Origin of the sequence: Streptococcus pantholopis (assembly GCF_001642085.1) — a bacterium.
In the GTDB taxonomy this organism is placed as follows: Bacteria; Bacillota; Bacilli; order Lactobacillales; family Streptococcaceae; genus Streptococcus; species Streptococcus pantholopis.
In genome coordinates, this window is sequence record NZ_CP014699.1 from 1,326,198 (window position 1) to 1,441,540 (window position 115,343).

The 115,343-nt window shown below is 42.6% G+C and carries 99 protein-coding genes and 1 riboswitch (1 of these 100 only partly in view); of the genes, 19 read left to right on the plus strand and 80 right to left on the minus strand.

Going from position 1 to position 115,343, the window contains the following annotated elements; all coding sequences use genetic code 11:
• Positions 1–49: 49 nt before the first annotated feature.
• The 7 genes from A0O21_RS06120 to A0O21_RS06150 form a co-directional block, all read right to left on the minus strand.
• Positions 50–556: a QueT transporter family protein gene (locus A0O21_RS06120; RefSeq protein ID WP_067062909.1), complete on the minus strand. Its 507-nt coding sequence runs from the start codon at positions 554–556 to the stop codon at positions 50–52.
• Positions 554–777, minus strand: a riboswitch (PreQ1 riboswitch). Its footprint overlaps the gene before it by 3 nt.
• A 120-nt stretch (positions 778–897) precedes the next feature.
• The gene (locus A0O21_RS06125; protein WP_067062913.1) at positions 898–1,845 is read right to left on the minus strand and encodes a YihY/virulence factor BrkB family protein; all 948 of its coding nucleotides are present in this window, start codon (positions 1,843–1,845) and stop codon (positions 898–900) included.
• Between the two features lie 2 nt (positions 1,846–1,847).
• On the minus strand, positions 1,848–2,708 hold the full coding sequence (locus A0O21_RS06130; RefSeq protein WP_067062916.1) for a methionyl aminopeptidase: 861 nt from the start codon (positions 2,706–2,708) through the stop codon (positions 1,848–1,850).
• Positions 2,709–2,730: 22 nt separating this feature from the next.
• Positions 2,731–4,017 carry a CBS-HotDog domain-containing transcription factor SpxR gene (gene spxR / locus A0O21_RS06135; protein ID WP_067062921.1) on the minus strand — a complete coding sequence of 429 codons (1,287 nt, stop codon included), beginning with the start codon at positions 4,015–4,017 and terminating at the stop codon, positions 2,731–2,733.
• Positions 4,010–4,564 carry a GNAT family N-acetyltransferase gene (locus A0O21_RS06140; RefSeq protein ID WP_067062925.1) on the minus strand — a complete coding sequence of 185 codons (555 nt, stop codon included), beginning with the start codon at positions 4,562–4,564 and terminating at the stop codon, positions 4,010–4,012. The genes spxR and A0O21_RS06140 overlap by 8 nt, the downstream gene beginning before the upstream one ends.
• A gap of 161 nt (positions 4,565–4,725) precedes the next feature.
• Positions 4,726–5,985: a UDP-N-acetylglucosamine 1-carboxyvinyltransferase gene (locus tag A0O21_RS06145; RefSeq protein ID WP_067062930.1), complete on the minus strand. Its 1,260-nt coding sequence runs from the start codon at positions 5,983–5,985 to the stop codon at positions 4,726–4,728.
• A gap of 310 nt (positions 5,986–6,295) precedes the next feature.
• A complete protein-coding gene (locus A0O21_RS06150) occupies positions 6,296–7,105 on the minus strand; it encodes a PrsW family glutamic-type intramembrane protease (RefSeq protein ID WP_067062933.1) in 810 nt (269 codons plus the stop codon).
• A 389-nt stretch (positions 7,106–7,494) separates the two neighbouring features.
• On the opposite strand from A0O21_RS06150, the gene A0O21_RS06155 reads away from it, so the two are divergent.
• On the plus strand, positions 7,495–8,325 hold the full coding sequence (locus A0O21_RS06155; RefSeq protein WP_082854424.1) for a CPBP family intramembrane glutamic endopeptidase: 831 nt from the start codon (positions 7,495–7,497) through the stop codon (positions 8,323–8,325).
• 132 nt (positions 8,326–8,457) lie between these two features.
• On the opposite strand, the gene metK is transcribed toward A0O21_RS06155, so the two are convergent.
• Positions 8,458–9,657, minus strand: a complete 1,200-nt coding sequence (gene metK / locus A0O21_RS06160; protein ID WP_067062938.1) for a methionine adenosyltransferase — start codon at positions 9,655–9,657, stop codon at positions 8,458–8,460.
• 459 nt (positions 9,658–10,116) lie between these two features.
• On the opposite strand from metK, the gene birA reads away from it, so the two are divergent.
• Positions 10,117–11,061, plus strand: a complete 945-nt coding sequence (gene birA, locus A0O21_RS06165; RefSeq protein ID WP_067062943.1) for a bifunctional biotin--[acetyl-CoA-carboxylase] ligase/biotin operon repressor BirA — start codon at positions 10,117–10,119, stop codon at positions 11,059–11,061.
• On the opposite strand, the gene A0O21_RS06170 is transcribed toward birA, so the two are convergent.
• From A0O21_RS06170 to A0O21_RS06180, 3 genes are all read right to left on the minus strand, one after another.
• Positions 11,042–11,236, minus strand: coding sequence for a DUF3272 family protein (locus A0O21_RS06170; protein ID WP_067065189.1), 195 nt, complete (start codon positions 11,234–11,236; stop codon positions 11,042–11,044). The two genes, birA and A0O21_RS06170, sit on opposite strands and share 20 nt — an antisense overlap.
• Before the next feature lie 206 nt (positions 11,237–11,442).
• Positions 11,443–13,113 carry a DNA polymerase III subunit gamma/tau gene (dnaX, locus tag A0O21_RS06175; RefSeq protein WP_067062946.1) on the minus strand — a complete coding sequence of 557 codons (1,671 nt, stop codon included), beginning with the start codon at positions 13,111–13,113 and terminating at the stop codon, positions 11,443–11,445.
• On the minus strand, positions 13,113–13,610 hold the full coding sequence (locus tag A0O21_RS06180; RefSeq protein ID WP_067065191.1) for a GAF domain-containing protein: 498 nt from the start codon (positions 13,608–13,610) through the stop codon (positions 13,113–13,115). The genes dnaX and A0O21_RS06180 overlap by 1 nt, the downstream gene beginning before the upstream one ends.
• A gap of 299 nt (positions 13,611–13,909) precedes the next feature.
• On the opposite strand from A0O21_RS06180, the gene A0O21_RS06185 reads away from it, so the two are divergent.
• Together A0O21_RS06185 and A0O21_RS06190 are read left to right on the plus strand one after the other, a co-directional pair.
• Positions 13,910–14,095: a hypothetical protein gene (locus A0O21_RS06185; RefSeq protein ID WP_067062949.1), complete on the plus strand. Its 186-nt coding sequence runs from the start codon at positions 13,910–13,912 to the stop codon at positions 14,093–14,095.
• 221 nt (positions 14,096–14,316) lie between these two features.
• A complete protein-coding gene (locus A0O21_RS06190) occupies positions 14,317–15,297 on the plus strand; it encodes a hypothetical protein (protein ID WP_067062952.1) in 981 nt (326 codons plus the stop codon).
• Positions 15,298–15,457: 160 nt separating this feature from the next.
• Here A0O21_RS06190 and A0O21_RS06195 read toward each other — a convergent pair whose 3' ends face one another.
• The 5 genes from A0O21_RS06195 to leuB all read right to left on the minus strand — a co-directional run bounded on the left by A0O21_RS06195 (position 15,458) and on the right by leuB (position 20,389).
• Complete coding sequence (locus tag A0O21_RS06195) at positions 15,458–16,072, minus strand: Type 1 glutamine amidotransferase-like domain-containing protein (protein WP_067062955.1); 615 nt, start codon at positions 16,070–16,072, stop codon at positions 15,458–15,460.
• Between the two features lie 111 nt (positions 16,073–16,183).
• Positions 16,184–16,969 (minus strand): L-threonylcarbamoyladenylate synthase, encoded by a 786-nt coding sequence (locus A0O21_RS06200; RefSeq protein ID WP_067062958.1) that lies wholly within the window; start codon positions 16,967–16,969, stop codon positions 16,184–16,186.
• 169 nt (positions 16,970–17,138) lie between these two features.
• Positions 17,139–17,729, minus strand: a complete 591-nt coding sequence (gene leuD / locus A0O21_RS06205) for a 3-isopropylmalate dehydratase small subunit (RefSeq protein WP_067062963.1) — start codon at positions 17,727–17,729, stop codon at positions 17,139–17,141.
• A gap of 90 nt (positions 17,730–17,819) precedes the next feature.
• Positions 17,820–19,223, minus strand: a complete 1,404-nt coding sequence (gene leuC / locus A0O21_RS06210; protein WP_067062967.1) for a 3-isopropylmalate dehydratase large subunit — start codon at positions 19,221–19,223, stop codon at positions 17,820–17,822.
• 125 nt (positions 19,224–19,348) lie between these two features.
• Entirely contained in the window at positions 19,349–20,389 is a 1,041-nt protein-coding gene (leuB, locus tag A0O21_RS06215) for a 3-isopropylmalate dehydrogenase (protein WP_067062971.1), read from the minus strand.
• A gap of 57 nt (positions 20,390–20,446) precedes the next feature.
• Between leuB and A0O21_RS10890 the strand changes: the two genes are divergently transcribed.
• Positions 20,447–20,608, plus strand: a complete 162-nt coding sequence (locus A0O21_RS10890; RefSeq protein WP_158511698.1) for a hypothetical protein — start codon at positions 20,447–20,449, stop codon at positions 20,606–20,608.
• A gap of 303 nt (positions 20,609–20,911) precedes the next feature.
• On the opposite strand, the gene A0O21_RS06220 is transcribed toward A0O21_RS10890, so the two are convergent.
• The 3 genes from A0O21_RS06220 to udk form a co-directional block, all read right to left on the minus strand.
• Complete coding sequence (locus A0O21_RS06220; RefSeq protein WP_067062974.1) at positions 20,912–22,471, minus strand: 2-isopropylmalate synthase; 1,560 nt, start codon at positions 22,469–22,471, stop codon at positions 20,912–20,914.
• A 274-nt stretch (positions 22,472–22,745) separates the two neighbouring features.
• A complete protein-coding gene (locus A0O21_RS11145) occupies positions 22,746–23,036 on the minus strand; it encodes a GNAT family N-acetyltransferase (protein WP_418346436.1) in 291 nt (96 codons plus the stop codon).
• 268 nt (positions 23,037–23,304) lie between these two features.
• Entirely contained in the window at positions 23,305–23,931 is a 627-nt protein-coding gene (udk, locus tag A0O21_RS06230; RefSeq protein WP_067062977.1) for a uridine kinase, read from the minus strand.
• A gap of 158 nt (positions 23,932–24,089) precedes the next feature.
• On the opposite strand from udk, the gene A0O21_RS06235 reads away from it, so the two are divergent.
• Positions 24,090–25,175 (plus strand): DEAD/DEAH box helicase, encoded by a 1,086-nt coding sequence (locus A0O21_RS06235; protein ID WP_067062981.1) that lies wholly within the window; start codon positions 24,090–24,092, stop codon positions 25,173–25,175.
• A gap of 103 nt (positions 25,176–25,278) precedes the next feature.
• Here the strand turns inward: A0O21_RS06235 and A0O21_RS06240 are convergent, their stop codons facing one another.
• From A0O21_RS06240 to A0O21_RS06255, 4 genes are all read right to left on the minus strand, one after another.
• Positions 25,279–26,937 carry a phosphoenolpyruvate carboxykinase (ATP) gene (locus tag A0O21_RS06240; protein ID WP_067062984.1) on the minus strand — a complete coding sequence of 553 codons (1,659 nt, stop codon included), beginning with the start codon at positions 26,935–26,937 and terminating at the stop codon, positions 25,279–25,281.
• A gap of 281 nt (positions 26,938–27,218) precedes the next feature.
• Positions 27,219–28,649 carry an NADP-dependent glyceraldehyde-3-phosphate dehydrogenase gene (locus A0O21_RS06245; protein ID WP_067062988.1) on the minus strand — a complete coding sequence of 477 codons (1,431 nt, stop codon included), beginning with the start codon at positions 28,647–28,649 and terminating at the stop codon, positions 27,219–27,221.
• A 195-nt stretch (positions 28,650–28,844) separates the two neighbouring features.
• Positions 28,845–30,578, minus strand: a complete 1,734-nt coding sequence (ptsP, locus tag A0O21_RS06250) for a phosphoenolpyruvate--protein phosphotransferase (RefSeq protein ID WP_067062993.1) — start codon at positions 30,576–30,578, stop codon at positions 28,845–28,847.
• A 2-nt stretch (positions 30,579–30,580) separates the two neighbouring features.
• Positions 30,581–30,844 (minus strand): phosphocarrier protein HPr, encoded by a 264-nt coding sequence (locus A0O21_RS06255; protein ID WP_003064009.1) that lies wholly within the window; start codon positions 30,842–30,844, stop codon positions 30,581–30,583.
• Positions 30,845–31,278: 434 nt separating this feature from the next.
• On the opposite strand from A0O21_RS06255, the gene A0O21_RS06260 reads away from it, so the two are divergent.
• Together A0O21_RS06260 and citG are read left to right on the plus strand one after the other, a co-directional pair.
• A complete protein-coding gene (locus A0O21_RS06260) occupies positions 31,279–31,974 on the plus strand; it encodes a GntR family transcriptional regulator (RefSeq protein WP_067062996.1) in 696 nt (231 codons plus the stop codon).
• Positions 31,967–32,833 (plus strand): triphosphoribosyl-dephospho-CoA synthase CitG, encoded by an 867-nt coding sequence (citG, locus tag A0O21_RS06265; RefSeq protein WP_067063001.1) that lies wholly within the window; start codon positions 31,967–31,969, stop codon positions 32,831–32,833. The genes A0O21_RS06260 and citG overlap by 8 nt, the downstream gene beginning before the upstream one ends.
• A gap of 220 nt (positions 32,834–33,053) precedes the next feature.
• Here the strand turns inward: citG and citX are convergent, their stop codons facing one another.
• The 12 genes from citX to A0O21_RS06325 form a co-directional block, all read right to left on the minus strand.
• Complete coding sequence (gene citX / locus A0O21_RS06270) at positions 33,054–33,596, minus strand: citrate lyase holo-[acyl-carrier protein] synthase (protein WP_067063004.1); 543 nt, start codon at positions 33,594–33,596, stop codon at positions 33,054–33,056.
• Between the two features lie 184 nt (positions 33,597–33,780).
• Entirely contained in the window at positions 33,781–35,067 is a 1,287-nt protein-coding gene (locus tag A0O21_RS06275; protein ID WP_067063009.1) for a 2-hydroxycarboxylate transporter family protein, read from the minus strand.
• A gap of 19 nt (positions 35,068–35,086) precedes the next feature.
• Positions 35,087–36,628 carry a citrate lyase subunit alpha gene (citF, locus tag A0O21_RS06280; RefSeq protein WP_067063014.1) on the minus strand — a complete coding sequence of 514 codons (1,542 nt, stop codon included), beginning with the start codon at positions 36,626–36,628 and terminating at the stop codon, positions 35,087–35,089.
• A 1-nt stretch (position 36,629) separates the two neighbouring features.
• A complete protein-coding gene (locus tag A0O21_RS06285; RefSeq protein WP_067063018.1) occupies positions 36,630–37,523 on the minus strand; it encodes an aldolase/citrate lyase family protein in 894 nt (297 codons plus the stop codon).
• Positions 37,511–37,831 carry a citrate lyase acyl carrier protein gene (citD, locus tag A0O21_RS06290; protein ID WP_067063022.1) on the minus strand — a complete coding sequence of 107 codons (321 nt, stop codon included), beginning with the start codon at positions 37,829–37,831 and terminating at the stop codon, positions 37,511–37,513. The genes A0O21_RS06285 and citD overlap by 13 nt, the downstream gene beginning before the upstream one ends.
• Positions 37,828–38,847: a [citrate (pro-3S)-lyase] ligase gene (citC, locus tag A0O21_RS06295; protein ID WP_082854425.1), complete on the minus strand. Its 1,020-nt coding sequence runs from the start codon at positions 38,845–38,847 to the stop codon at positions 37,828–37,830. The genes citD and citC overlap by 4 nt, the downstream gene beginning before the upstream one ends.
• Positions 38,848–38,885: 38 nt before the next feature.
• A complete protein-coding gene (locus tag A0O21_RS06300; RefSeq protein WP_067063030.1) occupies positions 38,886–40,016 on the minus strand; it encodes a sodium ion-translocating decarboxylase subunit beta in 1,131 nt (376 codons plus the stop codon).
• Positions 40,017–40,032: 16 nt separating this feature from the next.
• Positions 40,033–40,386: a biotin/lipoyl-containing protein gene (locus A0O21_RS06305; RefSeq protein WP_067063033.1), complete on the minus strand. Its 354-nt coding sequence runs from the start codon at positions 40,384–40,386 to the stop codon at positions 40,033–40,035.
• Positions 40,387–40,510: 124 nt separating this feature from the next.
• On the minus strand, positions 40,511–40,801 hold the full coding sequence (locus A0O21_RS06310; protein WP_067063037.1) for an OadG family transporter subunit: 291 nt from the start codon (positions 40,799–40,801) through the stop codon (positions 40,511–40,513).
• A gap of 142 nt (positions 40,802–40,943) precedes the next feature.
• Positions 40,944–42,329, minus strand: a complete 1,386-nt coding sequence (locus A0O21_RS06315; protein WP_067063042.1) for an oxaloacetate decarboxylase subunit alpha — start codon at positions 42,327–42,329, stop codon at positions 40,944–40,946.
• 542 nt (positions 42,330–42,871) lie between these two features.
• The gene (locus A0O21_RS06320) at positions 42,872–43,219 is read right to left on the minus strand and encodes a hypothetical protein (RefSeq protein ID WP_067063045.1); all 348 of its coding nucleotides are present in this window, start codon (positions 43,217–43,219) and stop codon (positions 42,872–42,874) included.
• Between the two features lie 24 nt (positions 43,220–43,243).
• Positions 43,244–44,512: a DUF1576 domain-containing protein gene (locus tag A0O21_RS06325; protein WP_067063050.1), complete on the minus strand. Its 1,269-nt coding sequence runs from the start codon at positions 44,510–44,512 to the stop codon at positions 43,244–43,246.
• A gap of 371 nt (positions 44,513–44,883) precedes the next feature.
• On the opposite strand from A0O21_RS06325, the gene nrdH reads away from it, so the two are divergent.
• The 3 genes from nrdH (at position 44,884) to nrdF (ending at position 48,456) form a co-directional block, all read left to right on the plus strand.
• On the plus strand, positions 44,884–45,108 hold the full coding sequence (gene nrdH / locus A0O21_RS06330) for a glutaredoxin-like protein NrdH (RefSeq protein WP_067063054.1): 225 nt from the start codon (positions 44,884–44,886) through the stop codon (positions 45,106–45,108).
• 83 nt (positions 45,109–45,191) lie between these two features.
• Entirely contained in the window at positions 45,192–47,351 is a 2,160-nt protein-coding gene (nrdE, locus tag A0O21_RS06335; protein WP_067063058.1) for a class 1b ribonucleoside-diphosphate reductase subunit alpha, read from the plus strand.
• A gap of 142 nt (positions 47,352–47,493) precedes the next feature.
• A complete protein-coding gene (nrdF, locus tag A0O21_RS06340) occupies positions 47,494–48,456 on the plus strand; it encodes a class 1b ribonucleoside-diphosphate reductase subunit beta (RefSeq protein ID WP_067065193.1) in 963 nt (320 codons plus the stop codon).
• Positions 48,457–48,674: 218 nt separating this feature from the next.
• Here the strand turns inward: nrdF and A0O21_RS06345 are convergent, their stop codons facing one another.
• The 13 genes from A0O21_RS06345 to A0O21_RS06410 all read right to left on the minus strand — a co-directional run bounded on the left by A0O21_RS06345 (position 48,675) and on the right by A0O21_RS06410 (position 65,102).
• Positions 48,675–49,820 (minus strand): acetylornithine transaminase, encoded by a 1,146-nt coding sequence (locus A0O21_RS06345; protein WP_067063062.1) that lies wholly within the window; start codon positions 49,818–49,820, stop codon positions 48,675–48,677.
• Between the two features lie 2 nt (positions 49,821–49,822).
• Positions 49,823–50,560: an acetylglutamate kinase gene (gene argB, locus A0O21_RS06350; RefSeq protein ID WP_067063066.1), complete on the minus strand. Its 738-nt coding sequence runs from the start codon at positions 50,558–50,560 to the stop codon at positions 49,823–49,825.
• Between the two features lie 69 nt (positions 50,561–50,629).
• Positions 50,630–51,823, minus strand: coding sequence for a bifunctional glutamate N-acetyltransferase/amino-acid acetyltransferase ArgJ (gene argJ / locus A0O21_RS06355; protein ID WP_067063070.1), 1,194 nt, complete (start codon positions 51,821–51,823; stop codon positions 50,630–50,632).
• A gap of 17 nt (positions 51,824–51,840) precedes the next feature.
• Entirely contained in the window at positions 51,841–52,863 is a 1,023-nt protein-coding gene (argC, locus tag A0O21_RS06360) for an N-acetyl-gamma-glutamyl-phosphate reductase (RefSeq protein ID WP_067063074.1), read from the minus strand.
• A gap of 313 nt (positions 52,864–53,176) precedes the next feature.
• Complete coding sequence (locus A0O21_RS06365) at positions 53,177–53,857, minus strand: CPBP family intramembrane glutamic endopeptidase (protein ID WP_067063077.1); 681 nt, start codon at positions 53,855–53,857, stop codon at positions 53,177–53,179.
• A gap of 96 nt (positions 53,858–53,953) precedes the next feature.
• The gene (locus tag A0O21_RS06370) at positions 53,954–54,736 is read right to left on the minus strand and encodes a carbon-nitrogen family hydrolase (RefSeq protein WP_067063080.1); all 783 of its coding nucleotides are present in this window, start codon (positions 54,734–54,736) and stop codon (positions 53,954–53,956) included.
• Positions 54,737–55,120: 384 nt separating this feature from the next.
• On the minus strand, positions 55,121–57,751 hold the full coding sequence (gene alaS / locus A0O21_RS06375) for an alanine--tRNA ligase (protein ID WP_067063084.1): 2,631 nt from the start codon (positions 57,749–57,751) through the stop codon (positions 55,121–55,123).
• 647 nt (positions 57,752–58,398) lie between these two features.
• Positions 58,399–59,391, minus strand: a complete 993-nt coding sequence (gene prsA, locus A0O21_RS06385) for a peptidylprolyl isomerase PrsA (protein WP_067063091.1) — start codon at positions 59,389–59,391, stop codon at positions 58,399–58,401.
• 141 nt (positions 59,392–59,532) lie between these two features.
• Entirely contained in the window at positions 59,533–60,249 is a 717-nt protein-coding gene (locus tag A0O21_RS06390) for an O-methyltransferase (RefSeq protein ID WP_067063096.1), read from the minus strand.
• A gap of 37 nt (positions 60,250–60,286) precedes the next feature.
• A complete protein-coding gene (gene pepF, locus A0O21_RS06395; protein WP_067063100.1) occupies positions 60,287–62,080 on the minus strand; it encodes an oligoendopeptidase F in 1,794 nt (597 codons plus the stop codon).
• A gap of 650 nt (positions 62,081–62,730) precedes the next feature.
• Positions 62,731–63,684, minus strand: coding sequence for a competence protein CoiA (locus A0O21_RS06400; RefSeq protein WP_067063105.1), 954 nt, complete (start codon positions 63,682–63,684; stop codon positions 62,731–62,733).
• 131 nt (positions 63,685–63,815) lie between these two features.
• Positions 63,816–64,517 (minus strand): glucosamine-6-phosphate deaminase, encoded by a 702-nt coding sequence (gene nagB / locus A0O21_RS06405; RefSeq protein WP_067063108.1) that lies wholly within the window; start codon positions 64,515–64,517, stop codon positions 63,816–63,818.
• An 87-nt stretch (positions 64,518–64,604) separates the two neighbouring features.
• Positions 64,605–65,102 (minus strand): VIT1/CCC1 transporter family protein, encoded by a 498-nt coding sequence (locus A0O21_RS06410; RefSeq protein ID WP_067063112.1) that lies wholly within the window; start codon positions 65,100–65,102, stop codon positions 64,605–64,607.
• A gap of 151 nt (positions 65,103–65,253) precedes the next feature.
• On the opposite strand from A0O21_RS06410, the gene queA reads away from it, so the two are divergent.
• Positions 65,254–66,282: a tRNA preQ1(34) S-adenosylmethionine ribosyltransferase-isomerase QueA gene (queA, locus tag A0O21_RS06415; protein ID WP_067063117.1), complete on the plus strand. Its 1,029-nt coding sequence runs from the start codon at positions 65,254–65,256 to the stop codon at positions 66,280–66,282.
• Positions 66,283–66,568: 286 nt separating this feature from the next.
• On the opposite strand, the gene A0O21_RS06420 is transcribed toward queA, so the two are convergent.
• Complete coding sequence (locus A0O21_RS06420) at positions 66,569–67,042, minus strand: DUF4230 domain-containing protein (RefSeq protein WP_158511699.1); 474 nt, start codon at positions 67,040–67,042, stop codon at positions 66,569–66,571.
• Between the two features lie 510 nt (positions 67,043–67,552).
• Between A0O21_RS06420 and A0O21_RS06425 the strand changes: the two genes are divergently transcribed.
• Together A0O21_RS06425 and A0O21_RS06430 are read left to right on the plus strand one after the other, a co-directional pair.
• On the plus strand, positions 67,553–68,455 hold the full coding sequence (locus A0O21_RS06425) for a cation transporter (RefSeq protein WP_067063120.1): 903 nt from the start codon (positions 67,553–67,555) through the stop codon (positions 68,453–68,455).
• A 136-nt stretch (positions 68,456–68,591) separates the two neighbouring features.
• On the plus strand, positions 68,592–68,801 hold the full coding sequence (locus A0O21_RS06430; protein ID WP_067063124.1) for a hypothetical protein: 210 nt from the start codon (positions 68,592–68,594) through the stop codon (positions 68,799–68,801).
• Between the two features lie 98 nt (positions 68,802–68,899).
• On the opposite strand, the gene A0O21_RS06435 is transcribed toward A0O21_RS06430, so the two are convergent.
• The 7 genes from A0O21_RS06435 to A0O21_RS06465 form a co-directional block, all read right to left on the minus strand.
• A complete protein-coding gene (locus tag A0O21_RS06435; RefSeq protein ID WP_067063128.1) occupies positions 68,900–69,538 on the minus strand; it encodes a hypothetical protein in 639 nt (212 codons plus the stop codon).
• 65 nt (positions 69,539–69,603) lie between these two features.
• Entirely contained in the window at positions 69,604–70,083 is a 480-nt protein-coding gene (locus A0O21_RS06440; protein ID WP_067063131.1) for a GNAT family N-acetyltransferase, read from the minus strand.
• A 254-nt stretch (positions 70,084–70,337) separates the two neighbouring features.
• Positions 70,338–71,447, minus strand: coding sequence for a butyrate kinase (buk, locus tag A0O21_RS06445; protein ID WP_067063136.1), 1,110 nt, complete (start codon positions 71,445–71,447; stop codon positions 70,338–70,340).
• Between the two features lie 671 nt (positions 71,448–72,118).
• Positions 72,119–73,114 carry a phosphate acyltransferase gene (locus A0O21_RS06450; protein WP_067063141.1) on the minus strand — a complete coding sequence of 332 codons (996 nt, stop codon included), beginning with the start codon at positions 73,112–73,114 and terminating at the stop codon, positions 72,119–72,121.
• A gap of 8 nt (positions 73,115–73,122) precedes the next feature.
• Entirely contained in the window at positions 73,123–73,356 is a 234-nt protein-coding gene (locus tag A0O21_RS06455; protein ID WP_067063144.1) for an acyl carrier protein, read from the minus strand.
• 337 nt (positions 73,357–73,693) lie between these two features.
• Positions 73,694–74,116 carry a Zn-ribbon domain-containing OB-fold protein gene (locus A0O21_RS06460; protein WP_067063148.1) on the minus strand — a complete coding sequence of 141 codons (423 nt, stop codon included), beginning with the start codon at positions 74,114–74,116 and terminating at the stop codon, positions 73,694–73,696.
• A 2-nt stretch (positions 74,117–74,118) separates the two neighbouring features.
• A complete protein-coding gene (locus A0O21_RS06465) occupies positions 74,119–75,420 on the minus strand; it encodes a thiolase family protein (RefSeq protein ID WP_173644631.1) in 1,302 nt (433 codons plus the stop codon).
• Between the two features lie 696 nt (positions 75,421–76,116).
• Here A0O21_RS06465 and A0O21_RS06470 point away from each other — a divergent pair.
• Complete coding sequence (locus A0O21_RS06470) at positions 76,117–77,706, plus strand: PucR family transcriptional regulator (protein ID WP_067063156.1); 1,590 nt, start codon at positions 76,117–76,119, stop codon at positions 77,704–77,706.
• Positions 77,707–77,763: 57 nt separating this feature from the next.
• Here the strand turns inward: A0O21_RS06470 and A0O21_RS06475 are convergent, their stop codons facing one another.
• A complete protein-coding gene (locus tag A0O21_RS06475) occupies positions 77,764–79,503 on the minus strand; it encodes an FAD-dependent oxidoreductase (RefSeq protein WP_082854426.1) in 1,740 nt (579 codons plus the stop codon).
• A 1,004-nt stretch (positions 79,504–80,507) separates the two neighbouring features.
• Here A0O21_RS06475 and A0O21_RS06480 point away from each other — a divergent pair.
• On the plus strand, positions 80,508–83,000 hold the full coding sequence (locus A0O21_RS06480) for a carbohydrate-binding domain-containing protein (protein ID WP_067063160.1): 2,493 nt from the start codon (positions 80,508–80,510) through the stop codon (positions 82,998–83,000).
• Between the two features lie 65 nt (positions 83,001–83,065).
• Here the strand turns inward: A0O21_RS06480 and A0O21_RS06485 are convergent, their stop codons facing one another.
• On the minus strand, positions 83,066–84,046 hold the full coding sequence (locus A0O21_RS06485) for an NAD(P)H-dependent flavin oxidoreductase (RefSeq protein WP_067063163.1): 981 nt from the start codon (positions 84,044–84,046) through the stop codon (positions 83,066–83,068).
• Between the two features lie 130 nt (positions 84,047–84,176).
• Between A0O21_RS06485 and A0O21_RS06490 the strand changes: the two genes are divergently transcribed.
• Positions 84,177–84,773 carry a TetR/AcrR family transcriptional regulator gene (locus tag A0O21_RS06490; protein ID WP_067063168.1) on the plus strand — a complete coding sequence of 199 codons (597 nt, stop codon included), beginning with the start codon at positions 84,177–84,179 and terminating at the stop codon, positions 84,771–84,773.
• Positions 84,774–84,811: 38 nt separating this feature from the next.
• Here A0O21_RS06490 and A0O21_RS06495 read toward each other — a convergent pair whose 3' ends face one another.
• The 7 genes from A0O21_RS06495 to A0O21_RS06525 form a co-directional block, all read right to left on the minus strand.
• Entirely contained in the window at positions 84,812–85,915 is a 1,104-nt protein-coding gene (locus A0O21_RS06495) for a serine hydrolase (RefSeq protein WP_067063172.1), read from the minus strand.
• Positions 85,916–86,141: 226 nt separating this feature from the next.
• On the minus strand, positions 86,142–86,753 hold the full coding sequence (gene sodA / locus A0O21_RS06500) for a superoxide dismutase SodA (RefSeq protein WP_067063176.1): 612 nt from the start codon (positions 86,751–86,753) through the stop codon (positions 86,142–86,144).
• A gap of 169 nt (positions 86,754–86,922) precedes the next feature.
• Positions 86,923–87,975, minus strand: coding sequence for a DNA polymerase III subunit delta (holA, locus tag A0O21_RS06505; RefSeq protein ID WP_067063180.1), 1,053 nt, complete (start codon positions 87,973–87,975; stop codon positions 86,923–86,925).
• 195 nt (positions 87,976–88,170) lie between these two features.
• Positions 88,171–88,881, minus strand: coding sequence for a DUF805 domain-containing protein (locus A0O21_RS06510; protein WP_067063185.1), 711 nt, complete (start codon positions 88,879–88,881; stop codon positions 88,171–88,173).
• 217 nt (positions 88,882–89,098) lie between these two features.
• Positions 89,099–91,333: a DNA internalization-related competence protein ComEC/Rec2 gene (locus A0O21_RS06515; protein WP_067063189.1), complete on the minus strand. Its 2,235-nt coding sequence runs from the start codon at positions 91,331–91,333 to the stop codon at positions 89,099–89,101.
• Complete coding sequence (locus A0O21_RS06520) at positions 91,323–92,000, minus strand: helix-hairpin-helix domain-containing protein (RefSeq protein ID WP_067063193.1); 678 nt, start codon at positions 91,998–92,000, stop codon at positions 91,323–91,325. Before A0O21_RS06520 ends, A0O21_RS06515 begins: the two co-directional genes overlap by 11 nt.
• 145 nt (positions 92,001–92,145) lie before the next feature.
• Positions 92,146–92,886 carry a lysophospholipid acyltransferase family protein gene (locus A0O21_RS06525; RefSeq protein ID WP_067063197.1) on the minus strand — a complete coding sequence of 247 codons (741 nt, stop codon included), beginning with the start codon at positions 92,884–92,886 and terminating at the stop codon, positions 92,146–92,148.
• A 744-nt stretch (positions 92,887–93,630) separates the two neighbouring features.
• Between A0O21_RS06525 and A0O21_RS06530 the strand changes: the two genes are divergently transcribed.
• Positions 93,631–94,644 (plus strand): GIY-YIG nuclease family protein, encoded by a 1,014-nt coding sequence (locus A0O21_RS06530; RefSeq protein WP_067063201.1) that lies wholly within the window; start codon positions 93,631–93,633, stop codon positions 94,642–94,644.
• 209 nt (positions 94,645–94,853) lie between these two features.
• Here A0O21_RS06530 and cshA read toward each other — a convergent pair whose 3' ends face one another.
• From cshA to A0O21_RS06575, 9 genes are all read right to left on the minus strand, one after another.
• Positions 94,854–96,401, minus strand: coding sequence for a degradosome RNA helicase CshA (cshA, locus tag A0O21_RS06535; protein WP_067063205.1), 1,548 nt, complete (start codon positions 96,399–96,401; stop codon positions 94,854–94,856).
• Positions 96,402–96,597: 196 nt separating this feature from the next.
• Positions 96,598–98,145 carry a peptide chain release factor 3 gene (locus A0O21_RS06540; protein ID WP_067063208.1) on the minus strand — a complete coding sequence of 516 codons (1,548 nt, stop codon included), beginning with the start codon at positions 98,143–98,145 and terminating at the stop codon, positions 96,598–96,600.
• Positions 98,146–98,321: 176 nt separating this feature from the next.
• Positions 98,322–99,014: a YwaF family protein gene (locus A0O21_RS06545; RefSeq protein WP_067063212.1), complete on the minus strand. Its 693-nt coding sequence runs from the start codon at positions 99,012–99,014 to the stop codon at positions 98,322–98,324.
• A 568-nt stretch (positions 99,015–99,582) separates the two neighbouring features.
• On the minus strand, positions 99,583–100,947 hold the full coding sequence (locus A0O21_RS06550) for a UDP-N-acetylmuramoyl-tripeptide--D-alanyl-D-alanine ligase (protein ID WP_067065199.1): 1,365 nt from the start codon (positions 100,945–100,947) through the stop codon (positions 99,583–99,585).
• A 708-nt stretch (positions 100,948–101,655) separates the two neighbouring features.
• On the minus strand, positions 101,656–102,702 hold the full coding sequence (locus A0O21_RS06555; protein WP_067063216.1) for a D-alanine--D-alanine ligase: 1,047 nt from the start codon (positions 102,700–102,702) through the stop codon (positions 101,656–101,658).
• A gap of 149 nt (positions 102,703–102,851) precedes the next feature.
• Positions 102,852–105,623, minus strand: coding sequence for a GBS Bsp-like repeat-containing protein (locus tag A0O21_RS06560; RefSeq protein ID WP_067063220.1), 2,772 nt, complete (start codon positions 105,621–105,623; stop codon positions 102,852–102,854).
• A gap of 275 nt (positions 105,624–105,898) precedes the next feature.
• Positions 105,899–106,498, minus strand: coding sequence for a recombination mediator RecR (recR, locus tag A0O21_RS06565; protein ID WP_067063224.1), 600 nt, complete (start codon positions 106,496–106,498; stop codon positions 105,899–105,901).
• 15 nt (positions 106,499–106,513) lie between these two features.
• Positions 106,514–108,619: a penicillin-binding protein PBP2B gene (pbp2b, locus tag A0O21_RS06570; RefSeq protein ID WP_067063228.1), complete on the minus strand. Its 2,106-nt coding sequence runs from the start codon at positions 108,617–108,619 to the stop codon at positions 106,514–106,516.
• A gap of 230 nt (positions 108,620–108,849) precedes the next feature.
• Entirely contained in the window at positions 108,850–109,545 is a 696-nt protein-coding gene (locus tag A0O21_RS06575; RefSeq protein ID WP_067063232.1) for a phosphoglycerate mutase, read from the minus strand.
• A 401-nt stretch (positions 109,546–109,946) separates the two neighbouring features.
• Here A0O21_RS06575 and A0O21_RS06580 point away from each other — a divergent pair, with 401 nt between their 5' ends.
• On the plus strand, positions 109,947–110,885 hold the full coding sequence (locus tag A0O21_RS06580) for a dihydroorotate oxidase (RefSeq protein ID WP_067063236.1): 939 nt from the start codon (positions 109,947–109,949) through the stop codon (positions 110,883–110,885).
• Between the two features lie 185 nt (positions 110,886–111,070).
• On the opposite strand, the gene A0O21_RS06585 is transcribed toward A0O21_RS06580, so the two are convergent.
• The 6 genes from A0O21_RS06585 to recN form a co-directional block, all read right to left on the minus strand.
• On the minus strand, positions 111,071–111,256 hold the full coding sequence (locus tag A0O21_RS06585; protein WP_067063241.1) for a hypothetical protein: 186 nt from the start codon (positions 111,254–111,256) through the stop codon (positions 111,071–111,073).
• 951 nt (positions 111,257–112,207) lie between these two features.
• Positions 112,208–112,483 carry an HU family DNA-binding protein gene (locus tag A0O21_RS06590; protein WP_067063244.1) on the minus strand — a complete coding sequence of 92 codons (276 nt, stop codon included), beginning with the start codon at positions 112,481–112,483 and terminating at the stop codon, positions 112,208–112,210.
• A gap of 111 nt (positions 112,484–112,594) precedes the next feature.
• Positions 112,595–113,191 (minus strand): YpmS family protein, encoded by a 597-nt coding sequence (locus A0O21_RS06595; RefSeq protein ID WP_067063248.1) that lies wholly within the window; start codon positions 113,189–113,191, stop codon positions 112,595–112,597.
• Complete coding sequence (locus A0O21_RS06600; RefSeq protein WP_067063250.1) at positions 113,169–114,005, minus strand: SGNH/GDSL hydrolase family protein; 837 nt, start codon at positions 114,003–114,005, stop codon at positions 113,169–113,171. Before A0O21_RS06600 ends, A0O21_RS06595 begins: the two co-directional genes overlap by 23 nt.
• Positions 113,998–114,834, minus strand: a complete 837-nt coding sequence (locus tag A0O21_RS06605; RefSeq protein ID WP_067063253.1) for a DegV family protein — start codon at positions 114,832–114,834, stop codon at positions 113,998–114,000. The genes A0O21_RS06600 and A0O21_RS06605 overlap by 8 nt, the downstream gene beginning before the upstream one ends.
• A gap of 277 nt (positions 114,835–115,111) precedes the next feature.
• On the minus strand, positions 115,112–115,343 hold the end of the coding sequence (gene recN / locus A0O21_RS06610) for a DNA repair protein RecN (RefSeq protein ID WP_067063257.1). Its footprint extends 1,427 nt past the window's final position; the window shows 232 of its 1,659 coding nt (coding positions 1,428–1,659); the start codon falls outside the window, past its right edge; its stop codon occupies positions 115,112–115,114.

Genomic DNA, 115,343 nt, shown 5'->3' on the forward strand with positions numbered 1-115,343 from the left:
CAATTATTTACAAAGAAATTGTTTTTTATTTAATCAATCTTTTTCTGGTCTACTGGCTCAAATCGAAACGCTGTCCAATTTTATCCATAATAACAGCTCCCACCAAGAGCGACATCAGCTCACCGACAGCTGTGGTAACCCAAGTCAGCCAAAACGGAGCTCCTAACAGGGCTAATTCAGCAGCTATAGTAACCATTGAAGCAGCAAAAAAGAAAGAAAAATAGAAAAAAGCTTTATTAAACAATCCCCCAAAAAGATAGTCTTTTTTGTAGCGAGAAAAAAGCAGGACACCTAGAGTCACAAAAATAAGAGTTGAACCGCCGCCCACTGCAACGTCAATAAGTTCAAAACTGTACAGATTAGCAAGCATACAGCCCAAAGTCACAGCAATAATATACTTAGGATGATAAAAAGCAAGAAAATTCAGCATTTCCGATACACGAAACTGATACATGCCGTAAGAAATCGCATTGAGGGGCGGAGTAACAGTTAAAACAACATAGGCAGCTGCAATAAGAGCAATATGGGCATAGTCACGGACAGATAATTTTTCCATTTAATTCTCCTTTAGCGTCAAAATAAAAGAGCCTTGGTATTCTGTCAGACAAGCCTGTTCAGAAATCACCGTTTTGACTGTCATAGAAGACTAGCCAGCAAAAACAATGAAGTCGGCACTGTCTAAATAGAATGCCACCACTTTATTTCACGCTTCTAATATGCTTGGTGAAAGAAGCTAAGCACCAAGGGTTGCATAAACAACTTGCTTATTGTATCATACTTTGAGCTTTTAGCCAACCCTCTGCTGCTTGGAATGAAGACAAAGACTTGAACAGCTTACTTCTGTCCTTGGGTTCACAGAAAAAAGCGGGACAAATCGATTTTTGTCCCACACTCTTTTTAATTTTTGTCGTTTTGCGCTGGCTGTCCATCTTTCTCAGAGTGTCCTTGAATCAGTGCAGCAAGTGTGCCCCGCCGACCTTCCAGCTCCCCATATCGGAGTTCTTGAAAAGTCGCATTAAAAATTGCACCTAAAATCAAAATACGGGCCAGAAAAATAAACCAGAGCATCAAAATAAAGATCACGACTGAACCAAATGTTTTCAAATCCACCATTCGCTCGAAGGTATTTAAAATATAGTGACTAACCATACTGCTTAAAAAACCCATAACAAAGGTGGTAAAAACAGTCCCCGGCAAAATATAACGAAGCCTTTTGATGCGGACATTGGGAAGTAAAAAATACAGCAGCATCAGTCCAATAAAAATCGTCACGACTGTTACCGGCTGAGATAAATTCAGGATCACACTGTAGAAGGTATCATTTAAATCATAGCGGTTGTCTATAGCCTGCAGAACCCCTTTACTGAAAGTTGAAAAAATCAAAACGAAAGTCAGTAGGAAAAGTATCAGAAGACTGGCTAAAATGCCGACAAGGTGGCCGATGACAAAGTCTCGGTGCGGCGAAACGCCGTAAGCTTTGTTAATCGCTTTCTGAAGCGAAGTCAGACTGCGCGACATGGTCCACAGTCCCGTCAGTGTTGCCACTCCTAAGATACTGCCGGACGGTCTTGAAAAGATATTAACAGTAATGGCTGATGCAGACCTGTAAATATCATCCGGTAAGTTGTCCTTCATCAATTTTAACAAATCAGAAATATCAATATTGAAATAAGGAAAAATGTTGGCAGCAATAACAATAAGCGGAAAAGCCGTCAGCAGCAGGTAATAAGCGACCGCAATTGAAGACAGGTCTACCTCAGCACTCCGATAGTGGCGCAAAAAGGCCTGAAAAGGCTCATATTCCAGCTTTGAAAGAAGGCTGTCTATCAAACTTTTTTTCTTCATTTTCAGTATGTTCTCTCTTCGCCTTGGCTAGTTAAAATTTGTGGTCCGTCTTTGGTGATGACAAATTGATGTTCATATTGGCAGGATAAACCGCCATCAAGTGTCTTATGCGCCCAGCCGGTTTCGGGATCTGTATCAATCTCCCAAGTTCCAGTATTAATCATGGGTTCAATGGTTAAAACCATGCCCTCACGCAAGCGGAGACCGCGGCCGGCAGTCCCGTAGTGGGGCACCATCGGCTCTTCATGCATTGTCGGTCCGACACCATGCCCGACCAAATCACGGACGACACCGTAGCCATGACTCTCTGCATAGGATTGAATGGCGGCACCAATATCACCGATACGGTTGCCGATAACAGCCTGTTCAATTCCTAAATACAGGGCTTCTTTAGTGATAGCCATCAGCTTTGCTGCCTCTTCTGAAACAGTTCCGACAGCATAAGCCCAGCAAGAATCCGCTAAACCACCCGTATAATTTTCAGTATACTGCTTCATCTCAGCGACATTATCAAAATTAAGTTTGGACACATCGACAGCAGACTTATCCAGAGGCTCACTTAAAACCATATCTACCTTTAAGAGGTCCCCCTCTTTTAATCTATAATGTCTGGGAAAGGCGTGAGCCACCTCATCATTTAAGCCGCAGCAAGTCGCATAAGGATAATCCATAATGGAGCCGGAAACCCCAATTTGCAAGGGCAGAACATTTTCTTCTTTGCAGCGCCTGCGGACATACTCCTCTACTTCCCACATATCTGCACCAGGCTTAATCAGCTCACGCAAGCCCTTGTGAATGCTGGCTAAAACCGCCCCGGCCCTGTCCATCGCTTCAATTTCACGCGCTGATTTCAATGTAATCATTAACTATTCTACTCCTTGATTATTAATTAATTTTTGTTGTGACAATGGCCTTAGCAACCATTTGGCTGTTAAGATAAACAGCAATATCTAAAAGCAGGCTGCGTCTGTTTTCGCTGATGATTTGCGGACGTACGGTAAGTTTATCATCAATCTGTACAGCTTGTAAAAAGTATAGCATCATTTGTTCAATAATGATATTTTTCTGTTTCTTTTGTGTTAAAACACGGACAGTAATCTCTTTAAAGAGTTCAGCCAGCACCCCTTGCGCCAAATTCCCAGTGTAATCAATCATAGCTGGCTCCACAACAAACTGATAATCCCCCTGAACCATCGAAAGATTCGCAATAATCTGGTCACTGTAGGTATAAAGATTATTTTGGCGGAGATTGTCAGGAAGGTTTTCCATGACCTGACGGCGGGTAATCACTCCCAGCAAACTGTGATGATCAGAGACGACAGGCAGCATATTGAGATCTTCAAAAATCATCTTCTGGCTAATACTGGCCAAACTCGTCCCAGTTTTAACAACAATAGGGTTCTCGGTCATGACTTCCGTCAAACTGAGATGCTCATCTTTTCCTAAAACATCCCGCATACTGATAACACCAAGAACTTGATTATCCGCACTGACAACTGGAAAGCGGACATGCTTGGTTTGCCTGATGAGACTGTGGTAAGCCTTAATATCCTCTGTTTCTGTCAAATAGCCATAATCTACTGCCGACTGATAGACTTGACCGACCGTTTTTAAATCTGTTTTGATACGCACATTAGATAAAGCATGGTTAATCATCGTAGCTACCGTGAATGTATCGTAGTGCGTAACCATTACGGGAATTCCCTGACTGTCAGCCAGTGAAATAACCCGCTTAGAGACTGAAAAACCGCCGGTTACCAAAATGGCATTATGATTTTCCAAAGCCAGCAGCTGAATATTTTCCCGATCACCAACGATGAGGAGGCCTCCTTTAACTAAATAGCGGCCGATATTCTGCTGTGTCATGGCACCGATAGAAAATTTACTGAATGCATGGCCAAGGCCGGCTTCTCCAGCCAAAACTTCTGAATCACTGATTCGGGCAATTTCAGCATAGGTCAGACGCTCAATACGAACACTGGGTTTTTGCTCCACTCGGACTGTACCGCTTCGCGGCCGAGTTTCCACTAAACCGCGGCGCTCACCCTCTTTAATCGCCCTGTAAGCCGTACCTTCACTGACCTGCAGATGATTGGCAATACTGCGGACGCTCACTCTTTTACCAATCGCTAAATGCTCTAAATACTCTAAAATTTCCTGATGCTTACTCATAATCATAATCACCTTTAAGAATCTGATATTCAGTATAATTCCGCATCTTATGCGAATAACGGTCGCTCCCTTTGAATTCCCTCATTAAACGAAAGCCACTTTTCTGGGCCACCCGACGGCTGGCAGCATTTTCCTTATGCACAATGATTTTTAAAGCCTGCAAATCCATAGCCGTAAAACTCAAATCGACCAAGTTCTGCAGACATTCGGTCATATAGCCCCGGCCCCAAAAATCTCTGTGCAGGAAATAACCTATTTCTGTTGTTCTGGTCACTGGATTTAGCTTTTCAAAACGGATAGCCCCAATCATTTTGCCAGTCTCCTGATCTTCAACAGCCCAAATACCTAAAGGGGACATCATGAAATAATGCACCAGCAGACAATCGCTTTCCTGCCTGCTGGCCTGAGCAGGAAAAATAAAAGAGAGATTCTGCGGATTGGAACAGATAGCCCAAAAATCATCACTGTCTGAAAAAGTAAAAGGACGCATTATTAACCGTTCGGTTGTCCAAAAAGCCAAACGTCCCAGTTCTGTCCAAATATCCATAGGTTTATTATACCATAACAGATTTAAATGTTAGCAGCATAAAAGAGAAAATGCTCTTGCTAAATACAGGAAACGGTCAGAAAAGAAAGAAAAAGCCTGAGACTTATGTCCCAGACCCTTTTTATTGTCTTACAGCTGCCAGTTTACGTTGCACCTTCTCTTCAGTCTGTAACAAGGTGAATATCAGCACCGAGAGCAGACAGCTTTTCGATAATATTAGAATAGCCGCGAAGGATAAATTCAACATTGCTAATCTGCGTCTGGCCATCAGCCATTAGTCCTGCAATCACAAGAGCTGCTCCTGCACGTAAATCTGTCGCTTTAACAGCCCTGCCCCGTAAATGGCTCGGCCCTTGGTAAGTAATTCTGTTTTTATCCGCTGAAATCGCAGCCCCCATTTTTGCTAGTTCAGGCACATGGTTGATCCGCTTTTCATAAATTGTATCGACAATCGTTCCCTGACCCTCAGCGCTTATTAAAAGGGGTGTGAGCGGCTGCTGAAGGTCTGTTGCAAAACCAGGGTAAGGTGATGTTTTAACAGAAACCGCCCGAAGACTGCTCTGTTTTTCAACATAAATAGCGTCCTCTTCAATCGTCATCCGAACACCCATCTCCTCCAGCTTAGCAATGTAGCTCTCAAGGTGCTCATAAAGAACATTTTTAATATGGACACCTTCTCCAGCAGCCGCTGCCAAAGCAATATAAGTACCTGCCTCAATCCGGTCAGGAATAACCTGATGGCGCGTTCCATGCAGCTTTTCAACACCATCAACAGTAATCACGTCTGTCCCAGCACCGCGAATACGGGCTCCCATATTATTCAGTAAAGTAGCGACATCAATAATTTCAGGTTCACGTGCTGCATTTTCAATCACCGTCCGTCCCTGAGCCTTGACCGCTGCAATCATTGTATTGATTGTTGCGCCGACACTGACAGTATCCATATAGATATGGGCCCCGTAAATTGTCTGATGAGGGGTCGTTAAATGCATGGACTCCCCTTCATAAGAAACATCGGCTCCCATAGCTTCAAAGGCTTTCAGATGCAAATCAATCGGACGGGGGCCTAAATCACATCCTCCCGGTAAACCGACAACGGCTTGGCCAAAACGGCCTAAAAGACTGCCGTAAAAATAATAGGAAGCACGCAGTCGGCTGATTTTGTCATAAGGTACGGGAATATTCTGAACACTTCTGGGATCGATTTCAAGCGTTTCTCCAGAATGCACCACTTTAGCTCCCATTGTTTCCATTATATCAACCAGACTGTCAACATCGGAAATATTAGGAACACCATCCAATACCACCACATCGTCTGCCAAAATAGCAGCCGGTATCAGCGCCACAACACTATTTTTCGCACCTGACACAGAGACTTCGCCTTTAAGCGGTTTACCGCCATTAATAATTATCTTTTTCATACTTCCAAAACTTTCTTAGCAAGAACTTAACCTCTGCATTTTACCATATTTCGAGACTTTTGACAAACCCTGATTTCTCAAGTTTTATCTAGGTAATCAGCAGAAAATAAAGACTTCTAAAACAGTTTAAAAGACAAAAATAACCACAGCAGCTAAAAAAACAAGCCATCAAGCCATATAGCATTTTTTGCTATAGTAAAAACCCTTAGTAGAAGTTAGAAACTTCCTCATAAGAGCTTTAGACTTTAACCGCACCTCTTTTTCGGAGAAACTTTGTACAGATCTCCATTTCTCAGCAAACTTCTTCCAACTAAGAAGTCAAAGACTTACGAGATTTGCCAAAAAAGACATAATAAAACAATGTTCCAAATAAAAACCAACTCACAAAGGTGAGCAGCACTTTTAGCACAATATTGCCATCAATCCAAGGGCTGTTCCACAAAACATGCAGAATTAGAGGAGAAATCAGCCATAAATAAGTCAGATAGGGTTTAGACTTCCCCTTTTCTACAAATAAGATGAAGCAGGCTCCGCTCAGCATAGCCGTCAGCAACCAATGAGAAGCAAAAGCACTTTCTAATCGCAGAAAGGCCTGCAGCAAAGGACTTGAAACCTTATCAATAAAAGCAGCAGTGACATAAGTATAGTCTTCTGACAGTTGAAAACCAAGACCTACTCCTAGACCAATTAATAGATATGCCGACAATTTTTTAGCCTTGACTAGATAAGCGATAACCAGTGCAATAACAAGTTTTAACCCTTCCTCTGCAAAAGGCGGAACAATACTGGCTGACCAATTATTTAAAAAAGACTGGTTACTGACAATCATTCCTAAAAACCTTGTCAGCCATAAGTTTAAAAGTCCTGACAGAGAGGCAATTCCTGCCGCTCCTGCCAAAAAAGACAGCCAAAAATGAGAAAGCTTCAGTTCCTCTTTTTTCGAAAAATAAGAGGCCAAAACTGCTAAAGGCAGAAAATAAAATAGGAGTAAAACTGCCATAGCCGCACCAAAAGTGTGCCATTGTTTAACAGACAGATTTAAATTAAAAAAGATAAAGCTTTCCCACATAAAGCCCCCAAAACAAAGAAGCCCCAGTAAAAAAAACAATAATTTACGCATACGCCACCTCCAACAACAAGGAACAAAAACCATTTGAAGCTCACAGCAAAAATGAGATGCTGAACGAAAAGATTAAGGATCTAGGACAGACTGTACTCTCAAAGCAGCCAGGCTTGTCACTCCGTTAACACATTGTACGATTGCATTTCTTCTTGGCAAAGAGCTTAGGCAGTGTTCAGTTCAGCAAGATACAAAGCCCGAAGAGTTTTTCTGGCATGACACCATTCCTCATTTTTAAGAATAAACTCATTTTTAAAAAGGCTTTCTTAGCTGTATGTTTATTTTACCACAAAGAAAAAAGGCTTATCTAAAGCCTGTCTAACAACTATCTCATTTTTATCTGTTTTTTATTTTTTTCTTATTGACAGCTTGCTAAAAGTTATGAAAAAATGGAAGCAGAAACAAGAAAGGATTTTATCATGATTAGTCACACAATTAAAGAAGCAAACGGCAAAAAATTACTGCTGCAAGGCTTAGCCGTTTTTTTGATCTTTTTCCTATTTTCTGATTTACTCAAAGGTCTGCCAGTCAATAAAGACAGCTCAGCTTTTTTCCCAAACTTTTTAAATTTCATCCTCAGTGCCAGTTTAGCTAGCTTTTGCTACTATCTTATCAAAACCGAAAAAATTTTTGATAAACCGATTAAATATTCTAAAACAAGCAAAGGGTTATTTGCGGTGCTGCTTTGTATTTTTACAGTTATGTTTTTAATCGTTTTCCGGGTTCCCTTTAATATTCTAACTGTTTTCAGCAAAGGACTCTTACCAGCGCTTCCCATACTTTTAGCGGCAACGGCTGCAGGAATTTTTGAAGAACTTTTAGTTCGGGGACTGATGTTTTCCGGCCTTTTGCAGCTCCTGCATCAGAAAAACAGCAAACGGCCGTTTTTAGGCGCTTCATGTCTTTCTGCCATCATATTCGGGGTGCTGCATTTTACAAATTTAATGACCAGTCCTTTTACAGCAGTGACTCAGCAAGTTTTTTATGCTGCTGTTTTTGGCTTAATTTTTGCGGCTCTGCGTATTAAGTATAATAACTTGTGGCTTCCGGTTCTTATCCACTGTCTCATCGATTTCCAGCCTGCTGTAACTTCAGGGCAGGCTCCTGCTGGCAATTCATGGATTAGCCTGCTGATTGTTTTTTTACCTTTGATTGTTCTTAGTTTGACAGTCTTAGCCAACTTTGACCGAGATTACCGGCAAAGTGATGAAAACAGTTAAAATAGTTAAGCCCTTTTTTCAGCTATCATAACAGTCAGAGAAAAGCCCCCTGTAAAATCAATATTATACTTGATTTACAGAGGGCTGTTCGTTTTTTAAAAAGGTTTACCAGTGGCTCTGACAGCTAAAATCCTAAGAATCTTGCTGCAAAGCAGTTTTTAATGCTTCAGTTTTATCTGTTTTTTCCCACGGAAGATCAAGATCTGTCCGCCCCATATGACCGTAAGCAGCCGTTTGACGGTAAATAGGACGTTTCAGACCCAGCATGTTAATAATACCGGCAGGACGCAAATCAAAAACTTGACGTACTGCCTTTTCGAGTTTGCCTTCAGCAACTTGGCCTGTTCCGAATGTATCGACACGGACTGAAACAGGCTGGGCCACACCGATCGCATAAGCCAGCTGCACCTCAGCTTTAGCAGCCAGTCCAGCCGCAACAATATTTTTGGCGATATAGCGGGCTGCATAAGAAGCTGACCGATCCACCTTTGTAGCATCTTTACCCGAAAAGGCTCCGCCGCCGTGGCGTGCATAACCGCCATAGGTATCAACAATAATTTTTCGTCCCGTTAAGCCGGAATCTCCCTGAGGGCCGCCAATAACGAATCGGCCGGTCGGATTAATTAAAATTTTCGTCTGCTCATCCAAGTATTCAGAAGGAATAATAGTTTTAATGACCTGATTGGTAACATCTGCATAAATTTGCTGATTAGAGACATCAGGGTCATGCTGAGTCGAAATGACTACCGTATCTACTCGAACAGGTTTATCATGAGAATCATATTCTACTGTCACCTGAGATTTGGCATCGGGCCTGAGATAGCTAATTTTACCAGACTTTCTCAAGTCAGCCAGTTTTTTAACCAGTTGATGTGAAAGTGAAATTGGCAGAGGCATCAGTTCTGGTGTCTCATCAACAGCGAAACCAAACATCATCCCTTGATCGCCGGCACCGATAAAATCCAAAGGATCACTCCCGCCTTTCTCACGAACTTCCAAAGCCTCGCTGACCCCTTGAGCAATATCAGCTGACTGTTCGACCAGAGATGGATGCACACCGACTGCTTCTGCTGCAAAACCATAATCTGGATGGCAGTAGCCTATTTCTGCAATTGTCTTTCGTACCAATTGATTTATGTCTATATAAGCTGTAGTTGACATTTCTCCAAAAACATGGACTGTGCCTGTATATACGGCAGTTTCCACAGCGACATGTGCGTCTGGATCTTGTTCCAAAACAGCGTCTAAAATAGCGTCTGAGATTTGGTCGGCAATTTTATCTGGATGCCCTTCAGATACCGATTCAGACGTAAACAGTTTGCGTTCTGACATAAAATGTCCCCCTTTTAATAATGTTTATCTGATTTAAACAGTCCTGCATTCTCTTACTAATCCTAACTTACAGACAGCTCTATAAGTTCAGAAAAAGAAAAAACAAAAAACCGTCATTCCAGTCTGTTAAAAAGTTACAAAGCACTGACTGAAAACCTGTTATCAAGACAGAATAATTGGCTTTTGAGCTATTAGTCAGCATAAAAAAATTCTTCATTAGCACCGCTTCTTAAGTTTTTTCAAATTTAGCAAACGGTTCTTTTTACTGCTGATTTTTTGCATTAATCTTTTCCAGAAAACAGATTATTACAGCCACCTTTTCGGGACTTATTAACCCTTTTATTGTACCATGTTTTTCACTCTTTTGTTATATCGATTTTTTATAAAAGATGACAGTCAGTCGTCTCAAAAAACAGCCTTATCACACTAAAATACAGTTAATTGTGCTATAATTTGATTATGAAAACCTACGAACACGTTTATCAGTTATTAAAAAAAAGCGATACCTTTATCACCGGTGAATATTTAGCTGAACAGCTCGGTCTTTCACGGACAGCAATTTGGAAGGCTATCAAAAAGCTAGAAAAAAACGGCATTATTATCGAAGCCGTAAAAAACAAGGGCTACCGGATATGCAGCGGCGATCTTCTGCTGCCGGAAAAAATTGCCGATGCACTGCAGATTGCTGTCTCCATGAATGACAACAGCCTCTCCACCCAGTTGGATGCTAAAAAAGGAATTGAAACAGCCAGCCAAACGCCTCACCTTTATCTGGCTACACAGCAAGGCAAAGCCAAGGGACGTTTTGAGCGCCCTTTTTTTACGGCAGAGCAGGAGCAGGGAGGCATCTATATGTCTTTGCATTTCAAACCTCAGCTGTCGTTCAATCAGACCAAGCCTTATACGCTGATGGTCGCTGCAAGTATTGTCAAGGCCATCTCCAGACTGACTGGCATTGAGACTGAAATCAAATGGGTCAATGACATTTATTTAGACGGCAAAAAGATAGGAGGGATTCTCACCGAAGCGATGACTTCCGTTGAAACAGGAGCCATCACAGATGTCATCATTGGAGTGGGGTTTAACTTCTCTATTAAAGATTTCCCTGAGTCCCTAACTGCTAAAGCCACTTCACTTTTCAGCACAGAACAGCCGACGATTAGCCGTAACCAACTGATTACTGAGATTTGGAAGCTCTTTTTTACAATTCCTGAAAAAGACTTGCTTAAAGTCTACAAAGAAAAGTCACTCGTTCTGGATAAGACCATTACTTTTATGGAAAACGGCCAAACCTATAAGGGGACCGCTTATGAAATTACTGATCGAGGAGAACTGCTGGTCAGGCTTGACAACGGTCAAAAAAAGACACTGACCAGCGGGGAAATCAGTCTTTCCTCTTGGTAGTGTCGAAAACATTTTTAGTGAACTGTGTAATCAGATAGGCCCGCTGTAAGTTACGCAGCAGCAAAATGCCCCAAAAAACAGCTATAAGGTAGTCTTGGCTAAAAATAGCATCATTAAAAAAATAAGTTTCAAAGGCACATACTACCGCCATTAATAAAAATTGTCCTTTAGTCATGCTTTTATTATAGCATATCTTCATCAATTCTAAAAAAAAAGAAATATCCGCTCCGCTTTTGCTGCTGCAGCCCAATCCGACTGACCGCCCCACCTTTTCTCTCTGCATCACTGCTGATGAGAAGCATACTTCAGATTACAACACTCTGAAGTATAGAAGCACAGCGATTTTCTCTTTTCATTAACTTACCAGCTGACCATCTCAAACTAATCGGCTACTGTCTCAATCTTATCGGATAGAAAAGCAAAGGCTTCCGGGATCAGATCATCCTTACCGTCTTCCTGCACAGCTTCCTCCTGTTTTTGACTCTTAAAGGTTTCTGCAAATTCAGCACGAATTTGATCGAAATCAGAGCGCGGAACCGCAAGAATATTTGGAGAAAAGCCTGCTGCCTGACTCATAATATTGCCAAAAACTGCGTTAAGGTCGCTTCGTTTCATGGCCTGTTCTGCATTAAATGCAGCCTTAAAAGCCAGAATAGCCGTTTCACTATTGGCAAGGACGGGCTCAGCCCCCAATAAAAGTGCGCGGTCCTGCGCCTTAATACTGTCTAGAATTTCATTCCATGCTTCCTTTAAAGCATCTAGGTAAGCGCGCGACTGTTCACTGTCAGCGACAGTCTCCTGCATAATTTTCAGTATTTTTTCTTTATCAACCTTATATTTGAAGGCTGTTTTGGCCTTAACTTCCGGTGGCTGTTTGTCTGATACCGGCTGACCGGAACGCAAGGCTGCTATTTCTTTTTTGAGTTGATTCAGCTCTTTTTGCAGCTCCTCAATTTCAGCTGCAGATGGGTTAGTCTGCTCGGATTCCAGAGGCATTTCTGCCAGCTGAATGGTCATCATTTCAGCATATACTTTTGGTTGAGTCCCCTGTTTAATAGACTGGAGGCTTGCAGTTATTAGATCAATCATTTTAAAGACTGTTTCCTGCTTAAAAGCGAGATTATCTTGAAAAGCAGCGCTTCTCTGAGAAGCATCCCCTCCCGACTGAACAACCAGCACGTCACGCAGATAGGTGAGCAGGTCAGTCGCAAAACGGCTCATACTTTTGCCGCTGTCAAAGATAAGACTCAAACGGTTCAGAGCAGATAAGGTGTCATGATGCAGCAAATCATTAACATAATCATCCAGTGCAGTCAATGAAATACTGCCGGTAATTTCTTCGGCAACCGCTAAGGTAACCTCCTTATCAGTTGTTAAACTGAGAGCCTGATCTAAGATAGATAAGGCATCACGCATGCCGCCTTCTGCCCGCCTTGCAATCAATGAGAGGGCTTCAGGTTCATAGCTGACAGTTTCCTGATCCAAAATAGCAGCCAGATGCGATTCAATCGCTGTTGATTTAATGGTTTTAAATTCGAAACGCTGGACACGCGAAAGAATAGTGGCTGGAATTTTATGAAGTTCTGTTGTTGCTAAAATAAAAACAACATTCTCTGTCGGTTCTTCCAAAGTTTTTAAGAGCGCATTAAATGCCCCTGTTGAGAGCATGTGAACCTCATCGATGATATAAACCTTGTAGGTTGCCCGGCTGGGAGCATAGGTGGATTTATCACGAATTTCTCTTATCTCATCAACACCGTTGTTTGAAGCAGCGTCAATTTCCATCACATCTTCTAAGCTTCCCTTAGTGATGTCACGGCAGATATCACATTGATTGCAGGGCTCGCCATCAACTTGATGCGGACAGTTCATTGCCTTAGCAAAAATTTTAGCCGCACTGGTCTTTCCGGTACCGCGCGGACCCGAAAAGAGATATGCATGACTGATTTTCCCGCTGGCTACGGCCTGTTTTAAAGTGGTTGAAATAACTGTCTGGCCAACCATTTCCGAAAAAGTCTGGCTGCGGTACTTCCGATAAAGGGCTTGGTACATTATTTGTTAACTCCGAACATTTCAAAATCCCAGCAGGTTTCGTCCAGAAGCAGTGAAACAAATGCTTCCAGATAGCTTTGATCAACAGCATCATAATCACCAATCAAAGCCGAATCTAAATCCAGAACACCAACCAGCTGACCGTTTTTAATCATAGGCAGCACAATTTCGCTTTTTGCTGCTGAATCACAGGCTATATAATTAGGGTAGGTTTCTACATCATCAACAATGACAGTTTCCTGCCTTTGAGCCGCTTCACCGCAGACCCCTTTGCCCATAGCAATCCGGACACAAGAAACATTTCCTTGAAAAGGACCGAGTATTAGCTGCTGTCCGTCAAAAAGATAGAAGCCTGCAAATACAGAATGAGGCAGGGCTGTTTTTAAAAGAGCGCTGGCATTGGCTAAATTTGCCAGTACATTAGGCTCGTCAGAAAAAAGAGACCTGGCCTGAGCCAATAACAGCTCATAATTTTCAATTTTCTTTTCTTTGTTCATGTTACTATTATAGCAAAAAACACTTAGATTAAAAGCAGAAAGAAACTGAATAAAAACTATTTTAGCTATCAGCTTCAAAGGCTGTGCCTTTAGACCGGCTTTATTTCGGCGAAACCTGCTTAAATGCTGATAAAAATTTAACAGCCAAGCAAAAGAAAAAGTCGTTTTTATTACAGATGTCATAAAAACTTAATATCCATCTCATTTCCTTAGTGCTATACTGGATTTGTTATTAGTGAATGAGACTGGTCTTCTGTGGAAAATGCCCGTATCACTTTCTGATAGAGCAGCAGCTGAGCATGGAAATGATATGGAAGCACGATTTTTCTAAAGCAGAATCAGGCTCTTATGATATTATTGAAGACCGGCCTAAAATCCTAATAAAAAAGATGGCTGACGCTATGTGCTTTGTACTAGCAATTGATTTGAAAAGCCGTAAACGTCTGAAGGCTTTGCAGTCTTTACAGCCTGCTGCACCCTTCTAGTCGTTCTGGCAGGGGTGCGTCTGCGAAATCAGAGATTTCGGACTTACCGCCATTTTCATACGGATTTTTTAACGGGCTTTGTATCTTGGTGGAATTGAACACGGCCTAAGAGCTGTGCAAAAAAGATAAAATTTCCTAGAGTCTTAACGACTCTTCGTCAATTTTCCTATTTTTGCTGTGCTCTTATAACGGCCTTTGTATCTTGGTGTAAGGAGAGGTTTATGATAAAAGAAAAGCGCAACAAGGGTTTTGTGGCGAATTTAGTTATTGGTCTTATTTTTTTGCTGATTGCTGTAGCTTATCTGGTTTTTAATTATTACAATACCGACAGTAACAGAATTAAAAGCAATAATATACTTTATAATGGTCAGGCGACTGCAGCTGAAAACGGCAGCAATCTTGTTATTGACATCTATGGTATCGACTATGAACCAATTGCAGATATTGACGGACACAATACCGTCCTTTGGCTTGTTGCATTTCGGGACGGCTATGTGGCTTTAGAGGCAAAGGAAGATGATAAAACAATTGCCCAGCTGATTAAAAAAGGAGACAGTCTGGCCGACAATCCTGAACAGTTGGCTGTTACTTACTATAATGCCAACTACAGCAGTAAAGAGCAGATTCAAAATTATTCTGCTTCTCTTAAAGGAATTATGGAAGAGATTGCAGATCCTTCATCAGATCTGAGCCAGAACTTTATTTATGACAACTATGTATCGCTTTCCCATCTGCAAAATGATCGGCAAACATCTTATATTGTTGGTGCTATTTTTGGGGGCCTCGGTCTTTTCTTCATTGTGACCGCATTCTTTACAAAACGCCGTGTCAATCGTGCTTACGATGAGCTTTATCAGCAATACCCTGAACTAAATGGCAACATTGCCTCTCTTGCTACCGAGTCGTCATTCCATGATGACAGCTTGCAGATTGTTGTTTACAAGCACCACCTAATCAGCTATTATCAGGGACTGAGTTTAATGAATCTTGATGAAATTGTCCAGCTCTACCATCATATATTAACGGTAAGGCGGTCGTTTATCGCAGTCAGCCGCCAGTCTACTTTGATTGGTTTGAAGGATAACGATAAAAAACAATACCGTGTCCCAATTAAAAACATCGGCAAAAAAACGGATGACCAGCTGCAAGCGACTTTTAATTATCTGCATGAGCATTTCCCTCATATCCAGTTAGGAAAGTAGAAACACTGATGCCAGACTTTATATGATTTTTGGCCGCTTATAAAAGCCTGCTGCAAAAGACTCATACACTTGCAGCAGGCTTTTTAGCATTTGGTAGACCGGCAAAATCAAAAGATGGGAAAGCGAACGCTTTTCTCTAATTTCTTTAGCATTTACCGCCTTATTCTCCCAGAATCCTATAGCCCTTTTCGGTGACAAAAACAGCTTGGTGATTATTAATTGGAAGGAGCTGCACCTTATCCCGATACACTTCTATGGTCTGCTGACAGGCGGTTGCAAACGGCTCTTCACCAAAATGAGGTAAAATCGAAAAATCAACTAAATCAAGGGCTGTCGTATCGGTCAGTTCGGGTGCCAAATCAGAACTGTCCATTATCCCGGCATAGGAGATATCAGGTGCCGTAATAATCGCTCCTGCTGATTCTCCGGCATAAAGCATCCCTTCCGACAAACGCCTGCAAATAAGAGGCAGTAGGTTTTTCTTCTTTAACTCCTGCAAAAGATAAAAGGTATTGCCTCCTGAAACAGCTAAAACCGAGCATGTTTCTATCTTTCTTACGGCGTCTTTTTCTGACATTTCTGCAATATCTGCTGAGGTGACCGTTAACCCGAGCTCTTCAAAACCCTTATAGACCTGATCGATAAAGTGCCTATACTCTTCAACTTGGGCTGCTGTTGTGATAAACAGCATGTCCTTTCCTATTTTATCCTTATTTAGTACAGTTAAGAGAAGGTCCTTTGTCTCTGCAAAGGATGAAGTCAAAAATAAAGTCATCAGTAAAACTCCTTTCTTGATGATTAATGACAAGCAAGCTGAACTGTATTTGTATGACAGGTAAAAGCAGAAAACAAAACTATCATTGTCCCCAATGATAGTTTTGTTTTCTTAATAGTATTCTCCTTGGCGGTAGTCCCATGAATTGAAGTAGTCAGACAAGTGCATCATTATTTTGTCAATGTCAAGACCTTTGCGGATAACCACTGGACAAGGTGTAATAGAACGGCTCCCTTTTCCTTGTTCAGGAATTAAAGTTCCGTCTGCATCTACCATCGAAACCATAACACCTTGTTCATAGCGAGTCTCTACCGTCTTATCCGGCTGGATTGATGCCACATAATCATCGGCTTCAATAACAAGATCAACATATGATTCAATACGCTGACCGATACCTTCCACTTTCCCGCGGTTGCCTTTTCCTGACGGGTTAGCAGACGAAGCATAGACCATACGTCCCTCTTTTTCCCACATTTCCTTAGCAATCTGTTCGCCTGCTACACCAAATTTGATAACAAAACAAGATGTGCCGCGACTATCCGTCATCAACTCCTCACGACCGTCACCGTATGCCTGCAATTGCTCATAAGCCTCTTTCCGCCAAGGCAGAATACAGCCAAGAAGAATGTCTTCATCCCAGTGTTTTTGATAAAAAGCGTCAATTTCAGGCGTCAGCTGAGCAAGAGCGCGCAGTTCTTCCATACTGCCGCAAAGTACCACACCTGGTTTATTGCGCTTACGCTCTTTGGCTGCAAATTTACGTTCCAGTCCTTGCTTATCAGCAGTCATAATAATATAGCCTACCTTAGTCGGACAGACAATGACACCGCCCTGACTCTTAACAATATCAAGGCCTTCTTGTGACAGCTCGCCGTTCCAGTGGATATGTTTCGTCATAACAGATTGTTCTCCATCTAAATTTTAATCATACCTTATTAGTTTATCATGCTCACTTGCAAAAAGCAATAAATTTTCTGAATTTTCCAAACTGGCAGTTCAACATCAGCAGCTCCTAGGTGAAACTGCTGCTGTAAAAAGCAAAAACCTTTATACTGCTGATTGGAACTTACTGCCAGTATTTAGGCCGATTCTTTTCATAATCTGCAATAAGCTTTTCATACTGCAGAGTGATGCCAATATCATCTAAACCCTTTAGCAGCTTATTCTTCCATTCCCTGTCTATATCAAAATGAAACCTTCCTACAGGTGAGATGATGGTCTGTTCAGCCAAATCTACTGTCAGCTCATCATCAGGCTTTAAAGCCGATAATTTTTGGCGTACGTCCAAAGGCTGAACAATTGGCAAAACGCCGTTGTTGAGATCATTATTATAATGGATATCGCCAAAAGAGCCGGCAATAATGACTTTGAAACCATAATCTGCCAGGGCCCAGGCCGCATGTTCACGCGATGACCCTGCACCGAAATTCTCACCTGTAATCAGAATTGTCGCCCGACGGTAAGCCGGCTGATTAAAAATAAAATCAGGATCTTCTGTATAGTTATCGTCAAGGTAGCGCCATTCGTACATCAAATATTTTCCAAAACCTTTTTTGTCGATCAGTTTCAAAAATTGTTTAGGCAGTATTTGATCGGTATCAATATTATCATTCATCAAAGGAACAGTTGTTCCCGTATATACTGTAAATTTATCCATTATTTTCTCCCAGCGGCTAGCACTTAAACTTTTCGTCCGAGTTTTGTGACCAAAACTCAGCTGCTCTGCAAAATTTTCGGATCTGCTGCTTTAGCTGTCTAATACTGTTTTCAGTCGGCTTTCCGGGAGCTGTCGAACATCAATAAAGTGCCCTGCTATAGCTGCTGCTGCTGCCATGGCCGGACTGCATAAATGAGTCTTGGCCCCTACGCCCTGCCGATCTTCAAAATTGCGGTTGCTGGTGGAAGCACAATGTAGTCCGTTTGGTACCTTGTCCGGATTCATCCCCAGACACATGGAGCAGCCAGGTTCACGCCATTCAAAACCAGCATCTGTGAAAATTTTGTCCAAGCCGACTCTCTCAGCTGCCCGCTTAACCGGACGGCTCCCCGGAACCACAATAGCTGTTAAATGAGGAGCAATATGCTTACCTTTGACAAACTTTGCCGCTTCCTTCAGATCACTTAAACGCGCATTAGTGCATGAGCCTAAAAAGACATAACCCAATTTAATATCTTTAGCTGTTTGTCCGGGTTCAAGCTCCATATAATGATAGGCCCGTTCGTCATTCATATCGCTGATTTCCGGAAATGGCCGGCCAAATTCCACACCCATAGAAGGATTAGTCCCCCAAGTGACCATCGGTGCTAAGTCGGACACATCTAATTCAATGACTTTATCGTATTCAGCATCTTGATCAGATACCAGAGTTCGCCAATCGGCTACTGCTGCATCAAAATCTTTCGGAGCATACTCTTTATCTTTAAGATAGTCAAATGTTTTTTGGTCAGGATTCATAATCCCCATTTTAGAACCAAACTCAATAGACATATTGCAGATTGTCATTCGCTCTTCCATACTTAGATCATCAATAGCTTCACCTACATACTCGACCACATGGCCGACCCCGACAGCCACTCCGTAACGGGCAATCAGAGCCAAGACATAATCTTTAGAATAGACCCCTTTTTGCGGCTTGCCGATAAACCGAACCAGCAGTTTTTTAGGCTTAAGCTGCCAAATGGTTTGAGTCGCAAAAACATGTTCAACCTCTGTTGTTCCGATACCAAAACCGATAGCGCCAAAAGCACCGTGGGTAGCCGTATGGCTGTCACCGCAAACGATAAACTTGCCGGGCTGAGTACGTCCGGTTTCCGGTCCGACCATATGCACAATACCCTGATGCTCAGATCCGTGACTGGCATGAGGAATACCAAATTCCACGACATTACGGGCTAAGGCATCCATCTGTGCTTTAGAAATCACATCACGGATATCGTAAATATTAACAGTAGGGACATTGTGATCAAAAGTGCCGAATGTCAAGTCCGGCCGGCGCACCTTCCGACCGGCTTCTCTCAGACCGTCGAATGCCTGAGGACTAGTCACTTCATGGATATAGTGCTGATCGACATACATGAGCTGGGGTTCCCCCTCTTTGCCGGTTATGGTATGCCTTTCCCATAATTTATCAAAAATCGATTTTCCGCTCATCTTATTTCCCTCAAAAATTCACATCAGGCCTAAAACAATCAGCTGCCGGCTCTAGCAAAAACTCGGCCGGCAGGACAGACAAGGTCATAAACACTGATGGCTACTGCTAAATATTGCAAATCAGCTCAATCCAAATAGCTGATAACAGCTTCAGTTACCTCTGCTGTATCAGCACTGCCGCCTAAATCTCTTGTCATTATCCCTTGTTTCAGTGTCTCAGATACAGCTCTTTCAATCATTTCTGCACCAGCAGCTTCTGCAAAAGATTCCCGCAGCATCATAGCAACCGATAAAAGCATTGAAATTGGATTAGCAATCCCTTGACCAGCGATATCAGGAGCAGAACCGTGGATAGGTTCGTAAAGACTCGGCCCGTCTTCTGAATGGCTGGCTGACGGCATGACTCCCAAAGTTCCGGGCAGGACAGAAGCCTCGTCTGATAAAATATCGCCAAAAAGATTTTCTGTCACTATCACATCAAAACGTGACGGATCGGTAATCATCAGCATTGCTGCACTGTCAACCAGCTGATGTTCAAGTGTTACATCTGGAAATTCTTCTGCCACTTCATCAGCAAGCCGATGCCACAATTTAGAAGTGGCCAGCACATTTTCCTTATCAATACTGGTGACTTTCCTGCGGCGTCTCCGAGCAAGGGTAAACGCTTTATACAGAATACGGCGAATTTCTTCAGCCGAGTAAGCATTAATATCATGCGCCTTATCTGCCTCAAGCTGATGCTCGCCAAAGTAAATGCCGCCTGTCAATTCCCGTACAATAACAAAGTCCACATCTCTAATAAGCTGCTCCTTAAGAGGTGATAAATGCTTAAGAGCAGGAAAAATCTGAACCGGACGGATATTAGCAAATAAATGGAGTTCTTTGCGTAAAGCCAGTAGACCCTGTTCCGGTCGCACAGGAACTTGATTGTATTCAGGACTGCCAATAGCCGCCAGCAAAACAGCATCTGCTTTTTTGGCAGCTGTCAGCGTACTGTCTGGCAGCGGATGGCCGCTGGCAGCAATGGCCGCCCCGCCAAAAAGCCTTTCACTGACCTCATAGTTAAACCCGATTTTACGAGCTGCCGCAGCTAATACCTCCAGCCCTGCGGCCATAATCTCCGGCCCAATGCCATCACCGGCCAAACTTACAATATGTTTTTCCATCTCATCTCCTCATAACAAGATACAAAGCCCGTTTAAAAATCCGTATGAAAATAGGGGATGGCAAGTGATGCTGGCATCACGATGACAGCCATCTTTTTCACTAGGATTTTAGGGCGTGTTCAGTTCATAAGATACAAAGCCCGTTTAAAGAGCAAAGCAAAAATGACGGTAAGTCCGAAATCTCTGATTTCGCAGACGCACCTCTGCCAGAACGGCTAGAAGGGTGCGGTCGACTGTTAAGGCGACAAAGCTTTCAGTCGTTTACGGCTAGCGGTAACTAGGTAACGATACAGATTTCCAGTCCCCTCACTTCCCTTTTCTAGGTTCGGGCTGAAATCATCCACTGGATGATTTCACTGCACAGCTCTTAGGGCGTGTTCAGTTCAACAAGATACAAAGGCCGTTCAAGCTCACAGATAGTAAGCCGGAAATTTTTATCCTTTCTGACTCACTTTTGATAGCTTTATTTGAGCCGATAGTCAGCCTTTGTCATTTCTCAAATATTCTTTTTTATATTTCTGTTTAATTTGGAAAGTCATGTTCTGATACTTTATGTCCGATTTCACCGGCATTCTCTTTCTGTACCAGAGTATTGGCATTGATGTAAGCAATGGCACTGGCTTTTAAGACATCAAAATCAAGACCTGAGGCATTAAAGATAGTATCAGTATCAATATTTTCAACAGAAACCAGCACACGCGCCTGCGCATCAATACCGTCTGTAACAGCTTCAATATTGTAGCTGTCCAGTCTGACAGTTTGATTGAAGAATTTGTCAATTGCGTTAAAAATGGCCTCAACTGAGCCCTGGCCATTAGCCAGAACTTCAACAATTTCATTATCAGCATTAATCATAGAAACAGCAGCCGTCAACGTTTCATCAGCATTCGATGTCACTTTAAGATTATTAAAGCGGAAACCTTCCGGATTTTCAACGTCTCTTCCAATAACCAAGGCTTGGATATCTGCATCAGTAATATCGTGTTTTTTATCTGCTAACTGTTTAAATTTGGCGAAGAAATCAGCTATCTCAGATTCTGAAAAATCAAAACCAAGAGCTTTTAATTTTTCAACAAAAGCGTGACGGCCTGACAGTTTGCCTAAGGGCAGCGAATTCTGTTTCACTCCCACAAGTTCGGGGGTAATAATTTCATAGGTCAGAGGATTTTTTAGAACGCCATCCTGATGAATACCCGATTCATGTGAGAAAGCATTGCCGCCGACAACTGCTTTGTTTTTTGGAACAGGGATCCCTGAGTAGCGCGACACCATGTCTGAAGTATTAATCGTTTCATTGAGCACAATAGCAGACGCTGCTTGAAAGTAGTCCTGACGAATATTAAGCGCGACAGCTACTTCCTCAAGGGCGACGTTTCCGGCACGTTCACCAATTCCGTTAACCGTTCCTTCAACACGGCCGGCACCGTTTTTTATAGCAGCCAGCGTATTAGCAGTAGCCATTCCGAGATCGTCGTGGCAGTGCGGACTGAAAATAACAGTGCGGCTTGTTTTTACATTTTTTATCAAATAATCAAAGATAGCACCATATTCTTCCGGCGTTGTAAAGCCAACCGTATCAGGAATATTGATATAGGAAGCACCAGCATCTACTGCCGTCTGCACTACTTGAAGAAGATAGTCCAGTTCGGTACGCGTAGCATCTTCGGGAGAAAATTCCACTACATCAAATTTCGTCCGCGCATAACGGACATGCTCCTTGATAATATCAAGGATTTCCTCTTTTGATTTTTTTAGTTTAAACTCTCTGTGAATGGGACTGGTTGCGATAAAAACATGGCACTGCGGGTATTTAGCCTCTTTAATAGCTTCATAGCAGGCATCAATATCTGACTTTACAGAACGAGCTAAAGCAGAAACAGCAGTTTTTGTCATCGCCGCAGCAATTTGTCTGGCTGCTTCAAAAGAGTCCGGGCTGGCAGCCGGAAAACCGGCTTCAATCGAAGAAATGCCCCATTTTTCCAGCTGTTTAGCGATAGCAACTTTTTCCTTAACAGAAAAATTCACCCCCGGTGTCTGCTCGCCATCACGAAGCGTTGTATCAAGAAATTCAATGTTACGCATATCAAACCACCTTCTAAAAATCCTGACAGCTGCTCATGTTATGCAAATGCTAAAGCCTGGGCACACAGCAGCAAAATCATTAACAAAAAAACATCCCGCAAGGTTAATTCCAAGCGAGATGCTTTTTTACTCCCGCTTGGTAAGCCAAACAGGACTAATGCTTTTGCATTAGCCCTCATCCCGCAATAGTAAAACTGTTTTTGCTGCGAATGTCATTTGACTGATTCCCTTCCTTTATAACTTGTTAACATGATATAATTTTCTGATTATTTTGTCAATAGGCAAAATTTAAAAACTGAAAAGTGTAGCAGACAAGTCCCTTATTTATGTTGTCTATACGGCACAAGCTGCTGAGAGCCTTATTACGGTAGATGATATCCTTTCGTTTTGTAAAGCCGACACTGTCCCAAAAGGCATTTGCTGTCTGATTTTCGGTAAAAACCTGCAGAGCAGCTTTATGAATCCCTTCTTCTTTCAGGGCTTCTAAACTGTGATTCACCAAACTGCCTATTATTTTTTCCGGCGGTAGTTCGGATGGACCGTGTGATAAATATAGCCCCGACATCCGTCATGTCCTGCCATAATGGCTCCGATAAGATTTTTGTCAACTGCGGCAACAAAACAGGTCTTAAGATTGCGCCTTAAAAAACAGCCACTCCTTCTTTTGAATCATCCAGATGGTTTAAGCCCAGCCCTTGGCAGGATAACCAAAGCTGATAAAGTTTACCATAATCTTTCAAATACATTATCAGGATTATTATAGGGTCCCTTTTCACTTAAAACAAGATGTACCAGCGGTAAAGACCATATCAGCTTTTGTTTTTCCATCTCAGTTAGTTTGGATTTAAAATACTGGCTACCTTTGTATTGATTAAATCAATGGCTACAGTATTTGAAACCCCTTCAGGAATAACGATATCGGCATAGCGCTTTGTCGGCTCAATAAATTGATGATACATTGGCTTAACAACTGTCATATACTGCTCAATAATGCTGTCCAGACTGCGGCCTCTCTCCTGCATATCCCTCTTGATACGGCGGATAAGACGGATATCATCATCTGTGTCCACAAAAAGTTTTATATCCATCAAATCCCGTAAACGTCGGTCTTCCAGCACTAAAATCCCTTCAACAATAAAAACATCCTGCGGTTCCTGACGGTAGCTTTGGCGGCTGCGCGTATGACGGGTATAATCATAAATAGGAATATCAACCGGACGTCCAGCAATTAATTCATTTAAGTGTTCAATCATAAAAGCCGTATCGAAAGCTAAAGGATGATCATAATTTGTCGTTACACGTTCTTCAAAGGTGAGGTGGCTTTGATCCTTATAATAAGAATCATGCTCAATCATAGCAATTCGGGCATCAGGAAAATTGGACAGAATCGCCCGCGATACACTTGTCTTGCCGCTCCCCGAACCGCCTGTTACCCCTATAATAATCGGTTTTTTAGCCATTTTTCACTCCCAATCTTATATACAATGAAAAGCAAAATCTGCCGGCTGCACCGGTATTGTCATGCCTCGATTTTCAGCCGGTATCATTATGTCTTTCACTTTATTTTACCTTAATTCATGCTATAATAAAAGCAGTAATTTTTTAGATAGGGACTATTATGATTTCTGCATTTCCGCAAATATGGCAACAAAAGTTAAAGGAAAACCGTTTTACCGAACTGACTCCTATTCAAAAGGAACTATTTGACATTATTTCTCAAGGGGATAATGTGCTTGGAATCAGTCCAACAGGTACTGGCAAGACACTGGCTTATCTGTTTCCCAGCCTGCTTAAGTTAGAAAAAGGTCAAGCCCAGCAGCTGCTAATTCTGGCAGCCAATACAGAGCTAGCCGGACAGATTTTTAAAGTTACCAAAGAATGGGCAGAACCGCTCGGTTTAAGGGCACAGCTCTTCATTTCCGGATCCAGTCAAAAACGCCAGATCGAACGGCTCAAAAAAGGGCCTGAAATTCTCATCGGGACACCTGGCCGCGTTTTTGAGCTAATCAAACTCAAAAAAATAAAAATGATGAAAGTAGACAGCATTATTCTCGATGAATATGATGAACTTTTGAGCGGGTCGCAGCACTCCTTTACAGACAATATCATAAAACGTGCTGCCCGTAAGCAGCAGCTGATCTATATAGGAGCAAGTCAGCCAACAGATAAAAATCTGTTGGCAGCTGATACCAGAATCATTGATTTATCTGCTCAAATACACAATCATATTGCCCACTACTACATACAAACAGACAAGCGCAGCCGATCAGAGCTCCTGCGTAAGTTTGCTAATATTCCAGAGTTTCGTGCCCTTGTTTTTTTCAATAAGCTTTCTGATTTAGGGGCCTGTGAAGAAAGACTCCAGTACAGAGGGGCTGCAGTGGCGTCTCTAGCCAGTGATATTAATATCAAGGAACGAAAGGCGGTATTGGAGCAATTTAAAAACAGAGAACTGTCTTTGCTGCTGGCCACAGATTTAGCGGCCAGAGGAATTGATATCAATGGTTTGGAATATGTTATTAACTTTGAAACCGCACATGATAAAGAGGTCTACACACACCGAGCCGGCAGAACCGGCAGAATGGGACATTCAGGTGCTGTTATCACTTTTATCACCCATAATGAAGAATTGAAAAAACTGCAAAAATTTGCTGATGTTTCGGAAGTTTACCTCAAAAACCAGCAGCTCTATTTAAAGGAATAGTTTTGCTAAAAAACAGTCTGTGACTTTTCTTTACAGAAAGAGTCACAGACTGTTTTTTTGATTATCAGCAGATGCTAGCAGCAAAACCGCTCCCTTAGTTTCTCTATGCTTTAGACAAACTTTCAATAACATCCTCTAAGCGCGAAATAGAACTTACAGGCAGAGCTGTTTTAGGATTGTCTTGGTTAAAGGACAGCAAAAAATTCAAACGAACCTGCATTCTCTCGCGAATCAGCTGTTTATAATTCTCATCAAAACGCGAAACCGGGTAGCCATCCAAATCTAAGTACTCAAAATGATTCAGAGGTCCAAAAGGCTTAAATGTCCCCTTGTTTTCGACAACTTGCTCAATAATATTCAGACTTATATTTTTAGGGATACTTCTGCCCATATACTGCCCGGTGTTAATGATATAGCAGTCAACACCAGCTTTAAACAGGGCTAAAAATTTACGGTAATCCTCAACTAAAGGATAAACTCTGAAAGGGTTGGCAAAAGGCTCAATAACAAGGCTTTGGCGGGCTCCGGAAATGTTTTCTGCATTGGAGCGTTTGGTCATTAAAGTACAGCCCATGGTTGTTGCCACTACCGGATCATTGATTTTTACCAAAGGCGGCAGTGAATCATCCTTCATAATCCAAAAAATCGCATTAATGGGTTCATTAATCCGATCTACCCGGTTAGGAGTTGCAAAACGTGATTTAACGGTTCGGCCGTTGCCATTGCGGATATCTTCGGTAACAAGTTTTTTACGGCGGTTTTCATCCATAGTCACACCGCAGTTCTGGACAGTAACAAAATAATCCTGCTCCGGATGGCCGGTCGGATAATCATTGGTTTTATCGAAATAAGCAGGTTCTAAAGCAACCGAGGAGCCATCTTTAACAGAGATAATAAAGGCGTCATCATGCAGAACTTTGATATCGTATTTATTGCCGTGCTTAGCGTGTGTTAAGGTTGACTTACCTGAACCTGACAGGCCGAAAAAGGAAGCGACATAATTTTTGTTATCTTTTTTACCCTGCTTCTGCTTAAAAATCTTAAGGCCGCCATGACAGGCTACATAACCATTCCGCGCCGCAGTACCCCAAGCTAAGGTCAGTGTCGCTTTCTTTAATTCTCCGAAATAATTTAAGCCGAGAATGATGACACAATTATGTCTGGTATCAAAATAAGCCAAACCATCCGGATAGTCAGGATGGGACCATTTCGGATCAAAGAAAACAAAAATATCATCTTCTTCATACTGTTTAGACACTTTTAGACGGTTCTTAAATTCCTCATCCAAAATCTGAAAGTTCAGCAGCCAAGAATAAAGGTTATTAATTTCTTCTTCCGGAACCATCAGATGGGCTCTGGCCATAAAAGTCTCATCAAGTCCGACAATGGCATCGGCTTTATAAAATTTTCTTTTATGAGATTGGTAGACGGCACTTCTGGCAATTGTTAACAAACGTTCATCTTCTTCACTGTCTCTGCCGTAAATTCTTCTGGCTTTAGCCGTTCTGCCAACAATCGCTCCTGAGTTGGTCAGCAATACCCTAGCATAAGAAGGCAGCCCCAGTTCTTTTGTATGAATAACCGGCATATCCAGTACAACAGTTCCTGCTGCTACCGAAGCCAGCTGATAAGCTTCTTCCAGTGTCTTAATCGGAATAACCTGGTTTTCATAAAAAGCTGTCTCAACAATCGTTTTTAAAGGTGAAAAGTAGGAACTGTCCTTACTCATCTCTTCTGGTGAAAATTGTTTCCGTGTAACCATTAAATTCCTCCTAGATAGTTTTAGGTTATTCTTATTATACCATAAATAAAAGAAAGCGCTGCCATTTTTTTGTCTCTCCCGCAATCTTTTTAAATACAAAACTTATCTACCAAAACTGAAAAAAAATCAGAATTTTAGGAGGCGACCCAATCTTAAACAAGCACATATAAGTCTTATAGCACTCTTTGCTGTTATTATAATAAAAAAGCCGGGACAAAAGTCCCGGCCCTACTGCTCAGAAAAACAGATAAACCATACATTTCCCTATAAAACCAACTGTCTTACGGTTTGATATCCAAGACAACAGACTTAATTCTGGTCATAGCTTCGATTGAGTATTTAACTCCCTGTGTATTCACACCGGATTTCTTAGCTCCCAAGAATGGGAAATTATCTGTTCCGCGCTGTGTTTTGTTATTAATATGAACCGTACCGACTTCAAGCTGTTCAGCAATCTTAAAGGCCAGCGGATAATCATTTGTGAAGACCGCACTTTGCAGACCGAATTCAGATTGGTTAGCAATATGGATAGCTTCTTCAGCAGACTGAACACGGATAATCGGCAGAACCGGACCAAACGGTTCCTCCCAAGCCAAACGCATATCAGTCGTCACATTATCAAAGACTGCCGGATAAATAGTGTTTCCTTCACGCTTAAGTTCAGTAAGAGCTGTTGCACCTTGTTCTTTTGCATCAAGGATAAGACCTTCGACATAATCAGCAGCTTTAGTATCAATCAGAGGTGTAATATCCGTATTGTCTTCAGGCATACCAACCGTTAAGTTAGCCACCCGCTCAACAATAAGCTCAGCCAGCTTATCAGCTATACTGTCCATGACCAGCACACGCTTAACAGCTGTACAGCGCTGACCGGAGTAACCAAAAGCACCGTCAACAATCTGTTTAGCTGTCAGTTCAAGATCAGCATCCTCAAGGACAATAGCTGCATCCTTACCACCTAATTCCAGCATAATCGGGCGCATACCAGCCAAACGGCCGATATTTTCACCAACAGGTGTTGAACCAGTAAAGTTGATAAAGTCAACCGCTTTGTGCTCAACAATATAATCACCGATAACAGAACCCCGTCCGGTAATCGTATTGAAAACACCAGCAGGCAGCCCGGCTTCAGCAAAAGCTTCTGCTAAAAGAAGTCCGGAGATAGACCCTTGCGTCGGCGGTTTAAAGGCCACTACATTCCCTGTAATAAGAGCCGGTGCAATTTTCGAACCGGCTAGGTTGACCGGATAGTTAAAAGGCGAAATGGCTAAAACAAGCCCCACCGGTTCACGGCGGACAACCGAAATCTTTCTCTTGCTGGCTGCTTCAAAACTGCCGCCTTCAAGCACTTCACCTTGCGTCCGAACACCTTCGGCAGCTGCAAACTCCATAATTTCTACGGTACGTGTCACTTCACCGACAGACGATTTAAGCCCTTTAGCTATTTCTTTAGAAAGAACAGAACCAATGGCCTCAGCTTTGCTGTACAAGATATCAGCGGCCTTGCGGATATAATTTGCCCGCTCTACGTAAGAAAGCGCTCGCCAAGCCGGAAAAGCTGCTTTTGCAGAAGCATAGACATAGTCTACTTCATCTGTGCTCATTGCAGGAACAGAACCGAGTTCCTCACCAGAAGCAGGGGCATAGATTTTAATTTCATCCTGTGAGAGTTTCCACTCCCCATTGACATAATTCTTATATTGTTTAGTCAATCTGAGTCTCCTTACTAATGTGATAGTTCCATTTTATCATTTTTTTAACTTTTTTCAATTATTTGATACAAAGAAAATTCAGAAAATTTCGACACAATAACAAAAATAGGGCTTTCATTAGATTTTAAGCTCTTGCCATTGACGTTTTATTTTCAAAAAAAGCCCTGAAAACACAAGGTTCTCAAGGCTGATGGATTAGTCAAAATCAACGTATTCTTTTTCAAGTTCCAAAACTTCATCCAGTGTCGCACATTCAGTCAGTGCACGCTGAGCCAGCTCTTTCATTTTAGCTGTGTCCAATTTTTTCATTAAACTGCGTGTGCGAAGAACTGAAGTTGCCGACATGGAGAATTCATCCAATCCCATACCGACAAGAAGCGGTACAGCTGTCTGATCACCGGCCATTTCACCGCACATACCGGCCCATTTGCCTTCTGCATGAGCAGCTTTGATGACATTATTAATCAAACGGAGAATAGATGGGTTATATGGCTGGTAAAGATAGGATACCTGTTCATTCATACGGTCAGCAGCCATAGTATACTGAATCAGGTCATTCGTTCCGATTGAGAAGAAGTCCACTTCCTTGGCAAATTGGTCAGCCAGCATTGCTGCAGCCGGGATTTCAATCATGATACCGACTTGAATATCATCTGAAACAGCAATCCCTTCAGCTTTTAGATTGGCTTTTTCTTCGTCAAATACGGCCTTAGCAGCACGGAATTCTTTCAGAAGGGCAACCATAGGGAACATAATACGGAGCTGTCCATGAACCGAGGCTCTAAGAAGCGCACGGATCTGCGTGCGGAACATTTGGTCCCCGGTCTCAGAGATAGAAATACGCAAAGCGCGGAAACCAAGGAAAGGGTTCATTTCTTTGGGAAGATCGAAGTAAGGGAGCTCTTTATCTCCGCCAATATCCATCGTCCGGACAACAACAGGTTTCCCCTTCATTCCTTCAAGAACAGCCTTATAAGCTTCGTACTGTTCATCTTCGGTTGGGAAGTCCTGAGAGTCCATATAAAGAAACTCAGTACGGTAAAGTCCCACTGCTTCTGATCCGTTATCATTAACCCCGTCAACATCTTTTGGCGTGCCGATATTAGCTGCCAATTCAAAATGTTTACCATCAGCAGTAACAGTTTTAGCATCTTTGAGCAGAGCCCACTCAGCTTTTTGTTTGGCATAAGCTTCGCCGGCCGCCTTGAATTCAGCAATTTGCTCATCAGTCGGGTTAATGATGACCTCTCCTGTTATACCATTGGCAGCAATAATATCACCATCTTTAACACGGCTAGTAATATCATTGGTTCCAAGAACAGCGGCAATCTCAAGCGTACGGGCCATAATAGCAGAATGGCTGGTCCGCCCGCCGATATTGGTAACAAAAGCCTTAACAAATTGTTTATTTAACTGTGCCGTATCCGATGGTGTCAAATCATGAGCAATAACCACCGATTCTTCAGCAATAGCTGCAGGATTTGGAAGTTTAACACCGAGCAGGTGGGCTAGGACACGTTTCGAAACATCGCGGATATCTGCGGCACGTTCCTGCATGTACGGATTATCTTCCATGCCTTCAAAGATAGTGATAAACATATCGGTCACTTCCTTGAGGCTGCTTTCTGCATTAGTCTGCTTAGTCCGAATGGTCTCTTTGATTTGTGTAATCATTTCTGGGTCAGCAAGGACCATCAAATGAGCATCAAAAACAGCAGCTGCTTCTTCACCAAGCGTCTCTACAGCCTGTTCACGGATAACAGAAAGCTCGTTCTGTGATGCCTCCAGCGCTGCATCTAAACGAGCCTCTTCTGCGTTTGTATCTTCGACTGTTACAGTCTCAAACGACAAATCCGGTTGAACGAGCAGATATGCTTTGGCAACAGCAACACCATCAGATGCGGCAATTCCTTTAAGCATTTCTGTCATAATTATGCCAATCCTTCTTTAGTCATTGTTTCTTCGATTGCTGCAAGGGCATCATCAGCATCAGCACCTTCTGCAGAGATAGTGACATCGGCACCTTGACCAACACCAAGGCTCATAACTCCCATAATTGACTTAAGGTTTACTGCTTTGCCTTTGTAATCCAAAGTAATATCTGAGGCAAATTTACTAGCTGTTTGTACCAGTAATGTAGCCGGACGTGCATGAATTCCTGTTTCTGCAACAATGTGAAAATCTTTTGAAGCCATAGTATGGTTCTCCTTCTTATTTTAGTGTAGTTTTGAATTATCCACATGATAACCCTTACAATTTAGTATTATACCAAATTTTATTTTTTTTTCAATTGCTAGACTGCTTTTTTTCTGAAAAGTAGCTATGAAAGTTTAAATGATATTTTAAAGTGAATTTTTATTCATTTCTGATAGGATAGCTCAGTAATACAGCTGAGTCAGCAACTATTTAGAAGATTTAAAAGGGTCGTATATTGTCTGTGTCAGTTGCAGACGGGAAAAAAAAGGAAAACACAAACGGCATCTTAAAACAGCTAGTTAAAACTTAAAGTTCAGCCTTTTATGTTAATTCCTGCACATATTAACTTTATTCTAAAGCTGAAATCAAGTATAATAGTAATAAAGACTGTTTCTTACGTTTTGCCCCATTATCTAAATAAAAGGGTGTTGTTATGAATCCATATATTGAAGTTGTTAAACAAAATTTTCAGCAGAGCTCGCGGAAGACTTTAAAAGAATCGCTATATGATGCTTTTCGTAAAACGATTATCCTCAGAGAAATCCCTGCTGGTGAACGTATCAATGAAAAAGAGTATGCTGAATGGCTTAATATCAGCCGTACTCCTATTCGCTATGCCCTTCAGGAACTGACTAAAGAAGGCCTTGTAGAGCATATTCCAAAAATTGGGACGGTTGTCAAAGGAATCAGTATTTCTGATGCTTATGAAATTTTTGATATTCGGACTGCCCTTGATACTTTAGCCACAATCAAAGCCGCACAATTAATGACGGCTGAAGACTTTAATGAGCTAAAAGAACTTTTGGAGTACGGCAACTACCTTGACCGCACCGATCAAGTCGATCTTCTCCTTAAAAATTTTTCTGATTTCAATGCGTTTATCTACGACAAAAGTCAGATGCCCCGTATGAAAAATATCGCTGAAACATTGAGAGAGTATCTTTTATATTTCAGAGATGTTTCAATCCGGGCAGCTGAGCGCCGCCACATTGCTTTAGAAGAGCACTGGCAGCTCTACGAGGCTATGAAAGAACGAGATGAAGAAACCATCAGAAAAGTCACATCAAGACATCTTGACCACTCCTTAACATTTATCATTCAGGAAATGGAGAAACGTCAAATTGACTGATCAATTCCACCAAAAACTAGCTGCCTTGGCTACTTCTGCTCTCCTCTATGAGCTTAGTCTGACTCCTAAGCCCGGTTTAGTGGACCGCTCCAATAACGGTGCCCACCAGGACATGGATTTCCCGCTTTTTATTAAAAGCAGTATGAGCCTGCTTCCATTCTTCGAGGATTATGCAAAGGCTGGACTGAACCACACCGGTTCTTTGCAAGCCTTATTTGATCAATCACGGTCAATTGGAATACGGGCTGAGCAGGCTATGTTCAGAGCCACAAAAGGGGTCAATACACATAAAGGGGCAAATTTTTCCTTTGCCCTTGTTCTCAGTGCGACGGGATATTTTTTAAAACATCATTCCAAAACTCTTCCCCTGTTACCTGCGGACAGCCAAGCGATTCTGCAGCTTATCCCAGCCATCTGCAGTTCTTCCCTGGAGGAGGATTTTCAGCATATTGACAGACAAAATCTTTCCTACGGAGAAAAACTTTATTTAGAGCACGGACTAAAAGGAATCAGGGGGGAAGCAGCCAGCGGCTATCCAACTCTTCAGAACCTCCTGCTCCCAGCATTAAGGCAAAGTTTAGTGCACAACTCAGCCGATGAAGCTTTTCACAAAGCTACTTTGCTTCTCATGGCGAACATTGAGGATGGGAATCTCATCCACAGAGGAGGAATTGCAGCCTGGCAGGAGGTCAAGAGGCAAACTCAAGAGGCGCTCAGTCAAAACCTATCAGCTGAGCAGCTCCGCAAATGGCTCTCTGACTATGACTGCTGCCTTATCCAAAAAAATCTCAGTCCTGGAGGAACGGCTGATTTTCTGGCACTTGGCTATTTCTTTATGCAGGCAGAGGGGCTTATCTAGATGCAGTCCCTCTAAAATTTACAAAGCTGACCTTTTTAGTCCCCAAACAGGACGGATAAGAATCTATTCTAGTAAAAAATGAGCGAGCCGGTTCTTGTATTCACATAAAACCAGTTCGCTCGTTTTTTTCTGATGATTAAAACAGTGTTTGGCAGTTAGATCTTTAGTTCTTTATAAAAGAGTATAATCAGAAAAACAGTATTACACAAGCAGAGCATTATTATGGCAAATAAGCTTGGCACAGTCTTTCTATGGCAGCCTGCATCTCCTCAACAGAATGCTGCCTGCTGCGCCCACACTCTTTAGCAGGTCTGTCACAAATCAAACACGTTCTCTGAGGATAGCCTAATTCTTGGCGGGATAAACTCATGGGTTCCAAATAATGAGGATCCCGGTACAAAACATCACTGTCATATAATCTGGCAAGTGGTGAAGATTCCTCAAAAGCAATCATCAAACCTTTCAAAGCTTCAGCTGTCGAATCCACTACTAAAAAGGCCTCCGGCCCTACCTTAGCATTCTTCACTTGTTGGTGAAGAATCAAAATCTTATGCCCGTTTAATAATTGGATAATCGCTTCTAAGCCATGCTGGAATAAGCGCTCAATAGAAGCATTATTCTTGATCGGGCCTGGGATATTACATTTGAAATCAAGAAGAACCATGTCCCTATAAAGCCCCAGCAACTGCTTCTGGCGTTCTAACCGCCATTCCCTGCCTGCTAAAACCTCCTGCAATGACACTGACGAACCAAATGAAAACATACTTACTCCTCAAGAAGATACAAAGGCCGTTAAAAACGCAAAAGGAAAGGCAGACAGACCACTGCCAGAATGACTAGAACTTAAGTCAGCACTAGGTCGCACATGCTTTTTTTTCCTGCAGCGTTTAGGCCGTATTCAATTCATAAAGAAGGGGCTGCCTGACAGCAGCTCCTTTTTATTTATCTTACAAGAACATTCCAAAGACAATACTTCCGATAACCAGCACTAAACCGCCACCTAGACGTGAAGACAGCTGTGCATAGGAAATCAAATCCATCCGTTCAGAAGCACCAAGAACTGCTAAGTCGCCGGAACCGCCGCGATTAGCCATACATAGGCCAGCTGTGACAGCTGAGTCAATCGGATAGAAGCCAACTAAGTAACCGATAATGGCTGATCCTAAAATCGCTCCTATAATAATCATTAAGGCCATTACAACGTTTGAGAAGGTGATAGCTGAAGCCAGTTCTCCAAGATCTGTATCGATTCCTACCCCAACCATAATAATTAAAATCATATTTTTCGTAAAGAAACTTTGAAGAACAGTAGCAGCCTTACGAACGTAAGCAGGAATAAGACCTAAAGCATTTGCTATCACCACAAAGACAATCATGTAAGCAAAGGTATGGATTTGAACACCAAAGATTGTTGGCAGCAGCACTTCGCTAAAGAGGCAGCCTAAAGCATAGAAAGTCAAGGACAGCAGGAAAGCACCGCCATAGTCAATCATAGAGAGTTTAACATCATCTTTTTCTGCAGCAATCTCCTCTGAATTTCTCATTAAAGTCTTGCCGTCACCAGTTAAAGCAGTGGCTCTTTTACCAATACCGTTAAGAAGACCGGCGGCAATAATAGCAAAAATATTTGCAATGGTCAAAATCGTAATCGCAAAACTATAGTAGCTGGCTGCCGGCTGACCAGTCGTTTTTTCATAAATTTGGCTGAGCGGCACTGCACCGGCACCATTACCGCCGCCCATAACCGGAAGAACATACCGAATGACTACATCTGCTGGATTTATCCCAAATAAAAGTCCTGTAATAATCCCCAGAAGAGCCGCACCGGCAACCCCTCCTAAAATAGCTGGAATATAGCCAGCCATTGATTTGAGCAGGAGTTTTCGTTCAAGTCCCAAAATAGAGCCTGTAATCAAAATAACGATAAACAGTGTCAGAAAATTAGCATCTTCTGTGGCCCAATTCATGGCTTCAACATAAGTTTTCGGGATAACATTAAAATAAACTAAGGCCGAACTTCCGAGAAAGGCCAGCACCAGCCCGCCTCCGATGTAAGTGTTCCAAATAGGAATGCGTTTCCCAATTTCATTGAAGACGACTCCGATTGAAAGCATAATAGCAAAGGCTCCGCCCAAATCAGTCGGCAAGGCACCCATGTACATAGCTGTCACACAGATGACAATCAATACCGCCGCCAGATAAGGCGGCAAACCTAGAAATTTCACGTTTTTCATGAAATATTCCTCCCTTATATTAATGTAAAATATTTTTAACTGTATCAATCAGAGTTCCATCTCGATATTCGATAAGAGCTACTACCTTATCGCCATATTGGATTGGATCCGGATGTCCAACAACCTCATAGGCTTTTTCCTGCAATTCTTTGATAGTGAACTGAGGAACTTTCAGTTCTTTGAAATGTTCTACTAAATCCGGCCGATTTGGATTGATGGCAATTCCGATTTCGGTAACGACAACATCGACACTGGTCCCTGGCGTAATAACCGTATTGACTTCTTCTACAAAGGTTGGAATCCGTCCCCGAACCAGAGGCGAGATAACCAAGCTCATCTTAGATGCAAAGGCTGTATCACAATGGCCGCCGGAAGCACCGCGAATAACACCGTCTGATCCTGTCATAACATTAACATTAAAGTTCGTATCGACTTCCAAAGCTGAAAGAATGCAGACATCCAGCTGATTAATAGCAGAACCCTTACTCAAAGGCGAGGCATACATATTGGCATCAATTTCATAGTGTTTCTCAGCATTGCGATCTAAAGAAAGAGCAGACGGGTGATCAAAATCCTGTACATCAATAATCTTGCCAACCAAGCCGTCTTCCAGTAATTCCACCATGGCGTTTGTGATGCCGCCAAGGGCAAAATTGGCCTTAATGCCGTCTTTTATCATTTGTTCACGAATGAAGCGTGTTACTGCAAGTGAAGCTCCGCCTGTCCCAGTCTGAAACGAGAAACCTTCCTTGTAGTAAGGAGAATTGGTAATCACTTTAGCAGCGTATTCAGCGATCAGCAGTTCTTTAGGGTTTTTAGTGAAGCGTGTTGCTCCTTTAGCGATACCGTTAGGATCGCCAATAGCATCAACTGCAACGACATAATCAACATCCGTCTGAGGAATACTAATTGGGGTGTTGGGATAAGGCACTAATGTGTCCGTAATAATGACCACCTGATCCGCATACTTGGCATCAACCATAGCATAGCCAAGAGAACCGCAGGTTGCTTTGCCTTTAGTCCCATTTGCATTGCCATAGGCATCAGAACTTGGGGCTCCTAAGAAAGCAACATCAATGTGAATATCTCCTCTGGCAATGGCACGGGCTCTGCCGCCATGAGAACGGATAACAACAGGGTTTTCCATAATTCCTTCGGAAATAGCTGCTCCCAGCTTATCGCGCAAGCCGCTGGAAGTAATGTTGGTAATCACTCCATTTTTGATATGTTCGATCAGGGGAGCATGAACATTAGCGATAGAACTTGGAGCAATGCTCAGGTTCTTAATCCCCATTTTAGCAATTTCATCCATAACCAAATTCATGACATAATCGCCTTCTCGAAAATGATGGTGAAAGGAAATCGTCATACCGTCTTTAAGACCGGTTTTTTCAATCGCTTCCCGAATAGATGAGAGCAATTTATTATCACGAGGCTTTACCGGCTTAACGTGACGGCTGGATTCTTGATAGCTGTCAATAGCAGCAAGTTCCCCTGAAAAAACACCATATTCTTCAGCGTACTTTGCCGGAATATCTCGACCTAATGTATTTAAAACCATATTACCACTCTGCCTCCTCTATAACTCCTGCAGCCTGTGCTAAAGCTAATGCACGCTGTGCTCGCTCTACAATCGGTTTATCAATCATTTTGCCATTTAAGGAAACAACACCCGATCCTTTGGCCTCAGCTTCTGCTATTGCTGCCATGACTTGCTGAGCATGGCTGATTTCTTTGTCCGTAGGGGTAAAGACATCGTTGACCACCGGTATTTGACGGGGATTGATAACTGATTTACCGTCAAAACCAAGCTGCTTAATCCTTTCAACTTCACGCCTGAAATTATCCATATCATTGACATCTGAAAAAACAGTATCGACTGCTGCAATACCCGCAGCGCGTGCTGCGTGAATGATCATAGACCGGGCAAAGAGAAGCTCTTCACCTTCCTTTTCTGGGTAACGCTTTGTCTTCATAGCCGTGACATAGTCTTCTGCTCCTAAAGCAATTCCAACCACGCGTTTATCAGCTGTTGCTATAGCCAGAGCATTAAAGACACCGACAGGCCCTTCAATAGCACAAAAGATTTTTGTAGAACCAATCTCACGGCCGATGCGCTCTTCAACCTCGGTAATAACTGTCGCCACATCAACAACATCTTGAGCTGTTTCAGTCTTAGGCAAACGAATACAGTCAATCCCGGCACGTACCATAGCTGCAATGTCGTCACGTCCGCCCGCAGCTAAATCATTAATCCGGACAATCGTTTCCGTATCCCCAAAATCAAATGTTTTAACAGCCTGGTAGAGCAGGAAACGAGCACTGTCTTTTTCCTTAAGTGATACGGAGTCCTCAAGGTCAAACATGATAGAATCCGCACCGTAAAGATTGGCATCCCTCAGCATAGCCGGATTGCTAGCTGGAACAAACATCATGGTTCTTCTTAATCGTTCCATTGTTCAATCTCCTCCCAATTGATGGATTCGGTCTGACCGCTGGCACGATGGACAGCTGCAATCAAACGTGCTTTGATAGTACAATCCAGAGCTCCTTGATCTTTAACGACTAACTTAGCATCCTTAACACCCATAGAAGACAAAGTCTCCTGAATGACCTGGCGAATTTGGGCTCCAAACTGCTTTTCGACTGAACTGGTTAAATCCAGTTCAACCCCTTTGCCAGAATTTTGATCAATTAAAATCTGGACATCTGATGACTCCAAGGTGCCGGCGACACCTTGCTGTCTTAGTTCAAAATGGCTCATAAGCTACAAGTCCTTTCTATTTTTTGCTTAATATACTGATAAGTTGACGGAGGAACTAGCGGTTCAATCTGAGCAAGTTCACCTTTTCGCCACAGTTCACGGACACGAGACGCACTGATAACTTCACCGTCCTGCGCTATCCTTTCGATAACAATAAGCTCCATAACAGGCGATAAGACCTTATGCAACTCTTGGTTATAAATAGCTGTAACCGGAGATTTGGGTTCTGTCCCTAAGAAGCGGTGTGTTAAATCCAGAGCCGGAACGATATGCCGTTTAAACAGCTGGGCATCCAAATTAGCTTGTATCCTTGCCACATTCTCTTCTTCTGACAGAAAATAAGATGGAAAGGTTGCTGTTGAGACCATATAAGGACCTGTCTCAACGACTTTTACCTGCTCCAAATGTGCTACACCAGCCTGGACTAAAGCAAAGCGATCCTTAAAAGAAACATCGGACCGGTCCTGAGAAACAACAAAAAGATAAAGACTGTCCACCGCTTTTACGGCCTGTTCTACCAAATAGAGATGGCCTTTAGTAAACGGGTTGGCATTCATGACAATCGCCCCTTTTGTAGGCCCCAGTATCCTTTTCATCTTTAAGTCAGCAAGATAGCTATCCAAGCCTCTGACGGCTTTTTCCATGAACACCAATTTATTCGGGACTCGTGCCAGTTCTCGAAAGCCCAAATGCTCAAAAGAAAGGCTGGCGTCTGGCTTGGTATAAAGATAGCAGCTCTCAAATGTTTCAAAAATCAAAGATTCTAAATGGGAGACTAAGCTGCTGATAACCGTACCGCCTGTATGAAGTCTGTCAACTGCTACGCACTTAATGACATTGTCAAAAATACTGCCTGTTGCTATCAGTTTATCCCCATCATAGATACCGTACACAGCATCTATAGTGTCTTCCTCACGAATGCCATTTGCTTTTAAGAGATTTAACCAATTTTTTTTCACATTAGGCTGCTGCTGTACCCACAAACGCTCGACAAGCATACTCATGCTATCCCCCATTCTAATCCTCTAAAACGATACACAGGCTTTTGCATCTATCAGCCGAAGTATTGCAGCAGAACGCCCGCAGCGACAGCAGATCCAATAACACCCGCTACATTAGGTCCCATAGCATGCATCAGTAAGAAATTTGACGGATCTTCTTCGACACCTACCCCCTGCACAACGCGTGCCGCCATAGGAACAGCGGATATCCCTGCCGCGCCAATCATTGGATTAATCTTCCCCTTGGTCAGACGGTACATCAGCCGACCCATCAGGACCCCTGCTGCTGTACCTGCTGCAAAGGCAATTAAACCAAGCACTATAATTTTTATCGTATCCGGTGACAGCAAAATATCAGCTTCAGCTTTAGCACCTACACTGACTCCCAGCAGGATAGTAATAATATACATCAACGAATTAGATAGAGTTTCAGTAATCTTAGGCACCCGCCCCGATTCCTTAATCAGATTGCCCAGCATCAGCATTCCAATAAGTGGAGCCGAAGATGGTAAAATCAAAACTGTAAAAATGGTAACAACAATTGGAAAGAGAATTTTCTCCTTCTTAGAAACAGGACGCAGCTGCTGCATTTTAACCTTGCGCTGTTCCTTAGTCGTTAAAGCTTTAATAATAGGAGGCTGAATAATCGGAACTAAAGCCATATAGGAATATGCAGCTAAAGCAATTGTTGACAGCAGATGCGGAGCTAGCTGGCTGGTCGTATAGATCGCTGTCGGACCGTCCGCACCGCCAATAATACCAACAGAAGCAGCTTCCGGTCCTGTCATGCCCAGCATGATTGACCCCATCAAGGCTATAAAAATGCCAACTTGAGCCGCGCCTCCCAACAATAAGGTCCTGGGATTTGAAATCAAAGGACCAAAATCCGTTGTCGCTCCCAAACAAAGGAAAATAAGCGGAGGGTAAATGCCCTTATCCACTCCCTGATAGAGGTAATAAATCAGTCCCCCGTTCGCACCGTCCACAGGATGATCCATCAGCCCTCCTAAAGGCAGATTAACCAGCAGCATCCCAAAAGCAATCGGAATTAACAGATAAGGTTCATACCCCTTGGCAATCGCTAAATAAAGAAACAGGCAGGCAATTCCAAGCACAATAACCGTCTTAAAGTCAAGAGCCATAAATCCCGAGGAATCAAACATTTCAATTAGAGCGTCTAACATAAACCCCTCTCCCTCTTTATAATGTCATCAGGACTGTACCTGCTTCAACTTGTGTTCCTTTATCAACAAAAATCTGATTCACGACACCATCTGCCGAAGCTACTACAGCACTTTCCATCTTCATCGCTTCCAAAATGCAGAGCGTATCTCCTGCTTTAACACTTGCCCCTACCTGAACATTGAGGGAAATAATCGTTCCCGGCATAGGAGCAGTAACTTCTATTCCTTTGCTGTTGCTGCTTGGATCAGGTGCTTGAGTGTCTGAAGAAGGCGATTCGGACTGACGGGCTTGATTCAGTTCTTTATCCGAAATTTCTTCTAAAGTCACATCATAGGTCTGACCATTGACTGTAATCTGATATTTTTTCATACAAAACTCCCTTAATTAAGATACAAAGGCCGTTTAAAAATCCGTATGAAAATAGGGGATGGCAAGTGATGCTGGCATCACGATGACAGCCATCTTTTTCACTAGGATTTTAGGCCGTGTTCAGTTATTTAATTCGTTTAATTGTTGTGATACGATACTTTTTATCTTGCTCATCATTACTAGCAACAGCTAAAGCTGTGAGCGCTGCTACTAATTTTAATTCTTCGCTGTCAGCTAAGGTCTGCTCTTTTTCTTGAGAAGCCGGCTGGGCTGGCAAAACACTGGCAGCACTCTGTGAATTTTCAATGAATTTAAATCCTTCTATTATAAACATCAGACCGACTAATACAACCATAACGACAGTTATCGCAACAACCGAAAGACTTAAAGCTTCCATAATACTAATGTGTTCCATTGCCCCTCCTCTTCAATTCATCAAAAATGGCAGCGCCTTTACGACCCAAGAATACGACTTTCTATTATATTAAAGGCCGATGCTTTATGAACCATTTTATTTCAAATCTATCTGCGTAAAGATCTAGCCAATCCGCAGAACTCTACATGACAGCCTGAATTCTAACAATCTTTTCCTCAGGTCGTTTCTGACTGTCCTGCAGCTGATATTTCTGTTCTAAAAAGTCCTTTCCCAATTGCGGGAACATCGCATAGATCAGCACATCTTCTTCGGAACGTGCCAACCCTTTCAATTCCTGCTTCATTTGGTCTAATTCCGGTTCCAGCAAGTCGGCAGGGCGAACAGTAATGACCGGTTCATCCTCAACAATCTTTTGCTTGATACTGTCTTTAATCGGAGCTGGAGATTTGCCGTATTTACCGCAAACATAATCTTTTATTTCATTTGGAACCATCTTATAGCGTTCGTTGGTTAAAACATTAAAGACTGCCTGTGTCCCAACCATTTGGCTGAGGGGCGTTACAAGAGGAGGATAGCCGAGATCTTCCCGTACCCGCGGGACCTCCTTGAGAACTTCTTCGTAAAGATGCTCAGACTTAGCCTGCTTGAGCTGAGAATAGAGGTTGGACAGCATACCTCCAGGAACTTGATAGATCAAAGTTCTAGGCTCCAAGCCCATCATCTTAGGAGCCAAAACACCTTCCTCAATATATTTTTCTTTGATAGGTTTAAAATAGTCACTGATAGCTACCAAAACCTCATCATCCAAGTCTACTTTAAATCCCAGTTCTTTTAATACCGTACTGAGACTTTCAGTAGCTGGCTGGCTGGTCCCGCCAGCCAGAGGGGAGATAGCCGTGTCGATAATATCTGCTCCAGCTTCGATAGCTGCCATATAGGTCATCTCAGATGTCCCGCTAGTTGCATGTGTATGAACTTCTATCGGAAGATCCGTCACTTCTTTCAAAGCAGGAATTAAGTCTTTCGCAGCAGCTGGTGTTAAAATACCTGCCATATCTTTCACACAAATGGAGTCAGCTCCCAAAGCCGTCATCTCTTGAGTCAGCTGTTTATAATATTCGATGGTATGAACTGGGCTTGTTGTGTAACAAATCGTCAGCTGGGCATGCTTGCCGTTTTTCTTGACAGCCTTAACGCTAGCCTCTAAATTGCGCACATCATTCAAAGCGTCAAAAATACGAAATATATCCATACCATTTTGTGCAGCGGACGTGATGAACTGTTCGACTATATCATCAGCATAGTGACGATAGCCAAGAAGATTTTGGCCGCGCAGCAGCATTTGCAGTTTCGTGTTCTTCGCTCTTTTTTTAATCGCTCGCAATCGCTCCCAAGGATCTTCATTCAGGTAACGAACACAGGAATCAAATGTGGCTCCTCCCCAGCACTCCAGAGCATGGTAGCCTGCCTTATCGAGCTGCTCCATGATCGGCAGCATCTCATCAGTCCGTAAACGAGTAGCCATCAAACTTTGATGCGCATCGCGCAGCACTGTCTCTGTAAACATGATATGTTTCACACAGTTATCCTCCTTTACAATGAGTAGGACCCTTATATTTTTGGTAGGGCTTACAACCTTATATTATTTGGTTTGGTAGGGCTTACAAACTATTATACAACTTCAACATTCAAAAAAAACAGAAAGACACCAAAAAAACACAAAAAACACTTGAAAAACATCAAAAACAAGTCTTTATCATCTGCTTAAGCACAAAACGGGAATCTGATGCCTTTCATCATTACAAAAAAATGAGAGAATACTCAGTCAGCCTGAATTCCTCCCACCCTAACACAAGATACAAAGGCCGGTTAAAAATCCGTATGAAAATGACGGTAAGTCCGAAATCTCTGATTTCGCAGACGCACCTCTGCCAAGACGACTAAAAGGGTGCGGGCGGCCTCTAGGACGACAAAACCTTCAGACATTTACGGCAAGCGGTAACTAGGTAACGATACAGATTCCCATCCCCTTACTCCCCTTTTCAAGGTTGGGGCTGAAATCATCTACTGGATGATTTCACTACACAGCGTTTAGGCCGTGTGCAATCATTAAGAAACGCCGATATTTCTGTAAATCTTCAATGTCAGCATCCCCTCTTTATGTTCGAGAGTTGCCAGATCAATAGCTCTTCCCAGCAAACTGTAATCATGATCTGTCCCATGACCTCCCAGCAGCGCATTGTAATATTCATCAATCTCCACTTCGCGTTCCGTATTAAGGTCTCTCAGCAGATGCTTAAAATGATTGGGAATATCCGGAGAAGGTGCTGTGATACTCAGTTCAAATTTATCTTTGTCAAGTTGAAAGGAGACATCGAATTGATAGTATCTATGCTCTAAAAAATAACCTATCAATTCTTTCATAATGCGTGTTGCCTTATTTTTTTCACTAATCATAGCTATTAGCCTTACCTTTACGTTTTATTCTTTTGATTTTTTACGACGAGGCAGGCTTTCCAATATCGGAACCAAAAAGGCTGCTACAAAACCGCTGGAAAAGCCATTGTTATAAAGGCACAGCCCTAAATGGAGATCAATAACACTCTGTGTTATGTTAAATTGGAGAAATCCTGCTATCATCCCTACTATTATACCATAATAGCCAGCAAGCGGAGCCAGTGAAGTGCCAAATAAAAAAGATAAAGCAAAGCCAATCGTCCCAAATGATTGATTGGCAAACCAAGCAGCTAAAATGACCCCAAAAGCAACTGGCAGTGTATTGCGCAGGTGTTTCCCAAAACCAGCAAAACCGATGATAGACATAAGACCGCCTGCAATGGGGCCATTCAGCTGAACCCTCATCACCAGTAACAAACTCAAGTAGACCATTCCTAAAAGTCCCATGTTAAAAAAGGCAGTCTTTCGTCCGTACTTGATGACAAAATCATCTGGCAGGCGGCCAACACGGTGATTCAGCTTAATAAATTTCGTTCTAAAGTCCTGAAAATCCAGACCAATCAAAGCTTGACCAAGCATCAGCAGACAAATAGACAGTATATAGACTAAAATATAGTCGTGGGCTTCAGTACTCAGTACTTGAGCTGTTGGAATTTCAAACTGGAAATAGCGCAGACAGGCATAGACAAACATACCGATAACTCCAGATGTAAAACCAATATTATAGAGAGTGTAGCCCTGATGGAATTTCAAAAATGCTTCGGCAAGAGGCGGAGTGATAAAGCCCAAAATTAAGCCTAAAACGATTGCCCCTAATATTGAAATAAGCGACAAACCGTGCGAAAACATAATATAAGACACAGCAGGCGCCATACAGGTTGCAAACAGACTGATAGAAGTATAAATTTTGAAAGACTGATGTGACAGTTGGGCATATAAGATGACACCCAAAATAATAGGCAAAATATTTAGCAGATGTGTCCCAAAAAAAGAATGGCCAACAAAAATGCCTATCGCTGCCATCTGAAAACCGGTCAGATGGGTCAATTGGTTACGAATATTTAAATAATAAGCAATAGCCAGATGCAAAGCAGCATTTACAAAAGTTGCAGCTATGCCTGCTACAGCAAAAAAATCATGAATCAGATAGGTTTGCACTGTTAACAGATGAACATAATCCTCCCACCAAGTTGTCTTCGCAGGGGTTATCAAACCAAAAATAAAGGTCCCAATGGCTAATAAAAGAAGATTATCTTTTTCCCAATTCAGCTGCCGCAGAAAGCTTAATCGCATCTTCTCAGTCCTCCTTTGCCAAACTTCCTTAATACTAAAGTAACCTAACTGACGATAAACAGCAAGGTTTTTTAGTGTGTTTTTTAAGCGCTTACATAGCTGAATGGTCTTTTTCTGCTTCCCAGTCCTGATTTCGCCCCTTCTTTTTAAGATATCAGTTTAGCCTGTCAGCAGGAGCCAACTTTCCCGTCTGAATCTATCCTTCAGCCTGCTCAAAAGCAGGTCTGACACTACATTTCGTGTTCAATAGAGATAGCAAACACAATATATTGTGTTTTTTTAAGAGAAATCTCTTGCTTTTTTTATTTATTTTGTATATCCTAGATACATATGCCTTTTCCAGAAACGGAAATTTTTAGGAGGAATGATTTATGTCTCAAATCACATTGTTTTCAAAAAATAACTGCATGCAGTGCAAAATGACCAAAAAGTTTTTAGAGCAACATCAAGCGGATTTTACAGAAATTAATATTGATGAACATCCCGAAAAAATTGATTATGTCAAAAGTCTTGGTTTCACTGCTGCTCCTGTAATTGAAGCCGGTGATTATGTTTTTTCAGGCTTTCAGCCCAATAAATTAAAAGAAATTATTTAATTTTAAGGCTTCATCTCACAAATAATTGGAATGAAGCCTTATTATATGTAAAAAGTAATACTATAAAAGGAATTTTAGATAAAATGAGTCTCAAAAATCTTGGCGATGTTTCCTATTTTCGTCTTAATAATGAAATTAACCGTCCTGTCAACGGACAAATTCCGCTTCATCGGGACAGAGAAGCTTTAAAAGCTTTTTTTGCAGAGAATGTTGAGCCTAACACAATGAGCTTTAGCAGCATTACTGATAAAGTCCGTTACCTAGTGGATAATGACTATATTGAGTCAGATTTTATTCATAAGTACTCACCGGCTTTCATTGAAAAATTAGCAGCCGACATTCAGGCTCAGGGATTTCAGTTTAAGTCTTTTATGGCTGCTTATAAATTCTATCAGCAATATGCTTTAAAAACCGATGATGGTGATTTTTATCTCGAAAGTATGGAAGATCGGGTCATGTTTAATGCCCTCTATTTTGCTGATGGCAATGAGGAGCTGGCGCATGATTTGGCCATTGAAATGATTAATCAGCGCTATCAGCCGGCAACGCCCTCATTTTTGAACGCCGGCCGAAGCCGGCGGGGTGAGCTGGTCTCCTGTTTTTTAATTCAGGTAACAGATGATATGAACGCTATTGGCCGCTCCATCAATTCTGCTCTGCAGTTATCACGGATTGGCGGCGGAGTTGGCATTTCTTTGTCCAACCTTCGTGAAGCCGGAGCACCGATCAAGGGATTTGCAGGCGCAGCTTCTGGTGTTGTACCAGTTATGAAGCTGTTTGAAGACAGCTTCTCCTACTCCAACCAGCTCGGGCAGCGCCAAGGAGCCGGAGTCGTTTATCTCAATGTCTTTCATCCGGATATTATCGCCTTTCTTTCAACTAAGAAGGAAAATGCTGACGAAAAGGTTCGTGTAAAGACCTTATCTCTTGGAGTAGTTGTTCCTGATAAATTCTACGAGCTGGCGCGTCAAAATGAAGACATGTATCTGTTCAGCCCTTACAGTGTTGAAAGGGAATATGGCATACCTTTTAATTACATTGATATCACTGAAAAGTATGACGAACTGGTTGCCAATCCAAATATCACTAAGACCAAAATCAAGGCTCGGGATCTCGAAACCGAGATTTCCAAACTGCAGCAGGAATCCGGCTACCCTTATATTATTAATGTTGATACAGCCAACAGGAGCAACCCGATTGATGGAAAAATCGTAATGAGCAACCTCTGCTCAGAAATCCTGCAGGTTCAAAAACCCAGTCTGCTCAATGATGCGCAGGAGTTTGTAGAAATGGGAACCGATATTTCCTGCAATCTTGGTTCGACCAATGTTGTCAATATGATGGCTTCACCTGATTTCGGCCGCTCAATCAAAGCTATGACACGGGCTTTAACCTTTGTGACCGATGCATCGCAGATAGAAGCGGTTCCGACAGTGAAACATGGCAACAGCCAAGCGCATACCTTTGGTTTGGGCGCAATGGGGCTGCATTCTTTTCTGGCTCAGAATCATATAGCCTACGGCAGCCCAGAATCGCTTGAATTTACCGATATTTATTTTATGCTGCTTAATTACTGGACACTGGTTGAATCCAACACTATTGCCCGCGAGCGTCAGAAGACATTTGTTGGTTTTGAACAATCCACATATGCTGACGGAACTTATTTTGACAAGTATATAACCGGCCAGTATGTGCCAAAATCCAGACGTGTGCAAGAGCTGTTTGCCGGACATTTTATTCCGCAGGCTGAGGATTGGCAGGCTCTCAAAGAACAAGTAATGCGGGACGGTCTCTATCATCAAAACCGGCTTGCTGTGGCACCGAACGGATCGATTTCTTATATTAATGACGTATCAGCCTCTATCCATCCGATTACGCAGCGTATCGAAGAACGCCAGGAAAAGAAAATCGGCAAAATTTACTATCCAGCTGCCGGACTGTCAACTGATACGATTCCTTACTACACTTCTGCCTACGATATGGATATGCGGAAAGTCATTGATGTTTATGCTGCAGCAACAGAACATGTGGATCAAGGGCTGTCTTTGACCCTGTTTATGCGCAGTGACATTCCTCAAGGGCTCTATGAATGGAAAACTGAAAGCAAGCAAACGACCCGTGATTTGTCCATTTTGCGCAACTATGCTTTCAATAAAGGAATTAAATCCATTTATTATGTCCGTACCTATACAGACGATGGAGAAGAGGTTGGCTCTAATCAATGTGAATCCTGTGTCATTTAATTGGCTATATAGGAGTTCTTGGTCTGTGCATTAGCTGTTTACTATACGATGGAAAGGAAGAGACACTGTCTTTTGAAACAGTGTCCAAAAAGATAAAACCGGGCCTGCAAAAGGAATTGACCCGGCTTTGGGTGATTTAATGATGACTACTTATTACGAAGCGATTAACTGGAATGAAATTGAAGACATTATTGATAAGTCAACTTGGGAAAAACTGACTGAGCAATTTTGGCTTGACACACGTATTCCTCTATCTAATGATCTTGATGACTGGCGGAAACTCTCCAGTGAAGAAAAAGATTTGGTCGGTAAAGTGTTCGGCGGCTTAACCCTGCTGGATACCATGCAGTCTGAATCCGGAGTCGAAGCGATCCGCGGAGATATCCGTACACCGCATGAGGAGGCCGTTCTCAACAATATTCAGTTTATGGAATCGGTTCATGCCAAATCTTATTCATCCATCTTTTCTACTCTCAATACGAAAGCTGAGATTGAAGACATTTTTAAGTGGACAAACAGCAATGAATACTTGCAGAAAAAAGCCAAAATCATTAATGATATTTATAAAAACGGCAATGCTCTGCAAAAAAAGGTTGCTTCCACTTATCTTGAAACCTTTCTCTTCTATTCAGGTTTTTTTACACCGCTCTACTATCTCGGCAATAATAAGCTCGCTAATGTGGCAGAGATTATTAAATTGATTATCCGCGATGAATCCGTGCATGGAACCTATATCGGCTATAAATTTCAGCTGGGCTTTAATGAACTGTCTGAGGAAGAGCAGAGTGACTTTCGCGACTGGATGTACGATCTCCTTTATCAGCTCTATGAAAATGAAGAACGCTATACGCATACCCTATATGAAACAGTGGGCTGGACGGAGGAAGTCATGACCTTTTTGCGCTATAATGCCAATAAAGCCCTAATGAATTTGGGGCAGGATCCGCTCTTTCCGGACACAGCCAATGACGTGAACCCGATTGTAATGAATGGTATTTCTACAGGAACATCCAATCATGATTTCTTCAGCCAGGTAGGCAACGGCTATCTGCTTGGCAGTGTTGAGGCGATGAGGGACGATGATTATAATTACGGACTGTCATAAAAACTATTCTCATGCAAAAGGCAGCTGGGACTTTCGTCCCAGCTGCCTTTTGTTAAAGTTGGGAATAAAAATGGCCTGATATCTGTAAATAAAATCTCCTCCAGCCTAAAAGAAGAGTAAAGGAAAATCGATGATTTTGAAGGCGCGGTTTCCCTTCACTCTTTTTTAGATTGAAAATAGCCGATACTGTTAACAGCTCCTTCAGGTCTTTAAAAAACTCAGTCCTGCCTATCTTTTTGAAACACTGCCTGTAAAACAGCAACAGCCTGCTCTCCTTGCTCTTCTGTCAGAGTCAAAGGAGGCAGGAGCCGCAGAACATTGCTGCCAGCCGTTAAAACAATCAGGCCTCTGGCCCGTGCACCAGCAACTAGATCAGCCAAATCTGCTTTGCTTTCAATACCAATCATATAGCCCAATCCTCGAATATCGGTCACAAGCGGCAGATCGGCCAGAGCTGCTTTGAGTTTCTGCTGAAGAATATCGGCATTTAAGCGCACCGTTTGTAAAAAATTATCGCCCTGCAGGACATCAAGTACAGCCGAGCTGACAGCCATTGCCAGTTTGTTGCCGCCAAAGGTAGAACCATGGCTGCCATAAGAAAAGGCTGACCCCAAGGCAGACTTGCCAAGCATGGCACCGACGGGAAAGCCATTACCCAAACCCTTTGCCAAGGTAAAAATATCAGGTTCAATCCCATAATGCTCAAAGGAAAAAAGCCGGCCTGTCCGTCCCATACCTGTCTGCACTTCATCAACGATTAATAAAATTTCCTGCTGCTGGCAAAAGGCTGCTAAATCACTGACAAAAGTCCTATCTGCTACATGAATACCTGATTCTCCCTGCACCAATTCCAGCATAACAGCTGCCGTATCCTCCGTAACCAGTCGCTTGACGCTGTCCAAATCATTCAAAACAGCATAAGAAAAATGCGGTACACCATCACCAAATCCCTTTTTGATGGTCTCTTGGCCGCTGGCAGAAAGGGAACCGAAAGTTCTCCCGTGAAAAGAGTTTTTAAAACTGATGATTTCCTGCTTGCCGCTGCTTTTTCTGGCCAGCTTAATAGCTGCTTCATTGGCTTCCGCGCCACTGTTACAAAAGTAGGCCAAATAATCATAGCCGCCAATCAGCTTGTCTGCTACTTCTTCCTGCAGACTGTTGCGATAAAGATTAGGACTGTGCCAGATTTCTTCAGCTTGCTTTTTTAGGGCGGCCTTGACATAAGGGTGAAAACCCAGATTGGTCACTCCGATTCCACTTGCAAAATCAAGATAGGATTTGCCCTTTTGATCCCATAAATAGTTTCCCTCAGCTTTAATAAATTCGACATCAGCTCTTTTATAATTTTGAAAAAGTTTTCCCATAGCTACCCCTTTTGAATGAGTGTTCCACGATTTAAACGGTCTCCGATTAAAACTTGCTCAACACCTGCAAGCACTGTTTCTGCTGCACTTTCAACCTTGGGAATCATACCGCCTGTTATGGTTCCGTCAGCAATTTTTTTCTGTATAGCGCTGAGCGGCAGGTGCTCAAGTACTGTCCCCTTCTCTAAAACCCCTGGGACATCTGTCATTAAAATGAATTTTTCGGCCGACAGAGCTTGAGCCACAGCTCTAGCCAGATAATCAGCATTAATATTCAGAACTTCCCCTTGATGACTGTAGCCTAAAGAAGGCAGGAGCGGCACTAAACCCCTTTCCAAAAAATCTAACAAGGGCGCTTTAACCACAGCGCTTACTTGTCCGACATAACCGTAAAGGTCTTTTTGCAAAAAATCTGCCTGAACAATCTCCTGTAAATCTGCATCAACCGTTAAGGCATTGATTCCAGCCTGATTTAGCTGCTGCGCCAAAGCTTTTCCGACTCTTTCGGTCAAGGCCGTCTTAATCAGCGGCATATCAAGCTTTGCTGTCACTCGCAGACCATTGACTTTTTGAATCGGCCGCTGATGATCTTTCATCATCTGATCGATGGCAAAGCCGCCACCATGTACAATGAGAACAGCTTTTCCTGCATCTGTCCATATCTTGATTTGATTCAGAAAATCTGCAGTCAAAGACCGGCTGGCTACCCCGCCGATTTTGATAACAATCACATCTTTCATAACTTTTCATTCCTTTTTATAAGGCAATTAGCTTTTCACAGTTGGCCAAAAATCCGGGGATAAGGAGGATTAAGTCCGGTAAAGCGCATTGATTTTAACATAATCATAAGATAAATCACAGCCCCATGCTGTTCCCTTAGAATTTCCGTTATGCAAGTCAACCTTAATGACCAATTCATCATCCTGCATAATATCCTGCATTTCCTCATCATCAAAAGCAACAGGATTTGAACTGAGCAGGACCGGTATCGGTCCTAAATAAATATCAACCTTATCCACTGTGATATCTGCTCCGGCATAGCCTATTGCGGCTAAAATCCGTCCCCAATTCGGATCTTCGCCAAAAACAGCTGTTTTAACCAGACTGGATCCGACAACACTCTTAGCCAGCATACGGGCCGTTTTGCTACCTGGGGCATTTACGACTTGAACTTCAATTAACTTAGTCGCCCCTTCTCCGTCTTTTGCAATTTTTTTGGCTAAGTCAGTCATGACAGCAGAAAGCATTTGCGAAAACTTCTCAAATTCTGCTGTCTCAGGCAGAATTTCCTGATTGCCGCTGCAGCCGTTGGCAAGAACAAGGACCATATCGTTAGTTGAGGTATCACCGTCTATAGTAATCTGATTAAAAGTGGTTTCGACATTTTGCCGCAGAGCCAATTGCAGGGTCTGGCTGGAAATATTAGCGTCGCAGGTGATAAAAGCAAGCATAGTGGCCATATTAGGGTGAATCATGCCCGAGCCCTTAGCTACTCCGGCCATAGTGACCTCATCAGAGCCAAACATTTCCTTGGCAGCTACTGTCTTTGTTATGGTATCCGTTGTTAAAATTGCTTGGGCAAAATCGTCTGCATTTCCGTTAATGACGATTTTTTCCAGCCCCTTCTCCAGTTTATCCATAGGCAGCAAATCGCCGATGACACCGGTAGAAGCCACTCCAACCAAGTGTGGTTCAAGCTTCAATTTTTCAGCAGCCTGTCTTTGCATACTGTAGGCATCCGCTAATCCTTGGCTGCCTGTACAGGAATTGGCAACACCGGAATTGACGACAACCGCCTGCATTTGGCCATGCTCTTCAATCGCTGAACGCGTTACAACCAAAGGCGCAGCAACAACTTTATTGGTCGTATAAACACCGGCAACACTGGCTGGCCTTTCAGATACCAGCCAGCCAAAATCCAATTTTCTCTTTTTAAAACCCGCATGCAGACCATCTGCTGAAAATCCCAGCGGACTGGCAATATTTCCTTGAAAAATTTTCATCTTTTCTATTTTCCTTTTTATAAATAGCTTGGTACAGCCAGCAGTCCTGTTTTTTCATCAAAACCGCACATCAGATTAAAATTTTGAACAGCTTGGCCTGCTGCCCCTTTAATCAAATTGTCAATAACAGATACGACTGTCAGCACATTAGTCGGCGGATTGTAAGCAAAACCAATATCCGCAAAATTAGAGCCGATAACATTGTGCAGCTCCGGCAATTCTTGCTGAATTCGAACAAAGAATTTATCCGCATAGCAGTCTTGATACAGCGCTGTAATAGCCTCATGCGACAGAGGCTGCTTTAATTTCACATAGCAAGTCGCCATAATTCCGCGATTGACCGGCAAGAGAGAGGTCGAGAACTGAATATGCTGCAGCTGACTGTCAAAGAGCTGCAATTCTTGCACGATTTCTGGAATATGCTGATGACGGTTCAGCTTATAAGTCACATAATTGTCATGGACATTGACAAAATGGCTGGAAGCCGAAAGAGCTTTCCCAGCGCCAGTCAAGCCGCTTTTAGCGTCTACAATAATCGAAGTCAGATCAATCGCCTGAGCTTTAAGCAGGGGAATGAGGGCTAATTCTGCTGCAGTCGCATAGCAGCCGGGATTGGCAATAAATCTTTTTCCCTTTAAATCCGTATATTCACTCAAAGCATAGGTAAACCGAGCCAACACACTGTCTGTCTGAGCGGTTTTCTGATACCATCTTTCATAAAGCGAAGCGGGCAAACGGTGATCGCCTGATAAATCGATAAGCGGAAAATCAGCCGCAACAAAATCACAGGCTAAATCTTTAGCAACACCGCTAGGCGTCGCCAGAAAAACAAGATCGGCTTTTTCCATAATTGATTGACTGTCGACAGCATCAATTTTTAAATCACAAATTCCTTTTAAGTAGGGATAAATATCAGAAAGAGAACTGCCAATATCTTTGCTGGCATGAATAGAAACAATCTCTGCATTTTTATGATTATTCAAAAGTCTAACCAGCTCTAAACCGCTGTAACCTGTAACACCAACAATCGATACTTTCATTCTATGACTCCTTTTTAAGATATTATTCATTTTAACGTATAATTATACATAAGTCAAGGAAAATTTCGCCCGCACAGAAAAAAGCAGCCTCAATAAAGACTGCTTAGGATAAAAGATTTAAAAGAGTTGGGACAAAAGTCCTGCCTCGTTTTATTTTTTTAGACATATGAGCTTTGATTGGAAGTTCTTATCTCTTCCTAATCAAACTGTTCGGAGGCAGGACAACAAAATCAAAATTGTTACTTTATGACGATTTACCGATTTTTGTCTCACTCTCTTATTTCAGCAATTCAAGCGCAAGTTATCACATCTCTCATAAAAAAAGCAAAAAAATCGCTGCAGGGAGATTGTTTAAAATATGGACCAAAATTGAATCCTTGATATTGCCCCGGCGCTGATAAGCCAAATATAAAAGCAGCCCGATTCCGGCATAGGTTAGAAATTCAATGAGATTGGTCGAGTGCGGCAAGGCAAAGACAACGGTCGTCACAAAGCCGGCCAGGAGTCTGCTATGTCCTTTAAATAAGAAATGTTCAGGAAAAGCCCGGTAGGCCAGCTCTTCAATAATTGGACCGATAATGCCGATTAAAAGCACATAAAGCAGGGTAAAGAAAAAGAAGCCTCCACTAAAAAAAGAAGTCATACTCTGCAAAGCTGCATCGTTAGCTGTTGTTTCCTGACCGGAATAAACTTGATTGATAACTGTTCCTATAATAGCCACTACCCGCATTCCCAGCCAGAACAATAAAGCGATGCCCAGATCGATTCCTTTTATTTTCTGCTGTTTTACCCTATCGCTTTCGTATTTCTTGTGAAAGGTCCATAAAACATAGATGACACAAACAACAAAGACAAGGTAAAGCAGCCCCAGCAGCCACTGCATCAGGGGAGAAAGCTCTTTTTGTCCTCTTAATAAGAAGAGCGGTATGACGTTGCAGACTAATGACAGAAGAATCAGACCGAGAGCTTTTAAACTATTTAAAACTATTTTCATTATGTGTCCTCATAAAGCATTTCATTTTTGATAAACCTATCATAGCATGTTTATAAGATAAAAACCAGCTTATTTGAAGGGAAATCAAAGCTTCTTCTAATGATATAGTTCCGGCCGTCTGTCCGCAAAAACAGGAATCTGGCTACGCAGAGAATCGCTCTGGGAAAAATCAAGACTAGCCCTATATATCCCTGAGCTATTGTCCGGAGCCTGCAGCACCGCCTGCCCAAGCGGGTCAATAATTAGGGAATGCCCAGAAAAATGATGCTGAGGATCTTCGCCGACGCGATTAACCCCAACCACAAAAGCCTGATTTTCCACTGCCCGCGCTCTCAGCAGTATTTCCCATTGCTCAATACGCTCTTTAGGCCACTGAGCTGCAACAAACAGAATTTGGCTGCCTCCAGCCATCATCGTGCGTATCCATTCAGGAAAGCGCAAATCATAGCAGATAGCGGCAGAAGCCATACTACCATCAAGCTTAAACTGGCTCACCTGATTACCGGACTGTAAGTAGAGGTCTTCAGCCATCGGACCAAATAAATGGGCTTTGGCATACTCCCCGATTAAATCACCCTTACGGTCAAAAATATAAGTGGTATTATAAAAACCATCGGTCTTTTGAACCGCTACCGAACCGGCCACAATATTAACAGCATGCCGCTTGGCAAATTCTCCTAAAACAGCCTGTGTCTGCCGGCCATCTTTATCAGCAATTTCATCTAAATTGGCCAATGCATAGCCCGTATTCCACATCTCCGGCAGCACTATAACATCGGTCTCTTCTTTCGCTGCTTTCTCCAGCAAGTCTGAAACAGCAGCAAAATTTCGCTCAGGATTATTATAAAAGACTGGCATCTGTACTAAAGCTATCCGCATCTTTTCACCTCATAAACTCAGACAATTGCAGCACAGCCTGCAATCATTTATCTTTATTATATCCATTATAAAGTTTGACTGCAAGCTCAAGAAAAGCTAATCATTCATCTCGCGCCGCCAGATTTTGTATGAGAGCATCACTCAAAACATAAAGGTTTTATTGACAGCCTGAACAAAATTCTGACAGTAAGAAAAAATTGGAAATACTGAAAACCTACGGATGCCATTCGTTCTTACTTTAATACTATTTAAAAACACCTGAAAGCTAAAATGCAATAGCCTTTTCAGGTGTTTTTTATCAAAACTGCTAGGTTCAAAAACAAGAAAAAACTGCTTTGCCAAAAGTTTTTTGATTCTGCAGCTGTCTGATGCAGTCCCGCATTTCTAACCTTTTAGCGGCAGATTATCTGCTACCGCTCCCAGCAAAGCAGAAATGGCTGATGGGTCTGTCCCTCCTGCCATAGCCATTGTTGGCTTACCGCCTCCTCGGCCGGAGACAATAGGTGCCAATTGCTTAATCAGTTGGCCAGCAGGGACAGTGTCCTTCTTGCTGGCAACAAGAACGCTGACTTTTTCACCGATAGGAGCAGCCAGAACAAGAACATCTGAGTAATCTTTTTGCTTCCACTTATCCGCAAAAGTACGCAAAGCAGCGGCATCAGATGCCTGAACCTGAGCGGCAACATAAGTGATGCCCTTTGCTTCCTTAACATCTGTAAAAATTGACTCTGCCTGAACTGCAGCTGCTTTTTCCTTAAGTTCTGTATTTTCCTTTTGCAGCTGACGAAGTTCTTCTAACAGACCTGTTACTCTGTGCGGAACATCTTTAAGCTGAGGAGACTTGATATTGAAAGCCACTGTTTTAAGAATATCTTCAGTCTCACGGTAAGCCGCAAAGGCCTGCGGACCAGTAGCAGCTAAAATACGTCGGGTACCAGAACCAATGCCTTCTTCTTTAAGAATCTTAAATAAACCAATTTCCGATGTATTTTTAAGGTGAGTGCCGCCGCACAGTTCGACAGAATAATCCCCGATTGTAACCACACGCACCTGCCGGCCGTATTTTTCACCAAAGAGGGCCAACGCCCCCATCGATTTAGCCGTATCAATGTCGGTTTCAATCGTTTTGACAGCAAGAGCCTTCCAAATTTGCTGATTCACTTCTTCTTCTATCTGACGAAGCTGATTTGGACTGACAGCTTCAAAGTGAGTGAAGTCAAAACGCAGAAAATCGGTTTCGTTGAGAGAGCCTGCCTGTCTTGCATGATCGCCTAAAACATTATGCAGAGCGGCATGCAGCAAATGAGTTGCTGTATGATTAGCCATGACACGATAGCGTCTGTCATGATCAATTGCAAGTGTATAGGTCTGACCAACCGAAAGTTCAGATAAAATCTCAGCTGTATGGAGAGGCTGACCGTTAGGGGCTTTTTGAACATCTGTGATACGAGCTACAAGGTCGCCATCTTTATTTTTAATCACACCGTGATCGGCTACCTGACCGCCCATTTCTGCATAGAAAGGTGTTCGGTCAAAAACCAGAAAGGCCTGACCGTCTGCTGCAGTTTCTGCCCGTTCATTATGGACAATCAGAACTGATAAGTTGGCGGTTAATTCTTCTTTATCATAGTCAAAAACAGATGATTCAACAATACCGGATAATGTTTCATTCTGCATCCCCATCGATCCGCCTTTGACTGCACCGGCACGCGCCCGTTCCTGCTGCTCTTTCATGGCTGTCTGAAAACCATGGTGATCGATCTTAAACCCTTGATCTTCGGCTAGTTCTTCTGTCAGTTCAACTGGGAAGCCATAGGTATCGTACAGTTTAAAGATTGCCTGACCGTCCAGAGTATCTTTGCCTTGCTGTTTCAGCTGGCTCAGAACCTGTTCTAAGTGAACTGTCCCTGCATCAATGGTTCTGGCAAATGTCTCTTCTTCACGCTTAATAATCTTTTCAATAAAAGCGTCTTTCTCAAGAACTTCGGGATAATATGAGGTCATAATCCGTCCGACAATGGAAACCAGCCGATAAAGGAAGGGGTCTTTAATCCCAAGCCGGCGTCCGTGCATAACGGCCCTGCGCAGCAAACGCCGCAGGACATAACCTCGACCTTCATTTCCCGGTAAAGCACCATCAGCAATCGCAAAGGTCAGAGACCGAATATGGTCGGCAATGACTTTAAAACTCATATTATCGCCGTCTGGATCATAAACCTTGCCGGAAATCTTTTCCACTTCCCGGATTAAAGGAAGAAAAAGGTCCGTTTCAAAATTGGTTTTAGCCCCTTGGAGAATGGCTACCATACGCTCCAAACCCATACCAGTATCAATATTCTTGTTAGGGAGTTCCTTGTAGGCCGAACGCGGCAAATCCGGATCCGCATTATATTGAGATAAAACAATATTCCAAATTTCAATATAACGATCATTTTCAATATCTTCTGCCAGAAGGCGGATACCCATATTGTCCGGATCAAAATCTTCCCCTCTGTCAAAAAAGATTTCTGTATCAGGGCCGGAAGGACCAGCTCCGATTTCCCAGAAGTTTCCCTCAAGAGGAATCAAGTGACTGGGGTCAACTCCGCAGGACAGCCAGCAATTGTAGGATTCCTTATCATCCGGATAATAAGTCATATAAAGTTTATCCTTAGGTAAATCAAACCACTGAGGGCTGGTCAGCAGCTCGAATCCCCATTTGATTGCTTGTTCACGGAAATAATCACCAATCGAAAAATTCCCCAGCATTTCAAACATGGTATGATGACGTGCCGTTTTACCGACATTTTCAATATCATTGGTTCGAATCGCTTTTTGAGCATTGGCAATACGAGGATTTTCCGGAACAACTGAACCATCAAAATATTTTTTTAGGGTGGCAACCCCCGAGTTAATCCACAGTAAAGTCGGATCATCCACTGGAATCAAATTAGCTGATGGTTCGATAGCATGCGCTTTTGTTTGCCAAAAATCCAGCCACATTTGCCGCACTTGGGCACTTGTCATTTCTTTCATCAATATCCCTTTCTTTTACTCATGAGATTTTGCAGCAGCCTGATTGGCCTTAACACAGCCGATAGCAGTAACTAAGGACATCACAAAATTCCCACTCCGCTATCAGGCTAAGCTGAAGGCATTGTCAGCTAGTCTTAAGCAATTTGCGCCAGCAGCGCCTCCTCTTGATAAAGCCGAAAATTCTTATTCCAAGCATCACCTTCAACTGACAGTTCAAACTCCCTGACAATCTGAAAACGACTGTGCCGGCAAGTTCAGTATCAAATTTAGGAAAAAAGTCAGCATCTTTTTGCTTATTTGGGAGCTTCCATAAATACCTGTCACAATATAGCGGGAATTTCCTCAACCATCTTTAATAGCAAACTGACCGCCTAAGGTCCAAAATTTTTGCTTTATGTAAAAAATTTGTTCATACTGCTGCTTTCAAAAAAACAAGTCCATTTCACGAAGGGCGAAAACCGCGGTACCACCTTCATTCAATGAACTTGTCATTCTCTTTATTTTTTTAATTGTCTGTATTGAGCAGCAAGATAGACTTGTTTACGGCAGTTTTCACCCTCCACTGCCTCTCTGAAGTAAACCTATAAGCACTATCCATTCTCAATTACACTTTATTATACTTATTTTTAAAACCGCAGTCAAGCCATTTATTCCGATTCGGCTTCAGTGGTTGTCTCTGCCGCAGTTGTCGAATCTGCTGTAGTCGTCGCAGCATCAGAACTGCTTGAGGAACTGCTTGTTGCATACTCTGAAAGAATATCGGCAAAAGCATCATCCTTAATTTTAACATTAGCTTTTTCAAGGGCAGCGGCAATCACCTGATTTTGGAAGCTTGTATCATTTTCATACTGCGCCATAATAATTTTTTTCAGCGATTTCTTATACGTTTTCCAATCAGAATCCTTCTCAGTTTTCTTGATAGTCTTAACGATATAGTAGTCAGATGAAGTTGAATAAGCAGAAGCATTTACAACAGGAATAACATCTGAGATACCGCCTTCGTCAAGATCAAAAGCTGCATTCCTCACTTCTGCTGGCAGGGTTGTATCCGCTGAATCAAATGTGTACTCATATTTGCTGTCGTCAGCTGTCGTCTTTTCTTTAGCAATAGCTGCAAAATCAGCACCATCTGCCTTAACTTCAGAAAGAACAGAATTGGCTGTTTCTTCATCAGTTAATTTAATGACTTGGGCAGTTGTTTCCGGATTGTAATTTTCATAAGCTGATTTGTAATTCTCATCTGTCAGCTCTTTTTTAGCCGCCTGTTCAACAGCATACTCCACCAGCATTGTCGTGCGAATCTGCTGCTTGTAAGACTCTTCGGTCAAACCGGCTGCTGCAAGAGCATTAGAGAAAGAGGAGCCATAGCTGGCTGCTGTTTTATTGTAACTTTCTGTCACTTTTTTATCTGAGACTTTATCACCGTATTGGTCCTCAAACACTTTAGTCAAAACAAGTGACAGCATAGATTGTTTCGCTGCGCTCGTATTCTTAACTTCCTTATAAAAATCGGCAACAGTGATTGTATCACCTTTCATTGTGATCAGGTCTGTGTCTTCATTCGTCGAAGAACAGGCAGCCAGAGTTGCAGCTGAAAGCAGTGTCACAAGACCTGTTAGAATTTTCCCACGTCTTTTCATCAATAGTAAACTCCTTTTTATATTTGGACTAATGGCTTCTCAATCTAGGAAAAAAGTGCGCATCAGCACATCTGATAAAAGCCGCACTCATCAGCATCAGTCACTAACTCCCCCATTATAACATACTTTCTTAAATTTTACTTAATCTAAACCAGAAGGCAGGCAGATTTTTGCTGTATTTTTTCGAATAAGCAGCAGACCGTCACTGAGAGGAAGCAGACTGACCGTCAAATCCGGATGCCTGAGAACTGCTGCCAGCAGACGCTGCAGGCCGCGGTGAATCGCCCGCTGTCCTCTGGCAATTTCTTCTATCGGCTTAAGGGTATCGCCCCCCTGAAAAATATCATCTATAATGACAGCACCCCCCACTTCGAGCCGATCAAAAACAGCAGGGAGCAGCTCTATATATTTCGACTTGGCGGAATCCATAAAGACAAAGTCAAACTCTTCCTCTAAAACCGGCAGCACTTCAGCTGCATCTCCCTTGATAAGAGTAATCTGTTCCTTCAGATCATAGGCAGCAACATTTTTTTGAGCCAGCGCAAACATTTCTGCATGGCGCTCAATACTAGTGATTTTAGCTTCAGGAACATTGGCTGCCATCAGGAGAGCTGAATAGCCAATTGCAGTCCCGATTTCAAGAATCTTTTGTGGCGCTGTCATCTGGAGATAGAAACGAAAATAGGCAGCAACTTCCGGCTGGATAATCGGGATATTCTCCTGCTGGGCAAACTGCTCTAAGTCAGCTAAGCAGCCGGTATTAGGCTTCTGCTGAGTCCGTAAATAATCAACTATTTCTTCTTTGACAATAGGCCGCCTCATATTGGGATTAGCCTTTTTACTATACAATTTAACCATAATATTTAATTATAACAAAAAGCACTTGGGTTTAAAGTCAGCTGTTTCTAACTAACTTTTCCAATTCTTCCAAACGTTTTTCAAAGACAGCAAAGGCAGTGTTAAGATAAGCTTCATCAGTCATATCCAGTCCGGCTTTTCGAATAACATTGAGCGCATCCTCCGAATTCCCAGCCTTTAGAAAAGTCAGATAATTAGCCTTATCTTCCGCCCGTCCATGCATTATTTTATCCGCTAAGTAATTAGCCGCTGCAAAACCTGTCGCATATTGGTAAACATAATAATTATAATAAAAATGCGGAATCCGTGCCCATTCATAGCGAATCAGACGATTATCCTCTTTTGACAAACCGTAGTATTTCTCATTCAGTTCTGCATAAAGGCTGCTAAGATAGTCGCTGGTTAGGACCTCGCCGTTTTGATCGGCCTCATGAATCAGCTGTTCAAATTCAGCAAACTGAGTCTGGCGGAACACGGTTCCTTTAAAACCATCTAAGTAATGATTAAGAACGGCAAAGCGCTCGCTGTCCGAAGTCGCTTCCTGCAGAAGAGCTTCAGTCAGAATATTTTCGTTAGTTGTAGAAGCGATTTCTGCCAGAAAGATACTATAATCGCCGTAAACATATGGCTGATTTTCTCTAGTGAATGTTGAATGCATGCTGTGGCCGGTTTCATGCACCAAAGTGAACAGATTATCTAAGGTGTCCTGCCAGTTAAGCAGCATAAAGGCATTGGTATCATAAGAACCACCTGAGTAAGCACCGGAACGTTTCCCCTTATTTTCATAAACATCAATCCAACCTTGGTTAAAAGCCCGGTGAACATGTTCCGAATACTCTTTGCCAAAAACAGCAAGGACTTGTGCTGCTTTATCGCGTGCAGCCGGATAGCTGAAAGACCGGTCTGTCTGTGACAGGGGCGTATAAAGGTCATACATTTTCAGGTCATCAAGTCCGAGGATGGTCTGCCGCAGCCTCACATAGCGACGAAGCAGAGGCAGATGGTTATTAACAACCTTAATCAAAATCTCATAAACACTTTCAGGGATAAAGTCGGCTGACAGAGCTGCTTGGCGCGCACTGCTGTACCGGCGAACCCGCGCCTGATAATTATGACTCTTAACCGCTGTCTGCAACGTTTTGGCATAAGTATGCTGATACTGTTCATAGACAGCGTACATGGCTTCATAAGCTTGTTTGCGGACAGAACGGTCTTTTGACTCCATCAGGCTGATAAAATTCCCATGAGTCAGCTGTACTTCCTGGCCGTCACTGTTGGTAACAAAAGGTAAAACGATGTCCGCATTGTCAAGAATTTCAAAGGTCTCACCGGCAGCACCAAAAATCTCCTGAGCACCGGCCAGAAGTTCTTCTTCAGCCTGCGATAAAACATGAGGCTGCCTGCGGAAAAGATTGTCGAAAAAATGACTGTAAGCCGACAGAGCTGGTGTTTCAGCCATAAAAGCAGCAAAATCATCCTGCGGCAAAGTCAGCAATTCCGGTTCATAAAAGGCAAAAGCCTCACTGAACTGTGCATAAAGTGCTGTCGCTTTAGCCTGAAACTCTTGATATTTCGCCACCGTCGTATCCTGATCATTTTTCATTGAGGCGTAAACATAGACCTTTTCCACACGTCGGGATAGAGCCAACTGCGCTTCTGTAATTTCAAGAAGTTTTTGACCGGATTCCAGCAGCTGACCGGCATACTTACCAGCTGCCGCAATTTCAGCCGCCAGCTCCTCTACTTCTTTTTCCCAAGCACCGTCAGTCGGAAAAACAGTCGTTAAATCCCACTGATACTCTTTAGCTATATGACTGCGATTATCTGACATAAAAACTCCTTTTAACACCAAGATACAAAGGCCGTATAAAGCTCACAGCAAAAATAGGAAAACTGACGAAGAGTCGTTAAGACTCTAGGAAGTTTTATCTTTTTTGCAAAGAGCTTAGGCCGCGCGTTCAATTCACCAAGATACAAAGGGCGTTAAAAACGCAAAAGGAAAATAGGCGGTAAGTCCGAAATCTTCGATTTCGCAGACGCACCCCTGCCAGAACGACTAGAAAGGTGCGGCTGGTAATCAGTGACTTAAGACCTCAGTTTATAAGGTTTCTTTACTGTCCTATTACCAAATTTGGGCGGTTATACGGTATCCCCGCAGCGTTTAAACCTCTATTCTGCTTATTAAGGCTGACTAATCCCTCAGCTTTTTTCTTTTCAAATTTTAGAGACAGTTATTTGCATCTTGTCATTTACTGTTTTATTTTACCATAAAAATGACTTGGTCGGTTTAAGCAAAAACTATTCGGCAATAAAAATGCAATTCATAAATAGCCAGACTGTATGGCAACTTTGATAGCTGACAGCTAAAAAGACCCTGACTTTTGTATGCAGAGTCTTTTTCTTAAATAATATTTCCAGTTTCTTTTGAAGGCAGTTTCTAGTGAATTTTTGTCTTTTCACTGTCCACTGCAGGGAAGGATGTCAATTTAACCAGGATTTAGATTTTTGATAATAGGCAGGCGGAAAGAGTCTTTGTTCTTTTTTAGCACCTTGTTTGCGATAATAGGCAAAAAAAGCCTGACGAAAGTCTGATAAGTCTTGATGTATCTGGCAAAATCGCTGGCTGCCCGCAAAAGGACGGACCTGCGGGTAAAAATCGTTCAGGTCTTTTACCAATAAATTGGATCCCTGCAAATAAGCCTTCTCCTGCCTCTTCCTCCATCTAGAATGGCCATAATAGAGCTGCTTTTGGATATAGAACAAAAGCTGGCTGTCCATTTTTACTTTATAAGAAACAAGCGGCTGAGCTTTGAAAGGGAGGCGCAAAAAATCCAGAAGATGGCCTGTAAACGGACAGGTCTTTGTTAAATAATGCAGCTTGCCGTGTAAATCTTCGTAAATTAAGTACTTCAGGCGAAGTTCCTGCCTTTTTCGGTCTAATTCCCAATAATGAAAACCCATATTTTGTGAAAAACACAGAAAATGTTTCTGCAGTTCAGTAATAGACTGTCCCAGCCACAAACGCTGGCCTGACAGCCACAAAACCTGATAACCTGCACCAAGGTAGGTCTGGGTCCGTTCTTTTAGGCGTTTAGATGGTAAAGGACTGCACTGCACTTCTAAAGCCAGCCGATGGTTGACCATGAGATCAGCTATCAGACCGGAGTCCGGTAAAAACTGCTCTACACTGACTTTTTCTGTCCGAGAAAGACTCCTGTAAAGCTCTGCCTTTAAGCTCAGATGCTCTGCTGACTCATTTTCATGGTAAAAACGGCAGATTTCACGGCTGATATGAGCAAAATAGGGCCGAATAATCTGACCTGAACGCAATTGCAGCGGAGCCCTGCAGGCCGGGCAAAAAAAGGCTTTGTCTTTAGTGGGAGAATCCCTTAATAAATTGACAGTTTTTCCCTTATCATCAAGTGCAACTAACATGAACACCCTCCACCTTATTATTCGAAAAAAACTTTCATTTTAAAAAATAAGCTTGTTTTGCGAATAAGTCTGTTTGAGCCCTTTATAAAAAACCTCCCGAAAATTGCGGGAGGCTTGGCCTTGATTAGTCACTATAATAAGGAAGCGGCTTCTTCATCCAGAATAACAACCGTATCACTATGTTTTTGTAAAACACTGGCCGGAAGCATCTCGCTTACAGGACCTTTTATCATCTGCGCTGCTGCTTCTGCTTTTTGCCGGCCGTAAGCCATCAGGACAATGGTTTCTGCGGCCATAATGGAGGCAATCCCCATAGAAAGAGCTTGCTTTGGAACATCTGACGGCTTATCAAAAAAGCGGGCATTAGCCTGAATTGTTTCGTCAGTCAAATCCACCAAGTGAGTCTGCGAGTCAAAAGATGTCCCTGGTTCATTAAAACCGATATGGCCGTTTGAGCCTAGCCCCAGAATTTGAAAATCAATAGGATATTGTTTAAGAAGCTGATTGTAGCGTCTGATTTCGGCATCGCTGTCTGCGGCACTGCCGTCAGGCAAAAAACTGTCTTTGAAGGGTTTAAACTTAAATAAGACCTCATTCATAAAAAAATGGTAAGATTGGGGGTCATCAGCCGCCAGCCCCACATACTCGTCCAGATTAATACTTCTTATTTCTGAAAAATCAAGGTCGCTGGCAACTATTTTTTGATAGAAAGCCAAAGGCGTGCTTCCGGTAGCTAAACCCAGTGTTTTAGCTCCGGCTGCCAGTTTTTCTTTCAAAAGATTAAAAGCCAGCTGAGCGCCTTCTTCCTGATCCTTTACCGTGAAAACTTTCATTATCCGTCCTCCTTTTGGTCTATACCGAAGTGCTATCTTCAGTATATGGTATAGACCGATTTTTGTCAAGAAAAAACAGAAAAAATCTTAGTGCTCAATCAAGCCCCCCAAGAATTGGCCGACATAATAAGCAAATAAGGCTGCTAGCAATCCAACAAACAGTGTACGCAGGATTTCTTTGACCCTGCTTTCCTCGGTAATAGTCCCTTTAACTAGGCCAAGCAGTATCAAAGCAACAGAGACTAAGAGGCAGGCCAAGGAAAAAGTGTGATTCTGAAAAATCGGCCATCGATCCAGTAATAAATAAGATAGCAAAGGAATGAGTCCAAAGAGATTGAAGGATACAAAAGTCACCAAGGCGTTTTTTAAGGCCCGTCTGCTATCAACACTTTTGTCAGTGGTTGAACTTAAATAGTCTCCCGCAGCCATAGAAAAACCATCTGCAAAAAGATTAGAAAATCCCAAAACGATAATCGCTGCCAAGCCTAAATTTCCCCCTACAGAACCAGCTACAACTGCGAAGGTCGTAATGATGCCATCCATACCGCCGTAGACAATCGATTTTGCATAATTTCTGATAAGCATAAAATCACCCTTTCATTTTAGTTTTATTATAACATTTATTTAGAATCATTACAAATAACCATTCTGTTATTTTGCTTTAAACTCATATGTCCTTATTTTCTTTCTTCGTGTTATAATAGAAAGGCTGACTATTATGTATATAGGAGAAATAATGAAAACTGACAGCTTTGATTTTAATTTACCAGAAGAGCTGATTGCGCAGACGCCGCTGAAAAAGCGGGATGCTTCCAAACTTCTGATAATTAACCGCCAAACCCATAAGATACTTGACAGTCATTTTGATCATATTATAGATGAGCTAAATCCGGGAGATGCTCTTGTCATGAATGATACAAGAGTGCTTCCGGCTCGTCTTCATGGTGAGAAAAAAGAAACACACGGCCATGTCGAACTCCTCCTGCTAAAAAATATTCAGGGAGATCAATGGGAAGTTTTAGCTAAACCAGCCAAACGGCTAAAAACAGGCAGTGAGATAAGTTTTGGGGACGGCCGGCTTACAGCATCGGTTGTCAAGGAACTGCCAGAAGGCGGACGTCTGGTAGAGTTCAGCTATAACGGGATTTTCCTGGAAGTTTTGGAAAGCTTGGGAGAAATGCCGCTGCCTCCCTATATCCATGAAAAACTATCGGACCGTGAACGCTATCAAACTGTTTACGCTAAAGAAAACGGATCGGCAGCTGCACCGACAGCCGGACTGCATTTTACTCAGGAGCTCCTGCAGAAAATCAAAGATAAAGGAGTTAAGCTGGTTTATCTTACACTGCATGTGGGTCTGGGAACCTTCCGGCCTGTTGCGGCTGATGATATTAAGGAGCATAAAATGCATTCTGAATTCTATACGCTCTCTGAAGAGGCTGCTCAGACCCTGCGGCAAGTCAAGGCTGAGGGCGGCCGTATTGTTGCTGTCGGAACCACTTCAATTCGTACCTTGGAGACAATTGGCCAGAAATATAAGGGGCAGATTCAAGCTGATTCAGGCTGGACGGATATCTTTATCAAACCCGGCTATCAGTTCCAAATTGTCGATGCTTTCTCAACCAATTTTCATCTGCCTAAGTCAACCCTCATTATGCTGGTCTCGGCCTTTGCCGGACAAGAATTTGTCTTAGAGGCCTACCATCATGCCATTGAAGAAAATTACCGCTTCTTTAGCTTCGGGGATGCTATGTTTGTCAAATAACCTGCTGTGAATTGAAAAAGACCTTACCTTCTAGCCGTCCTAGCAGGGAGGCGTCTGCGAAATCAAAGATTTCGGACTTACCGTCTTTTTGCTGTGAGCTTGAACGGGTTTTGTATCTTGCTGAACTGAACACGCCCTAAACGCTGCGGGAAAAAGATGTCCTGGCTTAGAATCTGGCGATTCGTCAGTCAGTCCCCTATTTTCCTTTGGCGTTTTTAACGGGCTTGGTATCTTGATAAACTGTCTGATTCTATTTTCAATTAAAAAGAGGGCAAATACCCTCTTTTTAATTCGTAAAAATTACTGTAACTTCTAAGCCTTCATCGATAGAGGAAAAGATATTCTTATAATAGTCTCTTGCTGATTCCTCTATCATTTCTTTGTATTCTTTCAAATAAACTTGCTGACGTTTATTTGAAATCTCATTGGTCACTAACTCTCCTGTATCAATATTTTGAGTAGAAAAACTTAGCAGTTCCCCATTACTATCATATAATTCATAGGGATTTTCCCCGTCCAGTTCGACTCCAATGACTTGCAATTTAGGAACCTTGACTGTGTAGCTATTTTCACCTGTTTGCTTAATCGTAACATTATTTTTAATGCCAAACTTAGCTTTATAATGCACAATAATAAGGGCCGTTTTCTTTGAAAATGGGATATCAATTCCAAAGAAACTGCTGACATTAGATTTTTTAATGACTTGGTGTATACCCGCATTGAGAAAAACAACTTCATTGACTTTTTCCAGATAATGCACCTGGCTAGCTAGTATTATTATCTGTTTGTTTAGCCACAGAATTATAAGTTAGCGAAAGGCCAAGGACAGCCAAACTTAGGCAAATAAGCAACCAAGCATAGACTTTATAGCCTAATATCTTTTTTATAATCCCCATTTTGACATTTCCATTTCTTAATTTTTCCTTAAAACTATTATATATATATTGTCAAGCCTGTAACAGCAAGCTTTATAAGATATTTCGTCAAGCTTCTTTTTCAGTTTTTAGTTTTTAATTTATCATACTAAATACATGATTTGATTATTTTAGGTAGTCATTTATCAGAATGTTTTCATAAAAAGTTTAAAGCAGCTGAATGCTATTGAAAATACTGGCTTTGGCAGGTCTATGAAATGATTATACAGGACCTCTGTTTTACGCCAGTTATGCTTATTCTTTTGCAGCTTCAATCCTTGATTCACCCGAATTGATAACGCTTACATTTTATGTTATAATAAAAGTACTATCTCAGTGAGCAAAGGAGGAACGTTATGAATCAGAAAGCTATTGAAAAACGATCGTTAATGGTTTCAACATTTGGCAATGGTTTTATGGGAGCCGCCGGAGTGATTGTTTATGTCGTTACCGATTTGAACGCCCTCCTTTTAGATGCTGTTTTTTCAGTCATCACTTTTATCTCCTCTGTGATGGCTTTCTATATCTCCAAAAACAGCAAAAGGCGCACTGCTTCATTTCCAAACGGCATGTATTTTTTAGAACCGCTCTATGCGTTTATCAAATCCGTTGCGACACTGATGCTGCTGATTATTGCTCTTTTAGAATCTGCTGCAAATGCCTATGCTTATTTTATGGACCATATTGGCCATCCGATAAACTCCGGACCGGTCCTGCCTTACACTTCTTTGATGGTACTCATCAGCTTTTCCTTAGCAGCTTACAACCGTAGGCAAAATGAAAAAATCGGCAACATGAGTACTATCCTAGAGGCAGAGGCAAAAGGAAATTTTGCTGATGGTTTAATTTCTGCCGGAGTCGGCCTGGCTTTTTTCCTCTTATATTTTATTGATATTAAAGGGACTCTAGGTTTTCTTCACTACACTGGAGATTTCTTTGTCACTGCAGTTTTAGTAGCGGTTTCCATTAAGGAGCCTGTCCAGACGCTGATTACCTCTTTTAAGGAATTCGCCTATTCGACAACACAGGATCATTATGTGATTGAACGTGTTCACCATATCTTTGCCAAACATTTAGCCGATGAAAAAGAAAATCTTAATATTCTGATTTTCAAGCAAGGTATGAACATTAGTATCAAGGTCTATGTCTTAGCACTGGAAGAACCGGAGTTTATTGACCGGTTGCTGCAGAATAAGGATGATGTCAGTCAGGATTTGGAGAAAACTTTTGAGCACTTTAGTTTAGAATATTCCTTTTAGATTGAATACAAAAACGAACCTGCTATTAGGCAGGTTCGTTTTTTTAGGAAATTTATGAAAAAGATGCAGCTGCTGTTTTTGCTCAAACAGCAACGCACACAGCCAGACCAGCTGGCTGTGAAAGTTTTAGGAGATAATGATAGTATACTGGCAGAAGCTTAAAGGAAGCTTAAGAGAGGTCGACTTACTAAAAAATAATTCACAGTCTGCCCTTCTGCATAAGACAGGCGGTCAGCGGCTTTTTCTGATTGCCAGTCTCATCAGCTCTATCCAAAAAATACTGATCAGGGCTTGTACTAAGAATTTCCGGCAGCTTTTGTATCTTGATAAACTGAACACGCCCTAAACGCTGCGGGAAAAAGATGTCCTGACTTAGAATCTGGCGATTCGTCAGTCAGGCCCCTATTTTCCTTTTGCGTTCTTAACGGGCTTTGTATCTTGATGTTAGAAGTCTTTCCAGTCAAACTGTTTTATATTAAGGGCTGTTCTGCCAGAATCAAAAGTTGGTACCGGATTGCCTTCACTTATTTGAAATTCCTGTTCTATCAGTACATCATAGCCGCTATTATCAGCCCGCAGCTGATAAAGATAGGCAGTCCCTTCTCCGTTAAGAGAATGCCACTGAGCGTAAGCTACTGTTCCGTCATCATAAATAATCGCACTTTCGCGGTGACCGCCGGCTGAAGGAACATAGGACTGAGCCAGATAAGCCGGAACTCCGTTTTGCAGATAGTAAATGGCTGCTAATGAAACAGTCCCGCCGGAAGAATAGCCGGTAATCAGTTCATTAGTACCGTTATGATCAATGTCATAGAAAGCATAATAATCAGCAACAGTATCAGACTGATCTGCTGCTACTTTTTGCAGTGTTTCAGCATACAATTCTTCGTCAGATAAGCCCGCTTCTGCCTCAGTGCTCTCTGAAGAAGTGCTTGGGCCTGAACTTGACTGACTGCTGGCTGCTGTTTCTTCTGTCACAGCTTGACTGAAACTTCCTTCAGGAGGAGCTGCTTTTTCCTGACAGGCCGTTAAGAGAAGGCTTGCTGATAAAAGCAGCAAGACGGTGGAGACAGAGTTTTTCATAGTCAATTCCCTTCATTTTAATGGAGATTGGTTTTATCCCTATTGTATTCTTAAAGATGAGTTTGTTAGAGTTTATAGTAATAAGGGCAGATATTTTCAAAATGGCCGTCTTTCATTCGAAAACCGCCTGGAATTGTTCCTAACTGAATAAAACCTAACTTTTCGTATAAACGGCGGGCAGAAATATTGCTTTCTACTACGGCATTAAATTGCAGAATACGAAAACCTAAATCTTTGGCTGCAGTCAGACAGTGCTGGACCAGCGCTTCTCCTACATGACGCCCTCGGGCAGCAGAGGAAACAGCATAACTGGCATTACAAATGTGACCGCAGCGTCCAATATTATTAGGATGTAAAATATATAATCCTACTATTTTTCCATCCATTTCTGCCACAGCCGTATAACTTTGATCAGCAAAGAACTCAGCTGCTGCTGCTTTTGTTAATACCTCTTCCTGTGGAAAGGCATTACCTTCTTCAACAATAGCATTCCATATCATTCTCACCTTCTCTAAATCGCCCTGCTCATATTTTCTAATTAACATACTTTGCCTCCTCCGCAGCCGCTGTTCATCCTAGCTTTCTGAATGATTCGAAAAGATTCTGTTCTTTGAGACTGTTTACGTTCCTACTGCTATGATTATTATAGCAAAAAATCCTTTTAATGAAGATGAGATTTCTCCATTTAATCATTTTTCGGACTGCTCTCAATAGATAAAATTTTCAGCCTTTTCCTATCTGCCAATTAACAGCAAAAGCAAGAAGCAGTACAGCCAACCGTGCTGTACTGCTTCTTGAATCAAAACGGAAACGCCTCTTTAGTCCAGACAGGCCGGCCTGTATAAGTTTTGACCTCTTCCTGTCCTGACAAAACTCGGCTGGCGCCATTAGCCATTGCCTGCATTTCAAACTCTCCCGGATAAGCATAAACAGGAGCTATCCAATGACAATAGTCAGTGATTTGACTCACTAAGTCTGCATTATTAACCAAACCGCCGCTCAGCAATATAGCCTGAATATCGCCTTTTAGAACAGCGGCCATTTGACCGATTGTTTTAGCGATTTGATAAATCATGCTATCCCAAGCCAGCTGTTCGGCCTCAGCTCCTTTTTGCGCAGCTGCAAAAATGGCTTTGGCATCTGCACTCCCTAAAAGACTGACAAAACCGCCGTTCTTTGTACACAGTTTTCTGAGGTCAGAGGCTGAGACGCCATCATTGAGAAGCTCTACTACTCCCGTTAAAGGCAGGCTGCCAGCACGTGTCGGTGCCATCGGTCCTTCACCTCCGACAATATCTGTACCATCAATCATCTGACCTCTACGATGAGCAGAAATTGAAATTCCCCCGCCAATATGACAAACGATATAATTAACCTTTTGATAGATTTCTTTTTGTTTCCTAGCGTGGTGCAAGGCTGTTTCCTTAAGATTCAAGGCGTGAAGATGGCAGGTTCGGTAAACACCTTTAACTCCTGTCATCCGAGCCAGATCCTGATATTCATCGGTATCAGGAGGGTTAACCACAAAAGTCGAACAAGAGGCTTTGCGGGCAAAATAGCGTGCCAACTGGGGGCCGAGATTGGCCGGATGCTCTACCCCATTAGCCCCATTCTTAGCGTCCCTATACAACTGATCATTGACCTCGTAAACACCGCCTGCCAGCGGCATCAGACCTCCGCCTCGGCCTACAACAGCATCCAAATCATTCAGTGTCAGCGAACTGTCTGCGAGACATTTTTCAATCAAGGTTTTGCGGTAATCTAATTGCTGTGAAAGTCTGTCAAATTGTGCTAATTCACTGCTGTCATGAGCAACATTTTCTGTAAAAACAGCTTCTTCACCCTTAAAATAAGCAATCTTTGTCGATGTTGAACCAGGGTTAATCGTTAAAATCTTATATTCAGCCATCTATCCTCCCTTCCAACAAGATACAAAGCCTGTTAAAAACGCAAAAGGAAAATAGGCGGTAAGTCCGAAATCTTCGATTTCGCAGACGCACCCCTGCCAGAACGACTAGAAGGGTGCGGCAGGCTGTAAAGACTGCAAAGCCTTCAGACGTTTACGGCTGCCTAACTGTGAAATCAGTTCTATATTTGACCATGCTTTTTCCCGCAGCGTTTAGGGCGTGTTCAATTACATAAGATACAAAGGCCGTTACAAGAGCAAAGCAAAAATAGGAAAATTGACGAAGAGCCGCTAAGACTCTAGGAAATTTTATCTTTTTTGCACAGCCTTAGGCCGTGTTCAATTCAGCAAGATACAAAGGCCGTTAAGAACGCAAAAGGAAAATAGGCGGTAAGTCCGAAATCTTCGATTTCGCAGACGCACCCCTGCCAGAACGACTAGAAGGGTGCGGTCGACCGCTAGGACGACAAAGCTTTCAGACGGCTACGGCTTTTCTACTCAATTGCTATTACAAAGCCATGATGTATGCCATCTTTTTCACTAGGATTTTAGGGCGTGTTCAATTCCAACAAGATACAAAGGCCGTATAGAAAGAGTCAGAAAAACAGAGACCCGACCGATGTGCTGTAAACATGAGCGGGCGTCTTTTTTGAACTTTCTGACCATATTCAGTTTTAACACATGGCTCGTACGGCAGTTAGGGCGATGTTACCCACTAGTTCAGAAACTGGGGCACTGCGTGAACAGTCGCTAATCACCTTATTCATGCCGGTAATCATGGGACCGTAAGCATCAGCCTGAGCAAATTGCTGAACCAGTTTCACTCCAATATTGCCTGCATTTAAATCCGGAAAAATGATGACATTCGCCCGTCCGGCAACTTTAGAAGACTGAGATACTTTCTTGGCTGCAGATGATGGGTTGATGGCAGTGTCAAGCTGAAACTCGCCTTCAATTGCTAAATCCGGCCGCTGCTCATTAGCTATTCTGACTGCTTCAACAACCTTGTCTGCCAATTCACCGCTGCCACTGCCCAAACTGGAATAAGAAAGCAAGGCGCAGCGCGGTTCCCAATCTAAGAGTGAACGAACTGTTTCACAAGTGGCTATAGCAATACTGGCAAGTTCTGCCGCATCAGGATTTTGGCACACTGCTGCATCGCCAAAAGCAAGCAAATCACCCTCAGAACCCTTGAAACCAGGGATTTGCATAATTCCACAGCTTGAAACTGTGGCTATTTCTTTTTTTAAACCTACAATACTTTGTCCGGCTAAAATAATATCGCCTGTCGGCTGTGAGATTCCGGCAAAGGCTGCATCAACCTTATCCAGAGCGGTTAAAACCAAAGCATAATATAAGGGATCAGCCAATCGACGTTTCAGGGATTTCCCTTTAAAAATAGCATAAGGATAATTAGCATAGGCACTCAGTAAGCTCTCTTTTAACTCATCATCCTCTACATCATAAATTGTAAACACTTGGCTGTCTAGCTGTAGTTCTTGACACAGTGCCTTAATCTTTTGCGGACAGCCCACCAAAACAGGCTTAATATAGCCTTTCTTTCCAGCCTGGTAAGCCGCCTGCAATATTTTCTCATCATAGGCTTCAGGAAAAACCATACGGGCTGGCTGTCTCTGAGCTCTCTGATAAACTCTTTCCAATATATCCATAACAGTACCTACGCTTCTGCGGCTACAGCTGCAGTCAAATCAGCAACTGTTTTAAACTTGGCGGCCTCAGAAATAGGAATCATAACATCCAGTTCTTCTTCAATATTGGCAATCAAACTTACCATGACAAGCGATGAAGCAGCTAAATCATCTTTAAAGGTTGTATCTAAACCTATATCGGCAATATCTTTATTAAAAGCCTGTGCAACCAATTCCAAAACATTTTTCTCTAATTCAGTCATTACAAAACTCCTTTACACTAAGATACAAAGGCCGTTAAAAGAGCAAAGCAAAAATGGCGGTAAGTCCGAAATCTTTGATTTCGCAGACGCACCCCTGCCAGAACGACTAGGGAGCGAGACAGAACCCCAGACCGTAAAGTTCGATGTCTCGCCCCCACAAAGCCTAGCAGACATTTTAAAGCTTTGAAAAGCGACTAAAATGCCGCTAGATGACTAGCGTCTTGTTTATACTACAAGCAATGACTTGGGAGGCTAGGAATTTTGTCTGCTTTCAGTCGTTTACGGCTGGCTAACTTGAAATCAATTCTAAACTTACTGTGTCTTTTTTGCACAGAACTTACGGGGCTTTCCCCAGAAAATCTTCATCAACAGCAAAAACAACCATTTTATAGCCGTCCCTAGGAACAATGACAGCATGGACGGGGACATCTGGGAGATGTGCCTCCATAAAATCACGGTTTTTCTTTCTGACGCCTTTTATAATACAGTTAAAATAAGCTCCTTCAGCGATTTCAACAGATCCGTAGGCATAAGGCTTCAGGTCATCATTTACCGGCTGATGAGTCATCATGCCCGGCAGAAAGAAGTCAACCATTCTGCCTTTCCCGGAGATTTCAATCCAGTTCATATCATGTAATTCCCCGCAAGCGTTGCAGGTTAAAACGGGAGGGAATTCCACTGCACCGCAGCCCGAGCATTGGCGTCCCAGCAGCTGACCCTCATCTAAAGCATCATAATATCTTTTTACAATTTTTTCCATAGCTATCCCTTTCTCAAAATCGTCGCTGATACATTTTGACCGCCGCCAAAACCGCGCAGCATTGCTGTTTTTGGCAGCTTCTTAACTTGGCGCTCACCGCATTCACCTCGCATCTGCTTAACAGCTTCATAAATATCAGCTAAACCTGAAGCCGCATGGGCATGACCAAAAGAGGTCCGGCCGCCATTGGTGTTGATCGGTTTATCCCCGTCAAAACGAGTCCGGCCTTCCAAAACATACTGGTAGCCATTTTCCTGAGGAAGGTAGCCAGCTATTTCAGCAGCATCTAAATGTGATGTAATCACGAAATCATTGGCATAAAAAAGATCTATCTCCTCTGGTTTAATACCGGCTATATCATAGACCTGCTGACAGGCTTCGCGTGTTGCCCGACGTTCCAAATGCGGGTTTGAAGCCTCAAGAGCGGACGAACCTGTACCTAAAACAACAATTGGCTGGTCAGTATACTTGTAAGCTATTTCTGTTGGACAGACAATAACTGCCGCTGCCCCTTCGCTGCGTTCTTCCAGTCCGCTTACACGCATATAATCTCCAATTTTAGGATTAAAAGGCGACTGCATAAATTCCATAGCGGTGGAGAAACCTTTTTCTTTAGCCACTTCATCATAAGTCTGCCGTAGTTTTGCCAACGGATCTTTGGAGGCATTGTAGCGGTTATTGATGGCCATTGCGCAAAGAACCTGATCCATCGTATCAGCCTCCAGTTTATGATCTCTGGCATAAAGGGCTGCCAAATCATCAAAAATTGTATACATTCCAGCCTGCATCCCCCTGGTGTAAGCTCGGTCATAGATATATTTTAAAGATGTGTTAAATTCTTCTAAGCTAAAGCCGCGGCGTTTATGAGCTGGCTGCCCTTCAACCGGGAGGCTGGCACCCATATCTGCCGATCCCGACAAAACAATATCATATTTACCAGAAGCTACTGCCATTACAGCAATTTCCAGAGCCAAATAGCCCGTGCAGCAAGCTTCCGAATGGTGCATTGAACCTTTGCCTTTCATGCCAAACCAATTAGCGACCTGCATGTTAGGCGTGATATACTCGGAAACAAAGTTAGGGTTGGCCTGACCGTGAAAATAATAATCAATATCTTTAGGTTCTACTCCTGCATCCTTCATTGCTTCAAGCGCTGCATAGCCAAAAAGTTCTCCTTCTGTCAAACCCTCTGTTTCAGGGCTGCCTAAAATTTCCATAAAAGGCGTACAGCCAACGCCGATAATTGAGACGCTGCGGCTGTAGGGCCTTAACTGCGTGTGATTCATTACTCCTTGGTGTTCCATAAATGATACCTCTCTTTACTTCTTAGAAATTCTTTTGTCTACATTAAGATTTACCCCTCAGATAGATTTTAGCTACTAAGCTAGAGACTATTACTGCTGTTATGTAAAAAAACGGAAGTGTTTTTGCCCAAATCTGAAGCCGGTCGACTGTTAAGGCGACAAAGCTTTCAGACGTTTATGGCTGACAGTAAGTCCGAAATCTATGATTTCGCAGACGCACCCCTGCCAGAACGACTAGGGAGTGGGACAGAACCCCAGACCACAAAGTTCCTTGTCCCACCCCCGCAAAGCCTAGTAGGCCAATTAAAGCTTTGAAAAAGCGAATAAAGTGCCACTAGACGACTAGCGTTTTGCACATAACACTATAAACATTAAGGCCTATTTTTAAAATCGTCCTTCAGACGGCTACGGCGAGCAAGCAGTAAGACAAAAACTCAGCTCACAAGGTTCCCATATTCTCCATTTTTAAGTTCGGGTTGACATTATCCGATGGATAATGTTAGCCCACGGCTCTGTGTCTTTTCCTATCAAGTCTTTCTGTTTTTATTTTCTAAATTGATTATATCCTTTCTTTAGTAGCTTTATTTCGTAAGCCCTTACAAAAATCAGCTGAAAGATGGTATAATTCTTGTGACAGATTACAACTGAGCACAGTCTTTGTATTTTAATATTTGTATCTTAATAAAGGAGGTTAAAATGCGCTTAGATAATATTATCAACGCTTTAGTCGAAGAAAAGATACACATTATTCAGTTTGGCAACCTGCAGCTCAATATCAGTGATATGCTCGAAACAACATGGGCTGACTTGGCTCAAGATGCACGGCCGGGCATTTTGTACAGCTTAAGAGGAGATTTTGCCAAAATTCTAAAGGAGAATTCGGCAGAATTAACCTTACTTTGTCAGTTAAATAAGGAAGAGGCTTTAACAGAACTGTGTCGCTCTTTCCCTGCTGCAACTATTATCGTTGCCAAAGATGAAAAGCACAGACAGCAGATTCAAAGAATCATTGAACAAGAGCTGCATACTAACTATGTTGCCTTGGAACGGTTAGAAGAAGCTTATCATGCTACCTTTGCCGGAGCTGATTTTCAAAAATTGGCGGAAATCGGTTCACGAATTTTTGACAACCCTGTTTTTATTTTAGATAATCTGGGGAACTATATTGCTTTCCCGCCTGAAGCAGCGAATGAAGCAACTATTTTAAAAGAAGAGCGGCAACACGGCCGAATTTCTCAGGAAAATCTGGGCGTGCTTAAAAAATTAAAGGTCGATAAAATCCTTCAGAAAAGCGGCAAACCCTATCTTTTTGACAATCCTATCCTACACTGCAAAACCTTAGTTGATTTTATCCGGTTGAACGGTACAGTCTTAGGTCGGCTGATGATTTATGAAAAAAACCGGTCAATATCACAGGGGGACAAGATTGTGTTTATGCACTTTGCACACCTTGTTGCTCTGGCTTTCACTCACGATCGCAATTATCTGATGAATAAGGAAGCTGCTTACTCTTATTTTTTACAGGCTTTGGTTGATAAAGATAAGGGATCAGTTTCCATCAGCAATCCGCAAATTGAGGATATGAAACTGAATGTTCTTTACTATAAACGCGCTCTGGTCGTCTCCTTTATAAAGCCTGTTGCTTCTGAAAATAACCGGCTGGTTTTGGCTAAACAGCTGCAGCAGCTTCTGGGGAATGCGCTTTTCATGTTTTATGAAAACAAACTGGTCTTCCTTGTTTCCGGCCACCAAAAAAATTTTATGCAGATCCGTACAAAAGAGCTGCTTGATTTTTGTCAGACTGCCCAGATTCGTTTATCCGCCAGTCATATTTTTTACGATTTCAAAGAATTCCGCCCTATGTTCCAGCAGGCAAGTCAAGTTGATCAGATGATTGTAAAATATCATCTGCAGGGTCATCTCTTTTCTTATCGCTATCTTGCCAGTCTCATTACCTTAGATTTGCATCGTTCCGGCCGGCCGATTTTTATTCATCCGGATATCATCCAGCTTTTTAAAACGGATCAAGAAAAAAAGAGCCATTTACTACTGACTTTAGCTTATTATATTTTATTTAATCAAAATACCAATGCCATTGCCGATCAGCTGTGGATCCATGCCAATACACTGCGTTACCGTATTAAACAAATCAAAAAAATCTTAGCCAATGACCTTGACGATTGGCTGCTCTTAAAGACCTATTATGATTCTTTAGTTCAGCTCTTTCAAATCGGTGATATTGATGACCAGAATCTCATTATTAAAAACGATTTATACTTTCTTTAAACATAAATAAACAAGCCATCAGGACTGTTTTTTACCCTGATGGCTTGTTTGACTTATTTATTCTTTTAGCTCTTTTACTAAAGCCTGTCCGGCCATGCGGCCGGAATTAAGGGCAAAGCCCATTGAATTGCCGGGTAAAGTAAAATTATAACTGTCACCATAAATCGTATTGGCGTCAGAACCCGCACTGTAAAGACCGGGAATAATGTGGTTTTCCGCGTCCAGTACCTGACAGTGCCTATTGATTCGGACGCCTCCCATTGTACCGTAAGCTCCGACATAATATTTACCGACCAGATAGCCGCCTTCCCCTGTAATCGGGTGTAAGTAGGCCTTTTTTTTGAAAAATGCCTCATCATAGCCTTGGGCACAATAGGTATTGTACTCGTCAATGGTTGCCTGCAGTTTTTCTTGCGGAATCTGCAGCTTTCGGCTCAGCTCTGCTACAGAATCAGCTGTAATGATAGCATCATACCCATTTTCTTTAGCTTTTTTAATATCCTGATCAAGCAGCTGAAAGCCTTCTGCTGAATGCACCAAATCCACAATATCTGGGCCCTTGTCCTGATAATGCTTTAAAATCCCATAATCCATAATACAATAGGCATAATGACCGGGCTGCAGTTCAATAGCATTTCCGGCAAAGGTTGTATTGCCCATATCTCCTTCGTTCATAAACCTCTCACCGTATTGGTTAATCAAGAGATTAGGCTGGCGCAGCACACCATCAGCAATCATATACTGCAGATTATGCGGCAAAACAAAGATACTCTCCATCGCCAAGCCAAACTTCTGAGCACCTGCCTTCCACATCATTCTCAGGCCGTCCCCGGTAATTCCGGGAACATTGAAGGTAAAGAAATCTTGATTTAAGTGATAGCCAAACTCCTCAGCAAGCATCTGGGCATTAGAGCCAAAACCACCCGTACAGACTACTACAGCTCGAGCCTGCACCTTAATAATACGTCCGGTCTTGCTTTTAGCAAGCAGGCCGGTAACTTTGCCATCAGCTGTGATAAGATCCTCCACTGGAGTATTCAAATAAAAACTGACACCTAAATCCTTAGCCCGTTTTGTCAGTGCCTTATTCATAGGCGCTGCGGCACCAGGTCCAATTTTACCGTCATTATCGACAATATGCCAAGTTGCTTCTGATTCTTTGAAATAGCGAAAAGCTCCAGTGAATTTGACCCCCATATCTTCCAACCATTCAATAGTATCGCTTGAAAGCTTGAAATAAGTCTGCACCACGTCGCCATCTACACGATAATGAGTATAGGTCATTTGCTTAATCAAAGCCTCTTCAACAGAGATATTATTAAACAAGCTTTTCTGAATCTTGGTGTCAATCCCTAAAGGTCCCATCCCCATGTTGGCTGTACCGCCTGTAATTGCCTGCTTTTCAAAAACAGCAACCGACAGGCCGGCTTCTGCCGCAGTCACAGCAGCTGTTAATCCGGCCGGCCCCGCAGCAACGACAGCCACATCAACCGAAATCTCCTGACTTGACAAGTCGTCTTCCTCCTCCAAGCCTGCCTTCAGCAGAGCATCTCTGACGGCTTCCATGATGGCATGTGAAGAAACGCTGGCTCCGCTGACTGCATCTACTGTTGTTGACTGAGCAGCTAAAATCCGTTCAGGAATTTCTGTCGCTGCTGTATCAGGATAAGCGGGCGACCCATGATCTCCCAGCACCTTAACACTTTTAATGGCACTTTCAGAAACCTCAACTTCAACATCATAATCCCCATGCTGCCCCTGTCCTTTTCCAAAATACGTCCCAGCTTTAAGTTTCATAACAACCTCCTCCAACAAGATACAAAGTCCGTTAAAAACGCAAAAGGAAAATAGGCGGTAAGTCCGAAATCTCTGATTTCGCAGACGCACCCCTGCCAGAACGACTAGAAGGGTGCGGCAGGCTGTAAAGACTGCAAAGCCTTCAGACGTTTACGGCTGGATAGTAAAGAAATCAGCACTCAGCTTGACTAGTCTTTTCCCGCAGCGTTTACGGCTGCCTAACTTGAAATCAGTTCTATATTTGACCATGCTTTTTTCCCGCAGCGTTTAGGGCGTGTTCAATTCCAACAAGATATAAAGTCCGTTAAAAACGCAAAAGGAAAATAGGCGGTAAGTCCGAAATCTCTGATTTCGCAGATGCACCCCTGCCAGAACGACTAGAAGGGTGCGGTCGGCCGTAGGACGACAAAGCCTTCAGACGTTTACGGCTGGATAGTAAAGAAATCAGCACTCAACTTGACTAGTCTTTTCCCGCAGCGTTTAGGGCGTGTTCAATTCCAACAAGATACAAAGCCCGTTAAAAAGGCGACCGTGAAATGGGCTCAGGCCATATGCTGCAAGTACAAGGATGGGACAAACTCACAAAAGCGCCCACACTGATAATTCATTGACAATCTTTTTGATTATATCGCCTTTTTCTGGATCCCCAAGCCCTGTTCGACTTTTTAAAAGCCTGATTACCCATTTGCTACTGCTATTATCATACCATAGAAAAATAGGGCTTTAATTGTAAAACTAAACGATTATCCCTCTTAATCAGCTCAAATCTTGTTAAAATACCACAAAAGCCTTCAAATTCTTCAGCCCATCACATAGTGGCTCCTAGATAAGCAGCTGACCTTTAGTCGTGTGACGACAAACAGAATATTGCTAAAAAATGCGAAATCGTTTTTTGTGATGACATCAGCTGCAGTATCCCATTTTTCCTTTATACTGACTTTAGGATTTCCTTAAGTCTTTCTGTGTAGACTATATGGCTAGTAAGAAAGAAATGAGGTTACTTGATGAATAAGAACTATCTATTTAATCGCTCAGCCTTCTCACAGGCCAAGGGACACGGTATCAAGCGAAAAACAAAACAAGGATTGATAGCTGGTCTCACCCTTGCAGCGGCTTTTACTGTCCTAAGCAGTGGCCGAGAGGCAGCCGCAGAAGACGTAGCAAACTCAGGATTTCCGGCAGAAATACCAACGAGCGATTATACCTCGGCGACCAGCTCGGATGAAGAGCCAGCCAATATTAATGCAGATGAAACTAAGAGCAGTCTTTCAGATACAGACCAGCAGGAGAATTCAGAAGCTGTAGTAAATTCTAGTGAATCAGCAATAAAAACCGATAGTACTGCTGTTGATGCAGACGCAGAAAAAACAGATGATTCAGTAGCGGTTGCAGCAGAAGAAACAGATAAAGGTTTGTCTACAGATGGAGAAGCAAAAAAGACAGATGAAATCGCAGACACTGACACAGCTAAAGAAACAGCAGCTATTGTGCTTTCTGAGGATGGAGCTGCATCAGATTCAGATAATGTGACAATTTCAGCAAACACTATCACTATCACTCAGGCAGGGGTCTATACCATCAGTGGTATGGGAGATGGCTATAGCATAACAATCGATTCAGCGGTTACTGAAGCCGTAACCCTTCAATTAGACAATCTTGAACTGACAAATTCCAATATCTACTCAAACGGCGATCTCGCTCTTATCATCTTATCTGACAGCTCTATCTCTTCAGCATTGACCAATACGATCGAAGCAGCTGGCGCCCTCTACGTCACTTCCAGGGACAAGAGCAGCCTGACAGTAAGCAGCAGCGCCAAACATGCTGTCAAAGCAGCAAGTGTGACCATTGATGGTGCTGTACTCAGCCTAATCTCCGCAGCCAAAGACGGTCTGCATGCGACGACCGATGTTAAGCTTATCAACTCGACAGTCCTTATCACTGCAGGTGATGATGGGATTCAGATTGAAGATGATACTGATGTCAATGCTGCAGACCTGACTGTTACTGATTCTGTATTGACCATTGAAGCAGCAGATAAGGGGATTACTGCTGGTGACACGGTCACTATCGAAGGGGACTCAGTTCTTTCCATTACATCAGGTGATGAAGGAATTGAAGGCCGCTATATCAATCTGACTGGCGGGACAATCACCATTAATGCCGGAGACGACGGTATTAATGCTACTGAATGGACAAGCAAAGACAGTGCCGATTTAAGCAATTTAACTAATTCTACTGCTGATATTGAACACGAAGTGGCTATCCGCATTGCCGGTGCAGTCCTTAGTATTACAGCCGGCGGCGATGCCCTGGATTCTAATGGTAACCTCATCATATCCGGAGGCAGTGTTTATCTGGCTCAGACATCTGCAGATAATTCGGCCCTTGATTATGATGGCATTGGTCTTATTTCCGGCGGAACAGTCTGGGCTATTGGCAGTAATGGTATGGCTCAGGCTTTTACAACAGGCTCCAGCCAGGCCTATATAATGACTAATATTTCCGGCAGTCAAGGAGATACCATTACAATCACAGACAGCAACGGCAACATTATTGCAGCCGCAACTGCTGAAACAAACTTTTCTAATATTGTCTTCTCTTCTGAAAATCTGACCGCAGGAGCAATTTATACTGTAATAACTTCAAGCGGAAGATCTGCTAGTGCAGCAGCCACAACCGAAAGCAGTGCAAATGCTTTCGGTATGGGGATGGGAGGTCCTATGGTAGGTGACGGTATGATGCCTGACAATCCGCCAAGTTTTGACGGAAACAGAACAGCAGCTGATGATTCTATCATCTTTCCTGGTTTTTCTCAAATAGACGAAAGTGAAAAACCGGCTGCAGTTCCTAGTGATACAGCTTCTCCTCTCTTGCCCGGAGAGACTGATAGCTCTGAAAGAGGCAGCAGTTCAGCAGGCACCTCTGCAGAAGCTCCTCTTCCTTCTGAACAAGCAGCCTATGATAGTGACACAGCTTCAGAAACAGCTCCCCCTTCTGCCAGCAGCACCCCGTCTCAGACAGAAGAGGTGAATACCTCAGAAGAAAACACTTCTGAGCAGACAGACAAAGCTGAAACAAAAAAAGATACAAAGACTGCAGACGGCAGCCCTGCTGACTTAAATTTAGAAACGAAGGCCGAGCAGAGAAAAGAACAAACAGAGGCTGGAGCAAACTTTTTAAAAGCAAAGCAGCCTGAAACAGCTCCTGCACCTTATTCAAATGCAGGCCGCGTCTATAGGACTAGCAGAGAAGATTTACAGCACAGCGGCAAATTCTTGGCATTTACAGCAGGAAACTACAGGGAAGCCTTATCAGCAAATTTAATTCCTTATCCTGCTTTTGCTTATTCTGACTTCAGTTCAAACAGATACGGCCGGATAGACAAACAGCACGGCTCTTTCCGCACTGCAGCACCAACACAGCCTGCTGTCAGTCAGAAGCTTACAGTAAGATTTAAAACTAAAACTTGGAATAAGGCCGGACAGTTTATATAAAAAGCAAAAAACTAAAATCCCTCCTCACTGCATGTGAGAAGGGATTTATGCGATTATAGCCTTTTTTACAGAAAACGTTTGATACCTGACATCAGCCTGTCAATAATATCAGCTACAGGCTCAATCTGGTGAATCATTGAAATCCCCAAACCAAAGGAAGCGAAACCTTTGCTCAAATCACCAAAGAGCATACCATCACGCATTCCTTCATAAGCATGCTGTGCTTGGTAAATCTCTTCTTCAGATTTTCCGGCTTTACTGAGCTCAACCAAATGATTAGGAAGTTCACCGGGGAGTGAACGGTAAAAAGCAGGAACCGTTCGATACATGAGCAAATCGCTGGCATTAGCTTTAAGTGCCATTTCCTTGATATTTTGTGCCAATACCGATTCTTCTGCCATCATAAGCGCTGTTCCGACAAACAGGCCTTCAGCACCGAGCACAAAGGCTGCTTCAGCTGTCCGTTCGTCTGCGATACCGCCGGCAGCCATAACCGGAACCCGTCCTTTAGCCGCATCAACAATCATAGGGACAATTGAAAAGGTCCCGATAACTTTTTCAGGTACAGTGCCTCCTTCGTCAAAACCAGTTGCAACAATGATATCTGCCCCGCCTTGAATAGCTTCCTCAGTGTTTTCAACTGTTGGAGTCTGAGCTCTAAAAACAACTTTAATCCCTTTCTCATGGAAACGTTCTGTCCAGTAAGCTGAAAAATCACCAACCATGACTGCCGTTCCAATACCTTCTTCAACCATCAAATCCAGCATAGGCTGGGTAAACATATCAGTTGAAGGATGTCCGGGAGCTATGTTCATGCCCATCGGTTTATCAGTAATGGCCTTAGCTATTTTAATTTCACGGCGCATATTAGCCACTGTCTCTTCAACAGTATAAACAGCTTCTTTTTGTCCAGCATTGAAGCCAAAAACACCCAGCCCTCCTGCCTTGCTGACTGCAGCAACATATTTTCCATCTGTCAGCCAGTTTAAAGGGCCTTGAATAATAGGCTTTTCAATCCCTAAAATTTCTGTGACACGATTCTGCATTTCACTACCTCAATTCTTTATTATTATTACTATTATAACGCTTTCATACTAAGAAACAATAGATATATTCCCCTTAATTGTCGCTTAACTAACAGTTATATGGTAAAATGTCCTATAAGAGGTGATGACTATGAATAAAAACGACTTACGTTATCAAAAAACTGAAGAAAATCTGCAGCTGGCTTACCTATCTCTGATGGGCGAAAAAGAATGCCGGACTATTACGGTCAAAGAGATTTGCCAGAGAGCAAAATGCAGCCGAAATACCTTCTATCTCCATTATGATACAAAAGACGGACTTTACCGCGAAATCATCACAAGGATTTTGGACAGCCTGGCAGCAGCATTTGAACCCAAAGCAGCTAATTTAAACCAGATCAGTCAATCTCATAACAAACTCTATACTGATGGGATTATTGACAGTATCATTGAGCACAAAGAAGCTATTGCCATTCTTATTGCAAGGGATAACGGCCTCTTTCTCAAACTCTTTACTGATACCATTTTTGAGAAATGTCTGACAGGTACACAGTTTCTGGCTAAAGACGGCCTCAGTTCTGTTAATCACCTTTATGTCTCTTATTTGGCCTCTGCTGTGACAGGTTTTATTTTCGAATGGCTGAAGCAGCCCAGCATCAGTGACAGTCAAGCTAAAAAACTGCTCTATGATATCCATAAAAAAACCATTGACAGCAGTCTTCGGATTTTACAGCAAAATAGCAATTAAAAAACTCCCGATCCAAATATGGATGAGCGGGAGTTTTTTCAATTGTCAAGTACTGTTTGTTTTGCAGTGAGTGCCGGATTCATATTAACACGGTGCCACTCATTAATCACATAGGCCAAAGCCTCCAGCTGATAAAGGCCATAATTATTGACTTCCTCTGTCGTCTCATCTGAACCTCCTAAACCGGCGGTGTATATGGCAACAATATACGGTGTCTCTTCGTAGACAATAGCGTCAACATTGAGCGCTTCACGAACATAACCCGGCTTTTGTGCTACAACAACTCCGGATGGCATAAAGGTGCGATAATAATATTCAGGGAAGGACTGCTCCAGATAATAGAGAATATCGGCATATTTTTCCTGATGCTGCCACAAATAATCTAAAACCTGGATGTAGTAGTCAGTTGTCGTTTTATTACCTTCAGACTGGATAGTCTTTATATCAGCTTTAGATTCACCATAGCGGTTAAACATAGGATAAACTTTTTCCAGCCCCCCTAAGCGCTCAGCCAAAGCATAAGCGGGTGTATTTTCAGAATAGACCAGTGAGTATTCCTGCATGTCTGCAATTGTCATTGCACCGTCAAACTGGGCCACATAAGCATCATGCTCTCCCAGATATTCATACTCTGTTTCGGTAATATCAAATCTTTCGGTCATGGAGAGCTCCCCTTCTGTCACTGCATCCACAACCAGCATGTTTAAGGGCAGTTTGTAGGTACTTCCGGCAGTCATGGGCTGGGTATCATTCATGGCATAAGTCTCACCTGTCATCACATTCTTATAAGAAAAAGCAATCTGTGATGGTTCAATTCCCTGATCCGCCAGAAAGGCCTGCACCGTCTCAACTAGATTGCTATGAACATAATCATAGGTCAGACCATAAGCTTCCATAGTTGCTGCATCAGCATCGAAGGCAGCCTGCTTTTGCTCATCCGTTTTGACCGGCAGGTTCTCATCAGCCTGCGAAACAGAATCAGACCCTGATGAGGCTTGTGCACTGCTGGACTGGGACGGTTGTTTTTTACGGCTGTGGCTGATAGCTTGGTTAGCCATGATTAAAAAAACAACAGCAACTGCCAGCAGCAGTAAACCGCAGACAACAGTCCCCGTCATCATCTCTTTTTTTCTTTTATGCATCTTATTTCTCCTAACCCCTCTATTTTATAATAAAGATAAAAAAAAGCAAGACGATTTCAATTATTTTGGATTAATAGAACAAAAAAAGAACTTAACCCGGTTTCATTACAGAATCAAGTTCTTTTATAAATCTTTTTTGCCCGGTCCTGCTTGAAACAGTCCAGTACTCAGATTTCTGCAGAGATTAGAAGTAGCTGATAAGCCGGAAGCAGCTTACTAACCTTCTTTAGACAGATGTGGCTTGCTGATAAAGTTCAGCAACCTTAGGCCAGTTGATAACTTCAAAGAAAGCCTTAATATAATCCGGACGAACATTGCGGTAGCTGAGGTAATAAGCATGTTCCCAGACATCAAGTCCCAAAATAGGAAACTTGCCCTGCATAATCGGGCTGTCTTGGTTAGCCGTAGAAATCACCTCAAGTTTGCCTCCGGCTCCAACCACAAGCCATGCCCAGCCGGAACCGAAACGTGTTGCAGCAGCAGTTGAAAAAGTTGTTTTAAATTCTTCAAATGACCCGAACGCTTCATCAATAGCTTGAGCAAGTTCAGCAGTCGGTTCAGTTTTTTGAGGTGAGAGCAGCTCCCAGAAAAGAGCATGGTTAAGATGGCCGCCGCCGTTATTAATGACAGCTTGACGGATATCAGCCGGAATTTGTTCAACATCTGCTAAGAGAACCTCTAAATTGTCTCCAATTTCAGGGTGTTTCTCCAAGACAGCATTTACATTAGCTACATACGTAGCATGGTGCTTATCATGGTGCAGTGTCATTGTTTCTGTATCAATATAAGGTTCAAGTGCGTCATAAGCGTAGGGAAGATCTGGTAAAATAATTGCCATATCATGTTCCTCTTTTCTTTTTGATGATGCTATTGTATCGTAAAAAGCTAGGACCTTCAAAGAATTTGATTATGAATTTTTTACTGAAATCAATAAACTCAATCCGACCTGCTAAACAACACTTTCCCATTTGGCTTGTAGAAACCTCCGGGCATTATAATAGCCTCGGTCAATTTGCTGACAGTTTGCTTTTGCTGCTGATAATTTTAAGCAGGGCAAGATCAAAAAGATAAGCTTTATCATAGACACCTTTTTTAATCATGTAATCCGTTTCTATCAAGTCGGCCACTGCCTGTTTTAAAAAAGGAAGTGACAGCGTCCGTGAGTCCCGCAAAGCAAATTTAACTTGATAAGGATTAACCCTGCGTCCCAGATAATCTGATAAGTCTGCCGTAATCTGCTGTTCATTTTTACCCTGTCCGGATAATATTTTGACCTGTATAAACATTCGAAACTGCCCAATCATAACAGCAATCAGCTTAATGTCATCTTCACCCTGCAAACGCAGATCTCTAAGCAATTCACGCGCCATATCAATTTTACCACCCAAAATAAGCTGGGTCAGTTCAAAAATATTATCCTGCAGTGTTTTGGGAATTGCCTGAACAACATCAGATGCTGTAACCTGACCATCTTTTTTATAAGCTGTTAAAAATTGGAGATTTTTCACGATTTCACTAAAATCAAAATTGGATTTAAGCAGCAATTCATCAAAAACCCCTTTTTCAAAAACCAGCCCATTCTGATGGGCAATTTTTTGAAAATAAGTTCTGAGTTCCGCTTCTTTAATGGGACCGGCTTCAAAAACCTGAGCGTCTCGCTTCAGCAGTTTAACAATACGGCGTTTGCCGTCCAGCTTTCCCGGTGCCAAAATAAGCAGACGCGTGCTGGCAACAGGATTTTCCAAATAAGCTTCAAAGCGTTTAAGCGAAGCTTCATCCAGAAAAGTTTTTTTAGCGGTCGTCAGATCTAAAAAATTATCAAAAATAACTATTTTTTCATCTGAAAAAAAAGGCAGACTTTCCAAATCCATTTCCGCCTCTTGATAATCTGTTTCTGCCATATCGAAATACGAATAAGACAAATCAGAGGTACTAAAGGCAATCCTTTCCATTAAAAGCTGCTTCATCTGACTGTACTGGCCCCAGTCTTCGCCAGATAAAACCGTAATCGGACGCAAACTTTCTTTCCTTAAGTGTTCTATTTTTTCAATTGCAAGCATTCTTTTTTCCTAATCCAAACTTCAAATAAAGCAAGGCAGCAGAACAGTGTAATGAAAGACCAAGCCTGTCCCGCCCTGATATGCATTACCTCAAAACCGTATTTTGAGAGAAAAAGCCTGCTGCCTGATAAAGTTCAGCAGGGAAATCAGCCCGCTACATTAAACTTTATCAGCTACAACAGGCTGACTCACAGATTATTCTCCTTTTTCAGAGATGGCAGAATCAAAGCTTTCGGTCTCACTGTTTGGAGTAACAGCTGAATCCATAGCCGGGCTTACCGGTTCGGAGTGATGGGCAGCCGAGTCAGCTGAATCTGCAACAGTATGAGAAAGAGCAGACGGCGCTTCGTGAACTGCTGCAGAAGTTTCAGCAGCCTTCACAGATCCATCAGGAGCCGCTGTAGGTGTTTGAGGGGCTGCTGCGTAACCTGCTGATATACTGCCGGCTTGATTCTTGCTTGGGAAACAGAAAAATACGATAAGCGTAACCTGACAGCCAAGTGCAAAAAGCCAACCGATAAAAGGAATAGGAAGCAAGAGCTGCCCCAAATTGAAGAAAATGAAAGCCCAGTGGAAACCGGCATCACGCAGACGCCGGACTTGCAGTGCCAAAGTTGGGACAAAAATGGCAATATTCCATATAACACCAATGAGCATCAGGGGCAGTAAAGCACCAAGATTGCTTAAAATAAGATAAGCAAGTTCTTCTTCTGTCATTGTATAATAGCTGTCAGCATAAGAAGCCAATATTGAAAAAATCTGACTCATAAAAATGGCTGAAGCAATCAGCCCGAAAGGTAAGGCAATTAAAAAATTACAAAGAACAACCCACCAATAATCAGAACGGGTCGATTTACCAGTAAAATCTGCATACTGCAACCAGAATTTTTTATAAGCTTTAAACATTAAATATCTCCTGTCTATTTTATTTTTCCATCATACCACGTTTTTTCTAAAAAGACAAATTCAGCCGCAAAAATCTAGCATTCTGGCTCAGTACAGCAGCAGCTTTTCAAGAAATTTCTAAGGAAAAACTCTAAAACAGGCTTTAGTATCTTTATTAACTGTACTATCAAAACGGCACGGACTGCTGCACTTTCTTATCTTTTGACGGTTTAGCAGCTCATTTTACGGTCTCTATCTGCCAGCTGTTCCAGCCCCGAAAACGGATGGCTCCCTGCAGGTCTGTCCGATAAACCTCAACAGCAGCAGCGCTCAGCCGATCCAATGTCTCCTGATGGGGATGCCGGTAGCGATTGTGAAAGCCGGCAGAGATTAAAGCATATTTAGGTTTAATAAAGTTTAAAAACTCTGAACTGGTCGACCCCTTGCTCCCATGATGCCCTGCTTTTAAGACATCAACAGGCAATTCCTTATAGATCTGCATCAACTCCTTTTCACCTGTATTTTCTAAATCACCTGTAAATAGAAAGGTCTGATTTAGCAAACGCCCATACAGCACCAGAGAGTCGTTGTTGCCGCCGTCTCCTTTTTTATAAGGATAAAGAACATATAAACGGCTCTGCATGATTGAAAGACTGTCTCCTGCTTTAACGGTACGCACCTTAGTTCTCGTCGCCTTTAATCTTTGGACAAAATCGGTCTGTGTCAAACTGCCGTAACTGACTAAGATTTCTCCAATTTTAAAATATTTGGCAAGAACCTGTAAGTCTCCAACATGGTCAGTATCGGCATGCGTTAAGACCAGCTGGTCAATTTTACTGATTCCGCGGCTGCGCAGATACGGAATCAGAGTTCTTTCAGCATTACTTTTTCCTGTCCTTTCCTGCCAGCTTTCTTTACTGGTAAATACCGGCCGACCACCGACATCAATCAAGACTGTTTTCCCTCTCTGATCTCTCAAAAGAATACTGTCGCCCTGCCCAACATCGACTACTGTCAGCTCATTTCCCAAAGGAAATTTACTGCTAAAAAGCAAGAGGGCAATCGATAGGCTCAGGACTATAGCTATCTTCTTTTGACGGCAAAAATCATAAAGCAGGCCCAGCAAAATCAGCAGTAAAATAAGGACTAATAAATGAGGCCGTCCCAAAACAAAGGGGTGACGGAAAAGCTGACTAATCCAGGTGATAAATGTTTCCAGAAAAAGAAAGAGAACATTAACAAAGGTCAGTTTAACAATAGGTGAAATTAGAAAAATGAAGACCAACATAGGCAAAAGAAGAAACTCGAAAGTCATGGAAAAGAAGGCTGTAAGCAGAACAGACAAGGGCTGAAAAACCGAAAAAAAGTAGAGCAAAATGGGTAATATCCCTGCAGCAAGCGCTAAACTTTCCATTATTTTCTTTTTATAGCTGCTGAGATGAGAAAAATCTATCAAAGTTAATATAAAAGCATAGGCAAAAGACAGTATCCCGGCTCTTGTTAAGAGAAAATGCGGCATTAGCAGAAAAAAAGCAATCAGTGTCAATGCTAAATTGTCCATCTTTTTAACTCCAAGTCTGGAGAAAGCATTTTGGACTAGGCTGCGGATAACAGAAACAGAAAATCCTGTCAAAACAGCATACAGAAATGAAAAAGGAATCTGCAGGTAATCTACATAATCACGCCTTACACCCAGTCGTAAAAAACAAAATCGGAAAAGCCGTATAAAAAAACTGACATGCATTCCTGATAAGGCAAACAGGTGGATAAGGCCAAGGTTGGTGTATAAATCGGTCATCTCATCAAATGATTTATCCAAATAACCAAACAGAAGTCCTGTCATATAATGCCGCATTGGGGCAGGAAACTGACTTTGAATAAAGACAATGGCTTTGCGCCGCCATTCTCGAAAACAGGTGACAATAGATTTTTTGAATGGCCGCCGGACTGTTTGAATTTTATTAAGATTAATCAGCCTGTAAATTCCCCGATTTTTTAGGTAGCTGCGGTAATCGAAGCCATTAAAATTGCGTATGCTTTCCGCTTCTTCCGTATTGGCTTCTGCCTGCAGGATAACCGTCTCATCAAGATGGCTAAAAAAATCTTTTTCTGTTTTTGACCTGAGCCGGTAAAAAACTTGGTATTCTTCTTTAGAAGACTGCCCCTGAAAAGAAAGCAGATCACCATTAATTGCTATACTGTCAGGGATCATTTCGATGTAACTGACAGACTTGGGAGCTGCCTGATATGCTCTTGACTGCTGCTTCTGCCAGATACAAAAATAAACAGCAAAAAAACCTAATACCACTGCAGCAGTTAAGACTTTTTGCCAAGTGTACTGCTTAAACAAGCAAATCAAAGCAAGGATCAGCAGAAACAGAGCTAAAGGCTCTGCAGAAAACAGCCAAAAATAAAGTAAAAGCAATAAAAAGGCTAAATGAATCGGCTTTACCAAATAGAAATTAATCAACAGTAACCTCTTCTTTGAGTTTTGCTAACGTTTTCTCGCCAATACCGGAAATTTCAGCTAATTCCTCCACAGAGCTGAAACCGCCTTTACTATCGCGATAATCGATAATATCCTGAGCACGCTTTTCCCCAATACCTGAGATTGTCTGAAGTTCGGCAAGCGTTGCCGTATTTAAATTAATTTTCTCATTGCTGGCATCTCCTGCACTGCTGTCTCCCAAATCGGCTGATGGCTGCACCGGAGCAATTACACTGATATTTTCCCCTTTCACAGCAACATAAATCACTGCTTCATCTTCTATTTTTTGTGCCAGATTGATTGAATTCCTATCGGCTTCTGCAGTCAGACCGCCGGCAAGCTTGACTGCATCACTTACTCGGCTGCCAGCCGGCAAAGTATAAACGCCTTCTTTCTGAACAGCTCCTTTTATATCAACGGTAATTTCAGCTTTGCTGCTCTGTTTTTTTGAATCCTTATCAAGCAGAGAAGACTGGGCTTGTTCGCTGCTGCTGAAACTGGTTTGGTAGGCTGGGAATTCACTGCTGCCTGCCTGAGGCTGACGGGAAAAGCCATAAAAAATCAGTCCCAGCAGAACTGTACATGAACAGAACAGAACTGACAGCCAAATCGCCTTATTTCCTTTAAACTTATCTAATATTTCTTCTATCATGCAAACCTCCTTTATATTACTATTCGAAAAAAACAAAAAGAAAATGATAAGTTTTAGCCATTATAAAAGGCCTCAAACACGGTGTTTTACCTGTTCGAAGCCTTAAAATAATCTTTATGAATAATGTTCAGCTGCCAGTATTCTTCTATTTGCGATGCTTTTCAGGGTTCCAGACAAAGCTTGCAAGATAACTGAACAGCAAGGTCAGCAGAACCAGAATAAGAGCGATAAGTCCTAAAGGAATACGGAAAATATAGGTCAGCGGGTTCAGCTTTTTTGTCCGGCCGCAGTCAGCGTTCTCAGCATCTAGGCTGGAAAAGCTGGTTTGAATACGCTCGGCAACCTCCTCAATACCAGTATCATTCATCCGTTTAATATCACTAATATCAATAGCCTGACCAAAATTAATATCAATCGGTTCCCCCTTAAGCAGGCCTTTAAAGGAGCGCGGACCGCCATAGACAGCTGGCTGAATTTTGACTTTAGCCATTTTAGCAATTACTGCTACTCCTCCCTTGACATCGGTGGAATGACGGCTCCCGCTAGGAAACATAATTAAAGAACGGTCACTGTTTTTCAAAACTTTAACCGGATATTTAATGGCTTCCTGTCCCGGATTCTCACGGTCTATTGGAAAAGCTCCGCACATACGAATCCACCAGCCAAAAATCCGATTGGTAAAAAGCTCTTTCTTAGCCATAAAGATAAACTGTTTAGGCTTTGTTGCAAAAGCCAGATAAACAGGATCCCACCATGTGCGGTGAGGAGCAACTAGAATATAGTTTTCTTTTTGATCTAATATCCGATCACGATGGTGATAACGGGCATTGCCATTAACCAACCAAAGCAAAAAAGCAACCAAACCACGTAAATAAGCGTAAAACACAACTCTCTCCTTTTAACAAGATACAAAGCCCGTTAAAAACGCAAAAGGAAAATAGGGGATGGCAAGTGATGCTTGTGCATCACGATGACAGCCATCTTTTTCCCGCAGCGTTTAGGGCGTGTTCAATTTAACAAGATACAAAGCCCGTTAAAAGAGCAAAGTAAAAATGGCGGTAAGTCCGAAATCTTCGATTTCGCAGACGCACCTCTGTCAGGACGGCTAGAAGGGGCAGTCGGCCGCTAAGACGACCGGAAAGGTGCGGTTAAAACTTAAGCTTTCAAAATCGGCTCAAGGCTCTTCGGCAGGACGCTAGTCGTCTAGTAGCACTTTATCTGCCTGCCTTAAATCTTATAAATATTCCTTTTTATTGTACCATTTATTGGCTTGTTTAAGAAGACAGAAAAATAATTTTCCTGCCTATTTTAAAATATTTCTGTTGCCCAGCACAGACTAAGCTGCAAAAAATCAGCCCGCCAAAAAGGGAGTCGCAGGATGATTATCCAGAATCTTGCTTTAAAATATGGCCTTTGTGAGCTTAACTTTTATAAGCAAATGACCGGCTTTTCCGACAGATGTAACGATTGTCTCTTCAGAAGCAGGAGAGAAATCGATAGCTTTGCTGTCACGATTCTTCTCCGCCTTCGTTTTTTAAGAGTGAGGAGGCAGCTGTAAAGGCACCGTTTCAGCAGTCAAAAGGGACAAGTCCAGTTTTCAGCAAAAAGAAATTTTGTTATAATAAAAGCCATGACTAAGCCGATTTTAAAAAATAAAGAGCGGATTGATCAGCTTTTTTCTACTGATGTTAAAATTATTCAAAACAAAGATGTTTTCAGTTATTCCGTTGATTCTGTTTTACTCTCTCGTTTTCCCAAAATCCCCAGCAAAGGATTAGTTGTTGATTTGTGCTCAGGTAATGGGGCCGTTGGGCTTTTTGCTGCAACCCAAACCAAGGCCAAAATTGTCGAAATCGAACTGCAGGAACGTCTGGCAGATATGGGACGGCGTTCTATTGAACTCAACCAGCTGGAAAATCAGGTTACTATGGTCGAAGACAATCTCAGCAACCTATTAGACCACGTCCCGCGTTCAGGGGTTGACTTAATTCTCTGCAATCCGCCCTACTTTAAAGCAAGCGTACATTCCAAAAAAAATTTGTCTCCTCATTATTTATTAGCCAGACATGAAGTGGCTACCAACTTGGAAGACATTTGTGCGGTCAGTCAGCAGGCCTTAAAATCAAATGGTCGGCTGGCTTTAGTGCACCGCCCGGAGCGTTTCATGGAAATTATCGACACCCTCAAAAAATATAAATTGGCTCCTAAACGTCTTCAGTTTGTCTATCCTAAGCAAAATAAAGAGGCCAATATGCTCCTTGTCGAAGCTATTAAAGATGGCTCACTGGAAGGGCTGAAAATTCTGCCGCCTCTGATTGTTCATAAAGACAATGGTGAGTATACCGATCAAGTGGCTGCCATGTATTTTGGCACAGATGCCCAGCCCCAGGCTTATATGTATGTCTTAGAATGTGCGGACGGAAGTCTCTATACAGGCTATACTACTAATCTTAAAAAGCGGCTGAAAACCCACAATGCCGGTAAGGGAGCCAAATATACAAAAAGCCGGCTGCCGGTTAAACTCCTTTATTGGGAAGCTTTTAATCATAAAAATGCTGCCATGAAAGCTGAAAAACGGTTTAAGCAAAAAAAGAGGGCTGAAAAGTTGGCTTATATCAAATCGCAGACTGACGAGAGCCAGTAAAGAATATCAGTATATATAAAACACTGACCCGCAGAACTACCGCTCCCTTTGAAAAGAATAAGAATTCACAAATATCCTTCATAAGCTTATACTGCACCTAAGCACTTCACTGTTTGATAGCTAAAAAACTCCTTGGACATTTCAATCTGTCCAAGGAGTTAAAATTTATCTGTCAAAAAGCCTTGTTTTGGCGGCAAAACACATACAGACTATCTTTCCCCTTTATTACGGATAACAAAACCGCTCTTTTTTTCGCTGGAAGTGCGATGAGGGCGCTTGTTATCTTTATTTTGGAAATCATTTTTACTTCTGCGGGGCCCCCTCTTGAAGTCGTAGCGGCTGTCTCGGCGACGGCGGTCATAACGGCTGCGGTTTCTGTCGCGATTCCGGCCTCTGTCATTGGAAACCTTGCTGGATGGCTTAAAGGGAAGGGGTTTTTCTCTGGCAATTTCAACCTTAGGCAGAGCTTCCGGATCTTGGACAGTAATACTCAGGATATAGAGAGCCAGCTCTTCAGGCGTAAATTCAGCCGCTAACTTAAGAGCATCCCCCTTAAATTTTTCAAAACGGCCGCGGACTGCTTCATCTGCAAAATCACGCTCAATCCTTTGCAGAGCAACTTTTTTCTTAGCCTGAAAAGCTTCCACAGCAGTCGGCGGTTTAAGGCCTTTCATGCGTTTTTTCGTCAACTGTTCAATGATTGAAAGATAGCCCATTTCATTTGGCGCAACAAACGTAATAGACTGGCCAAATTTGCCGGCACGGCCGGTCCGGCCGATACGGTGGACATAACTTTCCGGATCCTGCGGAATGTCATAGTTATAGACATGGGTAACCCCTGAAATATCTAATCCACGCGCAGCCACATCAGTCGCAACTAAAATATCAAGGCCGTCATTTTTAAAATCACGCAGAACACGCAGTCTCTTGCCTTGATCAAGATCGCCATGAATTCCTTCTGCCCGAAAACCTCGCAGTTTAAGACCTCGGGTCAGCTCGTCAACACGGCGTTTAGTCCGGCCAAAAACAATGGACAGTTCCGGCTGGTCAACATCCATGAGTTGGGTCATGATGTCAAACTTTTCACTTTCTTTTACCCGAACATAATATTGGTCAACCAAATCAGTAGTCAGTTCTTTGGCAGCCACTTTAACATGCTCGGGATCTTTCATAAATTTAAGGCCGATGGCTTTAATAGCTTCAGGCATTGTTGCTGAAAAAAGCAGGGTCTGCCGCTCTTTAGGAACATAGCTGATGATAGCTTCAATATCTTCCAAAAAGCCCATATTCAGCATCTCATCTGCTTCATCCAAAATCAAAGTTTCAACATGAGACAGTTTCAGAGCCCTGCGTTTTATTAAATCAAGAAGGCGTCCGGGAGTGCCGACAACAACATGAGCTCCCGACTTGAGTGCCTTAATCTGTTTTTCAATGCTTGAGCCGCCATAAACAGAGCGAACCTTAACCCCTTTTTCACGGCCAAAACGAAAAAGTTCCTCCTGACTCTGCACAGCCAGTTCACGTGTCGGAGCAACCACAAGGACTTGAATCACATTTCTGTCTGTATCGATTTTATCGAGAGCCGGAAGACCAAAAGCCGCCGTTTTCCCTGTTCCTGTCTGCGCCTGCCCTATCACATCCCTGCCGTCTAAAGCTAGAGGAATGGTTAGCTCTTGAATAGGCGAAGGTTGGGTGAATCCAGCCTTTTCTACTGCCGACAGCAGATTTTTTGATAATTTTAGTTCTGTAAATTTCAATTTCTTCTCTTTTCTAAAAGGCAGTGCGAAGCCGCCTTATAAAACTTAAATTTGTTGTTTGACAACTTAATTAGTGTAACACAATCCAGAAAAAAAAGATAGAGAATCAGCTTAATTTCATAAATAACACGCTTTCATGGGAACTCAGCTTTAAGCTTAAACCAGCCAAGATAAAAGACGGTCTTCCTTCAAATGCTTAGGACATCTTTTCCTCTAAAACAACATCAGGATACTTATCTGCAAACCAGCCAAGCGCAAAATCATTTTCAAAAAGAAAAACAGGCTGCTCAAAACGGTCTTTAGCCAAAATATTACGGCTGGACGACATTCTTTCGTCCAAATCCTCCGGTTTAAGCCAGCGGACAGTTTTCTTGCCCATCGGTGTCATAACCACTTCTGCCTTATATTCGTTTTCCATTCGATGTTTGAAGACTTCAAACTGCAGCTGACCGACCGCACCAAGCATATATTCGCCTGTCTGATAATTGGTATAAAGCTGAATGGCGCCTTCCTGCACCAGCTGTTCAATCCCCTTGTGAAATGACTTTTGCTTCATGACATTTTTAGCAGTCACCTTCATAAAAAGCTCAGGCGTAAAGGTCGGCAATGGTTCAAAGGCAAAGGTCTGCTTGCCAGCAGTTAAAGTATCTCCTACCTGATAAGTTCCTGTATCATAAACACCAATAATATCTCCGGCCACGGCTCTGCCGACACTTTCTCTGGATTCAGCCATAAACTGGGTCACATTGGCCAGTTTAAGAGTTTTACCGGTCCGGGTCAGTTTGACGGCCATCCCAGGCTCAAATTCACCGGATACAATACGGACAAAGGCAATGCGGTCACGGTGGCGCGGATCCATGTTAGCCTGAATTTTAAAAACAAAGCCAGAAAAGGTTTCATCATAAGGAGAAACAGCCCGCTCTTCTGTTGTTTTATGACTGTGCGGCTCCGGAGCATAGTCCAGAAAAGTATCTAAAAAGGTTTGGACCCCAAAATTAGTCAGTGCTGAACCAAAAAAGACTGGCGTCAAATCTCCGGTTAAAACAGCCTCTTCTGAAAAAGCATTGCCGGCTTCCTCTAACAGTTCAACATCCTCCAAAACCTGTTCATAGAAAGGATTATCTGCAAAGAGTTCCTTCCCTTCAGCAAGTTCCGCAAAGCGCCGGTCTCCTTTGTAAAGTTCCAAACGCTGATGATGCAGGTCATACAGACCAGCAAAAGATTTTCCCATACCAATCGGCCAATTCATCGGGTAACTGGCGATGCCTAAAACTTCCTCCAGTTCTTCCAGCAAATCCAGCGGTTCACGACCGTCACGGTCCAGTTTGTTAATAAAAGTAAAGACAGGGATATTGCGGTGTTTGACAACTTCAAAAAGCTTCTTGGTCTGTGCTTCAATCCCCTTAGCTGAATCCACAACCATGACGGCCGCATCTACTGCCATCAGCGTACGGTAAGTGTCTTCCGAAAAGTCTTCATGCCCTGGTGTATCAAGAATATTGACACGTTTTCCGGCGTAATCAAACTGCATAACAGAAGACGTTACAGAAATGCCGCGCTGCTTCTCAATATCCATCCAGTCGGACTTGGCAAATGTCCCTGTCTTCTTTCCTTTAACCGTCCCAGCTTCACGAATCTCACCGCCGAAATACAGAAGCTGCTCAGTAATCGTCGTCTTTCCGGCATCCGGGTGACTGATGATAGCAAAAGTTCGGCGTTTTTTAATAGCATCTTGAACTGTCATTTATTCTCTTTACCTATTTCCTTGTATTTTTTGAGCAGGAGTCAGGGCAAAAGGGCCCAAACTCTCATTTCAGTGCCAAGCACAGTCAATTTTTTTGATAGCTTATAGTGCTCAGAGCTTCTTTATTATAGCGAAATCTAGCCGTGAGTGCAATGCAGGGAGCTGGCTGGAACTGATTATTTTATATCGGAAGTGGCTTTTTCGGGACTTTTTTTATGATTAAAATAAAGGGCAAAAAGCACCAAACTCAGGCTTAAAACAAGAGATACCACTAAATAATTAAACCAAATGCGGCTGTTATCAATAATCGGGGTATTCCGAAGAATCCCATAGTTCCCGCCTGTCACATGATTAACGCCTACTAAAAAAAGATTTAAGATAAAAGTATAACCTGTAATTTTACCAAAAGACAGTTTCTTTATCCGGTAATGATTCAGCAGATAATTAAGACTGTTCACCAAAAGAGCATAATGGCCGATAATGAAAGAGACACCAGTAATATGCGGAAAATTGTAAGGATCCAGCACAGGATAAATCAAAGCAAAAATAGCTCCGCTAAAGCCCATTAAAGCAAAATACTGCTTAATTGATAAATTATCCGGTAAAAACAAAATAGCCAGCATCGCCAAACGGCAGTGATAAAGCGGCAGGCTATTTGAAATAGGAATCAGGCAGATACTGTACCAAAGATAAAGGGAAAGGAGCTGCAGCAGCTGAATCCTTTTGAATAAACGGACAAAATGCGGTCTGTCATGCCATTTGACAGAAAGATAAACTAAGGCCAGCAAAGCTCCCATCATGATAAGGTAGACAATCAGTGATATTGAGGGTGGCTCAGTTGCCTGAATTGTCAAAAAATCCTTTAACATTATAATCTCCTATTTTTATCAGACTTGCATCTTATGAATTGAACACGCCTTAAGAGCCGTGGAGTGACATCATCCAGTGGATGATGTCAGCCCCAAGCAAAAAATTGAAGAGTGAGGGAACTTTATTGTCTGAGATTTTGGCTTACTGTTAGCTAGCCGTAGACGTCTGAAGGCTTTGCAGTCTTTTCGCCTGCTGCACCCTTCTAGTCGTCCTGACAGAGGGGCGTCTGTGAAATCAAAGATTTCAGACTTACCGTCAGCCGTAGACGTCTGAAGGCTTTGCAGTCTTTTCGCCTGCTGCACCCTTCTAGTCGTCCTGACAGAGGGGCGTCTGTGAAATCAGAGATTTCGGACTTACCGTCAGCCGTAAACGTCTGAAGGCTTTGCAGTCTTTTCGCCTGCTGCACCCTTCTAGTCGTCCTGGCAGAGGGGCGTCTGCGAAATCAGAGATTTCGGACTTACCGTCAGCCGTAAACGTCTGAAGGCTTTGCAGTCTTTTCGCCTGCTGCACCCTTCTAGTCGTCCTGGCAGAGGGGCGTCTGCGAAATCAGAGATTTCGGACTTACCGTCATTTTTGCAGTTCTGTCACTGCTTTCTCTAACTGCATAGAATTGCTGCCCTTAAATAAAATTTGATCGCGAGGCTGCAGGAGATTGTTGATTGCGGCCATCATTTCATTGAACTGATCCTCTTGCTCGTTTTTCTTAAAATAATAAACCTTTCCGGGCGGAAACATCTGACTGGCCAATTGAGCCAACTCGGCAATATCTTCACCATAAAAAATAACGGTGTCTAAAACGTCCGGCAGCAGTCGGGTCACAATACTGGTATGCATTTGAACAGAATGCTCTCCCAGCTCTTTCATATCAGCTAAAACAGCTATTTTCTTACCGCCAGTGTTATTGGGGATAGCTGAAAAAGTTTCCAAAATTAGTCGCATAGCTGTAGGATTAGCATTATAAACATCTGAAAGAATATCGGCACCGTTCTTAGCTTTTTTCCATTCCGTCCGATTGCCTGTCAGACTGATTTCACTTAAGGCTGAAAGAATATCGGCATCAGATACCGCTAATAACTTGCCAACATAGGCACTGATAACAGCATTAGTTGCATTGTATTTACCTGATAAAGGCAGAGTAACAGAATCGGTCAGGAGATTAGTTGTAAAAGTTAGCCTATCTTTTTGCTCGACAATATTCTCCACTCCGATCTCCTGCCCAGAACCAAAACGGATAACTGTCTGATTTTCTGGTAAAAAGGCATCAAGAATCGGGTCAGCCGGAAGGATTAGTATCCCGTCGGAATCCATACCATCTGCGATCTGCATCTTCCCTTGAGCAATTTTTTCACGTGTGCCAAAAAATTCCAAATGTGCCTCACCAATAAGTGTTACCACAGCAATTCGAGGTTTAGCAATCTCTGACAAAAGATGAATATCTCCCAGATGGTCCTGTCCCATTTCTAAAACAATTTTTTCTGTATCGTCTGGCATATGCAGGACTGTATAGGGCAAGCCGATTTCGTTATTGTAGTTCCCTTGCGTTTTATAAGTTTTGTAGGTTGTTGACAGGATAGCAGCAATCATATCTTTTGTGGTTGTTTTGCCATTAGAGCCTGTTACAGCAATAACATCGACCCGCTGTTTTTCAAGATAATATTTAGCCAGTCTCTGCAAAGCTACTAAGACATCATCAACTAGGATATAAGGGACATTGTCAACTGGCTTTTCTGACAGTGTTGCTGCCGCTCCCTTGGCAAAAGCAGCATCAATAAAATCATGTCCGTCACGCTGACCTTTTAAGGGCAGAAACAAGTCACCCTTTGTTACTTTACGGCTGTCAAATTCAACATGATGGAGGGGGAGGTCAGCAAAATCGGAAACGGTGTTTTTGCCACCGACAACTCTGGCAAGCTCATGTAGACTCAATTTCATATTTCTCTCGCTTTCTGCTGCTAAAAACTTTATGCTCTCATTATACCATAAAGATAGTCCGTTACGCTGCAGCAGTCTGCTGTCACCTTTCTTTGAGGAGCTGTCAACATAAAACAGCAGCCTCAGTTTAAGAACAGAAAACAAGGAAAGTTTATAATCTTGGAGGTCTGCCTCGCTCTTTTTAGCTTACCGTCAGCCGTAAACGTCTGAAGGCTTTGTCGCCTTAACAGTCGACCGCACCTTTCTAGTCGTTCTGGCAGAGGGGCGTCTGCGAAATCAGAGATTTCGGACTTACCGTCAGCCGTAAACGTCTGAAAGCTTTGTCGCCTTAACAGTCGACCGCACCTTTCTAGTCGTTCTGGCAGAGGTGCGCCGACGAAATCAAAGATTTCTGGCTTACCGTCAGCCGTAAACGTCTGAAAGCTTTGTCGTCTTAGCAGCCGACCGCACCCTTCTAGTCGTTCTGGCAGAGGTGCGCCGACGAAATCGAAGATTTCTGGCTTACCGTCATTTTTGCTTTGCTTTTTAAACGGGCTTTGTATCTTGTGTAACTGAACACGCCCTAAACGCTGCGGGAAAAAGATGTCCTGACTTTAGAATCTGCCGATTCGTCAGTCAGTCCCCTATTTTCCTTTTGCGTTCTTAACGGGCTTTGTATCTTAATAAAAAACCTTCAGGTAGTTCTTGAAGGTTTTGGATAAGGTATTCTTAAAATAGGTGATCTTCTCTTTTGTGGAACATTTCCTGTGCCAGACGGACAAGTTCACTGATTAAATCCGTATAATTCAAGCCCATATTTTCCCACAGCAAGGGATACATGGACCATTGGGTAAAGCCCGGCATTGTATTTAGTTCGTTGAGGTAAATCTGATTATCTTCTGTTAAAAAGAAATCACAGCGTGACAGCCCGCATCCTCCAAGCGCACGGAAGGCCTTGGCCGCATAGTGCCGCATCTTCTCTGCAATCCTCCCGTCAACTTGGGCTGGAATAGCCATGCTGATTTTATTGTCAATATACTTGGCTTCATAATCGTAAAAAGCAACATCCTTGACCACTTCGCCGGGCAGAGTTGTTTTGATTGCCCTATTTCCTAAAAGTCCGACTTCAATCTCACGGGCGGTCACCCCCTGCTCAATTAAAATACGGCTGTCGTATTTAAGAGCTAAGCCGATGGCCTGACGGAGCTCCTCTCTGTTTGCTGCACGGGAAATCCCTACACTTGAACCCATGTTGGCCGGTTTGACAAAAATAGGGTAGGAAAGCTTCTCTTCAGCTTGATTTATGGCTTTTTCCAGATCATCTCCTTCAAAATAAGCCATATAAGCAACCTGAGGAATGCCGAAACTTTCCAAAATTTGTTTGGTAACGATTTTATCCATTGCTCCTGCTGATGTCAGAACATTTGTCCCCACATAAGGAAGCCGCAGTACTTCAAGAAATCCCTGAACAGAACCGTCCTCACCCATAGGCCCGTGAAGAACAGGAAAAACAACTGCATCAGTTTGGTAAATAGCACTCGGTGCCACTTTTTGTGCCGGAATAACCGTCTCATTGGTCATTAGTTTTTCATCAGGTCCCGGCGTCTCAGAAAATATCTGTGTCTGAATAAAGTCACCAGACTGAGTGATAAAGTAAGTTTTTACCAAAAATTGATGATAATCAACTGCACGTATAATGCTCTCAGCAGAAAGTACTGAGACCTCACGCTCTGCAGAGCGGCCGCCGTAAAGCAGGATTAAAGTTTGCTTAGACATTATTTTCCTGTCCTTTTCTTTGATTTATCAGTCTTAATCATATCATAATTGCTGCTTATTTACAAAAAAATATAGGCATTCTACTATTAAAAAGCCGCCCGTTATAAAATAAGGCAGCTTTCTTTAAGAAAATTTTGACATTAGCTGGCTTAAATATCAGTTATTTTAACAAATGGTCTGCCCAAGCCGTTGATATCGCCGGCTTGTGTGCTTTGTTCATTCCAGAGCGAAGCAATCGGATACCAGCCGTTATTAGCAGCATTATAAGGATCAAATACATAAGTATTGCCGTTTGAGTAGCCTTTTAAGACAAGCTCATGGCTGGTTCCCCAGCCCCATGGCGAAAATTTATTCAGCTGGACAGCCCCTACAACCTGATGACCTTCCTGCAGGGCAGCAGATAGGGCAGAGGATGAACTGAGAACAGTGGCAGTCATCCCCCATTGATTCGAAGCCATCAGGATACCTCGCCCGGTTGTCCCTTCGCCCCCTCGGTTAAATTCAACGGTTTGATTGTAAAGGTAATCTGCAACAGTTGTTGGCAGCACTTCTGTTCCTGTCAATGACGTGAAAACCATCGCTAAAGCTGTCGGAACACAGCCTGTCGATGCCATTGTATAATAGCCATAGCGTGTATTGCCCCAGCGGCCGTCTCTTTGGTTATAGTAAGGCGTTGTGTAAGTCGATCGGCTAACTGTAAAATCGGTCGAGGTCAGGAAGTACATCTGACCGTTATCAGATTGGTAAACATGGAGATGATAGGTTCCTGTGCCAGAATGATTGGCGACATTTATGACACCGCCTGCATTGGTTCCGGAAACAGCAGCATCATACCAGACAAGATCGTCTTGACCGCTAGCATCTGACCAGACAGCATATTTGACTGCTCCGTTTGAATAAACTCCTGAAATAGAAACAGCATAAACACCTGTCCCTTGATAACTTGTTGAAACGTTGGCTGAAGCTTCTTTATTTGCCAGTGTGTATGTTCTTAAATCATAGCCAATGGTCTCGCCGTCCTTGGTTTTGACATAAGCGTGGACTGTATAATCGCCTGAAATATTGTGATGGTATTTTTCGTCAACCGTAACTACTGCTCTGCCATTAATAACCTCTGCAGTATACCAGTAAATATTCTGCTGCCCCGCCTGAGACCAAGCAGCTACTGCAAGACTGGCGATAGATTTTGAATTTTCTGTTTCAGTTACCAGCACCTGCAAGGTCCCTTTTGCAGCATCATAATTTTGAACAGTGACAGCGGGATTAGCGAGTTCCCCTGAAAAGCTTAAATCAATGCCATTTGTTGCTGTTAAGCCGACAAAAGACTTGGTCACTTGGCTTTGTCCATAAACATGGACATTATAATGCCCAGATTCAAACTTATGATCTTTGGCATAGAAGGTCAAACTGTAGGTTCCGTCACCCGTTTTAACAGCTTGGTACCATTTAAGGTCATCTTGACCGTTTTTACTTGTCCAAGTAGGAAGGGTAATGTTGGTAAAATAAGCCGGGACATCACGAACTGTCACTCGGACTGACGTTTCGTTAACCTTATCCAACTGGACCGAAACATTAGGCCTGGCTACATCAACATTTATAGCATTCAAACCAACCATGCGCCCATTGATAAGCCCGTAAGTATGGATATGGTAAGTGCCGTAATCACCAGTGTAGGCTGCCCTTGTTTGACCAGAGCTGTCAACCTTATACCAAACCATATCGTCCTGACCATTTTGAGCAGACCAGACCGCATGGTAGACTGTCAGAGCTTTGCTCACATCACTAGGCATGGTAATATCGATACCATTTTGGCCAAGGCTGGCGCTGACAGCAATATCTCCATAAACGTAATCATTTTTGAAACTTGTTCCTGTCAAAGCTGATAAGCTGTTGGTTACAGCACTTTCACCGTATACATGAACATTATATTCGCCGCTTTCGAGGTAATGTTCCGCTGTACTGACAGTAGCTGAATAAGTCCCGTCTGCAGCTTTAGCAGCCTTATACCAAATCAGGTCATCCTGACCGTTAGCGCTTGTCCAGGTAGGAAGCAGGATAGCGGTTATATAAGCCGGAGCATCAGTCACCCTAATCTTATAGGCTGTTTTACTGACTTTGGTAACCGCCACACTGACATTAGGCTGTAAAAGATTAACAGTGGCAGCGTTCAAACCAATCATCCGGCCATTTGCATTTTGATAAGTATGGATATGATAGTTTCCGTAAGTACCAGTGTATTTTGCTGTTGCCCTTCCATTTTTATCAGCAGTATACCAAATCAAATCATCCTGACCGTTGACATTAGACCAGACAGCAAACAGAATTTCGGTCCCAGCTGCAATAGCCTGATTATACTGCAGATCAAACCCTCTGTCGCCAATAGCAATACTGGTTATTTCTGACGCAGCTGCTCCTGTCGCAGCTTTCTCCCGTGTTTCAGTAGCAAGAGCAGGCTCTTCTGCAGTTTCTCCCTGTCCACTGTCGGTGGGTTCAGCATCTTCTTTGTCCAAAGACTCCCTTGATTCATCATAAACCGCTTCTTCTGACGGCAGGGATGGCTGAGAATCACTTACAGATGATATAGGATCGTCCAGATTTTCTGCAGCACCTGTATCAACACTTTCTGAACTGACATTTTCACTAATGTCAGCTGCTGGTCCCGACTCAATGGCATTGCTTCTAGTTTCCATATTTTCAGCACTGTCAGCAATGACAGCATCTGAAAGAGCCGTACTACTATTGTCAGCAGGTACACTTGCAGTTGCGAGGACGCTTTCAGCAGTATCTGAATGACAGACCGTTTCATCAGCCTTTACAGTTCCGCCCCCCGCAGCAAATAAGAGCACACCTGAAAGAAGCAGTGTTCCAATAGCGCCATAAGCTTTCGATTTTTTTATTGTCCCATGACCTTTAATCTCCATAAATACTCCTCACTAAAAATATTCTCCCTCCATTATAACAAACCTTCCACAAGATACAAAGGGCGTATAAAAATCCGTATGAAAATAGGGGACTGACTGACGAATCACCAGATTTTAAGTCAGGACATCTTTTTCCCGCAGCGTTTAGCCCGTGTTCAGTTCCACAAGATACAAAGGACATTAAAAAAACAGGGGTTGCCTTACATAGCAGCCCCTGTATTTTCTTAAGTATTTTCCTGGCCTTTTGAAATCAGCTGTACAAAAACCAAGAGACTTTATATTTCTGTTCGGTTTTCAATTGCCCGAAGCAAAGTCATTTCATCTGCATACTCAATATCTGAGCCTACAGCAAGACCTCTGGCCAGTCGCGTCACTTTAATACCAGCAGGTTTCAGCAGGCGGGAAAGGTACATTGAGGTTGCTTCACCATCAGCTGTCGCATTGGTAGCAATAATCACCTCAGAAATCCCGCTGTCCTCCTGCAGACGGGTAATGAGACCTTTTAAATTGATATCATCCGGCCCGACACCATTCATGGGGGAAATCAGCCCGTGAAGCACATGATAAAGACCATGATACTCCTGAATTTTCTCCATAGCAGAGACGTCTTTTGCGTCTTCAACAACTAAAACCACTGTTTTATCCCGCGTTTCATCGCTGCAAATACTGCAAGGGTCATCATCTGTTAAATTACCGCAGACAGAGCAGTAGGTCAGTTCACGCTTAGCGGACAAAAGATTTTTAGCAAAATCGTTAACATCTTCATCATTCATACCCACAGTATAAAAGGCCAAGCGGGTCGCTGTTTTAATCCCGATCCCAGGGAGTTTAGTAAAACTTTCAATCAATTTAGCAATAGGAGTGGGATAAAGCATGAAAACCTCCTTGAATTATTCAGTCTGGTTTGTTTCATCAGAAGACTCATCAGTTTCATCGGTTTCACTGGAAGCATAGGAAGAGACATAGAGATTGATGATATCTCTTGCTGCATATTTATGGGCATTAACACTGTCATCCAAAACATGGGGATAAACCACAGCCACAGCAATGCTTCTGTCAGCATCGTAGGCAACAACATTAAGGTTAACCGTAGAGATGCTTCTGCCTGAGGAATCTGTTACAGAAGTTTCAGCTGTACCAGTCTTTCCACTGATAGTGGTAATTCCGCTTGCCATATCGGTTCCTGTCGCGTAAGCACTGTAGCTGTTAACAACATTGTAAAAACCCTGCTGGATAATTGCCATCTCTTCAGAAGAAATCCCAACGGTGTCCAATGTTTCACTTTCAATGGTCCGGATCAGCTCACCTAAGTCACCGGATTCATTATTATGATAGACACCCTCCACAATATGAGCAGCCATCCGTTTTCCATCATTGGCCACCGTTGCTGCATACTGAGCCAGCTGAATGGTCGTATAAGAATCATACTGGCCAAAAGCTTCATTGAGAACATTTCCCATTTCAAAATCATCCGGCAGATAGCCTTCAGATTCCGGCAAATCAAGACCTGTGCTTGTTCCCATTCCGTACTGGGCATAAGTCGCTCTCAGCTTTGCCATCGCTTCTTTATAGCCTTTGGTCGTCATCGCATCAGCACTTGTGTATTCTTGTCCCATCAGCCGCAAAGCAACCTGAACCATATAAGTATTAGATGAATATTCTAAGGCCTGAGCTGCACTGATCGGCGTAAAACCTCGGGTAAACCATGATCTGATACTGCCGATCTGCTGGTCATAAAGCACCTCATTGCCGGAGAGTACCTCATTTTCCCAGCCCGATGACAAAGTAGCCCCTTTGACGACAGAACCCGGCGTGAAAACACTGTTAATCGCTCCAATATTATTAGCTTCAACTGTACTGGAGCCTGCTTCATGCGAAAGTCCGGCCAAGGCCAAAACCTTTCCGGTTTTAGGCTCTAAAGCAACAGCATACATACCATCCGAATAAGCCGCAAGGCCTGATGCCAGCTGACTGTTAAAGTACTGCTGCAGGATGCTCTCCACACCTTCCTGAAAATCCAAATTAATGGTCAGTTTCAAATTATCACCATCAGTTCCTTCAGCGGTAATATCGTCACTTAGAATCTCACCGTCCTTATCCACCTTAATTGTTCGGACAGTTCGCTTCCCTTGCAGATCATCTTCATATTGTTTTTCCAGATAGGAGGTACCAACCCGGTCATTTAAAGAATAGCCTTTTTCCAGATAAGCATCAGCTTCCTCTTCCGGGAGACCGGTTTCCTCAGAGGAAACCGTTCCTAAAATATCAGATAATGATGTGTCAATACTCCTTCGTGTCCAGTCTGTTGTGACAGTAATCCCCGGCAAATTGGTCTGATTAGCCGTCAGATAAGCAACCTGCTCCTCTGTCAAATCATCTGTTTTTAAGTTGACTGTATAGAAAGTGGAAGCAGAATTCATTTGGTTAAAAATATAAATGATTTTCAGCTCATCTTCTGAGTAATTTATCTGCTCGTCTGTGACAGCATCAACAGCATTGGCATAAATTTCCGATTCCGTAAGACTGTTGCCGAAATTATCATTTTTCTTCTTGTCAGGCAGGCTGTCCACAACTTCTTGGTAAGTCTGCCTGTCAGCTAAATAATAATCCTTCTTGGCCCGCTCAGAGACATTAGTCTGAGTCAGAGTAACATAATTAGCCAATTCCTGAGCTAAAGCTTTAATATCAGCAGCAGTAACCGTATTGCTGCGGGTAAAGGCTACAACTTCTTTAACTTCATTTTCAACCAGAGGCCTTCCCGTCGCATCATAAATCGACCCGCGGGGACTGGATGTCTTGACGGTATAGGTTGTTGTGGCTGTCAGTTTGGCTGTATAGAAGTCTTTATTGATAATTTGCATCTGGGCCAAACGAAAAATAATAATGGTAAACAGCAAAACGATAATTCCAAATAAAAGATTGACCCGGCGCGGAATACTTGCCGGACGTTTAACAATATGAAGTTTTAATTTAAAATTGTTCTTCACTAGTCTCATTCTCCATACTTTTCAAAAGGTGCATATTATTATTTTATCATAAAAAACCTGTTTCCTTTTCTAAATTTACATTTTAATACCCTAAAAATGAAAAAAAGCAGGACTTAAGCCGTCTTTCAAAGAGACAGACTCAAGGAATCTGGCTTTTTGGACAGCTTAGCCCGCTTTTAATTATTTTTTAACCGGGAGCCATATATTCTGAGACACCCGAAGTTCCGGCCAAAACAGTCCTATTCTTGACCGAGATAGTATTCTGCTGTAACATTTAAATCCTTATCAAATTCAAAAACAAGAGGCGGGAAGTTGGGAATCTCAACTCCCATGATATCGTCATCTGACAATTGTTTAATATGTTTTACAAGAGCGCGAATCGAGTTGCCGTGAGCACCGATAAACACATTTTTCCCATCTTTAAGAGCTGGCGCAATCTTATCTTCCCAAAATGGCAAAGCCCTCTCCAAAGTCACTTTCAGATTTTCGGCATCAGGTACAACAGTATCATCAAGGTTAGCATAGCGGCGGTCAGTGTGTGCTGAGTATTGGTCATCTTTAGCCATAGCTGGCGGCAGCACATCATAAGACCGGCGCCAGATATGCACTTGCTCATCACCAAACTGCGCTGCAGCTTCTGCCTTATTTTTGCCAGTCAAGCCGCCATAATGCCGCTCATTCAGGCGCCATGATTTTTCTACAGGTACCCAAAGCTGATCTGAATATTCAAGAGCTAAATTAGTTGTCTTGATAGCACGAGTCAGCACTGAAGTAAAAGCCAAATCAAATTCAATACCAGCCTCCTTGATCAATTTGCCGGCATCGATGGCCTGCTGTGTGCCTTTTTCTGATAAATCAACATCGGCCCAGCCAGTAAAAAGATTAGCCTTATTCCATTCTGACTCACCGTGACGTGCAAATACTAATTTTACCATTAGATCGTCTTCTCCTTTTTAAATGATACAAAGTCAGTTAAAATCATAGCAAAAACTAGCACAAATCAGTTTTTCAACCGACTGCTTACTGCCTCAGACAGCCTTGATAACAGTTGGGGAGCTGTCTTAAAAACAGGAAATCTGCCAGGCCTGATACGCTTAATCATTAAGCTATCAAGTCAAAGGAGGCAGAAGAAAGCGGCGTTTTTTCTACAATTTTACGCTTTGTTCCAGTTGATCGACAGCCTTACGGCCGTTTACTCTTACTATTTTACAAAAAAGTCAAGAAAAAAGCTAGCCTCTTTCCGAAAAAAGCAGACGGCAGCTCTCTGGTTAACAGAAAGACTTGCTTTTGAAGAACTTAAATAGTAGAATGAAAAAAAGTTCTTTCGGAGGTAATCATGGTTTCAACACAAACGACAATCGGAGATTTTCATTTTGACAACTGCCTTATGAATGCTGCGGGTGTTTTTTGCATGACAAAGGATGAACTGGCAGCCATTGAACAATCAGCAGCCGGTTCTTTTGTAACAAAAACCGGAACTCTCACAAAGCGTGAGGGCAACCCAAAACCGCGTTATGCTGACACTGCCTTAGGCTCTATCAATTCTATGGGGCTGCCAAATTTCGGCTACCAGTACTATCTGGATTATGTTATCGATCTGCAAAAACAAGACGGCAGTAAACCTCACTTCCTCTCAGTGGTCGGCATGTCACCTGAAGAAACCCATCATATTTTAAAAGCTGTTCAGGCTTCTGATTATCAGGGGTTAGTTGAGCTCAATCTTTCCTGTCCAAATGTCCCCGGCAAACCGCAGATCGCTTATGACTTTGAAACAACTCAAAATATTCTTCAGGAAGTCTTCACTTATTACCAGAAACCGCTTGGCCTTAAACTGCCCCCTTATTTTGATATGGTCCATTTTGATCAGGCAGCGCAGATTTTCAATCAATTCCCCTTAACTTTTGTCAACTGCATTAATTCTATCGGCAATGGTTTGGTGATTGAAGATGAGCAAGCAGTCATCAAACCTAAAAATGGATTTGGCGGTATCGGCGGTGACTATGTTAAACCAACAGCGCTGGCTAATGTCCATGCTTTTTATCAGCGGTTGAAGCCAAGTATCCGGATTGTCGGAACCGGAGGCGTCAAATCCGGCCGTGATGCTTTTGAGCATATCCTTTGCGGTGCCAGCATGGTGCAGCTGGGAACCGTTTTACATCAAGAAGGGCCGGAGGTTTTTACCCGCATCACAGCTGAACTAAAGGCCATCATGAAAATCAAAGGTTATGAAAATTTAGCCGATTTTCGCGGAAAACTTCGCTATATTAATGATTAATACCTAAAAGACAGCAGCCTTGCTGCTAAAGAGTGCGGGACAGCCGCTGCGTCAAAGGCATAAATCTAAAAAATGAAAGGAGGCAGGACTTTTGTCCCTGCCTCTTCTTTACGATAATAAAAGTCCCCTGTCCATTTTGGCATTTTCAGCCAGATGGCAGGGGTTATTTGATGATGGATTCGACCTCAAAAGAAAGAATCGAACTCCCTTTCTTCTTCTGCCTGTAAGTGCTCCTGATTGGAAGCTGACTCCCCCTTTTCTTTAGACAGCATATGCTCGGTATCAGGCTTCATAGCTCTAGCCAGAAAAATTAGGCTGACTATCCTCACAAGAGACAAAAAAACCATTATTATAACAATAATACCTAACATCCTACCTCCATCAAGATACAAAGGGCGTTAAGAACGCAAAAGGAAAATAGGAGACTGACCGATGAATCCAGAAAGATTCGAGGTCAGGCTATCTTTTTCCCGCAGCGTTTAGCCCGTGTTCAATTACACAAGATACAAAGCCCGTTAAAAGAGCAAAGCAAAAATAGGAAAATTGACGAAGAGTCCCTAAGACTCTAGGAGATTTTATCTTTTTTGCACAGCTCTTAGGGCGTGTTCAATTAACAAGATACAAAGCCCGTTAAAAGAGCAAAGCAAAAATAGGAAAATTGACGAAGAGTCCCTAAGACTCTAGGAGATTTTATCTTTTTTGCACAGCTCTTAGGGCGTGTTCAATTATTAAGATACAAAGGCCGTGAAAAAATCTGTATGAAAATAGGGGATGGCAAGTGATGCCTGCATCACGCTGACAGCCATCTTTTTCACTAAGATTTTAGGGCGTGTTCAATTAACAAGATACAAAGCCCGTTTAAAACGCAAAGCGAAAAGGTGGTAAGTCCGAAATCTTTGATTTCGCAGACGCACCTCTGCCAAGACGACTAGAAGGGTGCGGGCGACTGTTAAGGCGACAAAGCCTTCAGACGTTTACGGCTGACGGTAAGTCCGAAATCTTCGATTTCGCAGACACACCTCTGCCAAGACGACTAGAAGGGTGCGGGCGACTGTTAAGGCGACAAAGCCTTCAGACGGCTACGGCTGACGGTAAGTCCGAAATCTCTGATTTCGCAGACGCGCCTCTGCCAAGACGACTAGAAGGGAGCGGTCGGCCATTAGGACGACAAAGCCTTCAGAAATCTGCGGATTGGAAAGAGCAATAGTCAGCTTCCTACATTATTTTTTGTAGAGAGCTTAGAACCTGTTTCAGTCCCATTAACAAGATAAAAAACCTACGCTCCCGATAAACCGGCAGCATAGGCTTCATGAAGAACACAATTATTTTACAGCGTCTTTAAGTGCTTTACCAGCTTTGAATGCCGGTACTTTAGAAGCAGCAATTTCGATTTCTTGGCCAGTTTGTGGGTTGCGGCCTTTGCGGGCTGCACGTTCACGCACTTCAAAGTTACCAAAGCCAATTAATTGAACTTTTTCACCTTTAGAAAGGTAATCTGAAACTGCTGCAAAGACAGCATCGACTGCTGCAGCTGAATCTTTTTTAGTCAATTGAGTAGCTTCTGCTACTTTTGCAATCAAATCTTGTTTGTTAGCCATTTAACAAATCCTCCAATTAATTTATAAGTAAAATGCCTTGGCAATTTACTTTAACAGATAATATCATATCTAAAAAATAGCCATCGGTCAAGTATTTAGTGTTAAAAACGCTTATTTCTTATAGATTTCGAAAATAATCTGGTCATTTACCAAGTCAATTTCACTGGCTTTCAGGTAAATTCCGGCCGCATTATCCATATTCTGGACATTAATATTAATAGCGGATTTATCCGGCAGAACTTCCACAAAATCCGGCAGATCATAGCTGGACTGCAGATACTGCAGAATTTGTTTTTCCGGAAGCGACAGTGTTCCGGCTGAAAAAGAGGTCACTGTCAGCTGAACTGCACCGCTTTCCAAACGTACAGGCTGGAAATAGATATAAAGAGGCACTTCATAGCCAAGCAAAGTGTAGCTGCCTTCAAACATAATCTCTGTAGAAGTCGCATAAAAGGCGTAGCTCGTATCAGCAGTCTGATAATCGGCTAGGTAGGCGGTTACAGCAGCATTCAGCTGCTCGGTATTGGTTGAAAAAGTCCCGACTTTTACGCCTTCATTCACATTTTGTCTGCTGCTCTCAGGGATATGTTCTCTCACTTGTATAACACGGCTGGCAACGACAGCAACAAGAGCTGCATTTAAAGCTAAAAGCAAGAGGAAAGCCCATTTCCATCCATTTTTTTTATTACCAATTTTCTTTTGTCTCACTGATTCTCTCCATTACTGCATCTGACATAATTTGATAGCCGATATTGTTAGGGTGGAAGTTATCGCCGGTAAACAGTGCATCATTAACAACATTAGACTGTTCCCCTGTATTCTGGACAACCCCTTCCTGACCGTTAACCCCTTTATAAAGCAGGTCATTAATCGCAACAAAATAGACATTATCATATTCCTGAGTTAAATCCTGTGTCGTCTGATTCCAATTATCAACAATCTCCTGCATGGCAGTCATATCCGGGAAATTTAAATAAAAAGGATTGTAAATGCCTAGAATATAAATAGGCAAATCCGAATTGTCGGAACGTGCCAGCTCGATAATCTGGCGCAGTCGTTCCTGATAAGCTGCTGCAGGTTCAGTGAAACTGTCCACTGATAAATCAGACAGATTTTGACGAACAACAGCCATGACATCATTCCCGCCTACTGTCAGAGTCATTAAATCAGCCTGAGCCAAAGCAGACTGAATGTCTGCTTCTTTTTGCATCCGTTTCAGAATCTGCTGGCTGGTATTGCCGGCAACACCAAAATTGCTGGATGTCACCTCATACTGATAATCAGATGTTAGACTGTGAGCAAGCAAAGGGACAAAACCGCCCTGTTCTGTTGTATCGCCAACACCCTCTGTCAGGGAATCCCCGATTGCGACATAGCTGAGCTCCTGTGTCTGACTGGCAGTAAAACCGTTTGAGCTAAAATGGGATTTTGCCTTAGGGAGCAGCCAGTTTAAAAGCAAAAAAGAGAGCAAAAGACAAACCAGAAAAAAAACAAATCCGCTCAATAATGACTTCTTACTCATAACGCACCATTACTGCAAATGCCCCTTCACCTGTATGGGTCTGAATGATTGACCCGGTTTCCAAAACAGCGACCGGCGCTCCAAAAACAGCTAATTTATCCTTGAAGGCATTAGCCAAATCTGCCGTTCCGCAGTAAGAAATCCCCAGCTCAGCAATTTTTCTGCCCTGAGCATGCTCTATAAAACTATCCAGCCATTTATTGAAGGTCTTAAGCCCCCGGCCCTTGACAACCGTAATCAGTTCATGATTTTTTAATTCCATCATCACTTTGATATTTAAGAAAGAGCTTATAAGTCCAGTCACACGGCCTATCCGTCCGCCTTTAACAAGATTCTCAAGAGTGGAGACCCCGATAAAGAGCTCTGTTTTCTCACAAATGTCTCTGATACCTTCCAGAACTGCCGTTAAGGAACTGTCTGCTTTTGCCAGCTTTGCCGCCTGCACCACTTGAAATTTCATGGCCTGATCTGTAAAAGTAGAATCGATGACCGTCACATCCAGTCCTGCTAGGTTAGCGCCCTGACGCGCAGCCTCTACCGTTCCGGATAAGGCATGCGTTAGATGAATAGAAACAATATGCTCTGCCCCTTCTTTCGTCAGTCTTTCGTAAGTATCAGCGAACAGACCGACCGGCGGCTGGCTAGTTTTAGGCAGATTTTTGCTGCTTTTCATCATATTAAGGAATTTTCCTTCTTCCTTTAGGTCACTGTCTGAATAAACTGTTCCGTCAATCATAACAGACAGCGGCACGATCGTAATATCCAGCTCTTCGACTAAATCAGGTTCAATAGTGACTGAAGAATCGGTCACAATCTTAATATTTGCCATTTCTTATCCTATCTCATTTCCAAATTCATTTGTAATCATTGCCTATTATACCAAAATTTTGAAGTCTGAGAAAGTTTAATGGGTAACAGCTGTCCACAGTCCAAACAAAAAGAGTTTGAGCTCCGTTTCTCAAACTCCTGTCATGCACTTTTTTACCATAAAAGATAAACTTTTGTCCCCGGCAAAACCGAAACATCACCCACCCTTACCAGCTGCAGTATCAGGCTCATAGATGCAGTTTTAAGTCTTTAAACAAAGGGGAAATGCTCCTGCTCTTTTATTTGGTCAGGAGCGCTTGGGCTTGTTTGCGGGCAGCATCTGTGATATCATTTCCTGCAAGCATTTTAGCAATCTCTTCAATCCGCTCCGCCCTAGTCAGAAGTTTAGCAGTAGAGACCGTGCCTTGACTGTCGCTTTGCTTTTCAATGTAATATTGATAGTCAGCGATTGCGATGACCTGCGGCAGGTGTGAAATGGCTAAAACCTGACCGTGGCTGCCGATTTTATAT

Excerpts from the sequence above, each read along its gene's own strand:
- A0O21_RS06120 (WP_067062909.1), bottom strand. The coding sequence starts at position 556 with ATGGAAAAATTATCTGTCCGTGACTATGCCCATATTGCTCTTATTGCA.
- A0O21_RS06125 (WP_067062913.1), bottom strand. The coding sequence starts at position 1,845 with ATGAAGAAAAAAAGTTTGATAGACAGCCTTCTTTCAAAGCTGGAATAT.
- A0O21_RS06130 (WP_067062916.1), bottom strand. The coding sequence starts at position 2,708 with ATGATTACATTGAAATCAGCGCGTGAAATTGAAGCGATGGACAGGGCC.
- spxR (WP_067062921.1), bottom strand. The coding sequence starts at position 4,017 with ATGAGTAAGCATCAGGAAATTTTAGAGTATTTAGAGCATTTAGCGATT.
- A0O21_RS06140 (WP_067062925.1), bottom strand. The coding sequence starts at position 4,564 with ATGGATATTTGGACAGAACTGGGACGTTTGGCTTTTTGGACAACCGAA.
- A0O21_RS06145 (WP_067062930.1), bottom strand. The coding sequence starts at position 5,985 with ATGAAAAAGATAATTATTAATGGCGGTAAACCGCTTAAAGGCGAAGTC.
- A0O21_RS06150 (WP_067062933.1), bottom strand. The coding sequence starts at position 7,105 with ATGCGTAAATTATTGTTTTTTTTACTGGGGCTTCTTTGTTTTGGGGGC.
- A0O21_RS06155 (WP_082854424.1), top strand. The coding sequence starts at position 7,495 with ATGGAAGCAGAAACAAGAAAGGATTTTATCATGATTAGTCACACAATT.
- metK (WP_067062938.1), bottom strand. The coding sequence starts at position 9,657 with ATGTCAGAACGCAAACTGTTTACGTCTGAATCGGTATCTGAAGGGCAT.
- birA (WP_067062943.1), top strand. The coding sequence starts at position 10,117 with ATGAAAACCTACGAACACGTTTATCAGTTATTAAAAAAAAGCGATACC.
- A0O21_RS06170 (WP_067065189.1), bottom strand. The coding sequence starts at position 11,236 with ATGACTAAAGGACAATTTTTATTAATGGCGGTAGTATGTGCCTTTGAA.
- dnaX (WP_067062946.1), bottom strand. The coding sequence starts at position 13,113 with ATGTACCAAGCCCTTTATCGGAAGTACCGCAGCCAGACTTTTTCGGAA.
- A0O21_RS06180 (WP_067065191.1), bottom strand. The coding sequence starts at position 13,610 with ATGAACAAAGAAAAGAAAATTGAAAATTATGAGCTGTTATTGGCTCAG.
- A0O21_RS06185 (WP_067062949.1), top strand. The coding sequence starts at position 13,910 with ATGGAAATGATATGGAAGCACGATTTTTCTAAAGCAGAATCAGGCTCT.
- A0O21_RS06190 (WP_067062952.1), top strand. The coding sequence starts at position 14,317 with ATGATAAAAGAAAAGCGCAACAAGGGTTTTGTGGCGAATTTAGTTATT.
- A0O21_RS06195 (WP_067062955.1), bottom strand. The coding sequence starts at position 16,072 with ATGACTTTATTTTTGACTTCATCCTTTGCAGAGACAAAGGACCTTCTC.
- A0O21_RS06200 (WP_067062958.1), bottom strand. The coding sequence starts at position 16,969 with ATGACGAAACATATCCACTGGAACGGCGAGCTGTCACAAGAAGGCCTT.
- leuD (WP_067062963.1), bottom strand. The coding sequence starts at position 17,729 with ATGGATAAATTTACAGTATATACGGGAACAACTGTTCCTTTGATGAAT.
- leuC (WP_067062967.1), bottom strand. The coding sequence starts at position 19,223 with ATGAGCGGAAAATCGATTTTTGATAAATTATGGGAAAGGCATACCATA.
- leuB (WP_067062971.1), bottom strand. The coding sequence starts at position 20,389 with ATGGAAAAACATATTGTAAGTTTGGCCGGTGATGGCATTGGGCCGGAG.
- A0O21_RS10890 (WP_158511698.1), top strand. The coding sequence starts at position 20,447 with ATGGCAAGTGATGCTGGCATCACGATGACAGCCATCTTTTTCACTAGG.
- A0O21_RS06220 (WP_067062974.1), bottom strand. The coding sequence starts at position 22,471 with ATGCGTAACATTGAATTTCTTGATACAACGCTTCGTGATGGCGAGCAG.
- A0O21_RS11145 (WP_418346436.1), bottom strand. The coding sequence starts at position 23,036 with ATGTCGGGGCTATATTTATCACACGGTCCATCCGAACTACCGCCGGAA.
- udk (WP_067062977.1), bottom strand. The coding sequence starts at position 23,931 with ATGGCTAAAAAACCGATTATTATAGGGGTAACAGGCGGTTCGGGGAGC.
- A0O21_RS06235 (WP_067062981.1), top strand. The coding sequence starts at position 24,090 with ATGATTTCTGCATTTCCGCAAATATGGCAACAAAAGTTAAAGGAAAAC.
- A0O21_RS06240 (WP_067062984.1), bottom strand. The coding sequence starts at position 26,937 with ATGGTTACACGGAAACAATTTTCACCAGAAGAGATGAGTAAGGACAGT.
- ptsP (WP_067062993.1), bottom strand. The coding sequence starts at position 30,578 with ATGACAGAAATGCTTAAAGGAATTGCCGCATCTGATGGTGTTGCTGTT.
- A0O21_RS06255 (WP_003064009.1), bottom strand. The coding sequence starts at position 30,844 with ATGGCTTCAAAAGATTTTCACATTGTTGCAGAAACAGGAATTCATGCA.
- A0O21_RS06260 (WP_067062996.1), top strand. The coding sequence starts at position 31,279 with ATGAATCCATATATTGAAGTTGTTAAACAAAATTTTCAGCAGAGCTCG.
- citX (WP_067063004.1), bottom strand. The coding sequence starts at position 33,596 with ATGTTTTCATTTGGTTCGTCAGTGTCATTGCAGGAGGTTTTAGCAGGC.
- A0O21_RS06275 (WP_067063009.1), bottom strand. The coding sequence starts at position 35,067 with ATGAAAAACGTGAAATTTCTAGGTTTGCCGCCTTATCTGGCGGCGGTA.
- citF (WP_067063014.1), bottom strand. The coding sequence starts at position 36,628 with ATGGTTTTAAATACATTAGGTCGAGATATTCCGGCAAAGTACGCTGAA.
- A0O21_RS06285 (WP_067063018.1), bottom strand. The coding sequence starts at position 37,523 with ATGGAACGATTAAGAAGAACCATGATGTTTGTTCCAGCTAGCAATCCG.
- citD (WP_067063022.1), bottom strand. The coding sequence starts at position 37,831 with ATGAGCCATTTTGAACTAAGACAGCAAGGTGTCGCCGGCACCTTGGAG.
- citC (WP_082854425.1), bottom strand. The coding sequence starts at position 38,847 with ATGGGGGATAGCATGAGTATGCTTGTCGAGCGTTTGTGGGTACAGCAG.
- A0O21_RS06300 (WP_067063030.1), bottom strand. The coding sequence starts at position 40,016 with ATGTTAGACGCTCTAATTGAAATGTTTGATTCCTCGGGATTTATGGCT.
- A0O21_RS06305 (WP_067063033.1), bottom strand. The coding sequence starts at position 40,386 with ATGAAAAAATATCAGATTACAGTCAATGGTCAGACCTATGATGTGACT.
- A0O21_RS06310 (WP_067063037.1), bottom strand. The coding sequence starts at position 40,801 with ATGGAACACATTAGTATTATGGAAGCTTTAAGTCTTTCGGTTGTTGCG.
- A0O21_RS06315 (WP_067063042.1), bottom strand. The coding sequence starts at position 42,329 with ATGTTTACAGAGACAGTGCTGCGCGATGCGCATCAAAGTTTGATGGCT.
- A0O21_RS06320 (WP_067063045.1), bottom strand. The coding sequence starts at position 43,219 with ATGATTAGTGAAAAAAATAAGGCAACACGCATTATGAAAGAATTGATA.
- A0O21_RS06325 (WP_067063050.1), bottom strand. The coding sequence starts at position 44,512 with ATGCGATTAAGCTTTCTGCGGCAGCTGAATTGGGAAAAAGATAATCTT.
- nrdH (WP_067063054.1), top strand. The coding sequence starts at position 44,884 with ATGTCTCAAATCACATTGTTTTCAAAAAATAACTGCATGCAGTGCAAA.
- nrdE (WP_067063058.1), top strand. The coding sequence starts at position 45,192 with ATGAGTCTCAAAAATCTTGGCGATGTTTCCTATTTTCGTCTTAATAAT.
- nrdF (WP_067065193.1), top strand. The coding sequence starts at position 47,494 with ATGACTACTTATTACGAAGCGATTAACTGGAATGAAATTGAAGACATT.
- A0O21_RS06345 (WP_067063062.1), bottom strand. The coding sequence starts at position 49,820 with ATGGGAAAACTTTTTCAAAATTATAAAAGAGCTGATGTCGAATTTATT.
- argB (WP_067063066.1), bottom strand. The coding sequence starts at position 50,560 with ATGAAAGATGTGATTGTTATCAAAATCGGCGGGGTAGCCAGCCGGTCT.
- argJ (WP_067063070.1), bottom strand. The coding sequence starts at position 51,823 with ATGAAAATTTTTCAAGGAAATATTGCCAGTCCGCTGGGATTTTCAGCA.
- argC (WP_067063074.1), bottom strand. The coding sequence starts at position 52,863 with ATGAAAGTATCGATTGTTGGTGTTACAGGTTACAGCGGTTTAGAGCTG.
- A0O21_RS06365 (WP_067063077.1), bottom strand. The coding sequence starts at position 53,857 with ATGAAAATAGTTTTAAATAGTTTAAAAGCTCTCGGTCTGATTCTTCTG.
- A0O21_RS06370 (WP_067063080.1), bottom strand. The coding sequence starts at position 54,736 with ATGCGGATAGCTTTAGTACAGATGCCAGTCTTTTATAATAATCCTGAG.
- alaS (WP_067063084.1), bottom strand. The coding sequence starts at position 57,751 with ATGAAAGAAATGACAAGTGCCCAAGTGCGGCAAATGTGGCTGGATTTT.
- prsA (WP_067063091.1), bottom strand. The coding sequence starts at position 59,391 with ATGAAAAGACGTGGGAAAATTCTAACAGGTCTTGTGACACTGCTTTCA.
- A0O21_RS06390 (WP_067063096.1), bottom strand. The coding sequence starts at position 60,249 with ATGGTTAAATTGTATAGTAAAAAGGCTAATCCCAATATGAGGCGGCCT.
- pepF (WP_067063100.1), bottom strand. The coding sequence starts at position 62,080 with ATGTCAGATAATCGCAGTCATATAGCTAAAGAGTATCAGTGGGATTTA.
- A0O21_RS06400 (WP_067063105.1), bottom strand. The coding sequence starts at position 63,684 with ATGTTAGTTGCACTTGATGATAAGGGAAAAACTGTCAATTTATTAAGG.
- nagB (WP_067063108.1), bottom strand. The coding sequence starts at position 64,517 with ATGAAAGTTTTCACGGTAAAGGATCAGGAAGAAGGCGCTCAGCTGGCT.
- A0O21_RS06410 (WP_067063112.1), bottom strand. The coding sequence starts at position 65,102 with ATGCTTATCAGAAATTATGCAAAATCGATTGTCTACGGCGGTATGGAT.
- queA (WP_067063117.1), top strand. The coding sequence starts at position 65,254 with ATGAAAACTGACAGCTTTGATTTTAATTTACCAGAAGAGCTGATTGCG.
- A0O21_RS06425 (WP_067063120.1), top strand. The coding sequence starts at position 67,553 with ATGAATCAGAAAGCTATTGAAAAACGATCGTTAATGGTTTCAACATTT.
- A0O21_RS06430 (WP_067063124.1), top strand. The coding sequence starts at position 68,592 with ATGATAGTATACTGGCAGAAGCTTAAAGGAAGCTTAAGAGAGGTCGAC.
- A0O21_RS06435 (WP_067063128.1), bottom strand. The coding sequence starts at position 69,538 with ATGAAAAACTCTGTCTCCACCGTCTTGCTGCTTTTATCAGCAAGCCTT.
- A0O21_RS06440 (WP_067063131.1), bottom strand. The coding sequence starts at position 70,083 with ATGTTAATTAGAAAATATGAGCAGGGCGATTTAGAGAAGGTGAGAATG.
- buk (WP_067063136.1), bottom strand. The coding sequence starts at position 71,447 with ATGGCTGAATATAAGATTTTAACGATTAACCCTGGTTCAACATCGACA.
- A0O21_RS06450 (WP_067063141.1), bottom strand. The coding sequence starts at position 73,114 with ATGGATATATTGGAAAGAGTTTATCAGAGAGCTCAGAGACAGCCAGCC.
- A0O21_RS06455 (WP_067063144.1), bottom strand. The coding sequence starts at position 73,356 with ATGACTGAATTAGAGAAAAATGTTTTGGAATTGGTTGCACAGGCTTTT.
- A0O21_RS06460 (WP_067063148.1), bottom strand. The coding sequence starts at position 74,116 with ATGGAAAAAATTGTAAAAAGATATTATGATGCTTTAGATGAGGGTCAG.
- A0O21_RS06465 (WP_173644631.1), bottom strand. The coding sequence starts at position 75,420 with ATGGAACACCAAGGAGTAATGAATCACACGCAGTTAAGGCCCTACAGC.
- A0O21_RS06470 (WP_067063156.1), top strand. The coding sequence starts at position 76,117 with ATGCGCTTAGATAATATTATCAACGCTTTAGTCGAAGAAAAGATACAC.
- A0O21_RS06475 (WP_082854426.1), bottom strand. The coding sequence starts at position 79,503 with ATGAAACTTAAAGCTGGGACGTATTTTGGAAAAGGACAGGGGCAGCAT.
- A0O21_RS06480 (WP_067063160.1), top strand. The coding sequence starts at position 80,508 with ATGAATAAGAACTATCTATTTAATCGCTCAGCCTTCTCACAGGCCAAG.
- A0O21_RS06485 (WP_067063163.1), bottom strand. The coding sequence starts at position 84,046 with ATGCAGAATCGTGTCACAGAAATTTTAGGGATTGAAAAGCCTATTATT.
- A0O21_RS06490 (WP_067063168.1), top strand. The coding sequence starts at position 84,177 with ATGAATAAAAACGACTTACGTTATCAAAAAACTGAAGAAAATCTGCAG.
- A0O21_RS06495 (WP_067063172.1), bottom strand. The coding sequence starts at position 85,915 with ATGCATAAAAGAAAAAAAGAGATGATGACGGGGACTGTTGTCTGCGGT.
- sodA (WP_067063176.1), bottom strand. The coding sequence starts at position 86,753 with ATGGCAATTATTTTACCAGATCTTCCCTACGCTTATGACGCACTTGAA.
- holA (WP_067063180.1), bottom strand. The coding sequence starts at position 87,975 with ATGCTTGCAATTGAAAAAATAGAACACTTAAGGAAAGAAAGTTTGCGT.
- A0O21_RS06510 (WP_067063185.1), bottom strand. The coding sequence starts at position 88,881 with ATGTTTAAAGCTTATAAAAAATTCTGGTTGCAGTATGCAGATTTTACT.
- A0O21_RS06520 (WP_067063193.1), bottom strand. The coding sequence starts at position 92,000 with ATGATAGAAGAAATATTAGATAAGTTTAAAGGAAATAAGGCGATTTGG.
- A0O21_RS06530 (WP_067063201.1), top strand. The coding sequence starts at position 93,631 with ATGACTAAGCCGATTTTAAAAAATAAAGAGCGGATTGATCAGCTTTTT.
- A0O21_RS06540 (WP_067063208.1), bottom strand. The coding sequence starts at position 98,145 with ATGACAGTTCAAGATGCTATTAAAAAACGCCGAACTTTTGCTATCATC.
- A0O21_RS06545 (WP_067063212.1), bottom strand. The coding sequence starts at position 99,014 with ATGTTAAAGGATTTTTTGACAATTCAGGCAACTGAGCCACCCTCAATA.
- A0O21_RS06550 (WP_067065199.1), bottom strand. The coding sequence starts at position 100,947 with ATGAAATTGAGTCTACATGAGCTTGCCAGAGTTGTCGGTGGCAAAAAC.
- A0O21_RS06555 (WP_067063216.1), bottom strand. The coding sequence starts at position 102,702 with ATGTCTAAGCAAACTTTAATCCTGCTTTACGGCGGCCGCTCTGCAGAG.
- A0O21_RS06560 (WP_067063220.1), bottom strand. The coding sequence starts at position 105,623 with ATGGAGATTAAAGGTCATGGGACAATAAAAAAATCGAAAGCTTATGGC.
- recR (WP_067063224.1), bottom strand. The coding sequence starts at position 106,498 with ATGCTTTATCCCACTCCTATTGCTAAATTGATTGAAAGTTTTACTAAA.
- pbp2b (WP_067063228.1), bottom strand. The coding sequence starts at position 108,619 with ATGAGACTAGTGAAGAACAATTTTAAATTAAAACTTCATATTGTTAAA.
- A0O21_RS06575 (WP_067063232.1), bottom strand. The coding sequence starts at position 109,545 with ATGGTAAAATTAGTATTTGCACGTCACGGTGAGTCAGAATGGAATAAG.
- A0O21_RS06580 (WP_067063236.1), top strand. The coding sequence starts at position 109,947 with ATGGTTTCAACACAAACGACAATCGGAGATTTTCATTTTGACAACTGC.
- A0O21_RS06585 (WP_067063241.1), bottom strand. The coding sequence starts at position 111,256 with ATGTTAGGTATTATTGTTATAATAATGGTTTTTTTGTCTCTTGTGAGG.
- A0O21_RS06590 (WP_067063244.1), bottom strand. The coding sequence starts at position 112,483 with ATGGCTAACAAACAAGATTTGATTGCAAAAGTAGCAGAAGCTACTCAA.
- A0O21_RS06600 (WP_067063250.1), bottom strand. The coding sequence starts at position 114,005 with ATGAGTAAGAAGTCATTATTGAGCGGATTTGTTTTTTTTCTGGTTTGT.
- A0O21_RS06605 (WP_067063253.1), bottom strand. The coding sequence starts at position 114,834 with ATGGCAAATATTAAGATTGTGACCGATTCTTCAGTCACTATTGAACCT.